Annotated in this window: 110 protein-coding genes and 6 pseudogenes (1 of these 116 only partly in view); 56 read left to right on the top strand and 60 right to left on the bottom strand. The window is 73.6% G+C overall.

The features are described from left to right. From kamD to Phou_RS41140, 7 genes are all read left to right on the top strand, one after another. Positions 1-497 carry the final stretch of a lysine 5,6-aminomutase subunit alpha gene (kamD, locus tag Phou_RS41170; protein ID WP_173068136.1) on the top strand. It extends 1,060 nt beyond the left edge of the window, so the window shows 497 of its 1,557 coding nt (coding positions 1,061-1,557); the start codon falls outside the window, past its left edge; it ends in the stop codon at positions 495-497. Continuing rightward, complete coding sequence (gene kamE / locus Phou_RS41165; RefSeq protein WP_173068132.1) at positions 494-1,249, top strand: lysine 5,6-aminomutase subunit beta; 756 nt, start codon at positions 494-496, stop codon at positions 1,247-1,249. Before kamD ends, kamE begins: the two co-directional genes overlap by 4 nt. Continuing rightward, complete coding sequence (kal, locus tag Phou_RS41160; RefSeq protein ID WP_173068129.1) at positions 1,246-1,611, top strand: 3-aminobutyryl-CoA ammonia lyase; 366 nt, start codon at positions 1,246-1,248, stop codon at positions 1,609-1,611. Before kamE ends, kal begins: the two co-directional genes overlap by 4 nt. Continuing rightward, positions 1,608-2,888: a glutamate mutase L gene (locus Phou_RS41155; protein WP_173068126.1), complete on the top strand. Its 1,281-nt coding sequence runs from the start codon at positions 1,608-1,610 to the stop codon at positions 2,886-2,888. The genes kal and Phou_RS41155 overlap by 4 nt, the downstream gene beginning before the upstream one ends. Before the next feature lie 506 nt (positions 2,889-3,394). Continuing rightward, entirely contained in the window at positions 3,395-5,002 is a 1,608-nt protein-coding gene (gene lnt / locus Phou_RS41150; RefSeq protein ID WP_173069100.1) for an apolipoprotein N-acyltransferase, read from the top strand. Further along, positions 4,995-5,774: an arylamine N-acetyltransferase family protein gene (locus Phou_RS41145; RefSeq protein WP_173068123.1), complete on the top strand. Its 780-nt coding sequence runs from the start codon at positions 4,995-4,997 to the stop codon at positions 5,772-5,774. The genes lnt and Phou_RS41145 overlap by 8 nt, the downstream gene beginning before the upstream one ends. Before the next feature lie 33 nt (positions 5,775-5,807). Next, positions 5,808-6,275 (top strand): FxsA family protein, encoded by a 468-nt coding sequence (locus Phou_RS41140; protein ID WP_173068120.1) that lies wholly within the window; start codon positions 5,808-5,810, stop codon positions 6,273-6,275. A gap of 59 nt (positions 6,276-6,334) precedes the next feature. Here the strand turns inward: Phou_RS41140 and Phou_RS41135 are convergent, their stop codons facing one another. The 3 genes from Phou_RS41135 to Phou_RS41125 all read right to left on the bottom strand — a co-directional run bounded on the left by Phou_RS41135 (position 6,335) and on the right by Phou_RS41125 (position 8,756). Continuing rightward, positions 6,335-6,679, bottom strand: coding sequence for an RNA polymerase-binding protein RbpA (locus tag Phou_RS41135; RefSeq protein WP_173036160.1), 345 nt, complete (start codon positions 6,677-6,679; stop codon positions 6,335-6,337). Positions 6,680-6,881: 202 nt separating this feature from the next. Beyond that, positions 6,882-7,988 carry a coiled-coil domain-containing protein gene (locus Phou_RS41130; RefSeq protein WP_173068116.1) on the bottom strand — a complete coding sequence of 369 codons (1,107 nt, stop codon included), beginning with the start codon at positions 7,986-7,988 and terminating at the stop codon, positions 6,882-6,884. Positions 7,989-8,018: 30 nt separating this feature from the next. Then, the gene (locus tag Phou_RS41125) at positions 8,019-8,756 is read right to left on the bottom strand and encodes a MerR family transcriptional regulator (RefSeq protein WP_173068112.1); all 738 of its coding nucleotides are present in this window, start codon (positions 8,754-8,756) and stop codon (positions 8,019-8,021) included. A gap of 57 nt (positions 8,757-8,813) precedes the next feature. Between Phou_RS41125 and Phou_RS41120 the strand changes: the two genes are divergently transcribed. Together Phou_RS41120 and Phou_RS41115 are read left to right on the top strand one after the other, a co-directional pair. After that, positions 8,814-10,421, top strand: coding sequence for a glycosyltransferase 87 family protein (locus tag Phou_RS41120; RefSeq protein ID WP_173068108.1), 1,608 nt, complete (start codon positions 8,814-8,816; stop codon positions 10,419-10,421). A 35-nt stretch (positions 10,422-10,456) separates the two neighbouring features. Next, positions 10,457-11,464, top strand: coding sequence for an RNA polymerase subunit sigma-70 (locus Phou_RS41115; protein ID WP_173068105.1), 1,008 nt, complete (start codon positions 10,457-10,459; stop codon positions 11,462-11,464). A gap of 73 nt (positions 11,465-11,537) precedes the next feature. On the opposite strand, the gene Phou_RS41110 is transcribed toward Phou_RS41115, so the two are convergent. Beyond that, positions 11,538-12,122 carry a dihydrofolate reductase family protein gene (locus Phou_RS41110; RefSeq protein WP_173068102.1) on the bottom strand — a complete coding sequence of 195 codons (585 nt, stop codon included), beginning with the start codon at positions 12,120-12,122 and terminating at the stop codon, positions 11,538-11,540. Between the two features lie 254 nt (positions 12,123-12,376). After that, positions 12,377-12,877, bottom strand: coding sequence for an HNH endonuclease signature motif containing protein (locus tag Phou_RS41105; RefSeq protein WP_246274332.1), 501 nt, complete (start codon positions 12,875-12,877; stop codon positions 12,377-12,379). Positions 12,878-12,934: 57 nt separating this feature from the next. Between Phou_RS41105 and Phou_RS41100 the strand changes: the two genes are divergently transcribed. Further along, the gene (locus Phou_RS41100) at positions 12,935-13,453 is read left to right on the top strand and encodes a DinB family protein (RefSeq protein ID WP_173068099.1); all 519 of its coding nucleotides are present in this window, start codon (positions 12,935-12,937) and stop codon (positions 13,451-13,453) included. Here Phou_RS41100 and Phou_RS41095 read toward each other — a convergent pair. Both Phou_RS41095 and Phou_RS41090 read right to left on the bottom strand, forming a co-directional pair. Then, positions 13,447-13,944: a metallophosphoesterase family protein gene (locus Phou_RS41095; protein ID WP_173068096.1), complete on the bottom strand. Its 498-nt coding sequence runs from the start codon at positions 13,942-13,944 to the stop codon at positions 13,447-13,449. The genes Phou_RS41100 and Phou_RS41095 overlap by 7 nt on opposite strands. A gap of 9 nt (positions 13,945-13,953) precedes the next feature. After that, complete coding sequence (locus Phou_RS41090) at positions 13,954-14,418, bottom strand: MarR family transcriptional regulator (protein WP_218579508.1); 465 nt, start codon at positions 14,416-14,418, stop codon at positions 13,954-13,956. A 34-nt stretch (positions 14,419-14,452) separates the two neighbouring features. Between Phou_RS41090 and pip the strand changes: the two genes are divergently transcribed. Then, entirely contained in the window at positions 14,453-15,412 is a 960-nt protein-coding gene (gene pip, locus Phou_RS41085; protein ID WP_173068093.1) for a prolyl aminopeptidase, read from the top strand. Here the strand turns inward: pip and Phou_RS41080 are convergent. Together Phou_RS41080 and Phou_RS41075 are read right to left on the bottom strand one after the other, a co-directional pair. After that, positions 15,400-16,029: a carbonic anhydrase gene (locus Phou_RS41080; RefSeq protein ID WP_173068090.1), complete on the bottom strand. Its 630-nt coding sequence runs from the start codon at positions 16,027-16,029 to the stop codon at positions 15,400-15,402. The two genes, pip and Phou_RS41080, sit on opposite strands and share 13 nt — an antisense overlap. A gap of 102 nt (positions 16,030-16,131) precedes the next feature. Continuing rightward, positions 16,132-17,094 (bottom strand): helix-turn-helix transcriptional regulator, encoded by a 963-nt coding sequence (locus tag Phou_RS41075; RefSeq protein ID WP_218579507.1) that lies wholly within the window; start codon positions 17,092-17,094, stop codon positions 16,132-16,134. A 49-nt stretch (positions 17,095-17,143) separates the two neighbouring features. Here Phou_RS41075 and Phou_RS41070 point away from each other — a divergent pair, with 49 nt between their 5' ends. Then, a complete protein-coding gene (locus Phou_RS41070) occupies positions 17,144-18,214 on the top strand; it encodes an epoxide hydrolase family protein (RefSeq protein ID WP_173068087.1) in 1,071 nt (356 codons plus the stop codon). Next, complete coding sequence (locus tag Phou_RS41065; RefSeq protein WP_246274330.1) at positions 18,211-19,350, top strand: winged helix DNA-binding domain-containing protein; 1,140 nt, start codon at positions 18,211-18,213, stop codon at positions 19,348-19,350. Before Phou_RS41070 ends, Phou_RS41065 begins: the two co-directional genes overlap by 4 nt. Before the next feature lie 71 nt (positions 19,351-19,421). On the opposite strand, the gene Phou_RS41060 is transcribed toward Phou_RS41065, so the two are convergent. From Phou_RS41060 to Phou_RS53885, 4 genes are all read right to left on the bottom strand, one after another. Next, the gene (locus tag Phou_RS41060; RefSeq protein ID WP_173068084.1) at positions 19,422-19,748 is read right to left on the bottom strand and encodes an ArsR/SmtB family transcription factor; all 327 of its coding nucleotides are present in this window, start codon (positions 19,746-19,748) and stop codon (positions 19,422-19,424) included. A gap of 32 nt (positions 19,749-19,780) precedes the next feature. Further along, positions 19,781-20,194 (bottom strand): nitroreductase family deazaflavin-dependent oxidoreductase, encoded by a 414-nt coding sequence (locus Phou_RS41055; RefSeq protein WP_246274328.1) that lies wholly within the window; start codon positions 20,192-20,194, stop codon positions 19,781-19,783. Further along, positions 20,191-21,132, bottom strand: coding sequence for a helix-turn-helix transcriptional regulator (locus Phou_RS41050; protein WP_308784861.1), 942 nt, complete (start codon positions 21,130-21,132; stop codon positions 20,191-20,193). The genes Phou_RS41055 and Phou_RS41050 overlap by 4 nt, the downstream gene beginning before the upstream one ends. A gap of 63 nt (positions 21,133-21,195) precedes the next feature. Continuing rightward, the gene (locus Phou_RS53885) at positions 21,196-21,513 is read right to left on the bottom strand and encodes a hypothetical protein (protein ID WP_246274326.1); all 318 of its coding nucleotides are present in this window, start codon (positions 21,511-21,513) and stop codon (positions 21,196-21,198) included. Between the two features lie 143 nt (positions 21,514-21,656). Here Phou_RS53885 and Phou_RS53880 point away from each other — a divergent pair, with 143 nt between their 5' ends. Beyond that, entirely contained in the window at positions 21,657-21,995 is a 339-nt protein-coding gene (locus Phou_RS53880; RefSeq protein ID WP_246274324.1) for a hypothetical protein, read from the top strand. A gap of 136 nt (positions 21,996-22,131) precedes the next feature. Here the strand turns inward: Phou_RS53880 and Phou_RS53875 are convergent, their stop codons facing one another. Together Phou_RS53875 and Phou_RS41040 are read right to left on the bottom strand one after the other, a co-directional pair. Continuing rightward, positions 22,132-22,356 (bottom strand): hypothetical protein, encoded by a 225-nt coding sequence (locus tag Phou_RS53875; RefSeq protein ID WP_246274318.1) that lies wholly within the window; start codon positions 22,354-22,356, stop codon positions 22,132-22,134. Then, the gene (locus tag Phou_RS41040) at positions 22,326-23,096 is read right to left on the bottom strand and encodes a sulfotransferase family protein (RefSeq protein ID WP_246274316.1); all 771 of its coding nucleotides are present in this window, start codon (positions 23,094-23,096) and stop codon (positions 22,326-22,328) included. The genes Phou_RS53875 and Phou_RS41040 overlap by 31 nt, the downstream gene beginning before the upstream one ends. An 84-nt stretch (positions 23,097-23,180) precedes the next feature. On the opposite strand from Phou_RS41040, the gene Phou_RS41035 reads away from it, so the two are divergent. Continuing rightward, positions 23,181-24,155 carry a tyrosine-type recombinase/integrase gene (locus Phou_RS41035; RefSeq protein ID WP_173069082.1) on the top strand — a complete coding sequence of 325 codons (975 nt, stop codon included), beginning with the start codon at positions 23,181-23,183 and terminating at the stop codon, positions 24,153-24,155. Positions 24,156-24,318: 163 nt separating this feature from the next. On the opposite strand, the gene Phou_RS41030 is transcribed toward Phou_RS41035, so the two are convergent. Further along, positions 24,319-24,741 carry a MarR family winged helix-turn-helix transcriptional regulator gene (locus tag Phou_RS41030; RefSeq protein ID WP_218579506.1) on the bottom strand — a complete coding sequence of 141 codons (423 nt, stop codon included), beginning with the start codon at positions 24,739-24,741 and terminating at the stop codon, positions 24,319-24,321. On the opposite strand from Phou_RS41030, the gene Phou_RS41025 reads away from it, so the two are divergent. Then, positions 24,736-25,101: a nuclear transport factor 2 family protein gene (locus tag Phou_RS41025; RefSeq protein WP_173068080.1), complete on the top strand. Its 366-nt coding sequence runs from the start codon at positions 24,736-24,738 to the stop codon at positions 25,099-25,101. The genes Phou_RS41030 and Phou_RS41025 overlap by 6 nt on opposite strands. A 16-nt stretch (positions 25,102-25,117) precedes the next feature. Here Phou_RS41025 and Phou_RS41020 read toward each other — a convergent pair whose 3' ends face one another. From Phou_RS41020 to Phou_RS41000, 5 genes are all read right to left on the bottom strand, one after another. Continuing rightward, positions 25,118-25,675: a DUF1062 domain-containing protein gene (locus tag Phou_RS41020; protein ID WP_173068077.1), complete on the bottom strand. Its 558-nt coding sequence runs from the start codon at positions 25,673-25,675 to the stop codon at positions 25,118-25,120. Positions 25,676-25,910: 235 nt separating this feature from the next. Continuing rightward, on the bottom strand, positions 25,911-26,123 hold the full coding sequence (locus tag Phou_RS41015; RefSeq protein WP_173068074.1) for a hypothetical protein: 213 nt from the start codon (positions 26,121-26,123) through the stop codon (positions 25,911-25,913). Next, positions 26,120-27,589 carry an acyl-CoA dehydrogenase family protein gene (locus Phou_RS41010; RefSeq protein ID WP_173068071.1) on the bottom strand — a complete coding sequence of 490 codons (1,470 nt, stop codon included), beginning with the start codon at positions 27,587-27,589 and terminating at the stop codon, positions 26,120-26,122. Before Phou_RS41010 ends, Phou_RS41015 begins: the two co-directional genes overlap by 4 nt. Positions 27,590-27,609: 20 nt before the next feature. Continuing rightward, entirely contained in the window at positions 27,610-28,992 is a 1,383-nt protein-coding gene (locus tag Phou_RS41005; protein ID WP_173068068.1) for an MFS transporter, read from the bottom strand. Between the two features lie 31 nt (positions 28,993-29,023). Continuing rightward, on the bottom strand, positions 29,024-29,791 hold the full coding sequence (locus tag Phou_RS41000) for a glycerophosphodiester phosphodiesterase family protein (RefSeq protein WP_173068065.1): 768 nt from the start codon (positions 29,789-29,791) through the stop codon (positions 29,024-29,026). A 75-nt stretch (positions 29,792-29,866) separates the two neighbouring features. Here Phou_RS41000 and Phou_RS40995 point away from each other — a divergent pair, with 75 nt between their 5' ends. Continuing rightward, positions 29,867-31,114 (top strand): Hsp70 family protein, encoded by a 1,248-nt coding sequence (locus Phou_RS40995; protein ID WP_173068063.1) that lies wholly within the window; start codon positions 29,867-29,869, stop codon positions 31,112-31,114. Continuing rightward, complete coding sequence (locus Phou_RS54785; protein ID WP_173068060.1) at positions 31,111-31,362, top strand: hypothetical protein; 252 nt, start codon at positions 31,111-31,113, stop codon at positions 31,360-31,362. The genes Phou_RS40995 and Phou_RS54785 overlap by 4 nt, the downstream gene beginning before the upstream one ends. Positions 31,363-31,496: 134 nt before the next feature. Here Phou_RS54785 and Phou_RS40985 read toward each other — a convergent pair whose 3' ends face one another. The 3 genes from Phou_RS40985 to Phou_RS40975 are packed head-to-tail and all read right to left on the bottom strand — an operon-like array spanning position 31,497 to position 35,555. Continuing rightward, positions 31,497-32,135, bottom strand: coding sequence for a hypothetical protein (locus Phou_RS40985; protein WP_173068057.1), 639 nt, complete (start codon positions 32,133-32,135; stop codon positions 31,497-31,499). Positions 32,136-32,190: 55 nt separating this feature from the next. Beyond that, positions 32,191-34,056, bottom strand: a complete 1,866-nt coding sequence (locus Phou_RS40980; protein ID WP_173068054.1) for a dynamin family protein — start codon at positions 34,054-34,056, stop codon at positions 32,191-32,193. After that, positions 34,053-35,555, bottom strand: a complete 1,503-nt coding sequence (locus Phou_RS40975; RefSeq protein WP_173068051.1) for a dynamin family protein — start codon at positions 35,553-35,555, stop codon at positions 34,053-34,055. Before Phou_RS40975 ends, Phou_RS40980 begins: the two co-directional genes overlap by 4 nt. 157 nt (positions 35,556-35,712) lie before the next feature. Here Phou_RS40975 and Phou_RS40970 point away from each other — a divergent pair, with 157 nt between their 5' ends. Continuing rightward, entirely contained in the window at positions 35,713-38,163 is a 2,451-nt protein-coding gene (locus Phou_RS40970) for a helix-turn-helix transcriptional regulator (RefSeq protein ID WP_173068048.1), read from the top strand. Next, positions 38,160-38,684: a LuxR family transcriptional regulator gene (locus Phou_RS40965; protein ID WP_173068045.1), complete on the top strand. Its 525-nt coding sequence runs from the start codon at positions 38,160-38,162 to the stop codon at positions 38,682-38,684. The genes Phou_RS40970 and Phou_RS40965 overlap by 4 nt, the downstream gene beginning before the upstream one ends. Before the next feature lie 64 nt (positions 38,685-38,748). On the opposite strand, the gene Phou_RS40960 is transcribed toward Phou_RS40965, so the two are convergent. Continuing rightward, positions 38,749-39,531: a lysophospholipid acyltransferase family protein gene (locus Phou_RS40960; protein ID WP_371872263.1), complete on the bottom strand. Its 783-nt coding sequence runs from the start codon at positions 39,529-39,531 to the stop codon at positions 38,749-38,751. Between Phou_RS40960 and Phou_RS40955 the strand changes: the two genes are divergently transcribed. Beyond that, positions 39,502-40,833 carry a cytochrome ubiquinol oxidase subunit I gene (locus Phou_RS40955; protein WP_173068042.1) on the top strand — a complete coding sequence of 444 codons (1,332 nt, stop codon included), beginning with the start codon at positions 39,502-39,504 and terminating at the stop codon, positions 40,831-40,833. The two genes, Phou_RS40960 and Phou_RS40955, sit on opposite strands and share 30 nt — an antisense overlap. Next, positions 40,833-41,828, top strand: a complete 996-nt coding sequence (cydB, locus tag Phou_RS40950) for a cytochrome d ubiquinol oxidase subunit II (RefSeq protein WP_173069072.1) — start codon at positions 40,833-40,835, stop codon at positions 41,826-41,828. Before Phou_RS40955 ends, cydB begins: the two co-directional genes overlap by 1 nt. Here cydB and Phou_RS40945 read toward each other — a convergent pair. The 6 genes from Phou_RS40945 to Phou_RS40920 form a co-directional block, all read right to left on the bottom strand. Then, positions 41,800-42,969, bottom strand: coding sequence for an RNA polymerase sigma factor (locus Phou_RS40945; protein WP_173068039.1), 1,170 nt, complete (start codon positions 42,967-42,969; stop codon positions 41,800-41,802). The two genes, cydB and Phou_RS40945, sit on opposite strands and share 29 nt — an antisense overlap. A gap of 6 nt (positions 42,970-42,975) precedes the next feature. Next, positions 42,976-43,383: a YciI family protein gene (locus Phou_RS40940; RefSeq protein WP_173068036.1), complete on the bottom strand. Its 408-nt coding sequence runs from the start codon at positions 43,381-43,383 to the stop codon at positions 42,976-42,978. 95 nt (positions 43,384-43,478) lie between these two features. Continuing rightward, complete coding sequence (locus Phou_RS40935; protein WP_173068033.1) at positions 43,479-43,961, bottom strand: pyridoxamine 5'-phosphate oxidase family protein; 483 nt, start codon at positions 43,959-43,961, stop codon at positions 43,479-43,481. A gap of 9 nt (positions 43,962-43,970) precedes the next feature. Continuing rightward, positions 43,971-44,681: a hypothetical protein gene (locus tag Phou_RS40930; protein ID WP_173068030.1), complete on the bottom strand. Its 711-nt coding sequence runs from the start codon at positions 44,679-44,681 to the stop codon at positions 43,971-43,973. Positions 44,682-44,882: 201 nt separating this feature from the next. Next, positions 44,883-45,755: a phytanoyl-CoA dioxygenase family protein gene (locus tag Phou_RS40925; protein WP_246274312.1), complete on the bottom strand. Its 873-nt coding sequence runs from the start codon at positions 45,753-45,755 to the stop codon at positions 44,883-44,885. 257 nt (positions 45,756-46,012) lie between these two features. Then, positions 46,013-48,805 carry an Hsp70 family protein gene (locus Phou_RS40920; RefSeq protein ID WP_173068027.1) on the bottom strand — a complete coding sequence of 931 codons (2,793 nt, stop codon included), beginning with the start codon at positions 48,803-48,805 and terminating at the stop codon, positions 46,013-46,015. Positions 48,806-49,013: 208 nt separating this feature from the next. On the opposite strand from Phou_RS40920, the gene Phou_RS53865 reads away from it, so the two are divergent. The 5 genes and pseudogenes from Phou_RS53865 (at position 49,014) to Phou_RS40905 (ending at position 53,190) form a co-directional block, all read left to right on the top strand. Then, on the top strand, positions 49,014-49,691 hold the full coding sequence (locus tag Phou_RS53865) for an IucA/IucC family protein (RefSeq protein ID WP_246274311.1): 678 nt from the start codon (positions 49,014-49,016) through the stop codon (positions 49,689-49,691). Further along, positions 49,634-49,780, top strand: a pseudogene (locus Phou_RS54780) (IucA/IucC family protein); the annotation flags it as partial. The gene Phou_RS53865 and the pseudogene Phou_RS54780, both read left to right, overlap by 58 nt. 179 nt (positions 49,781-49,959) lie before the next feature. Continuing rightward, the gene (locus Phou_RS53860; protein ID WP_246274309.1) at positions 49,960-50,481 is read left to right on the top strand and encodes an IucA/IucC family C-terminal-domain containing protein; all 522 of its coding nucleotides are present in this window, start codon (positions 49,960-49,962) and stop codon (positions 50,479-50,481) included. Between the two features lie 2 nt (positions 50,482-50,483). After that, complete coding sequence (locus Phou_RS40910) at positions 50,484-52,082, top strand: IucA/IucC family protein (protein ID WP_246274307.1); 1,599 nt, start codon at positions 50,484-50,486, stop codon at positions 52,080-52,082. Continuing rightward, positions 52,072-53,190 carry an alanine racemase gene (locus Phou_RS40905; RefSeq protein ID WP_173068024.1) on the top strand — a complete coding sequence of 373 codons (1,119 nt, stop codon included), beginning with the start codon at positions 52,072-52,074 and terminating at the stop codon, positions 53,188-53,190. Before Phou_RS40910 ends, Phou_RS40905 begins: the two co-directional genes overlap by 11 nt. Here the strand turns inward: Phou_RS40905 and Phou_RS40900 are convergent, their stop codons facing one another. After that, positions 53,191-53,874, bottom strand: coding sequence for an HAD family hydrolase (locus Phou_RS40900; RefSeq protein ID WP_281365158.1), 684 nt, complete (start codon positions 53,872-53,874; stop codon positions 53,191-53,193). It abuts the gene before it with no gap. A gap of 86 nt (positions 53,875-53,960) precedes the next feature. Between Phou_RS40900 and Phou_RS40895 the strand changes: the two genes are divergently transcribed. Further along, a complete protein-coding gene (locus Phou_RS40895; protein ID WP_173068021.1) occupies positions 53,961-54,467 on the top strand; it encodes a DUF4916 domain-containing protein in 507 nt (168 codons plus the stop codon). Here Phou_RS40895 and Phou_RS40890 read toward each other — a convergent pair. Beyond that, positions 54,446-55,147, bottom strand: a complete 702-nt coding sequence (locus Phou_RS40890) for a neutral zinc metallopeptidase (RefSeq protein WP_173069061.1) — start codon at positions 55,145-55,147, stop codon at positions 54,446-54,448. The two genes, Phou_RS40895 and Phou_RS40890, sit on opposite strands and share 22 nt — an antisense overlap. A gap of 69 nt (positions 55,148-55,216) precedes the next feature. Here Phou_RS40890 and Phou_RS40885 point away from each other — a divergent pair, with 69 nt between their 5' ends. Then, positions 55,217-55,729: a GNAT family N-acetyltransferase gene (locus tag Phou_RS40885; RefSeq protein ID WP_218579505.1), complete on the top strand. Its 513-nt coding sequence runs from the start codon at positions 55,217-55,219 to the stop codon at positions 55,727-55,729. 6 nt (positions 55,730-55,735) lie between these two features. Here the strand turns inward: Phou_RS40885 and metH are convergent. Beyond that, positions 55,736-59,193, bottom strand: a pseudogene (gene metH, locus Phou_RS40880) (methionine synthase). 173 nt (positions 59,194-59,366) lie between these two features. On the opposite strand from metH, the gene Phou_RS40875 reads away from it, so the two are divergent. Both Phou_RS40875 and Phou_RS40870 read left to right on the top strand, forming a co-directional pair. Beyond that, positions 59,367-60,236: a PAC2 family protein gene (locus Phou_RS40875; RefSeq protein WP_173068015.1), complete on the top strand. Its 870-nt coding sequence runs from the start codon at positions 59,367-59,369 to the stop codon at positions 60,234-60,236. 157 nt (positions 60,237-60,393) lie between these two features. Beyond that, the gene (locus Phou_RS40870) at positions 60,394-61,185 is read left to right on the top strand and encodes a GntR family transcriptional regulator (protein WP_173068012.1); all 792 of its coding nucleotides are present in this window, start codon (positions 60,394-60,396) and stop codon (positions 61,183-61,185) included. A gap of 113 nt (positions 61,186-61,298) precedes the next feature. On the opposite strand, the gene mshC is transcribed toward Phou_RS40870, so the two are convergent. Further along, positions 61,299-62,543 (bottom strand): cysteine--1-D-myo-inosityl 2-amino-2-deoxy-alpha-D-glucopyranoside ligase, encoded by a 1,245-nt coding sequence (gene mshC / locus Phou_RS40865; protein ID WP_173068009.1) that lies wholly within the window; start codon positions 62,541-62,543, stop codon positions 61,299-61,301. Positions 62,544-63,278: 735 nt separating this feature from the next. Between mshC and Phou_RS53855 the strand changes: the two are divergent. Continuing rightward, positions 63,279-63,428 (top strand): annotated as a pseudogene (locus tag Phou_RS53855) (IS256 family transposase); the annotation flags it as partial. 254 nt (positions 63,429-63,682) lie between these two features. Here Phou_RS53855 and Phou_RS40860 read toward each other — a convergent pair. The 5 genes and pseudogenes from Phou_RS40860 to Phou_RS40840 form a co-directional block, all read right to left on the bottom strand. Continuing rightward, positions 63,683-64,501, bottom strand: a complete 819-nt coding sequence (locus tag Phou_RS40860; RefSeq protein ID WP_173068006.1) for an SCO1664 family protein — start codon at positions 64,499-64,501, stop codon at positions 63,683-63,685. Positions 64,502-64,513: 12 nt separating this feature from the next. After that, a pseudogene (locus Phou_RS40855) lies at positions 64,514-65,103 on the bottom strand (DUF3090 domain-containing protein). A 43-nt stretch (positions 65,104-65,146) separates the two neighbouring features. Then, entirely contained in the window at positions 65,147-65,842 is a 696-nt protein-coding gene (locus tag Phou_RS40850) for an MSMEG_4193 family putative phosphomutase (RefSeq protein ID WP_173068003.1), read from the bottom strand. A gap of 20 nt (positions 65,843-65,862) precedes the next feature. Next, positions 65,863-66,696 carry an undecaprenyl-diphosphate phosphatase gene (locus Phou_RS40845; RefSeq protein WP_173068000.1) on the bottom strand — a complete coding sequence of 278 codons (834 nt, stop codon included), beginning with the start codon at positions 66,694-66,696 and terminating at the stop codon, positions 65,863-65,865. After that, positions 66,693-67,744: pseudogene (locus Phou_RS40840) on the bottom strand (LLM class F420-dependent oxidoreductase). The gene Phou_RS40845 and the pseudogene Phou_RS40840 overlap by 4 nt, the downstream one beginning before the upstream one ends. A 95-nt stretch (positions 67,745-67,839) precedes the next feature. Here Phou_RS40840 and Phou_RS40835 point away from each other — a divergent pair. Both Phou_RS40835 and Phou_RS40830 read left to right on the top strand, forming a co-directional pair. Then, on the top strand, positions 67,840-68,820 hold the full coding sequence (locus tag Phou_RS40835; protein ID WP_173067997.1) for an aldo/keto reductase: 981 nt from the start codon (positions 67,840-67,842) through the stop codon (positions 68,818-68,820). Positions 68,821-68,893: 73 nt separating this feature from the next. Continuing rightward, the gene (locus Phou_RS40830; RefSeq protein ID WP_173067994.1) at positions 68,894-69,088 is read left to right on the top strand and encodes a DUF5703 family protein; all 195 of its coding nucleotides are present in this window, start codon (positions 68,894-68,896) and stop codon (positions 69,086-69,088) included. Positions 69,089-69,231: 143 nt separating this feature from the next. On the opposite strand, the gene Phou_RS40825 is transcribed toward Phou_RS40830, so the two are convergent. From Phou_RS40825 to Phou_RS40815, 3 genes are all read right to left on the bottom strand, one after another. Continuing rightward, the gene (locus Phou_RS40825; protein ID WP_173067991.1) at positions 69,232-69,900 is read right to left on the bottom strand and encodes a hypothetical protein; all 669 of its coding nucleotides are present in this window, start codon (positions 69,898-69,900) and stop codon (positions 69,232-69,234) included. A gap of 38 nt (positions 69,901-69,938) precedes the next feature. After that, positions 69,939-71,243 (bottom strand): M20/M25/M40 family metallo-hydrolase, encoded by a 1,305-nt coding sequence (locus Phou_RS40820; RefSeq protein WP_173067988.1) that lies wholly within the window; start codon positions 71,241-71,243, stop codon positions 69,939-69,941. A gap of 1,752 nt (positions 71,244-72,995) precedes the next feature. Further along, positions 72,996-73,871, bottom strand: coding sequence for a GDSL-type esterase/lipase family protein (locus Phou_RS40815; RefSeq protein ID WP_246274305.1), 876 nt, complete (start codon positions 73,869-73,871; stop codon positions 72,996-72,998). Positions 73,872-74,029: 158 nt separating this feature from the next. On the opposite strand from Phou_RS40815, the gene Phou_RS40810 reads away from it, so the two are divergent. The 3 genes from Phou_RS40810 (at position 74,030) to Phou_RS40800 (ending at position 77,339) form a co-directional block, all read left to right on the top strand. Continuing rightward, the gene (locus Phou_RS40810) at positions 74,030-74,623 is read left to right on the top strand and encodes a hemerythrin domain-containing protein (RefSeq protein ID WP_173067985.1); all 594 of its coding nucleotides are present in this window, start codon (positions 74,030-74,032) and stop codon (positions 74,621-74,623) included. A gap of 101 nt (positions 74,624-74,724) precedes the next feature. Then, on the top strand, positions 74,725-75,711 hold the full coding sequence (locus Phou_RS40805) for a LysR family transcriptional regulator (protein WP_173067981.1): 987 nt from the start codon (positions 74,725-74,727) through the stop codon (positions 75,709-75,711). A gap of 284 nt (positions 75,712-75,995) precedes the next feature. After that, positions 75,996-77,339 carry a S1 family peptidase gene (locus Phou_RS40800; RefSeq protein ID WP_173067978.1) on the top strand — a complete coding sequence of 448 codons (1,344 nt, stop codon included), beginning with the start codon at positions 75,996-75,998 and terminating at the stop codon, positions 77,337-77,339. A 62-nt stretch (positions 77,340-77,401) separates the two neighbouring features. On the opposite strand, the gene Phou_RS40795 is transcribed toward Phou_RS40800, so the two are convergent. Next, complete coding sequence (locus Phou_RS40795; protein WP_173067975.1) at positions 77,402-77,641, bottom strand: hypothetical protein; 240 nt, start codon at positions 77,639-77,641, stop codon at positions 77,402-77,404. A 102-nt stretch (positions 77,642-77,743) separates the two neighbouring features. Here Phou_RS40795 and Phou_RS40790 point away from each other — a divergent pair, with 102 nt between their 5' ends. From Phou_RS40790 to Phou_RS40760, 7 genes are all read left to right on the top strand, one after another. Beyond that, positions 77,744-77,965 carry a hypothetical protein gene (locus Phou_RS40790; RefSeq protein ID WP_173067972.1) on the top strand — a complete coding sequence of 74 codons (222 nt, stop codon included), beginning with the start codon at positions 77,744-77,746 and terminating at the stop codon, positions 77,963-77,965. Further along, positions 77,962-78,333 carry a PIN domain-containing protein gene (locus Phou_RS40785; protein ID WP_173067969.1) on the top strand — a complete coding sequence of 124 codons (372 nt, stop codon included), beginning with the start codon at positions 77,962-77,964 and terminating at the stop codon, positions 78,331-78,333. The genes Phou_RS40790 and Phou_RS40785 overlap by 4 nt, the downstream gene beginning before the upstream one ends. Positions 78,334-78,584: 251 nt before the next feature. Then, positions 78,585-78,845 (top strand): hypothetical protein, encoded by a 261-nt coding sequence (locus tag Phou_RS40780; RefSeq protein WP_173067966.1) that lies wholly within the window; start codon positions 78,585-78,587, stop codon positions 78,843-78,845. A gap of 10 nt (positions 78,846-78,855) precedes the next feature. Then, complete coding sequence (locus Phou_RS40775) at positions 78,856-79,749, top strand: hypothetical protein (RefSeq protein WP_173067963.1); 894 nt, start codon at positions 78,856-78,858, stop codon at positions 79,747-79,749. Beyond that, positions 79,742-82,384 carry an FtsK/SpoIIIE domain-containing protein gene (locus tag Phou_RS40770; protein ID WP_173067960.1) on the top strand — a complete coding sequence of 881 codons (2,643 nt, stop codon included), beginning with the start codon at positions 79,742-79,744 and terminating at the stop codon, positions 82,382-82,384. The genes Phou_RS40775 and Phou_RS40770 overlap by 8 nt, the downstream gene beginning before the upstream one ends. A 22-nt stretch (positions 82,385-82,406) precedes the next feature. Continuing rightward, on the top strand, positions 82,407-83,057 hold the full coding sequence (locus Phou_RS40765) for an intermediate filament family protein (protein WP_173067957.1): 651 nt from the start codon (positions 82,407-82,409) through the stop codon (positions 83,055-83,057). A 232-nt stretch (positions 83,058-83,289) separates the two neighbouring features. Next, the gene (locus Phou_RS40760; RefSeq protein WP_246274303.1) at positions 83,290-83,940 is read left to right on the top strand and encodes a GNAT family N-acetyltransferase; all 651 of its coding nucleotides are present in this window, start codon (positions 83,290-83,292) and stop codon (positions 83,938-83,940) included. Positions 83,941-84,305: 365 nt separating this feature from the next. Here Phou_RS40760 and Phou_RS40755 read toward each other — a convergent pair whose 3' ends face one another. The 3 genes from Phou_RS40755 to Phou_RS40745 form a co-directional block, all read right to left on the bottom strand. Continuing rightward, positions 84,306-85,562 (bottom strand): cupin domain-containing protein, encoded by a 1,257-nt coding sequence (locus Phou_RS40755; protein ID WP_173067952.1) that lies wholly within the window; start codon positions 85,560-85,562, stop codon positions 84,306-84,308. Next, entirely contained in the window at positions 85,562-85,813 is a 252-nt protein-coding gene (locus tag Phou_RS40750) for a BatC protein (protein ID WP_173067949.1), read from the bottom strand. Before Phou_RS40750 ends, Phou_RS40755 begins: the two co-directional genes overlap by 1 nt. 557 nt (positions 85,814-86,370) lie before the next feature. Beyond that, positions 86,371-87,384, bottom strand: coding sequence for a LacI family DNA-binding transcriptional regulator (locus Phou_RS40745; RefSeq protein WP_173067946.1), 1,014 nt, complete (start codon positions 87,382-87,384; stop codon positions 86,371-86,373). A 187-nt stretch (positions 87,385-87,571) separates the two neighbouring features. Here Phou_RS40745 and Phou_RS40740 point away from each other — a divergent pair. Further along, a pseudogene (locus Phou_RS40740) lies at positions 87,572-88,704 on the top strand (endo-1,4-beta-xylanase). Between the two features lie 185 nt (positions 88,705-88,889). Beyond that, positions 88,890-90,272: a glycoside hydrolase family 43 protein gene (locus Phou_RS40735; RefSeq protein ID WP_246274298.1), complete on the top strand. Its 1,383-nt coding sequence runs from the start codon at positions 88,890-88,892 to the stop codon at positions 90,270-90,272. A gap of 547 nt (positions 90,273-90,819) precedes the next feature. Here Phou_RS40735 and Phou_RS40730 read toward each other — a convergent pair. Genes Phou_RS40730 through Phou_RS40720 form a run of 3 tightly spaced genes read right to left on the bottom strand, consistent with a single transcriptional unit; the run spans position 90,820 to position 94,002 of the window. After that, positions 90,820-91,656, bottom strand: a complete 837-nt coding sequence (locus tag Phou_RS40730) for a carbohydrate ABC transporter permease (RefSeq protein WP_173067943.1) — start codon at positions 91,654-91,656, stop codon at positions 90,820-90,822. Further along, the gene (locus Phou_RS40725; RefSeq protein ID WP_173067940.1) at positions 91,653-92,696 is read right to left on the bottom strand and encodes a carbohydrate ABC transporter permease; all 1,044 of its coding nucleotides are present in this window, start codon (positions 92,694-92,696) and stop codon (positions 91,653-91,655) included. The genes Phou_RS40730 and Phou_RS40725 overlap by 4 nt, the downstream gene beginning before the upstream one ends. A 4-nt stretch (positions 92,697-92,700) precedes the next feature. Further along, entirely contained in the window at positions 92,701-94,002 is a 1,302-nt protein-coding gene (locus tag Phou_RS40720) for an extracellular solute-binding protein (protein WP_173067937.1), read from the bottom strand. 349 nt (positions 94,003-94,351) lie between these two features. Here Phou_RS40720 and Phou_RS40715 point away from each other — a divergent pair, with 349 nt between their 5' ends. Both Phou_RS40715 and Phou_RS40710 read left to right on the top strand, forming a co-directional pair. Further along, positions 94,352-96,745, top strand: a complete 2,394-nt coding sequence (locus Phou_RS40715; RefSeq protein WP_173067934.1) for a beta-xylosidase/alpha-l-arabinosidase — start codon at positions 94,352-94,354, stop codon at positions 96,743-96,745. 613 nt (positions 96,746-97,358) lie between these two features. Beyond that, positions 97,359-98,123, top strand: coding sequence for a DUF72 domain-containing protein (locus Phou_RS40710; RefSeq protein WP_173067931.1), 765 nt, complete (start codon positions 97,359-97,361; stop codon positions 98,121-98,123). Here Phou_RS40710 and Phou_RS40705 read toward each other — a convergent pair. The 3 genes from Phou_RS40705 to Phou_RS40695 form a co-directional block, all read right to left on the bottom strand. Beyond that, a complete protein-coding gene (locus Phou_RS40705) occupies positions 98,104-98,970 on the bottom strand; it encodes a DUF72 domain-containing protein (RefSeq protein ID WP_173067928.1) in 867 nt (288 codons plus the stop codon). The two genes, Phou_RS40710 and Phou_RS40705, sit on opposite strands and share 20 nt — an antisense overlap. Positions 98,971-99,042: 72 nt before the next feature. Beyond that, positions 99,043-99,669, bottom strand: a complete 627-nt coding sequence (locus Phou_RS40700; protein WP_173067925.1) for a nucleoside/nucleotide kinase family protein — start codon at positions 99,667-99,669, stop codon at positions 99,043-99,045. A gap of 14 nt (positions 99,670-99,683) precedes the next feature. Continuing rightward, a complete protein-coding gene (locus Phou_RS40695; protein ID WP_173067922.1) occupies positions 99,684-100,286 on the bottom strand; it encodes a winged helix-turn-helix domain-containing protein in 603 nt (200 codons plus the stop codon). A gap of 398 nt (positions 100,287-100,684) precedes the next feature. Between Phou_RS40695 and Phou_RS40690 the strand changes: the two genes are divergently transcribed. After that, positions 100,685-101,119, top strand: coding sequence for a hypothetical protein (locus tag Phou_RS40690; RefSeq protein WP_173067919.1), 435 nt, complete (start codon positions 100,685-100,687; stop codon positions 101,117-101,119). Next, on the top strand, positions 101,107-101,967 hold the full coding sequence (locus Phou_RS40685; RefSeq protein WP_173067916.1) for an MFS transporter permease: 861 nt from the start codon (positions 101,107-101,109) through the stop codon (positions 101,965-101,967). The genes Phou_RS40690 and Phou_RS40685 overlap by 13 nt, the downstream gene beginning before the upstream one ends. Before the next feature lie 28 nt (positions 101,968-101,995). Here the strand turns inward: Phou_RS40685 and Phou_RS40680 are convergent, their stop codons facing one another. Continuing rightward, a complete protein-coding gene (locus tag Phou_RS40680) occupies positions 101,996-102,394 on the bottom strand; it encodes a thiol-disulfide oxidoreductase DCC family protein (protein WP_173067913.1) in 399 nt (132 codons plus the stop codon). Positions 102,395-102,479: 85 nt separating this feature from the next. Here Phou_RS40680 and Phou_RS40675 point away from each other — a divergent pair, with 85 nt between their 5' ends. Together Phou_RS40675 and Phou_RS40670 are read left to right on the top strand one after the other, a co-directional pair. Further along, positions 102,480-103,379: an AMIN-like domain-containing (lipo)protein gene (locus Phou_RS40675; protein WP_173067910.1), complete on the top strand. Its 900-nt coding sequence runs from the start codon at positions 102,480-102,482 to the stop codon at positions 103,377-103,379. 82 nt (positions 103,380-103,461) lie between these two features. After that, positions 103,462-104,307 (top strand): hypothetical protein, encoded by an 846-nt coding sequence (locus Phou_RS40670; protein ID WP_173067907.1) that lies wholly within the window; start codon positions 103,462-103,464, stop codon positions 104,305-104,307. 83 nt (positions 104,308-104,390) lie between these two features. On the opposite strand, the gene Phou_RS40665 is transcribed toward Phou_RS40670, so the two are convergent. Continuing rightward, positions 104,391-104,750 carry a helix-turn-helix domain-containing protein gene (locus Phou_RS40665; protein WP_173067904.1) on the bottom strand — a complete coding sequence of 120 codons (360 nt, stop codon included), beginning with the start codon at positions 104,748-104,750 and terminating at the stop codon, positions 104,391-104,393. A 138-nt stretch (positions 104,751-104,888) separates the two neighbouring features. Here Phou_RS40665 and Phou_RS40660 point away from each other — a divergent pair, with 138 nt between their 5' ends. The 4 genes from Phou_RS40660 to Phou_RS40645 all read left to right on the top strand — a co-directional run bounded on the left by Phou_RS40660 (position 104,889) and on the right by Phou_RS40645 (position 108,357). Beyond that, positions 104,889-105,899, top strand: coding sequence for an aldo/keto reductase (locus Phou_RS40660; protein ID WP_173067901.1), 1,011 nt, complete (start codon positions 104,889-104,891; stop codon positions 105,897-105,899). Positions 105,900-105,960: 61 nt separating this feature from the next. Then, positions 105,961-106,935 carry a GNAT family N-acetyltransferase gene (locus tag Phou_RS40655; RefSeq protein ID WP_308784841.1) on the top strand — a complete coding sequence of 325 codons (975 nt, stop codon included), beginning with the start codon at positions 105,961-105,963 and terminating at the stop codon, positions 106,933-106,935. A 102-nt stretch (positions 106,936-107,037) separates the two neighbouring features. Beyond that, positions 107,038-107,442 carry a BP74-related protein gene (locus Phou_RS40650; protein WP_173067895.1) on the top strand — a complete coding sequence of 135 codons (405 nt, stop codon included), beginning with the start codon at positions 107,038-107,040 and terminating at the stop codon, positions 107,440-107,442. 327 nt (positions 107,443-107,769) lie between these two features. Then, complete coding sequence (locus Phou_RS40645; protein ID WP_173067892.1) at positions 107,770-108,357, top strand: NADPH-dependent F420 reductase; 588 nt, start codon at positions 107,770-107,772, stop codon at positions 108,355-108,357. A 14-nt stretch (positions 108,358-108,371) separates the two neighbouring features. Here the strand turns inward: Phou_RS40645 and Phou_RS40640 are convergent, their stop codons facing one another. From Phou_RS40640 to Phou_RS40620, 5 genes are all read right to left on the bottom strand, one after another. Further along, positions 108,372-109,304 (bottom strand): hypothetical protein, encoded by a 933-nt coding sequence (locus tag Phou_RS40640; RefSeq protein WP_173067889.1) that lies wholly within the window; start codon positions 109,302-109,304, stop codon positions 108,372-108,374. Further along, positions 109,301-109,651: a PadR family transcriptional regulator gene (locus Phou_RS40635; protein ID WP_173069055.1), complete on the bottom strand. Its 351-nt coding sequence runs from the start codon at positions 109,649-109,651 to the stop codon at positions 109,301-109,303. Before Phou_RS40635 ends, Phou_RS40640 begins: the two co-directional genes overlap by 4 nt. A gap of 67 nt (positions 109,652-109,718) precedes the next feature. Next, complete coding sequence (locus tag Phou_RS40630; protein ID WP_173067886.1) at positions 109,719-110,996, bottom strand: erythromycin esterase family protein; 1,278 nt, start codon at positions 110,994-110,996, stop codon at positions 109,719-109,721. 70 nt (positions 110,997-111,066) lie between these two features. Then, positions 111,067-111,684 (bottom strand): zinc-ribbon domain-containing protein, encoded by a 618-nt coding sequence (locus Phou_RS40625; protein ID WP_173067883.1) that lies wholly within the window; start codon positions 111,682-111,684, stop codon positions 111,067-111,069. Positions 111,685-111,841: 157 nt separating this feature from the next. Continuing rightward, a complete protein-coding gene (locus tag Phou_RS40620; RefSeq protein ID WP_173069052.1) occupies positions 111,842-112,831 on the bottom strand; it encodes a LacI family DNA-binding transcriptional regulator in 990 nt (329 codons plus the stop codon). Positions 112,832-113,115: the final 284 nt, after the last annotated feature.

Genomic DNA, 113,115 nt, shown 5'->3' with positions numbered 1-113,115 from the left:
AGCTGGCGCACGCGTTGCTGGCGCGGGAGCTGTTTCCGGACGCGCCGTTGAAGTGGATGCCGCCGACCCGGCACATGACCGGTGACGTGTTCCGGGGCAACCTGCTGGACGGGTTCTTCAACCTGGCGGGTGCGATGACCGGGCAGGGGATCCTGCTGGTGGGGATGATGACCGAGGCGGTGGTGACGCCGTGGCTGTCGGACCGGGACATCGCGCTGCAGAACGTGCGGTACGTGCTGGACGCGGCGGGTGGGCTGCACGAGGACTTCGCGCCGGCGCCGGGCGGGTTCATCCAGCGGCGCGCGCACCGGGTGCTGGACGAGGCGGTGGAGCTGCTGTCGCGGATCGCGTCGGGTTCGCTGCTGGCGGCGATCGCGGACGGGACGTTCGGCATCATGAAACGCCCGCCGGACCGGGGCAAGGGGTTGGACGGGGTGGCCGCCCACGAGGCGGGCTACTACAACCCGGCGGCTGTGCTGCTGGAGGGGGCGGCGTGAGCGGGCAGGTCGTGCGGCCGTACGGGGACACGACCGGGGACGGGATGGTCCAGGTGTCGTTCACGTTGCCGGTGCCGCATGACAAGCGGGCCGAGGGGGCGGCGCTGCAGCTGGCCGCGAAGATGGGGCTGGAGCCGGCGATGCTGGTGCATGCCCGGCAGATGGGTGACGGGTACACGTTCTTCGTCGTGTACGGGCGGGTCAACCACCTCGTCGACCTGGGTGCGGTGCGGGTCGCGGAGCGGGACTACCCGTTGTTGAGCGCCAAGGACGTCAACACGGCGGTGAAGCGGCGGCTGCGGCGCAAGCTGTCGGTGGTGGGTGCGTGCATCGGCACGGACGCGCACACGGTCGGCATCGACGCGATCCTGAACGTGAAGGGCATCGCCGGTGAGAAGGGCCTTGAGTACTACCGGGAGCTGAAGGTCGTCAACCTCGGCGCGCAGGTGACGGTGCCGGAGCTGGTGGAGGCGGCGCGGGTGGAGAAGGCCGACGCGGTGCTCGTCTCGCAGGTGGTGACGCAGCGGGACGCGCACCTGCACAACGTGCGGGAGATGTCGGCGGCGTTCCGGGAGGCGTTCGCGGCGGCGCGGCGGCCGCTGCTGGTGGCCGGTGGTCCGCGGTTCGACGAGATGATGGCCGGTGAGCTGGGCGTGGATCGGATCTTCGGGCGGGGCACGACGCCGGGTGAGGTGGCCAGCTACCTGGTGCACGCGTTGACCGGGGAGAAGAAGACCGAGGAGAAGGTGTGAGCGAGGGGCTGTCCGTCACCCACCGGCGGTACGTGCCGTACGCGCACGCGCACTATGCCGGTGACCTTGTCGACGGTGCGTACGCGTTGGGGCTGTTCGGGGATGTGGCCACCGAGGTGTGCATCCGGATGGACGGCGACGAGGGTCTGTTCGCGTCCTATTCGGACGTGCAGTTCCGGGCGCCGGTTCGGGCCGGTGACGTGGTCGAGGCGACGGCGACGGTGACGCGGGTGGGCACCCGGAGCCGGACGCTGGAGTTCTCCTGCGTGGTGGTGTGCCGCGGTACCGGCGGTTCGGGTGCGCGGGTGCTGGACCCGCCGGTCGTGGCGGTCACCGCCGTGGGCACCGTCGTCGTGCCGTGAGCGTCGCCGTCTGCGCCGACGTCGGCTCCACCTACACGAAGGTGGCGGTGGTCGACACCGGTGACGGGCGGCTTGTCGCGACCGCCGCGCACCCCACGACCGCGCCGGACGTGATGGCCGGGTTGCGGGCCGCGGTCGGCGCCGCCAGCGCGGGGCTGCCGGCCACTTCCATGCCGTGGTACGTGTGTTCGTCCGCCGGCGGCGGGCTGCGGCTGGCCGTGGTCGGTTTCGAGCGGCTGGTGACCGCCGAGGCCGGGCATCGGGTGGGACTGTCGGCGGGTGCGCGGGTGGTGCACGTGGCCGCCGGCCCGCTGCCGGTGCAGGGGGTGCGGGAGCTGCGCGCCGCCCGGCCCGACGTGGTGCTGCTGGTCGGTGGCACGGACGGCGGTGACGCCGAGACGCTGGTGCACAACGCGTGGCGGCTGGCCCGGTCCCGGTGGCGGGTGCCGGTCGTGGTGGCCGGCAACGCCGACGCCCGCGCCGAGGTGGCGCGGGCGCTGCCGGGGGCGACCATTGTGGACAATGTGCTGCCGCGGATCGGTGTGCTGGCGCCGGGGCCGGCGCGGGCGGCGATCCGGGAGGTGTTCCTGCGGCACGTGATCGGCGGGAAGTTCGGGGCGCGGTTCGCGCGGCTGGTGCGGGCGGCCACGCCGGACGCGGTGCTGGCCGGGGTGGAGCTGCTGGCCGGGCGGACCGGGCGGGGGCTGCTCGTGGTGGACGTGGGTGGTGCGACCACCGACGTGTACTCGGCGTTGCCGCCCGCCGCCGAGCAGGCCGCCGAGGCCGCCGGTTTCCTGCCGGTCGCCCGCACGGTCGAGGGTGACCTGGGTGTGCGGTGGAACGCGCCGGGCGTGGTGGCGGCCGCCGCGGCGGAGAAGCTGCCGCACGGTGCGGGACTGGCCGCGGCGGCGCGGCGGCGGGCGGCCGACCCGGCGCTGATCGGCGACTCAGCCCAGGACGTGGATTTGGCCGTCCTGGCGGCCACGGTCGCGGCGCGGCGGCACGCGCGCGGCGAGGCGGGCGGGTTCGGGCGGCGGGACCTGCGCGAGGCGGCGCTCGTGGTCGGCTCCGGTGGTGTGCTTCGCCATGCGCCGCCCGGGCAGGCGCGGCGGGTGCTCGATGCGGTCCTGTCCGACCACGGTGGCGGGTGGCCGCTGCCGCGGGCGGCGACCACAGTGGTCGATCGGGCGTATGTGCTGGCCGCGGGGGGTTTGCTGGCCGCCGATCACCCGGCCGCGGCGGCGGCGCTGCTGCGTGATCACCTGGGCGGCGGGTGATCGTCGAAACACGCCGGGCGCCGACACGCCGGAGTGGTTGACAGGCCACGGGGGGCGGCACGTACCGTCTTTAGGTCCTACATCGGGGAGCGGCTGTTGTTCGCTTCGTCCCTTCGCCAGCTGGCCAAGCAAGCCGACACCAGGTCCAGCGGGCGGGGGTCGGCGGGGCGGCGCGGACCGGCCGAGGAGCTGAGTCGGTGCTCAGGCAGGGGGGTGACCGCGACCAGTAGACAACGGCGGCGCGGGGGCAGCCAGCTTACGTCCCGTCGGTCCGAAGGTCGTGGAGATCAACTGTCGCACCGGCCCCGGGTAGGGCCTGGGAGCATCGGGGTGTCGCCACGGCGGCGCCCCGATTTTCCGTTTCGCGCCCCCACCCGCGTTCCCGCGACCCGAAATGGCGCTCGCTGCGCGAGCGCGGCGCCCCACGACGGCGCCGGCCGTCCTCGTCGCTACGCTCCTCGGATCGGACGTTGCCCTCCCGGGGCGCTACTCTTCGGCAGGTGACCATGGTGGAGCCCGCCGAGACCACGGCCGCCGAGGCCGACTCTCCGGAATCGCAGCGGCGGGAGGCCCCGCACCCCCTCCCGCTGGCCGCCGGCGCGGCGATGGCCCTCGCGGCCGGTGTGGCGCTGCTGCTGTCCTTCCCCACGTACGGGGTGTGGTGGCTGGCCCCGGTCGGTGTCGCGCTGCTGGCCGCCGCCGCGCACCGCCGCCGGTTCCGGGCCGGGCTGGGCCTGGGCGCGCTGGCGGGGCTGGTGCTGTTCCTGTTCCTGCTGAGCTGGAGCAACCTGCACACCGGGCTCGCGCCGTGGCTGCTGCTGTCCGGGCTGCAGGCCGGGTTCATCGCGCTGCTCGGCGGCGCCAGCGCATACATCTCCCCGCTCGTCGACCGCTTCCGGTGGGCGTGGCCGCCGGCGACCGCGCTGCTGTGGGTGGCGCAGGAGGCGCTGCGCGACCGCGCACCGTACGGCGGCTTCCCGTGGGGGCGGCTCGCGTTCAGCCAGGACGACTCGCCGCTGGTGCGGCTGGCCGCGGTCGGTGGGGCGCCGCTTGTCACGTTCGGGGTGGCACTGGCCGGTGGGCTGCTGGTGACCGCGGCGTGGCGGCCGTGGAACCTGTGGCGGGTCCGGCTCGCCCGCGGCCGGCTCGTGCTGTCCGCCGCCGCGCTCACCGCCGCGGCGGTCGCGGTCACCGCCGCCGGGCTGCTGGTACCCACCGCCACGCCGTCCGGCCCGCCGGTCACCGTCGCCGTCGTGCAGGGCAACGTGCCGCGGATGGGCCTGGACTTCAACGCCCAGCGCCGCGCCGTGCTGGAAAACCACGTCACCGCCACCATCGCGCTGGCCGGGCGGGTCGCCGCCGGGCAGCAGCCGCGGCCGGACCTGGTGGTGTGGCCGGAAAACGCCTCCGACGTCGACCCGCTGCGCGACGCCACCGCCGCCGCCCGCATCTCCGACGCCGCGGCCGCGATCGGCGCCCCGATCCTCGTCGGCGGCATCCTGCGCGGCCCGCAGCAGGGCGAGGTCCGCAACGTCGGCATCCTGTGGCTGCCCGGCACCGGCCCCGACCTGGACCAGACGTACGTCAAGCGGCACCCGGTGCCGTTCGCCGAGTACATGCCGCTGCGCGACGTCGCCCGCCTGGTCTCCAAGGAGGTCGACCGGGTGGCGAACATGGTCGCCGGCGACCGTCCCGGCGTCATCCGCACCGGCCCGGTCGCGGTCGGCGACGTGATCTGCTTCGAGGTCGCCTACGACGGGATCGTGCGGGACACCGTCACCAACGGCGCCGGGATCCTCGCGGTGCAGACCAACAACGCGACGTTCGACGTGGCCGAGGCACGCCAGCAGATGGCGATGGTACGGCTCCGCGCCGTCGAGCACGGCCGGGAGTCGCTGATGGCCTCGACGGTGGGAGTGTCCGGTTTCGTGACCGCCGACGGCAAAGTGCACCAGGACACCGGGTTCAACACCCAGGAGGTCATCGTCCGCCAGCTGCACACCTCGCAGTCGCGTACCCTTGCCACCCGCCTCGGGGTGTGGCCGGAGGTGCTGCTGGTGGGCTTGGGACTGGTGGTGCTGGCCGGTGCCGTGGTGGTGCGTCGCCGTGGCTGAGGAGCCGTTCGTCGCCGACTACCTGGCCCGCATCGGCCTGCCGGGCGCGCCGCCCGCCGCCGACCTTTCCGGGCTGCGGCTGCTGCAGCGCGCCCACCTGGGGACGGTGCCGTTCGAAAACCTCTCCATCCACCTCGGCGAGCGCGTCGACCTGACCACCCTGCCCGACAAGGTCGTCAAGCGGCGGCGGGGCGGGTTCTGCTACGAGCTCAACGGCTCGTTCGCGCGGCTGCTGACCGCGTTGGGGTACCAGGTGACGCTCCACTCGGCCCGGGTGTGGGGCGGCAAGCGGTGGGGTCCGCCCTTCGACCACCTGGCGCTGCGGGTGGAGCTGGACGAGCCGTGGCTTGTCGACGTCGGTTTCGGCCGGTTCGCCCACCACCCGCTGCGGCTGTCCGCGCGGCAGCCGCAGGACGACCCGGCCGGCAGCTTCACGGTCGTCGACGCCGAGTCCGGCTTCGGCGACGTGGAGGTCGTCATGGACGGCGAGCCGCAGTACCGGGTCGACCCCCGCCCGTACGAGCTGGCCGACTTCACGCCCACCTGCTGGTGGCACTCCACCTCACCGGACTCGCACTTCACCCGCTCGCTGACCTGCTCGATGCTGGGCGCCGACGGCGGCCGGGTCACGTTGAGCGGTGACCGGCTCATCGTCACCGGCCCGGCCGGCGGCCGCGACGAGACGGTGCTGGACGGCGACGCGGCGGTCCTGGCCGCGTACCGGGACCGGTTCGGCATCGTCCTTGACCGGGTGCCGCGCGTCGCGGCCTGAGCCGGCGGCCCCCGCGCGTGGCATCCTTGACGGATGGGACGGGCAATCGCGCTGGGCGTGCCGTTGGTGGCGGTCGCGGAGATCGTCGTCTTCGTCCTGGTCGGCAGCTGGATCGGATACGGGTGGGCGCTGCTGGCCGTGCTGGCCGCCTCGTTCGTCGGCATGATGCTGCTGCGCCGTGAGGGCATGCGGGCCTGGCGGGGTTTCGTCGCCGCCGCCAACGCCGGCCAGCACCCCGGAGAGCGGGTCATCGACGGCATCGTCGGCCTCGGCGCCGGCGTGCTGCTGACCGTTCCCGGCTTCCTGACCAGCGTCGCCGGGCTGGTGCTGCTGGCACCCCCGGCCCGGTCGGTGGCGCGGCGCGGCGTGCAGCGCTGGACCGAGCGGCGGGTCTCGTCGGCGGTCGCCGGTGACCTGTTCGGCCCGCGGAAGGTCAAGGTCCACCGCGGCGCCCCGGAGCCCGACGGCGCCATCGAAGGCGAGATCGTCGAACCCCGCTGACAGACGAACGTGGCCCCGCCGTTGCCGGCGGGGGCCACGTCGTGCGTGCCGCGTGTGTGTCAGGCGGAGCGGCCGCGCCGCGCGCGGACCTCCTCCAGGCGCTCAGCCAGGATGTCCTCGAGCTCGGCGATCGAACGCCGCTCCAGCAGCATGTCCCAGTGGGTGCGCGGGGGCTTGGCCTTCTTCTGCTCCGGCTCGCTGCCGTCCACCAGGCGGGCCACGCTGCCGTCGAACTTGCACTCCCAGGTCATCGGAACCTCGGCGTCAACGGCGAAGGGCACCTCGAACTGGTGGCCCTTGGCGCAGAGGTACTCGCGGGTCTGTCGCGGGGCCAGCTCGGTGTTGCGGTCGGACTCGTAGCTGACTGCTCCCAGACGGCTCCCGCGCAGCATGCGCTCGCCCATGATCGGCTTTCCCCTCGGTCGTGGTGCTGGTCTTCACTTTTGTAACGACAGGGGTCGGTCGGACGATTCCCGACCGGCCCCTTCGGTGTTTCGACTCGGTGACGCTATCGAGGGTAGCGGGTGGATCTTCGGGTTGAGCGACACCGCGGTGACGGCGGGCCATCTACGACCCAATGGTCCGGTATTTCCGTTCTAACGCGTGTCAGTTAGCCGACGGTGCGGGCGCCGCGGGGCTCAGGTTAGCCAACGCCGACGCCAGGTCGCTGACCTGACCGGACAGCTGCGCCACCCGCGCCTGCGCGGCGTCCCGGTCGGCGACCGCGGCCGCGAGGCGTACCCCCAGGTCGGCGAGGCGGTCCTCGGCGGACGCCGCGGCCTCCCGCGCCACCCGCAGCGCCACGGAGATCCGGTCGTTTTCCACCTCGGCGTCGGCGAGCCGGGCGCGGGACTGCTCGGCGTTCGCGTTCGCCGCCTCCGCCTCGGCGCGGAACCCGTCCGCCGCCGCCCGCGCCGTCTGCGCCTCCGTGCGGGCCCGCTCGGCGGCCGCGGCCGCCGCCTCACCCTCGGCCCGGAACGCGTCGGCCTGCTCCGCCGCCTCGGCCGCCGCCCGGGAGACCTGCTCGGCGTGCACCCGGATCGTGTCCCGCTCGCGGACGGTCTCGGCGAGCTGGCGGCGGTCGGCGTCCCGTTCCTGCCGCGCGGCGTCCCGTTCCTGCCGCATCGCCGCCGCCTCCGCGCGGGCCGTGTCGCGGTCCCGCTCGGCCTGGAACCGCAGCGCGTCCGCGGCGGTCGCCGCCCGCTGCGCCTCCTCCCGGGCCGCGTCGGCCGCGGCGGCAAGCTCACCGGCCGCCGCCGCGGACTTCGCCGCGTGCGCGGACTCGGCGAGGGCACGCTCCTTCTCGCGTACCGCGGCGGCCAGCGCCTGCTGGGCCCGGACCAGCTCCTCGGCGGCGCCGTCCGCGTCGCGGCGGGCCTCGTCCCGCTCGGCCTGCGCGGCGGCGACCTCCGCGGCCGTCTCGGCGCGCACCTCGGCGACCTGCCGCTCCACACCGGCCGGGGACAGGTCGGCGTGCAGCGCCTCGGTCAGCGTCTGCACCGCCTGGTCGAGCTTGTCGACCACCTCCCACGCGCGGGAAACCTGCCCGGCCAGGCCCGGCGCGTTGCGGTGTCGCATGCGCACGTTGCGGGAAGCCTTCTGGCAGGCGCCGTCGTTGTCGCGGCAGTACCGGAACGGTCGCCCGGCGGCGGCCCGTTGCGGCACCGGCTTGCCGCAGTGGGTGCAGGGGCGGGTCTCGACAGGAGCGTCCATCGTGGCCCGCAGTCTAGTGCCGCAAAGCACCTAAACCCGGTAACCCACGGCGAAAGCCCGTTTCATGTACTCCCACACCTCGCCGCTGACCACCCCGCGGGTGGCCGCCTCGGCGCCTTTGCCGTCCAGGCTCGCGTACATCGCCGACAGGATGCCCCGGTCGCCGCCGGTCATCCGGTCCATCAGCGCCGCCCACTGACCGGCGGTCTCCTGCACGGCCGGGTCCGCCGGGTCGCGGCCGGCCTCCACGTGCGAGCGCACCTGCGCGGCCAGCTCGGCCCAGCGGGCCTGCCACCGGGCGAACCCGTCGTCGCCCGCCTCCCGGTGCCGCTGCCGCAGCCGGGCCAGCTGGTCCGGGGTGAAGTAGCTCGCCGCCATCATCGCCTCCATCGTCGAAAGGAGCTGGTCGATCGTGGGCTGGCCGGCCTCGGCGCGGGCCCGCAGCAGCGCGTCCAGGCGGCGGCGCAGGTCGCGCAGGCGGACCAGGTGCTCGTCGACCTGGCCCAGCTGCGCCCGCACCGCCTGCTCCACGTCGTCGACGCCGCCGTCCAGCGCCGCGCCGATCTCCGCCAGCGGCACGCCGAGCTGGCGCAGGGCCAGCACCCGGTACAGGCGGCGCACGTCGGGCGGGGTGTAGAGGCGGTGCCCGGCCGCCGTCCGGGCGGCCGGGCGGACCAGTCCGATCTCGTCGAAGTGGTGCAGCGCCCGCACGGTCAGCCCGGTCGCGGCGGCCAGCTCACCGACCCGCCAGCTGCGCTCGTCGTCCACCCCACGCACGCTAGGACCTCACCCCGCGTGAGGCGCAAGGCCGCTACGGTGGCATCCGTGAACGTGCGCGGGGCGGCGGGACTGTGGGCGTTGTTCGGCGCCGTCGCGGCCGGGTCCGCGGCGCTGGTGCTGGCCCGCCCGGCCGCGCAGCGCCTGTCCGACCTGCACATCTACTACGGCGCGGCGGAGCACGTCGGGGCCGGGCGGCCGCTGTACGAGTACGTGGCCGCCAACGGTGGCCCGTTCACGTACCCGCCGTTCGCGATGGTGCTGCTGCGCCCCCTCACCGTCCTGCCCGAGGGCGCCCTGCAGGTGCTGTGGCTGGCCCTGTCGGTCGCGGCGGTGGCCGCGATCGCCGCGTCGGTGCGGGGCGCGTTCGGCGGCGGGCGGGTCGCGGTGGCGGCGGTGGCCTGCGCGGTACTGGTGTCCGCGCCGGCCCAGAGCAACCTGCGGTTCGGGCAGATGAGCTTCTTCGTGGTGCTGCTCGCCCTCGTCGACGCGGTCGGGCTGACCCCGCCCCGGTGGCGCGGCCTGCTGGTCGGCGTCGCCGCCGCGATCAAGCTGACCCCGCTGCTGTTCGTCGTGTACTTCCTGCTCGCCGGCCGCCCCCGCGACGCCGCCCGGGCGGTCGCCGCGTTCGCCGCCTGCGCGCTGGTCGGCGCGGCCGTGCTGCCGGCGGACAGCTGGGCGTACTGGACCGGCACCGTGCTGCAGACCTCCCGCGTCGGCAACCTGGCCTGGATGGGCAACCAGTCGCTGCACGGCATGCTGCTGCGCGCCGGCGTCGACCCGGGCACGCTGCCGGTCATCTGGGCCACCCTTGTCGCGGTGATCGCCGGTACCGCGCTGTGGCGGGCCCGGACGCTGGCCCGCGGTTTCACCGTTCCGCCTGCCGGTGACCGTGATCGCCCCGCCGAACCGGTGCGGGCCGCCGTGCTCGTCGGCTGTGCCACCGTGGTCGCCTCACCCGTGTCGTGGCCCCACCACCAGGTGTGGACGGTGCTCGCCGCGATGCTGCTGGTCGCCACCCACGGCGTGACACAGCGGGTCGCCGGCGGGGTGCTGCTGGTCGTGATGACCGTGTCGCTGGGCGCGGTGCTCGGCGACGTGTCCACGTACCCCGGCGTGCAGTTCCTGCTGGAAAACGCCCGCGCCCTCGGCGTCGCCGCCGTCTGCCTGGCCGGCTGCGGCGGTGTCGCGGCCGCCGCCGCCCGGGTCCGCTCCCGGCGCCGGGCCGGGCTGCGCGTCGCGGTCGTCGGGGCGGCGCTGCTGGCCTGCTTCGCGGTGCTGCCGCTGCCGGCCGGCGCCGACCCCACCTTCAAGGCGTACACACTGGACGACGCCGCCAACCCCCGCTACTTCTTCGCCAGCCGCGCCTGGAGCGGCGCCGCACCGGCACCCGCGGCGGCGGTGCGGTTCGGGGTCGCCCGCGAGAAGACCAAGATGCGGGTCAACGGCGTCGTCGCCGACGCGGTCACCCGCCTGGAGTACCGGTCCGCGCCCGGCGGCTCCGCCCGCGTGATCCCGCTGCTGGCGGTGGTGGCGCCGGGGCCGCGGGAGTTCTCGTTCCGCAGCGCCAACCTCACCCACGGGCGGCTGACCGCGTACGCGGCGGACGGGCGGGAACTGGCCGCCTTCACCGACCTGACCACGCCGACCCCGTAGTTGGCCTCTCGCACACCGGTGGAAGGATTGACGACGTGACCGACGCCAGAGCGGTGGGCGCCGACGAGGCCGCGTTCATCGCGGCGGTCCGCTCAGACGACCCGGCGCGGTTCGCGCTCATGACCGAACGCCACCGGCGTGAGCTTCAGGTGCACTGCTACCGGATGCTCGCGAACTACGAGGACGCCCAGGACATGACGCAGGAGACGTTCCTGCGCGCGTGGCACAAGCGGGCCTCGTTCAAGGGCCACGCGGCCCTGCGGACCTGGCTGTACCGGATCGCGACGAACGCCTGCCTCGACTTCCTGGAGAAGCGCAACGACCGCACACCCGTACCGTCCGGGCTGGCGGACGGCGGCTCCGAGGTGCTGTACCTGCAGCCGTACCCCGACCGGATGCTCCCCGAGGACCCGCAGGAGTCGGTGGTGGCGCGGGAAACGATCGAGCTGGCGTTCATCGTCGCCGTCCAGCACCTGCCGCCGCGGCAGCGGGCGGTGTTCATCCTGCGCGACGTCGTCGGCTGGCCGGCGGCGAAGGCTGCCGACGCCCTCGAGCTGACCGTCGCATCGGTGACCAGCGCGCTGCAGCGGGCCCGGGTGACGATGCGCGAGCAGCTGCCCGACCGCCGCGTCGACTGGCGCAGACCCGCCACCCACGAGCTGTCGGACGACGAGCGCGGCGTGGTGAAGCTGTATATCGACGCCCATGAGCGCAACGACCTCGACGGGCTGATGGCCCTGCTCCGCGACGACCTGCGCTTCGTGATGCTGCCCGAGGCCGGCACGTCGGCCAGCACGGCCAAGGACGCGGTGGACGGCTGGGTCTCCGGTGGGCTCTTCCAGCCCGGCTACGACGACTGGCGCTGTATCGCCACGACGGTGAACCTCATGCCCGCAGCCGCGCTGTACCTCCGCACGCCCGACGGCCCGGAGTACCGGCTGTTCACCATGGCGGTCCTGGACATCGTCGACGGGAAGATCGCCGAGCTCACCGGATTCGACGCCGCCGACAAGCCATGGCTGGACCTGCCGCCGACACTGTGATCAGACCGCCCCGCCGGCAACGCCGGCGGGGCTTGTTCGGCCTGGCCTCACGAGCCGATCGTCCGGCCCGTGCTCATCGCCTCGTCTCGTATCGGGTCAGCAGCCTGCCGCCGGGAAACGTCCGCGTCTCCACCAGGTTCAGCTTCACCCAGCTGTCCAGCGCGGTGAAGTACGGGGTGCCGCCGCCCACCAGGACCGGCACGGTGACCAGCACGTACTCGTCGATCAGCCCGGCCCGCATGGCCGCCCCGGCGAGCGTCGCGCCGGCGATGTCCATCGGGCCGCCGTCCTCGGCCTTGAGCCGGGTGATCTCGGCGACCGCGTCGCCGGTGACCAGGCGGGCGTTCCAGTCGACCTTGTCGATCGTCGAGGAGAACACCACCTTCGGCACGTCCCGCCAGCGGCGGGCGAACTCGATCACCGCCGGTGTGGCGCCGGGCTGCTGGTCGGCGGTCGACCAGTCGGAGCTCATCAGCTCCCACAGCTTGCGCCCGTACAGCGACAGGCCGGTCGCCGCCACCCGGTCGGACCACCACTGGAACAGCTCGTCGCTCGGCGGCGAGTCCGGCCCGTCACCCCCGCTCCAGCCGAGGTCGTCCCCGCGCGCGGCGATGTAGCCGTCCAGGGTCACGTTCATGGCGAAGATCAGTTTCCGCATCGTGCCTGCCTCCTGTGAGTTGGTCTCACCCGTACCGACGGGCGCGGCGCGAAAACCTAATCGGTTCTCCACACGGTGACGGGGAGGTAGCGCGCCAAACGCTCGGAGGAAGTCGCGCTCGAATTATCGGATTGACATTACTGGTAATCCAATAATCCAAACGGAGCCTTCGGGGGAGCGCACCATAATGACAGCTATGCAGCGTAATGACTCAGGCTGGTGTACCGGAGAAACCGCGGCGTCCGGGCGGAGCGCTAGCGGGCGTCCCAGCGGGCCTTCGACTCGGCCATGCCCTGCGGGGTGAGGGAGGCGGCCCGCTCGGCGGCCTGGCGGATGCGCCAGCGCTGCTGGGCGTCGGCGTTGCAGCGGCGGCACTGCCTGCGCAGCCGGCCGGTCGCCGGGTCGAGCTCGCGCTCGTGACCGTTGCGGCAGGTGGGCGCCTGCACGCGGGTCCGGCAGTTTTCGGCGTGGCTGATCTGACGCAGGTGGGTCGGCTCGACGCAGTCTTTGACGCCGCAGGTGTGGTCGACCTTGAGGGTGGGGTCGACCGGGCCGACGAAGACCGCGTACGCCACGATGTGCGCCCAGGCCCGTCCGGCGATCTTCTGGTGGACGCCGCGCTGGGTGCCGTAGCCCTGGACGATCAGGCAGCCGTCCGGGCGGCGGGTCGAGCGGGCCAGCAGCAGCGCGCGCAGCGACTCGGGGGTGTGGCGCTTGGACAGTCCACCGACGTTGTCGAGCACGGTCTCCAGCATGCGGCCGACCGAAAATGGCGGTGACCGCGCCACGCCGGGCCGGGTACGGTCGCCGGCATGCCGCCACCCAGGCAACGCCCGCCGTTCGTCGCCGACGAGCGCACGCAGCTGGTCGGCTGGCTCGACCTGCAGCGCGCGATCGTGCACTACAAGTGCGAAGGGCTGCCCGACGGGGACGCGCGCCGGGTGGTGCTGCCGACCTCGCCGCTGATGACCGTGGCCGGGCTCGTCTCGCACCTGCGGTGGACCGAGCACAACTGGTTCGAGGTGATATTCCTCGGCGGGCCGGCCGCGGACAACCCGCTCTACTGGCGTGAGCCCGAAGACGCTGACATGCGCGTCGAGGACGGGGTGTCGCTGGCCCGGCTGCTGGAGGAGTACGACCGGCAGTGCCGGCGCTCCAACGAGATCGTGGCCGCGCACGGGCTGGACGAGACGGGGCGGCACCCGGAGCTGCGGTCGGCGCAGGCGACGCTGCGGTGGATGGTCATCCACATGGTCGAGGAGACCGCCCGGCACGCGGGGCACCTGGACACGATCCGCGAGACGCTCGACGGGCGCAAAGGCTACTACTGACCGATCCGGTGCAGCTGGACGTCGCGCAGGGCGCCGGACGCCACCGTCGCGGTCAGGAACGTCGCGTACGGCTCGCGCCGCCGGTCGGTCGGCGAGCCCGGGTTGAGCAGGCGCAGGCCACCCGGGGCGACCGTGTCCCACGGGATGTGCGAGTGGCCGAAGACGAGCACGTCCACGCCGGGAAAGCGGGCGGCGCAGCGGCCCTCGCGGCCGGCGGACGGTCCGGTCTCGTGCACCACCGCCATCCGCAGGCCGTCCAGTTCGGCGTGCGCGACCTCGGGCAGCCGGGCGCGCAGGGCGGGGCCGTCGTTGTTGCCGTACACGCCGATCAGCCGCGCGGCGCGGGCCTGCAGGGCGTCGAGCGCGTCCACCGATACCCAGTCGCCGGCATGGACCACGACGTCGGCCGCGTCGACCGCGGCCCACAGCTGGGGCGGCAGGTCGCGGGCCCGTTTGGGCAGGTGGGTGTCGGAGGTGACGACCAGGCGCATCCCGCCAGCCTAGGTGTGGGCGCGGATCCGGTCGCGGAACGGGCGCCGCGCCAGCGCCGCCCGCACCGCCAGCAGCAGGTCGCCCAGCGGCATCGGCAGCTCGGCGTCCAGCTCGCGCATCGCCGCGGCGGTCGCCGCCCACTCCGCCTCGATCAGCGGCAGCAGGTCACGCGCGCGGTCGGTGAGCGTCACGATCCGCTGCCGCGCGTCGGCGCCCGGCGAGAGCGTGACGAGCCCGGCCCGGGACAGCTGCGCGACGGTCTGGCTGGCCGCGGAGTGGGTGACGCCGACCGCCCGGGCCAGGTCGCGGATCGACATCGGGCCGGCGGTGACCAGCGCCCGGATCGGCGGGGAGAAGCGCGGCCGGTAGTCGGGCACGCCGGCGTCGCGGTAGACGGTGGCGACGTCGCCGTCGAGCAGCTCCAGGACGTGGCGCATGAGCGTGCCGACGGCCTCGCGTCGAGCGGGGGTCACCGACCCAATGTAACAGCACTGTTAGATTGGGGGAGTGACGTACCCACACATCGAGCCGTACGCGCACGGCATGCTCGAGGCCGGCGACGGCCACCGCGTGTACTGGGAGACCTGCGGCAACCCCGACGGGCGTCCCGCGGTCGTGCTGCACGGCGGGCCCGGGTCCGGGTGCACCCCGGCGTGGCGGCGGTTCTTCGACCCGGAGGCGTACCGGGTGGTGCTGTTCGACCAGCGCGGCTGCGGCCGCAGCACCCCCTCGGCCGCCGAGCCGGACGCGGACCTGTCCACCAACACCACCCACCACCTGCTGGCCGACATCGAGCTGCTCCGCACCCACCTGGGCGTGGAGCGGTGGCTGGTCTTCGGCGGCTCGTGGGGCTCCACGCTGGGCATGGCGTACGCGCAGCGGCACCGCGAGCGGGTCACCGCGCTGGTGCTGTTCAGCGTCGCGGTCGCCACCGTCCGCAACGTCGAGTGGATCACGGAGTCGATGCGGCGGTTCTTCCCGGCCCAGTGGGCGGCGTTCAAGGCCGGCGCGGGCGGGCAGCCGGGCCGGCTCGTCGACGCGTACGCGCGGCTGCTGGCCGACCCGGACCCCGCCGTGCGGGACAGGGCGGCCCGCGACTGGTGCGACTGGGAGGACAGCCACGTGGCGGTCACCGCCGGCCACAAGCCGTCCGCGCGGTACCAGGACCCGCGTTTCCGGCGGCTGTTCGCGCGGCTGGTCACCCACTACTGGCGGCACGGCGCCTGGCTCGACGACGAGCAGATCCTGCGCGGCGCCGCGACGCTGGCCGGCATCCCGGGCGCGCTCATCCACGGCCGCCTCGACGTGAGCAGCCCGCTGGACGACGCGTGGGAGCTGGCCCAGAGGTGGCCCGACGCCGACCTCGTCGTGGTCGACGACGCCGGGCACGGCGCCGGCTACCCCGGGATGACACAGGCCTGCCTGGCCGCCCTCGACAGGTTTGCCAGGAGCCCTCAGACGCCGTGACCGGCCACCCGGCGCACGGTGCCCTCGCCGAGGCCGTACGACAGGCCGACCACGCCCAGGCGGCCGTCGGCGAGCCGGTCGGCGATCACCTGCGAGCGGCGGACCAGCAGGTCCACGGTGTACCGGATGTGCTCCTCGACGGCCGCGTCCGCGTCGGCGAGGGCCTGGCTGCGGACCGCGAGCACGCTGAGCATCACCCGCTCCACCACGTCCCGCACGAACCCGTCCGGCGTCGTGCCGTGCCGCACCGCGTCCAGCGCGGCCGCGATCGCACCGCACGAGTCGTGGCCGAGCACCGCGATCAGCGGGGTGTCCAAGGCCGCCACCGCGTACTCGATGCTGCCCAGGATCTCCGCGCCGACCACGTGGCCGGCGGTGCGCACGACGAACAGGTCACCCAGCCCCCGGTCGAAGATGATCTCGGCGGCGAGCCGGGAGTCGCTGCACCCGAACAGCACCGCGAACGGCCGCTGCGCCGGCGCCAGCGCCGCCCGCCGGTCGGCGTCCTGATGAGGGTGCAGCCGCTCACCGGCGACGAACCGCTTGTTGCCGTCGACCAGCAGCTGAAGCGCCGAAGCCGGCGAAGCCGGCCACCCGCTGTCCACGCCGTCGTCCATCCCGCACACTCCCGCCGCCAGTCGGGTACATCCCCCAAGGAGTGTGCCGGTTCGACCCCGGGCTGTGACCAAACTCGGGCTTTTACCTTCGCCACACCTGGCTCACGTCCCAGCATCCGGCGGGCCGGCCGCGCGGGCCGCCCGCGCGCCGAGCTCGCGCAGGCGGGCGACCAGCTCCGGCGGCTCGTGCACCTCGAAGTCGCAGCCCAGCGTCATCAGCCGCCACGCCACGAAGTCCAGCGTGTCGGTGTGGCTGTTGAGGCGGCAGGTCCGCGCGTCGACCGCGACAAGGTCGTCCGGCGAGTCCCCGATCCGGCCGGCGACCCGCTCGATCGGCGCGTGCAGGGTGGCCACCGCCCGGTACACCGGGGTGCGCTCGGACAGCCGGCGGGTCACGAACGCGGCCGCGTCGCCGTCCGGCAGCTGCCGCGCCACCGCCCGGTACCCGATGACGGCCGGGTCGGTCACCCGGTCCACCCGGAAGATCCGCCAGTCGTCGCGGTCGGTGTCCCAGCCGACCAGGTACCAGCGGCGCCCGGCGCAGACCAGCCGGTGCGGCTCGACCCGCCGCTCGGTGCCGGCGCCGTCCTGGTCGCGGTACCCGAACCGGATCCGCTCGGAGTTGGTGACCGCGCCGGCCAGCAGGGTCAGCAGCTCCGGGTCGACGGTCGGCCGTTCCCAGGTCAGCAGCGGCTGGGTGGCCGCGCCGAGGGCGGCGACCCGGTGGCGCAGCCGCTTCGGCAGCACCTGTTCGAGCTTGGCGAGGGCGCCCACCGCCGCCTCCTCGATGCCCTGCACCGCGTGGCCGGCCGCGGCGCGCAGCCCCACCGCGATCGCGACCGCCTCCTCGTCATCCAGCAGCAGCGGCGGCATCGCGGCACCGGCGCCGAGGCGGTAGCCGCCGGCCGCGCCCATCGTGGCCTCCACCGGGTACCCGAGCGCGCGCAGCCGCTCCACGTCCCGGCGCACCGTGCGCAGGCTGACCCCGAGGCGGCGGGCCAGCTCACCGCCCGGCCACTCCCGCGGCGTCTGCAGCAGCGACAGCAAACTCAACAACCGGGTCACCCGCCAACTGTGACAGGTCCTGACCTAGATGGCTCCTACCGTGGTCCGCATGACGCCTTTCCGGATCGACATCCCCGACGCCGACCTCGACGACCTGCGCGAACGCCTCGCCCGTACCCGGTGGCCGGCCCAGCTGCCCGGCGAGGGCTGGAGCCGCGGCGTGCCGGTCGCGCACCTGCGGGAGCTGGCCGCGCACTGGCGCGACGGGTTCGACTGGCGGGCGCAGGAGGCCCAGCTGAACGCGTTCCCGCAGTTCACCACCAAAATCGACGGGCTCGACGTGCACTTCCTGCACGTGCGCTCGCCGCGGCCGGACGCGCTGCCGCTGCTGCTGACCCACGGCTGGCCGGCCTCGTTCGTCGAGTTCGTGCGCCTCATCCCGCTGCTCACCGGCACCTTTCACGTGGTCGTGCCGTCGGTGCCGGGCTTCGGCTTCTCCGCGCCGCCGCGGGCGGCCGGGTTCAGCGTCGACGCCGTCGCCCGCATGTGGGCGACGCTGATGGCCCGGCTCGGCTACGACAGGTACGGCACGCAGGGCGGCGACCTGGGCGCGTACGTGGCGCCGCAGGTCGCGATCGTCGATGCTGAGCACGTGGTGGGCGTGCATATCGACGGCGGGTTGGGCTTTCCGACCGAGGACGACGTGGCGGCGATGAGCGAGGCCGAGCGGGACGAGTACCAGCAGGTCATGTCGTGGGCCGGGCACGGCGTCGACCACCACGCCCTGCTGCGGGCCGCGCCGCAGACCTTCGCGTACGGGTGGCAGGACTCACCCGCCGCCGCGCTGGCCTGGCTGGCGCAGAAGTTCCGCGACTTCGGCGACGAGGTCGAGCGGGACCTGTTCCTGACCAACGCCAGCGTCTACTGGTTCACCGGCACGTTCGGCACCTCGTCCTGGCCGATGTACGACACGGCGCGCTCGACCTGGCCCACCGGGCAGAAGGCGGTGCCCAGCGGCGTGTACGCCGGCGGCCCGGCGCTGTTCCGCCGCCTCGCCGAGCGCGACAACACGATCGTGCACTGGCCGGAGGGCAACCCCGGCGGCCACTTCGTCGCCATGGAGGAGCCGGCGGCGCACGCGGCCGACATCGCGGCGTTCTTCGACAAGGTGGCGCGGTGACCGCGTTCACGTGGGCGCAGGTGGTGGCGCGGCGGCTGGCGCGGCACGGGCTCGCCGCGCCCGCCACCGACCTGGCCGCCACTGTCAGCGCGATGTGCGGCGCGCACGCCCAGGTGATGTCCGCCGCCGAGGCGTCCATCGGCGTGCGGGTCGCCGGCATCACCCGCGCCGACGTGCGCCACGCCCTGTGGCAGGACCGCACGCTGGTCAAGACCCGCGGCCCGCGCGGCACCGTGCACCTGCTGGCCGCCGCCGACCTGCCGATGTGGACCGGTGCGCTGGGCGCGCTGCCGGCACCGCCGTACGCGGGCGGCGCCAACGCCCTCATGACCCCCGACCAGGTCGACCAGGTGGTCGCCGCGGTCGCCGCCGCGCTCAAGGACGCCGAGCTGACCGGCGAGGAGCTCACCGCCGAGGTCGTGGCCCGGTGCGGGCCGTGGGCCGGCGAGCGGGTGATGGAGGCGTTCCAGGACAAGTGGCCGCGCTGGATGCAGGCGATGGAGACCGCGTCGCGGCGGGGCGCGATGTGCTTCGGGCCCAACCGCGGCCGGCAGACCACCTACACCAGCCCGGCCCGCTGGCTGCCCGGCTTCACCGCCGAGCCCGGGCAGGTCGCGCTGCCCGAGCTGGTCCGCCGGTACCTGTACGCGTACGGGCCGGCCACCCCCGCCCACTTCGCGAAATGGCTGTCGATCGGGCAGCGGTGGGCGCAGGAGCTGTTCGCCACGGCCGGCCTGCAGCAGGTCACCGTCGACGGGTCGCCGGCCTGGGTCGCGGCCGGCGACACCGCCATGCCGGCGGGGCGGCCGCGCGGGGTGCGGCTACTGCCGTACTTCGACGCCTACGGCATCGGCTGCCACCCCCGCGAGAAGGTCTTCCCCGGCCGCGCCGGCGAGCGGGCGCTCAACCGAGGCCAGGCCGGCAACTACGCGGTCCTGCTGGTCGACGGCACGGTCGCCGGGATCTGGCACCAGCGCCGCTCCGGCAAGCGGATCGCGGTCACGGTGGAGGCGTTCGGCACGCTCCGCCCGAGCCGGCTCAAGGCGCTGGGGGAGCAGGTCGAGCGGCTGGGCCAGATCCTGGAGGGCACGCCGACCCTGACGCTGGGCGAGGTCACCGTCGGCGGCCACGCCTAGCCCTCATCGCCGCGGTTGACCAGGGAGTTGGTGGGCGTGCCGGCCGGCGTGTCCCGGCACGAGGTCCCTGATCAACGCTCGGGCGGGCCGCCGCGGGCCTCGCGGTCGAGGTGCTGCTCCAGGCGGTCGAGGCTGCCGGACCACAGCCGGCGGTACGGGGCCAGCCACTGGTCGATCTCGGTCAGCGGCTCGGGGCGCAGCTCGTACCAGCGGCGCTGGGCGTCCTGGCGCACCTGGACCAGCCCGGCCTCGCGCAGCACCCGCAGGTGCTTGGACGTGCCGGGCTGGGTCAGGCCGAGCCGCTCGACAAGCTCGCCGACCGGTCGGGGGCGCTCCAGCAGCAGGTCCAGGATGCGGCGGCGGGTCGGCTCGGCGAGGACGTCAAAGGTCGACAGCACCCACCGAATATAACCGCCATCGCATATACGGGCTAGCCGTGGCGGCGCAGGACGACGACCGGGATGGTGCGGCCGGCCTTGGCCTGGTGGTCGGCGAAGAACGCGTACCGCTCGACCACGCCGGCGAAGATGTCGTCGCGCTCGCCTCCTTCCGGCACCACGGCGGTGGCCTCGTACTTCTCGCCCTCGACCTCGACGGTGACCTGCGGGTGCGCGACGAGGTTGCGAAACCAGTCCGGGTGCTTGGGCGCGCCGGCGTTGGAGGCCACGACGAGAATGTCGTCGCCGTGCGGGATGTACATCATCGGCGCGGTGTGTGCCCGGCCGGTGCGGGCGCCGGTCGTGGTCAGCAGCAGCATCGGCCGGCCGTGGGCGGTGCCGCCGGCGGCCCGGAACTCCTCGATCACCTTGCGGTTGTGGGCACCCATGTCGTCGGGGATCGTCATGTCGCGTCCTCCTGTCGGTAGAGGCGGCTCATGCCGCGGATCGTCTCGGCGAACCGGTCGCGCAGCTCGGGCGGGCCGAGCACCTCGACGTCGGCGCCGAGCTTGAGCAGCTCCATCAGGCCGTGCCTGACCGACTCGATCGGCACGGTGGTGCGCACCCAGCCGTCGTCGCCGGGCGGGCCGGCGTTGGCGACCGCGCCGCGGCTCATCGCGGGCGGGAAGATGTGCGGCATCCGGGCCAGCGCCTCGGCGGTGATCCGGACCGTGGCCTCGTCGACGTAGACGCTCTCCTCGTACCGCTTGGCCCACGCCTGCCAGAACTCGGCCAGGTCGAAGCCGCCGGGCCGGGCGAACGGCTGGTCCAGCACGTCGACGCCGAGCACGTTGCTGACCCGGTAGGTCAGCGGGCGGGAAAGGTCGTCGGCCGGGGCGGCCACCAGGTACCAGCGGCCGGCCTTGAGCACCACGCCGAGCGGGGCGAGCGTGCGGGTGACCTCGCGGGGCGCCTTCCACCGCAGGTAGCGGGCCTGGACGAGGCTCTCGTCCCAGACCGCGCCGGCCAGCGCGGACAGGTGCGGGGTCTGCTCGTCGCGGCGGAACCAGCCGGGCGCGTCCAGGTGGAACCGCTCGCGGATCCGCCCGGCCCGCGCGCCCAGCTCGGGCGGGAGCGAGGCGCGCAGCTTCAGCTCGGCGGCGGTCAGCACGGCGCCGAGGCCGAGCTCGGCGACCGGGCCGGGCACGCCGGACAGGAACAGCGTCTCGGCCTCGTCGACGGTCAGGCCGGTCAGCCGCGTGCGGTACCCGTCCAGCAGCTGGTAGCCGCCGGCCGGGCCGCGGTCGGCGTACACCGGCACGCCTGCGCCGGACAGCGACTCGACGTCCCGGTAGATGGTGCGCACCGAGACCTCGAGCTCCTCGGAGAGCTCCTGGGCGGTCATCCTGCCCGCGTCTGCAGGAGCAGCAGCAGGGACAGCAACCGGCTCGCGCGCACGCCTCCGAAACTAGTCCAGGTGGCTGACAGCCGGTGTCAGGTACTCGGTGCGCAGTTCGTGCGCGCCGTCCGCGCGGGTGGCCTCGTAGTAGACGCGGTGGCCGCCGCCGGGCAGCGCGACCACGCTCAGGTACCGCAGGCCGCCCGGCGGGTGCGGCGAGGACAGCGGCTCGCGCTCGGCGGCGACCAGCGGGGTGAACCGGCCGTCGCCGGCCCGCCCGCCGCGGGCGACGCCGGTGCGCTCCTCCCAGTTTTCGGCGGCGGTGGCCCGCCCGTCGTACGCGGCCAGCAGCGTGTCGCCGTCGGCGAGCACCGAGGAGACGCGCACCCGCGGGCGTCCCAGCGGCCGGCCCGGCCGGCGAGCGCGACACCCTGCCACCGCCAGGCGACGCCGTCGGGGCTTGTCGCGTACCAGGTGGACATGCGGTCGGCCTCGTCCCACGACTCCAGCGGGTGGCAGGAGGCCCACAGGTGCCAGGTGCCGTCGGCGGTGCGCAGCAGCACGGGGTCCTTGACGCCGGTGGACTCGTCGCCGGCCAGCACGGTGCGGGCCGGCGCGTGCGGCAGCCCGGCCGGGTCGTCGGCTTCGAGCAGCTCGACCCGCCAGTGCTTGGTGCCGGGGTGGCGGCGCTGACGTACAGCCGCCACCGCCCTTCGGGGGTGCGGACCAGCGCGGGCCGTTCGAGGGACTCGGCGTCGAAGCGGTCCTTGCCGACCTCGGCGACGGTGGTGAAGGCGACCCCGTCGGTGGAGTGCGCGATGACGTTGGCGATGCCGCGCCCCTCGCCGACCGGCAGCCGCACCCGGTAGGCGAGGTAGATGCCGTCCTCGGTCCAGATCGACGAGGGGGCGCCGGCCCAGGCGCCGGCGCGGGTGTCCGGCGGCCCGACCGCCACCGCCGAGCCCTTCCACTGTGGCAGCGGCAACGTGCGGTGCACTGTGCTCCTCATCGGGTTCGGGCGGTGTCGGGTTCGGACGCCGGCCGTCCGGGTGCGTGGCGGTCGGCGTCCAGCCAGTCGTCGTACCGCTGGCCGGTGACCTCCTGCAGCAGCGCGATGTCGTCGGCGAACGCCGGCAGCAGCGCGGCCCGGTCCTCGGGCTTGAGCGGGATGCGCCGCCCGTGGCCGCGCTGCAGGAGGGTCAGCAGCGGGCCCCGGAAGACCTTGCGCAAGGGTACGGGAAAGTGCTGCCCGAACCCGGCACCGGTGCGCAGCAGGTAGCGCAGCGCGGCGTTGACGCGGGTGTTGTCCACGGTGCGGGTGACGTTCTCGGCGGGGACGACGTCGATGACGCCGGTGTCGACGCCGAGGAACGCGCACACCTTGTCCAGGGCCGCCGCGGGTGTCTGCCGCAGCTCCAGGTAGCGCATGAGCAGCACCTGCTCGCGGGGAAGTACTCGTACAGGTGCTTGACCTGCGCGCCGTACCGGCCGAGGTCGAGGTAGTGCCAGAAGGCCGCCCAGCCGGCCGCCTTGCGCTGGTCCTCCAGGCGGCAGGCGGTCAGGAAGTCGGCCTCCGGCTCCAGCCCGGCGGTCCACAGGTGGGTCCAGTTGGAGTGCGCGCGGTCCACCGGGTCGCGCAGCAGCAGGATGATCTTCGCGTCCGGCACGAGCCGGTGGATCCGCGCGTGCGAGTCCAGGTGGTGCAGGTAGAACGGGGTGGCCTCGCCGCGCAGCGCGCCGGGCGGGGCCGGGTCGAACAGGCGCTCGTAGTCCTCGCGGCGCCACACGTGCTCCTGGTAGGTCTGCGCGTCGCCAGGCCCGCCGCGCGTGGGTGGCGGGCCGTCGGTCAGGAAGAACTTGGGCTCCTTCACCGAGGGCAGGAACAGGTCGGGGTGGCGGACCAGGGCCGCGTGCAGCGCGGTCGTGCCCGCCTTGGGTACGCCCGCGATGAGGAAGTGGGGCAGCGCCACAGCTCATCCCTCCTATGCCGATAGGATTAACAGGCTATCGTGTCGTTGGGCGTCCGCGCCCTCCGCCGCTGGGATGATCTGCGCATGTACCCCGCTGTGCTGCCCACCGCCGCGGCCGGCGCGCTGGCGGTCGGCGCCGGTGGAGCGGACTTCACCGAGGCGTGGCTGCGCAACCGGCGGCTGTCCGAGCACACCCGCGCCGCGTACCGCCGGGACATCGCCGGGTGGCTGGCCTGGTGCGCGGCCCGCGACCTGGAGCCGCTGCGCGCCTCGTTCCTGGACGTGAACGCCTACGGCCGCGACCTGGAGGCGACCGTCGAGCCGCGCGGCGGCCGGCCGCTCACCCCGGCCACCGTGGCCCGCAAGCTGTCCGCGCTGTCCAGCTGGTACGACTTTCTGACCAAGCTGCGCGCCGTCGAGGCCAACCCGGTCGCCGGCGCCGACCGCCCCAAGGTCGCCCGCGACCACTCCAGCACCGTCGGCCTCACCCCTGAGGAGGTGGACGCGCTGCTGGCGGCGGCGGACACCGACACCGGGCCGCACGCGGCCCGCAACCGGGCCGCCGTCGCGCTCCTGGCCGACCTGGGGCTGCGGGTGGGCGAGCTGGTCAGCCTCGACCTTTCCGACATCGGGTACGAGCGTGGGCACCGCAGCGTCCGGTTCATCGGCAAGGGCGGCAAGCCGCGGCGCCGCGCGCTGACCCCGGGCACGTCGGCGGCCCTCGACGCGTACCTGGACATCCGCCCCGGCCCGCCCGAGGGCGCGGTGTTCCTGACCGCCAGCGGTGCCCGGCTGGACCGGCACGCGGTCTTCCGGCTGGTGCGGCGGCTGGCCCGGCAGGCCGGCATCCCGGCGTGGGCGAAGCTGTCGCCGCACTCGCTGCGGCACGCGTTCGCGACCACCGCCCGCGCCGAAGGGGTGCCGCTGGAGGACGTGCAGGACGCGATGGGCCACGCCGACCCGCGTACCACCCGCCGCTACGACCGCGACCGGCACAACCTGGACCGCGACCCCGCCTACGCCATCTGGGCCGCCCGCGCCCGCCGCACCGCCCGCTAGAGACCTTTCGGGTCGGGGTGGCTGGGATCTGCGCGGCCTTCAGTAGATCCAACCCAAACGAGACGCGAGCTACCGCGACGGCCGCGGTGGTCCGGATCTGCTTCGAATTGGACCTTCTGAAACGGCTACCACGGTCGCACCTCACCCTGACCGCGGAAGATGTCTAGCGGTTTTCCCGGACCAGCCGGCGCAGGTAGCCGCCGAAGCGCTCGCGGTCGGCGGCGCTCCAGCCGTCGGTCAGCTCCAGGAACACCCGCTGCTGCCACTGCCGCGCCTGCCGCAGCAGCTCCCGCCCGGCGGCGGTCGGGGCGAGCAGCGTGCGCCGCGCGTCGCCGGGGTCCGGCCGGCGGGTCAGGTATCCGGCGGCCACCGTCTCGGACACCATGCGGCTGCCCACCGAACGGTCGAGGCCGAGCTGGCTGGCGACGGCCGCGATGGTGGGGGTGGCGGCGGCGTCCAGTGCCTCGAGGACCTGGACGTGCGCGACGTGCGGCGGGCCGGCGGGCTGGGCCGCCCACCGCCGTCCCCAGAAGCGGACGAGGCGGAAGAGCGCGGCGCCGGCCGAGATATCCTGTGCAATATGCACACAATACCTGAGCCGATCGCCGCGTTCCACGAGGCGGTCAACGCCGCCGACGGTGCCGCCGCAGCCGCTTTGGCCGTCTCCGACGTGGAGGTGGGCGGCCCACGCGGCGCGGCCCGCGGTGTCGATCTGCTGCGCGGCTGGGTGGAGCGTTCCGGCATCCGGTTGACGCCGCTCGCCGCCCACCACGGGGCCGGCGGCGCCGTCGTGGTGACCCAGCACGCCACATGGCCCGGCGACGAGACGGTCCACGAGATCGCCACCCTCTTCCGGCTCTCGCCCGAGCAGCGGCTGACCGCGGTGATCCGCTACGACACGCCCGCGCAGGCCCTGGCCGCGGCCGGCGTCCCCGTTTCCCGGTGACGCCGGCCGCGGGCGGCTAGCCGGCCATCAGGGTGAAGGTGAACCCGGCGCTCGTCGGGCGGCGCGGCGGGATGTCGCACTTGACCCGGCGCAGCACCTCGTTCCTGCTGAGGCCGAGCCCGTGGGCGATGAGCCAGTCCGGGCGCACCGGCACCGGGTCGGCGAAGGCGACCTCGACCCGGACCGGCCACTGCCCGTCGAGAGGCACCGGCGGCGCGTCCAGCCGCCAGGCGTCCGCCCAGTCCAGGGTGAAGCGGTTGCGCCGGGCGAACAGCGGGTCCAGCAGCGTGGATGCCACCAGCGCCGGATCGTTGACGTGGTAGCCGTGCAGCGTGTCCGGGTCGAAGGAGCCGACCGGTGCCCGCGCGTGTACGGCGAGCTTGCGCGTCCGGTCGCAGGACACGCAGCGGACCAGCAGCCACACGTGCAGCAGCTTGCCGTTGGCGTTGACCCGAAACCTGCCCGCGCCGGCGGTGGCCGACGGCGACGGGCAGCTCAGGCATGGCAGGGACAGCAGGGGCAGCCTGGTGCGGCGGACGCGCCAGGGCAGCACGGTATGCGGTGACGAAGACATGATGATCTTTCTCAAGACCTGACCCGAGGCCGATCACGCGCGACCTCGAACGCTGGATGACCGGGCGCGCGCAGGCAGCCCGGCGGCACCGGCGGGGTACGCCGGCTACCGGTGAGCGGAAGCTGTCAGGTCTAAAGAGCGGGCGGGGTCACGCGGTCTGTCCTCATGTCCTCACGGCGACGGGGCCGCATGCACCGTAAGCGGGCGCGCACGGGCGGCTCAACCGATTTGCGGCTCAGGCCAGCAGGTCCAGGTGGTGGTGGGCGTCGACCGCGATCTCCTCGTGCCGCAGCCGCCGCCGCGCCCACAGGCGGGCGGCGATCTCGGCCTGTTCGTCGCCGGTGACGGCGTGCTCGACCAGCAGGGCGGCGGTCAGGGCGTAACCCATGCGCAGCGCCAGGCCGCGGGCGCCGGCCACCACGGCCACCGCGGTCGGGTCGGCGGTCACGTCGGCCAGGTCGGCCCGCAGCGCGGCGGTGGCGTCGGCGAGCTGGTCGGACAGGGCGGGTGAGATGCCCGGGCGATGTCCTGCGCGGCGTCGAGGCGGGCCAGCAGCGGGACGGCGGCGTCGTCCCGGACGGTGGCGCGCAGCGCGTCCAGGGCCAGGACGTTCGTGGTGCCTTCCCAGATCGGCAGGACCTGCGCGTCGCGGAGCAGGCGGGGCACGCCGGTGTCCTCGACGTAGCCGGCGCCGCCGAAGCTTTCCACATACTCACTGGCCGAGGCGACGGCGAGCTTGCCGGTGACGAGCTTGGCCAGCGGCGCGACGATGCGCAGCTCGGCGGCGGCGTACGGGTCGGCGCCCACCTCGACGCGGCCGAGCAGGGCGAACGCGTGCGCGGCCAGCGCGAAGGCGCCGGCGGCGTCGACCGCGAGCGTGCCCAGCGTGGCGCGGTGCAGCGGCGAGCGGGACAGCGGCCCGCCGGCGACGGTGCGGCCGGCGGCGAACGCGAGGGCGTACTGCAGGCCGCGGCGCATGCCACCGGCGGCGGCCGCGGCGTTGTGCAGGCGGGTGACCACGACGAGCGTCATCGCCCGGGTCAGGCCGCCGGGCCCGGCGGGGTCGCCCAGCGGCAGGGCGGCGGCGCCGTCCAGGCCGATCTCGGCGGTGGGCAGGGCGCGGGTGCCGAGCTTGTCCTTGAGCCGGTGCACCCGGATGCCGGGCGCGGTGGTGGCGCCGTCCGGCCCGTAGCGGGGGATCAGGAACGGGGCCAGCACGCGGCTGCCCGGGCCGGCGCCGTCGGGGCGGGCCAGCGCCACGGCCATGGCGGAGTCGGCGGCCGAGCAGAACCACTTCTCGCCGGTCAGCCGCCACCGGCCGTCCACAAGGGACGCCACTGTGGACGAGCGGGACAGGTCGGAGCCGCCCTGCGACTCGGTCATCCACTGCCCGCTGGTGACGGCGGTGGCCGGGTCGGTGGCGACCAGCCGCGGCAGCCACGCCTCGCGTACCGCGGGGTCGACCTCGGGGCGGGACAGCAGCGCGGCGGCGCCGTCGGCCATCGCGACCGGGCAGGAGAAGGTGGCGGACTCGGGGCCGTACAGGTGCAGGAGGGCGTGCTGCACCACCCGCGCGGCCGCGCCCCAGGTGGCCCGGGAGTCGGGCAGGTACGGCAGTGCCACGACCGCGTGGCGGGCGGCGGCCGCGCGCTGCGCCTGCCACCCGGCGGAGGTCTCGATGCGGTCGACCCTGGCGCCCCATGGCTCGTACCGGATGAGGGTCGGCGGATGTGCCTCGGCGTCGGCGTGCGCCGCGCGGAGGGTGCCCACGACGTCGGCCGCGAGGGCCGACAGGCGGTCCTTGGCCGCCGCGTGGCCGGCGGGCCCCAGGATGCGGTCCAGCCAGGAACGCAGGAAGGGGTCGCCGGCGTACGGGTCGGCGGGTGGCGGCACGGCCTGCACGAAACGGTCCACGCCAATACCTTAACGGGCGTTTAGAGGATGTGCGGCGGTCGGTTGCCGGCGGCCAGGATCGCGCGGCGCAGCGGCACCAGCGCCAGCAGGATGAAACCGACCACGAAGAACGCGACCAGCGCGACGATGCCGACCCGGTAGCTGTCGGTGATCTGGTAGACCAGGCCGAACGCGAGCGGCCCGAGCCAGCTGGTGCCCTTGTCGCTGATCTCGTAGAAGCCGTAGTACTCGCCTTCCTTGCCTTTCGGGATCAGCTGGCTGAACAGCGACCGGCTCAGCGCCTGGCTGCCGCCGAGCACGATGCCGATCGCCGCGCCGAGCGCGATGAACGGCAGCGGCGCCTCGCCGGGCAGCCAGTACGCGGCGATGACGACGGCGGTCCACAGCACCAGGCTCAGCAGCACGGTCTTGCGGGCGCCGATCCGCCCGGCGAGGCGGCCGAGCCCGAGCGCGCCGAAGAACGCGGTCAGCTGCACCACCAGGATCGTGATGATCAGGGTGTTGGTCGCAAGGCCCAGCTCTTCGCTGCCGAACTGGCTGGCCAGGTTGATCACGGTCTGGATGCCGTCGTTGTAGATCAGGAAGGCGAGCAGGAAGAACAGGGTCAGCGGGTACGCCCGCATGCCCTTGACGGTGCGGCCCAGCTGGCGGAAGCCGTCGGTGATCACGTTGGCGCCGGCGCTGGCGTTGACGGCCGGGTACTCGCGCATGAACTTCAGCGGCACGAGCGTGAACACGGCCCACCACACGCCGGCGGACACGATCGACCAGCGGGCGATGTCGAGGGTGCGCTGGTCGTCGTCCTTGATGCCGAAGATCTGCACGGCGACCAGGTTGAGCGCGAGCAGGATGAACCCGCCCAGGTAGCCCAGCGCCCACCCGCGGCTGGAGATGTCGTCGCGCTGGTCGGGGCCGGACAGCTGCGGCAGGTACGAGTGGTAGACGACGATGCTGGCGCCGAAGGAGATGTTCGCGATCAGGAACAGCAGGCCGCCCAGCAAGTAGCGGTCGCCGGTCACGAACATGAACCCGCAGGTGGCGGCCGCGCCCATGAACGCGGCGCCGGCCAGCAGCCGCTTCTTGTGCGCGGAGCGGTCGGCGACGGCGCCCATCACGGGCAGCACGAAGACGGTGAGCAGGACCGACAGCGACACCACGTACGGGTAGTAGGAGCCGGCCGCGATCGTGAGCCCGAACGGGTGCACGTCGGCGTCGCACTCGTCGGCGCCCAGCGCGCAGCCGGCCGCCTGCTCGGTGACCGCGGTCAGGAACGGTCCGAGGAACACCGCGATGACGGTGGTCTGGAAGGCGGAGTTGGCCCAGTCGTAGAAGTACCAGCCGGCCCGCTCGCGGCGCGTGGCGTACCGGCTGGTGCTGTCGCTGGTGGTGTCGGTGGTCGTCACGGTCCCTCTTTTAGGCAATCGCGCTCCGCGCTCATGCGGCACCACTGTCGTGCCACACGCCCCGGCTCAGATAGACCTCACGTAGCACGTCGACGCGATCCGTCATGATGCCATCAACACCAAGATCAAGTAAGTCGTGCATTTCGGCAGGGTCGTCGATCGTCCACACGTGCACCTGCAGGCCGAGCTTGTGCGCGTACCGCACGAACCGCCGGTCGACCACGGGCAGCCGCCCGTACCGCACCGGCACCTGCGCGGCCACCACCGACGTCGGCAGCACCAGCCGCTGCCCGGTCAGCGACGCCACCCGCAGCCGGGCCACCGCCCGCATCCCCAGCGACGTGGCCACCTTGGGGCCGGCGAGGGTGCGCAACCGGGCCAGCCGGGCGTCGCTGAACGAGGCCAGCAGCACCCGGTCGCCGGCGCCCGCGCGGGTCACCGTCTCGACCGTGGCCTCGACGCCGCTGCCGGCCTTCACATCGATGTTGAACCGGACCTGCGGCCACGCCGCGAGGATGTCGTCCAGCCGCGGCACCGCCGCCGCGCCGCCCACCCGCACCGCCTGAAGGTCGGCCCAGGACAGCTGGTCGATCCGCCCCGGCCGGCCGGCGACCCGGTCGAGGGTGGCGTCGTGGAAGACCACGGCGACGCCGTCGGTGGTGGCGTGCACGTCGGTCTCCACGTACCGGTAGCCGAGGGCGACGGCGCGGGCGAACGCCTCCGCGGTGTTTTCGTCGCCTTCGGCGGCACCGCCCCGGTGTGCGAACGCCAGCGGGACGGGATGCTCCAGGTAGGTCAAGGTGCCTGTCTTTCGTCGGCGGGGCGGCTCACGGCGTGCAGTATGCACGCACAGGGCGACGGTAGGGTGTCGGCCATGCGGGTGCTCGGCATCGACTTCGGCACGTCGAACACGGTGGCCATGGTCCGCGGCGCGGACGGGCGTGCGCGGCCGCTGCTGTTCGACGGCTCGCCGCTGCTGCCGTCGGCCGTCTACCTCAACCCGGACGGCAAGCTGCTGGTCGGCCGGGACGCCGAGCGCACCGCGCGGCTCGACCCGGCCCGCTTCGAGCCCAACCCCAAGCGGCGCGTCGACGACGGTGTGGTGCTGCTCGGCGAGCAGGAGCTGCCGGTGCCGCGGGTGATCGCCGCGGTGCTGGGCCGGATCGCGTCGGAGGCGGCCCGGCACCTGGGCGGCGCGGTCGAGGAGGTCCGGGTCACCCATCCGGCCCGCTGGGGTGAGCGGCGCCGCGCGGTGCTCGTGGAGTCGGTGCGCGCGGCCGGCCTGCCCACCCCGCGGCTGGTCGTCGAGCCGGTCGCCGCCGCGTCGTACTACACGGCGGTGCTGGGCAGCGCGATGCCGGTGGGGCGCGCGCTGGCGATCTACGACCTGGGCGGCGGCACGTTCGACGCGGCGGTGGTGCGGCGCACCCCGGCCGGTTTCGAGGTGCTGGCCGAGGCGGGCCTGTCCGACCTGGGCGGCCTGGACTTCGACCAGGCGCTGGTCGAGCACCTGGGGCGCGGCTACTCCGAGACCCGCACCACCCTGTGGAACAGCCTGGTCAGCCCGGCCGACCCGGGCCAGCGGCGGCAGCGGGCCCTGCTCTACGACGACGTGCGCGGCGCGAAGGAGATGCTGTCGCGCACCACCAGCGCCGACGTGCACCTGCCGGCGCTGGACATCTCCGCGCACATCACGCGGGAGGAGTTCGACGGGCTGATCCGCCCGTACGTGCTGCAGACCGTGCACTGCCTGGCCCAGACCATCACCGCGGCCCGGCTGGCCCCGCACGACCTGGTCGGCATCTTCCTGGTGGGCGGCTCCAGCCGCATCCCGCTGGCCGCGCACCTGCTGCACACCGAGCTGGGCGTGGCACCGACCACCCTCGAGCAGCCCGAGACAGTGGTCGCCGAGGGTGCCCTGTTCTTCGGCGCCCCGGTGGCCCCGGCCGGCCCGGTCCACTCCGGTGTGCCCCGCCCGGTCGCCCCGCCGCCGCGGGTGGCGCCGCAGCCGGCCCGTCCGGTCACCGCCCCGCCGATGGCGCACCCGCCGGCCGCACCCGTTTCCCGCCCGCCGGCCGCCCCGGTGTCCCGGCCCCGGTCGCGCCGCCGCGCCCGCCGGTGATCGCGCGCCCGTCGGCGCCGCCGGTCAGCGCCACACCGGTCTCACCGCCGCGGGCCGCGCCCCGCCCGCCGCAGCAGCACGTGCCGCCGCCGCGGACGGCCCCGGTGGCCCCGCCCCGCCCACCGGTGATGGCCCCGCGCGCCGGCGGCCGCGCCTGGTACGAGGAGCCCGCTCTGGTGTGGACGGTCGCGCTGGGCGCGATGGTGCTGATCGCCGTGGTGGTGCTGATCCTCGTCTCCGCCGGCTGACCCGCCGCCCGGGGGCGGTTGATCAGGGACCTGGTCGGCGCGCCGGCCGGCGTTCCACCCACGAGGTCCCTGATCAACCGCCCGCCCGGGGTCCGGCTTCCGGGGGACCGGTCCTTGATCGACGATGGCCGGGGTCAGGCCTCGGGCGACCACCAGCGGGCCAGGGAGCTGGTCGCCGGGTCCTCGGAGGCGGACAGGGCGGTCCACGGGTCGGCGCCGGGCGGGATCTCCTCGCCGGCGTAGGAGGCCAGCTCGGTCGGCTCCGGCGCGCCCTGGTAGCCGGCGTCCGGGTCGGGCAGCGGCTCGGCGCCGAGCGTGGCCGGGTCGGTCCAGGGGAAGCCGTCGACCGGTTCGGGTGCGTCGAGGTCGAGCGGTTCGGGGAAGGACTGGTCGGTCCACCCGTCGGCGTTGGTGTCGAGGTCCGGGTCGGCGCCGACCGGGGTGAGGTCGTCCGCCGGGTCGCCGCCGGGCTCGGCGGCGTCGGCGGCTTCCGGGCCGTCCAGGGTGTGCGGTGTGTCCACCGTGGAGTCGCCGGCCGGGTCCAGCGGCACGTCGGGGCTGTGGTCGGGCAGGTCGCCGGCCGGGCCGTCGGAGGCCGGGTCGAAGCCGCCCAGGTCGGCGGTCTCGGCGTCGCCGAAGCCGGGTTCGAGCCCGCCGCCGAGCGGGTCCGCGCTCAGGTCGCCGCCGAGGTCCGGTGCGTCCGGGCCCAGGTCGCCGGTGTCGGGGTCCAGGTCGTCCGGCCAGTCGCCGCCGTCCCAGCCGTGCTCGCTCATGCCCGGCCTCGCTTCGCTACGGGCGGGCGCGGGGCTCCAAACGCGCTGCGCTGACTCATGGCTGTTCCTCCGTGGGGCGTGCCGGTGCGAGGGAACGCGCCCTCGCCAGGACCTCGTCGACCTGCTTGACCCGGGCGCGGAGCCCGTCGCGTTCGGTCTGCAGGGCCGTCTTGCGGCGGGCGCGGCTGGCCTTGTCTTCGGCCAGTGCCTTGTCGATCTCGGCGATGTGCGCGTCGAGCTGCTGCAGGCGGCGTTCGATGGCGTCGTCGAGGGCCAGCGTGAGCGCGTACTGCAGGTCGGTGAAGCGGTGCATGATCTCGTCGGCGAGCGCGGCGCGGGCCTCGCCGAGCACCTCGCGAAGCCAGATGCGGGCCTGCTGCCGGTCGGTCTGCACGCGCCGCCGGTACAGGATGAACGCCCCGGCGGCCAGGCCGAGGCCGAGCCCGGCGACGGGCAGCAGCAGCCCGCCGCCGATGATGGCGCCGGCGCCCAGCGCGGACGCGCCGGCGACCGCCCCGCGGCCGGCCATGAACGCCATGCCGCCGGCGGACATCGCGATCATCACGTTGTCGGGGCCGCCGCCCTCGCGGCGGGGTTTGGTGGCCAGCGCGTGGCGGAGGGTGGCGTTGAGGCGGCGCAGCACGAACTGCAGCTCGTGCGGGCCGAACACCTGGGTGAGGGTGCGCTCGGCGACCTTGCGGAAGCGGTACTCCAGGTCGTGCGAGAGGCGTACCGACAGGGCGTGCAGGGCGCGGTCGACGTCCTGCGGCAGGGCCTTGATGTCGTCGCCCTTCGCCTTTTCGATCTTGTTGAGGAACTCCTCCTGCAGCGCGGTCACGTAGTTGCGCAGCCGGCCGGTGGCCTCGACCCGGGCGCGCTGGGTCTCGGTGTTCAGCGCCAGGCTCCACTGCCGGGACTCGGTGCGCTTGCGGGCGGCGAGGGCGGCCCGGTCGGCCTTGGCCTTGGCCATGTCCTGCGGGTCCGGGTCGGTGGCCTTCATCCGGTCGCCGATCTGCAGGTCCAGGCGGATGTACTCGGAGCGGACGGCGCGCAGCACGTTGGCCTGGCCGAGCAGGTGGCCCTTGCCGGCCAGGTCGATGAGGGCGTGCTGCAGCTCGGCGATCCGGGACTCCTTGATCAGCTCCGGTGCCGCCTCGCGGGGCAGCGTCATGGCCAGCTCGGCGAGCCGGGCGGAGACCGGAAACCAGGGCGCGGACCCGAAGCGGGGGGCGTGCGCCTGCAGCTGCGCCTGGTCGTCCTGCAGGATGGTCCGCCACCCGGGGTAGGCGTCCACCTTGGACAGCGCGAACACCACGAAGTTGACCCGTTTGCTGGCCTCGATGAGAAACTCCAGCTCCGGTTTGGCGAACGGGGCGGCCGCGTCGACGACGAACAGCAGCGCGGTCGCCTTCTCCACCGCGTCGAGGGCGACCTCGGCGTGGGCGGGGTCCAGGCCGCCGGTGCCGGGGGTGTCCACCAGGGACAGGTACTGCAGCAGCGGCGCCGTGTGGGTCACCTCGATCCGCCGCGGCGGCCGGGCCCCCTCCGGCAGCCGGCCGAACGGGGTGGCCCAGTCGCGCAGGTCGGACTGCTGCAGCGGGACCGGGTCCTCGCGGCCGGGCAGCCAGGCGCGGGCGCTGTTTTCGGTGCCGTGGCTGAACTCCAGGTAGGCGGCGGTGGCCACGGCCGCGTCCACAGGGGACAGTCCGGGCACGCCGATGAGCGCGTTGACCAGGGAGCTCTTGCCGCGTTTGGTCTCGCCGACCACGACGATCGCGGGGCGGCCCAGGTCGCGGCGGCGGACCGCGTCGAGGTCGGCGGCGGCGTCCGGGTCGGTCTTGCGCAGGAACGCCAACGACGTGTCGACGGCGCTGCCGAGCAGCTTCTGCAGCGCCTCGGGCTTGGCGGTCGCGGACGTCATGCGGTACCCCTGACTCGCTGGCTGAGCAGGTAGAAGCCGCGGTGCGCGACGAGGGCGACCCGCGACTGGCTGGGGCTGGCCCCGGCCACCGCGTACACCCGCCATCGGGTGGCGGCGTCGAGGGCCGCCTTGACCAGCTGCTCGGTGCCGGCGGTGGGCAGGTTGAGGATCCACTGCGGGTCGTTGGACAGGGCGAGGCGGGTCAGTTCCTGCTCCATCGGCTCGGGCAGCTCCACGGAGCCGGTGGAGACCAGCTGGGCGACCTCCAGCAGCCGCAGCCGGTGGTAGTCGGGCTGCTGCAGCACCCGTTCGATCGCGTCGCGCAGCAGCTCGCGGTCGTTGGGGCGCTCGGTGTGGCTGGCGATCTTCTCCAGGGTGGACAGTGCCCAGCCGGCCTTGATGGCGTCGGTGCGCCACCGGAACGCCTGGTCGAGGGTGTGCCGCAGCCGCGGGAAGCCGGAGGCCTGGAACAGCATCCGGACCAGGTCGCCGGAGGCCAGCTGGGGGCGGGCGGCGAGCTGGGCCATGGCGAACCCGATGCCGTACAGGTCGAGCAGGCGCAGCAGCCGCTCCCGCTGCTCGCGGGGGATCTTGCATTCGCGGGAGGTGAACAGGTCGACCGAGGCCATCAGCACCAGCCGCTCGGTCTCGGGCAGCTGGGCCAGCGAGCGCAGCGCCTCGCAGTCGGCGGCGGTCAGGCGGCCGGCCTCGGTCGTCTCGGCGAGCAGCCCGACCACCGGTACGACGTCGGAGACGACGCGGCGCAGCACCTTGGTCTGGTCGGCGGCCAGGGGCCCGGCCACCGGCCACGGGTCGGCGACGCCGGCGACCAGCTTGTCCACCTTGTTGAACAGGCCGAGCGAGTTGATCGGGTTGGAGGCCAGCCGCGCCGAGATGGACCGGAACGCCTCCAGAGCCTGCAGGTCGTCGTCGCGGACCGACTGGGTGAACACGTAGATGATCGCCTCGGCGCCGGAGATCGCGCCGACCGAGTCGTCGTCGATGTCGTCGTCGATGGGTGCCTCGTTGAACAGGAAGCGCCGCGCTCCCGCGCTGACCGACGTGTTGGTGGACGACAGTCCGGGGGTGTCGACGACGGTCAGCTCGCGCAGGTGGTCGCTGGTGAGGGTGACGTCGACGTACGAGATGTCGTGGCGGGGCACGCCGAGCCGCTGCGGGATCATGCCGGACTCGTCCAGCGGCAGGCTGGAGCGGGAGCCGTCGCGGCGGACCACGTCGACCCGGTCGGCCGTCCCGTACCGGAACTGGGTCACGATTCGCGTGCATTCTCCCACTTCGGTGGGTGCTACGCGCCGGCCGATGAGCGCGTTCACAAGTGTCGACTTTCCGGCTTTCAGGCGTCCGGCGATGGCCACCCGGAGGGGCTCGTCGAGGCGTCTGCGCACGCCGAGTACCTGCGTCTGGGCTGCGGGGCCCACCCGCGGGCCGGCTTCGTCACAGAGCGCCGCCACTCGGGCACTGAGCGGACCTGGTCCCATGACTCGTCAGCCGGCGGTACGGTCGGCGACAATGGCGTGGTTCCAGCGGTCGTGCTCGCTCATCGTGTCGGTGTCCCTCCTGACGGATCCACACTATGAATATCCTGCCGGCGCAGGATCCCATGTTCGTGCCACGGTCTGACGCGGGAGGCTCCAGTTGCGTCACGCCCCCGCCGCCACGCGGCCCGGCGCCCTCGTCGAGGAGGCGACCGCGCTGCTGGCCGCCCCTGCGCTGGTCGTCGTCGCCGGCGGGCCGGGCAGCGGGCGCTCCACCGTGCTCACCCAGCTCGGCGCCGCCTTCCGCGGGCCGGTGTTCGCCGGTGGTGGGCTGGCGATGCTCCAGGCCGTGCCGGCGTTCGCGCTGACCCGCGCGGTGCGGGTGCGGCTTCCGGCCGCCGACCCGGCACTGCTGGCCGAGGCGGTGCGCTCCCGGGTGCGGGGCGGGCTGCTGCTCCTCGACGACCTGCAGTGGGCCGACCCGGCCACCCTATCGGCCCTGCCGGCGGTCGCCGCGCACTGCCGGGTGGTGGTCGCGCTGCGCACCCCGCACCGGCTTCCGGCCGGTGTGGTGGAGGCGTTGCGGGCGGCCGCGTCGGGCTGGCTGGCGGTGCCGCCACTGTCCGCACAGGACGCTGCCGACCTGGCCCGCCGGGTGGCGCCCGGGCTCGACCAGGCCGGCGTGACCGCGGTCGTCGGCCGGGCCGGCGGGGTGCCTCTGGCGGTCGAGACGCTGGCCCGCCACGCCGCTTCCCGCGGCACCGCCGACATGGCCGAGGACGCCGCCCAGGTGGAGTACGCGGTGGCGGCCGCCCTGGCCGACCTGACCCGCCCGGCCCGGACCGCGATGGCGGCGCTGGGCCTGCTCGGCCGGCCGGCCACCGCGGCGGTGCTCGGCGCCGGCGTCGAGGAGCTCACCGAGGCCGGTCTCGTCCTCACCACCGACGGCGGGGAGCTGAGCCCGGTCTCGCCGTACCTGGCCGAGGTCGCCGCCGGCCTGCTCGACGCGCCGGGACGCCAGGCCCTGCACCGCCGGCTGGCCAGCCTGGTGCCGCCGCGCGAGGCGGCCCGGCACCTGGCCGCCGCCGGGGACGGGCCGGCCGCCTACCAGGTGGCGGTCGCCGCCGCCGGCCGGATGGCCACCGCCGGTGAACGGGCCGAGCTGCTGCTGCTCGCCTGCGACCTGCCCGGCGTCGACCCGGACCCGGACGTGCGGATGGCCGCCGCGTCCGCCGCGCTGGCCTGCGGGCGGCCGCGCGCCGCCGTCCGCGCCCTGACCGTGACCGGCGGCCCGCCGCTGGGCGTCGACGCGGCCGTGCTGCGCGCCGAGGCGCTGCTGCAGGTCGGCGAGGTGGCCGCCGCCCGCGACGCGGCCGCCCCGGTGCCCGACGGCGCCGCCCGGGACGTGGTCGCCGCCCGCGACCGGATCCTGCTGCTGGCCCGGCTCGCCGAAGACCCGGCCGAGGCGACCGCCGCGGCCGCCCGGATCGCGCAGCGGCACGGCGACCCGCCACCGCACGCCGGGCTGCGCGCCGCGCTCGCCGCGGTCCGCGCGCACGCCCGCGCCGACGGCTGGGAGTACGGGCTGGCCTCGGCGACCGCCGCCGCGGGCGCCGCCGGTGACCTGCTCGCCGCCCGGTGGAGCGCCTGGCTGCTGGTGGAGACCCTCGCCGCCGACGGGCGCCTGGCCGAGGCCGCGCAGGCCGCCGGCAGTGCCGCCCAGGCGTGCGCGGCCGACCTGGCCTACAGCTGGCAGACCCGGTTCCTGGCCGCCGAGCTGTGGTGTGTCGCGCTGCGCGGCGCCGCGACCGACGACGTGGTCCGCCGGGCCGGCGACCTGACCGACCGCACCCTGCCGGCCCTGGCCCGCGGGTACGCGACGGCCGCCGCCAGCCTGGTCGAGGCCGACGGCGGGCTGCTGGCCCCGGCCCGGTCCCGGCTGGCCGGGGTGGCGGCGCCCAGCGCGCTGCTGGACTGGGTGGGCCGCGAGGCCGCCTGGCTGGACGGGCAGCCGGACCTGGCGCTGCGGCCCGCGCACGCCGACCTGGCCCGCGCCGGCGCGCTGGTGGCCGGGCTGCACGAAATCACCGCCCGCTGGGCCTCCTCCGACCTGGGGCTGGCGCCGCCGCCGGGCAAGGCCGCCGTCGACCGGGCCGCCGCGGTCGCCGCGACCCTGGCGGCGTGGACGGCCGCCGGCGGCTTCGACCGGGCCGCCGCCGCCTGGCACGACCTGGCCGTCCGCGAGGAGGTGCGCTGCCTGCTCGCCCAGGGCATCCACGAGACCGACCCGGCGCTGGCGGTGCCGCCGCTGCTGGCCGCCGAGCGCCTCGCCGAGCAGGCCGGCCTGGTGGTGCTGCTCGGCCGGGCCCGCCGGGCGCTGCGCCGCCACGCGGTGCGCCGCGACCAGCGCGGACCCCGCGCCGGCACCGACCTGACCGACCGGGAACGCGACGTGCTGCGCCTGGTCGCCGCCGGCGAGCCGACCCGCCGGATCGCCGGGCAGCTGGGCATCTCCGGGGAGACCGTGGAGACCCACATCCGCTCGGGCATGCGCAAGCTGGGGGCGCGCACCCGCACCGAGGCCGCCGCCCGGTTGGGACAGCTGACATGACCGAGACTCCCCGCTACGTGGTGTCGACGTCGGCCGACGCGACTAGCGTGCTGCGCCGCCTGGCCCGCGGCGGCTGGCAGACCCGTGAGGGGTTCGCGCTGGCCGAGGCGGCGTGGGACATGGCGGAGTCGCGGCTGGTGCTGTTCGGCCGGGTGCCGGACGCGGAGACCGCCCACCTGGCCGTGCTGGCGGCCGCGCGGGGCACCGGCATCGTGGCGATCACCGACCCGGTGGGGGAGCTGGGCCGGGCGCTCGTGGCCGACCTGGGGCGGCTCGGCCCGGTGTACGCGGACCCGGACGCCGAGCCCGAGCCGGAGTCCGACGACGTGGTCGGCCAGCTGGTGCCGGAGCAGCGCGCCCTGCTCGAACGCCTCGCCAACGGCGAGACGATCGCCGCCGCGGCCGCCGCCGAGTTCCTGTCGCTGCGCACCGCCAACCGCCGCATCGCACAGGCCCGCGAGGTCCTCGGCGTGCGCACCACCCGCGAGGCCGTCCTGGCCTACCTGCGCCAGCGCAGCTGAGCTCTCCCGCCCCGCGCGCGGTCTCCGCCCGCTCCTCCGCGGCGGAGAGCGGGGTCAGCGCGGGTCAGCGCGGGCGGGTGCGGGACGTGGACAGTGGGCGGGTCGGGTCGACGTGGTTCGGGCGGTCGGGTTCGGCGGCGCGCAGCGGGGCCAGTGTCGCGGTGATCGCTGCCATGATCTGCTCGGTGGCCTCCCGCGCGGTGCCGGTGACCCGTAGCGGGGCGCCGAAACGTACATGCACCGTCGGGCGGTGCCGCATGGCGCGCAACAGGCCCCGGACCGCGCCTTTCGGCGCCGAGTACGGGACGAGCTCGTGGGTGCCCCACTGGGCGACCGGGATCACGACGGCGCCGCTCAGCAGCGCCAGCCGCGCGGTGCCGGTCTTGCCCTTCTCCGGCCAGAAGCCGGGGTCCAGGCCGATGCGCCCCTCCGGGTAGACGAGCACCACGGCGCCGGCCTCGACCGCGGCGGCAGCGTCGCCGAGCGCGTCGGTGACCGTCGCGGTGCCGCGGGCCACCGGCACGTGCCCGGTGCGCCGCACGAGCCAGCCGACCGAGCGCAGCCGGAACACCGCCGCGTCCGCCAGGAACCTCGGCGCCACGCCCCGCGCCCGGCACGCGGCCATCAGCACCGCCGGGTCGATGGGGCTGATGTGGTTGGCGGCCAGGATCAGCGGCCCGCCCCGCAGCGGCACCGGCACGTCGCCGGACACGCGCAGCCGCGCGAATGGGACGAGCGCCACTCGCGCCGCCCCCAGGGCGAGGGACCACCACGAACTACTATCTACTACGGGACGTAGTAAAGATGGAGGTCCCGCATGGACGCGCTCGACGTCGCCCGCTGGCAGTTCGGTGTCACCACCGTCTACCACTTCCTCTTCGTCCCCCTCACCATCGGCCTGTCCGTCCTCGTCGCCGTGCTGCAGACCATCTGGGTACGCACCGGCGACGAACGCTACCTGCGCCTGACCAAGTTCTACGGCAAGCTCTTCCTGGTCAACTTCGCGATGGGCGTGGTCACCGGCATCGTGCAGGAGTTCCAGTTCGGCATGAACTGGAGCGACTACTCCCGCTTCGTCGGCGACGTCTTCGGCGTCCCCCTGGCCATCGAGGCCCTGTTCGCGTTCTTCCTCGAGTCCACCTTCCTCGGCCTGTGGATCTTCGGCTGGGAACGCCTCCCGCGCCGCGTCCACCTCGCCTGCATCTGGATCGCCGCCGCCGGCTCCACCGCCAGCGCCTACTTCATCCTCGCCGCCAACTCCTGGATGCAAAACCCGGTCGGCTACGAGGTCGACGCCACCGGCCAGGCCCGCCTCACCGACTTCGGCGCCGTCCTGACCAACAAGGTCACCCTCGTCACGTTCCCGCACACCATCGCCGGCTGCTTCCTCGTCGCCGGCGCCCTCATGACCGCCGTCGCCCTCTGGCACCTGGTCACACACGGCACCGAGGCGTTCCGCCCCGCCCTGCGCCTGGGCGCCTGGGTCACCCTCGCCGCCGCGGCCGCCGTCGCCATCACCGGCGACACCCAAGGCAAGATCATGACCGAGGTACAGCCGATGAAGATGGCCGCCGCCGAAGCCCTCTACCAGAGCGAACAGCCGGCCGCGTTCTCCGTCCTGACCATCGGCACCCTCGACGGCGGCCGCGAGGTGTTCGCCATCAAAATCCCGTACCTGCTGTCCTGGCTCGGCACCGGCGACACCCACGGCCGCGTCGAAGGCATCAACGACCTGCAGGCCCAGTACACCGCCCAGTACGGCCCCGGCAGCTACAACCCGGTCATCCCGGTCACCTACTGGAGCTTCCGCCTCATGATCGGGCTCGGCATGCTCGCCGCGTTCGTCGCCCTCATCGCCCTGTGGGCACAGCGCCGCGGCCGGGTACCCCGCTCCCGGTGGCTGGCCCGCGCCTGCCTCGTGCTGCCGCTGCTGCCCCTGGCCGCCAACATCTTCGGCTGGATCTTCACCGAGATGGGCCGCCAACCCTGGCTCGTCTTCGGCGAGATGCTCACCCGCGACGGCGTGTCCCGCAGCGTCTCACTCACCGAGGTGCTCACCTCGTTCACCGCGTTCACCCTCGTCTACGCCGCCCTCGCCCTCATCGAGGTCAAGCTGCTGGTCCGCTACGCCGCCAAGGGGCTGTCGTGATCGAGCTCGCCACCGTCTGGTTCATCCTCATCGCCGTGCTGTTCACCGGCTACTTCGTCCTGGAAGGCTTCGACTTCGGCGTCGGCGCGCTGCTGCCCGCCCTCGGCCGCGACGAACGCCAACGCCGCGGCATGCTGGCCACCATCGGCCCGGTCTGGGACGGCAACGAGGTCTGGCTCATCACCGCCGGCGGCGCCATGTTCGCCGCGTTCCCCGCCTGGTACGCCACCCTCTTCTCCGCCCTCTACCTGCCGCTGCTGCTCATCCTGCTCGCCCTCATCCTGCGCGGCGTCGCCTTCGAGTACCGGGGCATGCGCGACGACCCCGCCTGGCGCGCCCGCTGGGACGCCGCCATCGTCTTCGGCTCCACCGCACCCGCCTTCCTGTGGGGCGTCGCCCTGGCCAACCTGACCCGCGGGCTGCCACTGGCACCGGACGGCGACTACGCCGGCGGCCTGCTCGACCTGCTGCACCCGTACGCGCTGCTCGGCGGCCTGGTCACCCTCACCCTGTTCGTCACGCACGGCGCCGTCTTCCTCGCCCTGAAAACCGTCACCCCGATCCGCGAACGCGCCACCCGCCTCGCCGCCCGCACCGGCCCGGTGGCGCTGGCCGCGCTCACCGCCTTCGCGGCGTGGACCCTCGCCATCCGCTCCGCACCGGCCGCCGTCGCGGCCGCCGCCGGGTCGGTGCTCGCCCTGGCCGCGGCACTGGCCGCCAACCGGGCCCGCCGCGAAGGCTGGGCCTTCACCGGTACCGCCGTGACCATCGGCCTGCTCGTGGTCGCCCTGTTCACGGCCCTGTTTCCCGCCGTGCTCCCGTCCACCGCCGGCACCGCCGACCTGACCGTCGACACCGCGTCGTCCTCGCCCTACACGCTGCGCCTCATGACCTGGGTCGCCGCGATCTTCACCCCGCTCGTCCTGCTCTACCAGGGCTGGACGTACTGGGTCTTCCGCAAACGCGTCACGACGGCCGACGACGGCTACCACTGAGGCGTAGCAGCGCGTTGAGCCGGGCCGCCTGCCGGGTCAGGTGGCCCGCCTCGGCCAGGTTCGACGCCTCCCGGGCCGCCCGCGCGTACAGCCGCGCCGCGGTGACCAGGTCACCGTCCCGCTCGTGCAGGTACGCCACCACCGCCGTGTACCGGGGCAGCGCCGGGTCCAACCCCGCCAGCGCCGCCAGCCCGGCCCGCGCGCCGTCCGCCTCACCGACCGCCACCGCCCGGTTGAGCCGGGCCACCGGGCTGCCGGTCAGGCGCACCAGCTCGTCGTACCACTCGACGATCTGCACCCAGTCCGTCTCCGCCGCCGTGCGGGCGTCCGCGTGCAGCGCCGCGATCGCCGCCTGCGCCTGAAACTCACCCAGCCGGTCGCGGGCCAGCGCCGCCTGCAGCACCTGCACCCCCTCGGCGATCATGCCGGTGTCCCACCGGCCGCGGTCCTGCTCGGCCAGCGGCACCAGGCTGCCGTCCGCCCGCGTGCGCGCCGGCCGCCGCGCGTGGTGCAGCAGCATCAGCGCCAGCAGGCCCGCCACCTCCTCGTGCCGGGTCATCACCGCCAGCTGCCGGGTCAACCGGATCGCCTCCGCGGCCAGGTCGACGTCACCGGAGTAGCCCTCGTTGAACACCAGGTACAGCACCCGCAGCACCGTGGCGACATCACCGGGCTGGTTGAGCCGCACCCCCGACACCGTCTGCTTGGCCCGGCTGATCCGCTGCGCCATCGTCGCCTCCGGCACCAGGTACGCCCGGGCGATCTGCCGGGTGCTCAGCCCACCCACCGCCCGCAGCGTCAACGCCACCGCCGACGCCGGCGACAGCGACGGATGCGCGCACAGGAAGTACAGCTCGAGCGTGTCGTCGACCGCCCCGACCGGCTCCGGCACCGGCTCCACCTCGACCAGCACCTCACGCCGCCGCCGCGAGGCCTCCGCGCGGGCCGCGTCCAGAAACTTGCGCCAGGCCACCGCCACCAGCCAGCCCTTGGCATCCTGCGGCGGGTCGTCCGGCCACAGCCGCACCGCCTCCACCAGCGCGTCCTGCACGGCGTCCTCGGCCGCCGCGAAGTCGGCTCCGCGGCGCACGAGAACCCCGATCACCGCCGGCGTGAGGGACCTGAGCAGGGCCTCGTCCACCGCCGGTCACTCCGTGATGGTCGGCGGCACGGTCAGGAACGGCCGCACCTCCAGCCACTCGTGGATCGGCTCGCCACCCGCGCCCGGCGCCGCCGACAGCTCACCGGCCAGCTCGATCGCCCGCTCGTAGGAGTCCACGTCGATCACCATCCAGCCGGCGATCAGGTCCTTCGTCTCCGCGAACGGCCCGTCGGTCACCGGCGGGCGCCCCGCACCGTCGAACCGGACGAACGTGCCGGTGGGGGAGAGCGCCTGACCGTCGACGAACTCGCCGGTCTGCTCCAGCCGCGCGGCGAACTCGTCCATGTACCTCATATGGGCCGTGACCTCCTCCGGAGTCCACTGGTCCATCGGCACGTCGTTGACCGCCGCGGGCGCGCCACGGTAGTGCTTGAGCAGCAGGTACTTGGCCATCAGGGGCCTCCTCGACCAGATGCGGCCCATTGTGGCCGCGCGCACCCCTGGGACGAAGCAGCACCCCGGATTTCGACATGCCCGCCGGCGCGATCTCAGCGCTTGAACTGCCGCACCCCGGCACCCGGCCGCCACAGGTCGATCAGCAGATGGTCGGCCGGAGTGCCCACCCGCGTCCACACCACCTCGTCGATGTCGGCGCGGAACAGGTGCGAGCGCTCCTGCGGTGTCTCACCACCGTGCGCGGCCGCCACCTGCCGCGGGTCGGTGACCTCCACCGCACGCCCCGACAGCTTCGCGTCACCCGGCCACGTCGACGGGTCGCCCTCCGGCGGGTCCTCGCTGCCCGAATGCAGCGCGAACCGCGGGTCGCGGCGCAGGTCGACCGCCTTACGGGCCATCCACATGCTGCCGAACCACAGGTCACCGTCGCGGAACTCCGACTCCGTCCCGCTGATCCGCGGACCACCGTCGCGGCGCAGCGTCGCCAGCGTCTTGTGCCGGTGCGCGTCCAACAGCCGCCGCACCGCCGCCGCCAGCTGCGGCGCCTCGCCCTCGAACCGCTCCCACCTCGCCAAGACCGGCCCTCAGCCCACGTCGCGCAGCTCGGCCAGCCGCGCCTCGATCTCGGCCAGCTCGGCACGCAGCTTCTGCGCCTGCTGCTCGGCCTCACTGCGCTCCGCCGACAGGATCTGCTCGACCGCCTCCTGCACACCCGGCACGTCGACCAGCGCCACCATCTTCAACGCCTCCGACGGGCGGATCACATACGGCTTCGCCAGGGCCTTCGCACCCTGCGTCGCCGCCACCGTCCACTCACCCTCGGTATACGAAAGGGTGACGGTCAGGCCCGCCGGCGCCTTCGGCTTCGCCGCCTTGGCCGCCTTACGACCCGCCGGCTTCTCCACGACAGCCGCCGCGGGTGCTTCATCCACAGTGGTCACTTTCGCCTCCTCGCGCGGCGCCGGCACCGGCGACCTGGTGATCTTCAGCTCGGGCTGGGGAGCGACCGGCTCCGGTGGCGGCGCCACCTTCTTCGCCGGGGCCTTCGCACCCTTCGGCGGGATGACCACATCGGTGGGGGAGAACGGCAACTCGTCCTTGCCGAACCGCACCACCACCCACTCGTCCGACAGCTCCGGGTCGGTGAGCTCCACCACCTGCCCGATCTGCCCGGCGATCTGCCCGGCCGCCTCGGTGAACATCACCCGCGGCTTACGACCCGCCGCGAGCGTGTCGCGGATCGACTGCAGGTCGTCGGTGGACAGTCCTCGAACGGCGGAACGCGCGGGTGCCATCACGAACCTCTTCCGTACACGTGTTTGATGACAGCTTCCTACCAGCCCCGTACGACAACGTCCACCGACACGCGGTCAAGGCGCCACAAAGGACAGTTATCCAGAGGTTCGATAATGCACATTATGTCAACTTGAGCGCGTCGACCCACGCGAAGGCCCGGCCCCCCACACACGGGAGCCGGGCCACAAGCGAAAACCGCCCTACGGGATCAGCGGCGGGTACTTCGGGTCAAGCAGGTCGTGCTCCTTCAACAGCCCGTACAGCGGGACGTCCTTCGGGTAATGCCCCCACGCGTGGTCGCCGTCGCCGTCCTGCAGACCGACCAGCTGCCGCTGCACCGGCGTCAGGCCCGCCAGATCCTCCGACATCGTCTCCCGCGTGTGCACCCACCGGTACGTGTACCCGAAGAACACACCCTTGCGCGTCACGTCCGAGTAGTTGTTCGAACGCGCGTGCCAAATGCGCCGGTCGAAGAAGACCGCGTCACCCGCGTTGGCGGTCACCTCGATCGCACCCTCCGGGTTCGGCCACTCCATGTCCCGGCGCGGCGGGCCGTCGATCCAGTTGGTGAGGTGGCTGCCCGGAACGACCTGGAAGTTGCCCCGGCCGGTCTGCGACACGTCCGACAGCCAGTACGCGATCTTCACGGACAGCCGCGGCCGCGGGTCCGACTCGATCTCCCTGTTCTGCCGGCCGCCGTCCTGGTGCCACTCGAACCGGAACGGCTTGCGCTCCGTCAGCGGCGGGTGCACGTCCAGGTGCGAGTGGTACACGTGCACGTTCCAGCCGAGCATCGACCACACCAGGCCGAACGCCTTCGGGTGGTCCAGCAGCGGCGCCAGGTCCGGGCAGCTGTCCACCGCGTTGAGCTTGTGCAGCGACCGGTCGGCGGCGAGCTTGCCGGCGGCGGCGTGCTCCTCGTAGACCCGGTCAACGGCGGCCGCGTAGTGGGCGACCTCGTCCTCGGAGAGCACGCCCGGAACGACGATGAAGCCGTCCCGCTCGAAGTCAGCGCGCTGCTCGTCGGTCATTGCGGTGCCCGGATGGGGACGGGCCGAGACAGGGGTGGTCACGAAGGGGTCCTTCCTCCCGTGGACAGGTCTTCCGCAGCAGCCTTTTCGAACCGCTGCACGTACGACGGGCCGACCCCGTCGTCGCGTTGCCCCGAGAGCCGGCACGAGTGCCGAGGGGTCAGGCAACGTTGCCGAGGGGTTGGGCAACGATCCGGAAGAGTACTCGCATCCTCCAAACGCTGATAACCCCCGGCGACGATCTAGCACCAGCGGTCAGCGGCTAACCACCACAAGCCACGCGGAACGGACACGCGCGGTTACGCAACGCCACGGACGCGTAACACCAAGACCCGGCGGTCCTTCGTCACCACACCCACCACATCCCCCGCCAACGACACCTGCTCCGGCGGCTGCGCACCCACCTGCACCGCCTTCGTACCCTTGCCGCCGACCACATCCGCCACAAACACCTGCCACGCCACCTCGGAGCCCTTCAACCCGGCCTGCTGGAACGCCAACCGTCCACCATGCACCGCCTCGGCCTGCGCACCATCCGGCAACCGGCCCAGCTCCTTACCGTCCGGCCCCACCACCACCGCGTCGCTGATCGGGCCGAACGTCGCGTCACCCACCACCACACCCGCGGACGTCACATACCAGCCGGCGTCGTCACCCGACTCCACCGACACCTTCCACGCCTCCTTGCCCGACCGCACATCCACCGCCACCACCCGGCTCTGCGCATCCGCCTCGATCGCCGCGCACACCAGGAACTGCCCGCACGGCTTGACCCGCTCCACCGTCTGCCCCGCCGGCAGCGGCATCTTCCACGCCAGCCCGAACCCCGACAGCTTGTACCCGGCCAGCACATCCCGGCCCTTGCCCACCGCCTCGTTCTGCACACCGACCACCTGACCGGCGAACACCGTCCAGAAGTCGTCCTGCAACGGCAACGGCCCCGACGAACGCGGCTTACCCGTCACCGCGTTCACCACCGCTCCCCTGCCCTCGTCCTCCTCCAGCTCCACCACCGCGTCCGTACCCGCCGTCAACGCGTCGTGCAGCGTCCCCTCGACCGCCGGCAACACACCACCCTTGGCGCCCACCCACTGCCGCACCGGCTCCACCCGGTGATCGTCGATCACCAGCGTCTCCTCGGAGCCCGGCACCCGCTTCCACTTCTCCGCCCCGGTACGCAGATCCACCCGCAGCAGCTGATGCCCGTCGAACGAGTTGTCCACATCCACCACCACATCGGTACCCAGGTACGCGATGTCGGTACGGCTCTCCCACTTCTTGCGCCACCGCAGCTTGCCGTCCACCGCCGACAGCACCGCCCGCACATCGTCACCACCGTCGGTCGCCGAGTTGTCCCCGTCGACCACGATCAGGTCACCGACCGCCGTCAGCTTCACCCCCTCCGGCTCGAACGGCACCCTCGCCGACCACCGCGGCTCCCGCCGGTCCCCCTCACTCGGCAACGCCTTCACCTCGGTGAACCCCGAGCCCACCGCCGCCACCACCACGTCCTGCCCGGACACCGTCACCGCCGCCGCACCCGGCTGCGACAGCGCCTGCGTGTCCACAGTGGCCAGCTCACCCTTGCCACCCACCGCCGTGTCCCCCGGCTGCCCGAACTGCAACCCGCTGCCCAACCCCGGACCCGCGTCGTCGATCGTGCGCCGCAGCCACCGCGCACCCTGCACCACACCCGCCACCAGCGCGCCCACCAGCACGAACACCACACCCGCGAACACCGCCCGCCGCACCGGCCGCCGCCGGCGCGGCACCGGCTTCGCCAGCGGCACCGGCCCACCGAACTGGCCCGCCGGGCCCATCGGCGGCCGCGGCCCCGGCACCACCGGACCGGCACCCTGCGGCGGCGGGTACCCCGGCGCCGGCGACGCCGGAATCGGCGCCGACACCACACCCGCCGCGAACGGCGACGACACCGGATACGGACCCGCCGGCGAACCGAACGGACCCGACACCGGAAACGCCGGACCACCCGCCGTACCCGTCGCGGTGACCGGCGCGGCCGCCATCACGTGCACCAGCGCCCCGTACGCCACCGGCAGCTCCGGCTGCTCCGGCACCGACGGCGCCACCCCCAACCGCGCGTGCAAACGGCTCGCCACCAACGGCATCCGCGACGAACCACCCACCAGCAGCAACCCCGACAGGTGACCCGGCTCCACACCCGCGCGCTGCAACACCCGCCGCGTCTCGTCCACCGCCCGCGCCACCAGCGGCCCACCCACCCGCTCCAGCTCGTCCCGCGTCAGGTGCATCGGATCCGCCCGACCCGGCACATGCACCGGCGCCGTCGACGCCCGCGACAGCATCTCCTTGGCCGCCCGCACCTCCGACCAGAACGCCTGCCGCTCCCGCCGCTGCTCCCCGTCAGCCGGCTCCGACAGCCGCCGCCACAACTGCGGGTCACGCACCGCCACCAACTGGCCAAGGTGCGCCACCAGCGCCGAGTCCACGTCCAGGCCACCCAGGTCATCCAGGCCACCGGTCGCCAGCACCCGCAGCCCGGCCGGCTCCCGCCGCACCACCGCCACGTCGAACGTGCCGCCGCCGAAGTCGAACACCCCCAGGCAGCCACCCGGCGGCACCTGCTGACCCAACACCTGCATGCAGTACGTGGCCGCCGCGATCGGCTCGTCCAGCAGCGTCACCTGACCCAACCCGGCCCGCCACGCCGCCGCGCGCAGCACGTTGCGCCGCGGCTGCCCCCAGTCCGCCGGACAGGTCAGCACCGTCGCACCGTCCGGCGCCACCCCGGCGGTGCGCGCCTCGTCGGCGACCCGCCGCAGCGACGCGGCCAGCAGCTGCTCCACCGGCACCTCGTGCTCGCCGAGCAGCACCGTGCCCTCGTCGACCCGGCGCTTGGGGTACGGCTCGAACCGCTCCGGCGACGCACCGCCCAGCCGGGTGCCGTCCCGCCCGGTGTGCAGGCCGCCGGTGGCGTCGACGAACACGCCCGACGACAGCAACGGCGTGCCGTCGAACAGCAGCGCCCGCGGCTCCTGACCGCCGCGGCGTACCACCGCCACGGTGTGGGTCGTGCCCAGGTCCACCGCGAGGCGTACCGATCCGTCCACGCCGACGCTCCTCCCCTGTCGCGTCGTGGCCGGCGCGCTCCTCGGCCCCCGCGAGCGCACCGCCGCCGGATGGTACCCGCGGGCCGCTCGTCGTCGGCGATCACCTCTCTCCTGTCCTATGACCGCTGGCACACCCTCTAAAGCGTCCTAGGATGCTAGTGTGTGCCCCGCCGGGGAAAGCGGCGCCGGCACCCCCAAGAATGGGGCGGTGCACGCCCCAGACCCGGCCGCCACCCGCGCGGCGCTCCACCGCGACCGGCCGGATCTGCTCGCACCCTTCGACCGGGAGCTGCCCGGCGCCAGGGCCGCGGTCCTGGCCCGGCTCTGGGGGGCGTACGCCCGCGAGCCCGTCCCCGGCCTGCTGCGCCGCGCGCGGTCCGGCGGCCGGCTGACCGTCCACACCGGAGCCGGCGTGCTGGACGGGCCGGCGGACGCGGCCGAGCCGTACGCCCCGGCCGCCGGCGGGCTCACCGTCCACCTCGACGGCGCCGCGCACACCGACCCGGCGGCCCTGGCCCGCGCGCTCGGCCACCCCGGGTTCGCCGTCGAGGTCGACAACAGCGTCGCCAACCTCGCCCTGGCCCGCGCCGCCCCCGCCCGCGCGCCGGCGCTCACCGCCACCCTCCCGCAGCTGGAGCAGTCCGTCGTCGACGGGCACCCGCTGCACCCCTGCTGCCGCACCCGGCTGGGGATGTCCACCCTGGACGTGCTCCGCTACGCCCCGAGCACCGCCCGGTCGTCCGCCTCCACGTGGTGCGGGTGCCGCCGGCCCGGTGGTACGGCGACGGCCCGCCCCTGCTGCCGGTCCACCCTTGGCAGTACGAGCACGTGCTGGACGCGTACCCCTGGCTGGTGCCGGTGGGGCGCGTGCCCGCACGGCCCCTGATGAGCCTGCGCACGATGGCGCCGGCGGGCGCCACCCACCACGTCAAAACCGCGGTCGACGTCCAGATGACCTCGGCCGTGCGGACCGTCTCACCCGCCGCGGTCCGCAACGGGCCGGCGGTGACCGCGCTGCTGGCCGCCCTCGCCGCACCGGGCCTCACCGTGATGGCCGAGGACCGCGCCGGCGCGGTCCTGGTCGACGGCGAACCGTCCCGCAGCCTGGCCTACCTGCGCCGCCGCCTGCCCCGCCTGGCCCCGGCGAGGCCGCCGTGCCGCTCGCCTCGCTGGCCGCCGCCGTCCGCGCCGGCCACCGGCTGCCCGACCCGCTGGGCTTCTTCACCGCCCTCGCCGGCGTGCTGCTCACCCCGCTGCTGCACCTGCTGCGCCGCGGCGTCGCCCTGGAGGCCCACGGCCAGAACACGCTCGTCGTGCTCCGCGACGGCCACCCGCACCGGCTGCTGTACCGCGACTTCGGCGGTGTGCGGATCAGCCCCGCCGCGCTGCGCCGGCACGGCGTCGAGCCGCCACCCCTGCACGGTGACCTGGTCACCGACGACCCGCACGCCCTGCGCGCCAAGCTCCTGGCCGCCGCGGTCAGCGGCGCCCTCGCCGAGCAGGTCGCCGCGTTCTCCCGCGCCTACGGGATCACGCCGGCGCTACTGTGGACCCGGGCCGCGCGGCCCGAGCTGCGCGACGGCCCGCTGCCGGTCAAGGCGACCACCGCGATGCGACTGGCCACCGACCCGCTCACCGACGTGTGGGCGACTGTCCCGAACCCGATGGCAGGTTAGTGGTGCCCAATCTGACCGTGTGCGCGTACTCGCCCGGCACCGTCGACGACGCCGCCGCCCACACCGAGACCCACCTCGCCGCGCACGCGCCCCACCTGCGCGCACCGTTCCGGGACGCGCTGCCGCAAGCCGCGGCCGCCGTCGGCCGCCGGCTCCTCGGGGCGCTGTGGCGCGAGGACATCGCCGACACCAGGATTCGGTACGAAGGGACCGGTGACCGGCACGCGTACGACCGGGTGGAGTTCGGGGCGGTGCCGGCCGCCGACCCAGTCGCGCTGCTGCCGCCGTCCATCGTGGACGGTCCCGGCTGGGTGCTGGCCGCCGAGCTCGCCAACGCGGTCGCCAACCTCGCCGTCGCCTACGCCCGCCGCGACGCCACACCCGCGCCACCGTTCGGCGGCCCCGACGCCGCCGCGGTCACGCTGGAACGCCTCGCCGTCGATGGGCACAACCTGCACCCCTGCGGCCGCACCCGGATCGGCTGGGACGTCGACGACGTCCTCGCCCACGACCTGGAGGCTGGCACGACAAGCGTCGGGTTCGTCGCCGTACGCCGCGACGCGCACATCGGCGACGACCTCGGCCCGCTGGTCGGCGGGCCGGCCGCGCCGCCCGGCTACGTGGTGCAGCCCGTGCACGCCTGGCAGCGCGACGCCGTCCTGGCCCGCCGCTACCCCGACCTGCTGCGCGACGGCACCCTGCGCCTGCTCGACGGCGCCGTCCCCGCCGTACCCACCGCCGCGCTGCGTACCCTGCTGCTGCCCGGCGGCCGCTACCTCAAGCTCTCCCTCGACATCCAGGTCACCTCCAGCCGGCGCAGCATCTCCGTCGCCGCCACCCGCAACGGCCCCGCCCTGTCCGCGCTGCTGGCCCGCCTGCTGGCCGGCGAAGACCGGGTGGTGCTGCTCGCCGAGACCGCCGGCGCCGCACTCGACGGCAGCCGCGACGCCTCCGCCATCGTCCGCGACGGCCTCACCGGCCGCCTCGCGCCCGGCGAACGCGTCGTGCCCGGCGGCGCCCTGCCGATCGTCGCCGGGGAGCTACTCGACGAGTACGGCGCCGGCCCGCTCGCGTTCCTGACCGACTACGCCCGGCTGGTGCTGCCGCCGCTGCTGCGCCTGGCCACCCGCCACGGCATCGCCCTCGAAGCGCACCTGCAGAACTGCCTGCCCACCTTCACCGCCGGCCACCCGCACCGCCTCGTCCTGCGCGACCTGGCCGGCATGCGCCTGCACCGGCCGCGCCTGGCCGCCGCCGGCACCGACCTGGCCCTGTGGCCCGGCTCCGTCATCGCCACCGACGACCTCTACACGATGCGCGCCAAGCTCGGCTACACCGCCTTCCAGGCCCACCTCGGCGAGCTCGTCATCGCCCTGGCCCGGCACGGCCTCGACGAGACAGCCGCCTGGCGGGCGGTCCGCGCCGTCGTCGACGAGACGTACGAGCCGCTGCGCGCCGACCCGGCCACCGCCTCCGCCGCGGCCGCCGACCACGCCGCGTTCACCGCGCCGACCGTGCCGCACAAGGCGCTGGTGAGGATGCGGCTGACCGGCGGCGGCGACGTGTACATCCCGGTCCGGAACCCGCTGCATGCTCCCTGAACACGCCCTCGACCGGCTCCCCGCGTACGTGTACGACACCGCGGTGCTGCGGGCCCGCGCGGCCGCCCTCAAAGCCGCGCTGCCACCCGGCGCGTCCCTGCTGTACGCGGTCAAGGCCAACGGCCACCCCGCCGTGGTCTCCGCGCTGGCCGAGGTCTGCGACGGCCTCGAAGTGGCCTCCGGCGGCGAGCTCGCCCTCGCCGTCGACGCCGGCGCCCGCACCATCGCGTTCGGCGGCCCGGCCAAGACCGACGACGAGCTGCGCGCCGCGGTCGGCGCCGGCGCCCTCGTCCACGTCGAAAGCGTCCTCGAGCTGCGCCGCCTCGCCAGGCTCGCCACCGGCCCGCTCGACATCGCGCTGCGCGTCAACCGGGCCGGCGGGACCCTGACCGGCAGCCACAGGATGACCGGCACACCCACCCCGTTCGGCATCGAAGAGGCCCAGCTGCCCGCCGTCGCCGCGCTCGCCGCCGCCCTGCCCCACCTGCGCGTGACCGGCTTCCACCTGCACGCCGTCTCCAACAACCTCGACGCGGCCGCGCACACCGCCTTCGTCGACGACGCGGTCCGCTGGTCGGTGGCCACCGCCGCCCGCCTCGGCGTCACCCTCACCTACGTCAACGTCGGCGGCGGCCTCGGCGTCGACTACACCGGCGGCGACACCTTCGACCTGACCCGGCTGCGGCCCCAGCCGCCACCGCCCGGCGTGCGGCTCGCCTTCGAACCCGGCCGCTTCCTCACCGCCGGCGCCGGCTGGTACGCCGCCGAGGTCCTCGACCTCAAACACACCCACGGCCGCTGGTTCGCCGTCCTGCGCGGCGGCACCCACCACTTCCGGCTACCGGCCGCCTGGGGATACAGCCACCCGTTCACCGTGCTGCCCCGCGACACCTGGCCGTACGACTTCCCCCGCCCCGAGGTCCGCGACGTCGACATCGACGCCGCCGGCGAGCTGTGCACCCCCCGCGACGTGCTCACCCGCGGGCAGCGCGTCGACCGGCTGCGGGTCGGCGACGTGCTGGTGTTCGGCAACGCCGGCGCGTACGGATGGGACATCTCCCACCGCGACTACCTGCGCCACCCCCACCCGGCGATCGTGGTGCTGTGACTACCGCGCGGCGTCCACCCCGGACAGCAGGTTGCCCAGCAGGGTGAGGTCCACCCCGGTCAGCGTCTCCAGCAGGTGCAGCCCTTCGACCGGGTCCAGCGGCACCTCGCTCGGCACGCCCAGCACCGCCGCACCCGCCGCGAGGGCGCTGGTCACCCCCGCCCGCGAGTCCTCGATCGCCACACACCGCTCGATCGGCACCCCCAGCAGGCTCGCCGCCAGCCGGTACGGCTCCGGGTCCGGCTTCGGCGACCGCACCTCGTCACCGGCCACCACCACGTCGAAGTTCTCCCGGCCCAGCGTCTCCAGCGCCACCTCGACCAGCGGCCGCGCCGTCGACGTGACAAGCGCCGCCGGCAGGCCCGCCGCACGCACCGCCGACAGCAGCCCCAGCGCGCCCGGCCGCCACACCAGCCCGGTCCGGAACAGCTGCGCCATCCGCGCCGCGATCCACTCCTGGCTCGGCCCCAGCGGCCGCCACTGCTGGCCCAGATCCGCGTGCAGGATCCGCATCGACGTCGTGGCGTCACTGCCCACCATCGCCACCCGCGCCGCGTCGGACAGGCTCCCGCCGTACTCGGCGGCCAGCTCGCGCAGGGCGACATCCCACAACCGCTCGCTGTCCACGAGCGTGCCGTCCATGTCGAACAACACGGCGGCCAGCCCCGGCCTGGTCTGCGTCACGACCTCGATCCTCCCCGATGCCGCGACCCGCCCGGCGGCGCGCCCCGCCCGCTGTGGCCGGGACCTCACCGCGATGATGGACAGTCGTGACCGACATCATCGGCGCGGGCGAGCGATGGATACCGGCCGGCGAGTACGCCCGCATCCTCGCCCGGGTGCCCATCGCCTGCGTCGACCTGCTGCCCCTGTCCGCCGACGACCGCCCGCGCGTCGGCCTGATCCACCGGGACACCCCCGCCGGGCCCGGCTGGTGCCTGGTCGGCGGCGCCGTGCTGCGCGACGAGCCACTCGCCGCCGCCGTCACCCGCCACCTGGCCGCCACCCTCGGCGGCGCCGTCACGCTCACCGCGCTCGCCTACGCCACCACCGTCGAGTACTTCACCCAGCCCGGCATCGGCGACTTCCACGACCCGCGCAAGCACGCCATCGCGCACACCTACACCGGTGTCTGCGCCGGAACACCGGAACCGGCCGGCGAGGCCGACCGGTTCGCGTGGTTCGAGACCGACCGCCTGCCGCCCGACGAGGAGTTCGGCTTCGGGCAGGGCCGGGTCGTGCGGCGGATCCTCGGTCAGTTCAGCTCACACGGCTGAAGCGACCCCTCGTAGCCCTCGAAGAACGCGTCGGTGCGCTGCTGCGCCGTACCGTGCGCGTCCGGCGCGAACCACGGCTGGCTCGGGTCGTCACCCACCGCCAGCAGCCCCTGCCGCAGCTCGTCGATGTCACCCCGGTCCAGCGTCAACGTCCCCGCCTTCACCGAGTCGCCGATGTACGCCCCGGCCATGCAGTCCGCCTGCAGCTCCTGCTCGATCGTGTACCGGTACCGGATGCCCAACCGCACCTGGACCGCGTGCGCGTACTCGTGGCCCAGCAGGTAGAAGATGAACGCGTCACCGATCTGCCGGAACGCGCCCACCGCCCAGTTCACGTCGTACGCGATGAAGTCGCCCGCCGAGCAGTACGCCGCGTTGTTGCGGGTCAATGGCTGCCCGCCGCACGCCACCTCACCGTCCTGCCGGTACGCCTCGATCCGCCGCACCGGCTCGAACCCGCGCACCCGCTCACCCCAGTACCCCTCGGCCACGTCGACCGCGCCCTGGATGTCCCCCTGGAACTCCTCGACGCTCATCGTGCCGTCTTCCCGCTCCCCCGGCGACGCCTCCGCGCTCGCCGGCGGATCCCCCTCCGGCGGCTCGCCCTCGCCGTCGGTGCCCACGAAACAGCCCGCCGCGAACAGCGCCAGCACCAGCCCGGCGACCCGCACCCACCGCATCGTCACGTCCCGTTTGTACCCGCGGGCGGCAACACCCAAGCGTTGCCACACGGGATCTACGCTGTGACCGTGGACGAGACGCGCGTGGTCCTCCGCCCGGCCACCGCGGACGACTTCTGGCTGTTCGAACGGCAGGCCGTCGACCCCGACGCCGCCGGCACCTTCAACTGGTCCGGCTTCCGCGACATCCGCGCCACCCGCCGCCGCTTCGACGAAAACGGCCTCATCACCCCCGACGGCGGCTGCCTCGTCGTGCAGGTCGACGACGCCGCCGCCGGCACCGTCGTGTGGACCAAGGTGCACTACGGCACGCCCGCCTGGTGGTGCTGGAACGTCGGCATCTCCCTGCTGCCCGAGCACCGCGGCAAAGGCGTCGGCACCCTCGCCCAACGCCACCTGGTCGCCTACCTGTTCGACACCACCCCGGTACAGCGCGTCGAGGCGTACACCGACGTGGACAACACCGCCGAGCAGCGCGCCCTGGAAAAGGCCGGCTTCACCCGCGAAGGCGTCCTACGCGCCACCCAGTTCCGCGAAGCCCGCTGGCGCGACCTCGTCATGTACAGCCTCGTCCGCCCCTGACCCTCGCTACTTGGCGTTGAAGTAGTTGGCGTCCGGGTGGTGGACCACGATCGCGTCCGTGGCCTGCTCCGGGACCAGCTGGAACTCCTCCGACAGCTGCACACCGATCCGGTCGGCGCCCAGCAGGTCCACGATCTTCGCGCGGTCCTCCAGGTCCGGGCACGCCGGGTACCCGAACGCGTACCGGCAGCCGCGGTAGTCGGTGCGCAACAGCCCCGCCAGGTCCGCCGGGTCGCCGTCGGCCACCGTGCCGCCGCCCGGCAGCGTCAGCTCGCTCCGGATCCGCTTGTGCCAGTACTCGGCCAGCGCCTCCGTCAGCTGCACCGACAGCCCGTGCACCTCCAGGTAGTCGCGGTACTCGTTGCGGGCGAACAGCTTCGCCGTGTACTCGCTGATCGGCTGCCCCACCGTCACCAGCTGCAGCGCCACCACGTCCAGGCCCTCACCGGCCGGCCGGAAGAAGTCGGCCAGGCACAGCCGCCGCTCCTGCCGCTGCCGCGGGAACGTGAAGCGGGCCCGCTCGGCGTGCCCGTTCTCGTCCAGCACCACCAGGTCGTTGCCCTCCGAGTATGCCGGGAAGTAGCCGTAGACGACCGCCGCCTCCAGCACCTTGTCCGAGATCAGCCGGTCCAGCCAGTACCGCAGCCTCGGCCGCCCCTCGGTCTCCACCAGCTCCTCGTACGTCGGGCCGGAACCACCCCGCGAACCGCGCAGCCCCCACTGCCCCAGGAACGTGGCCCGCTCGTCCAGCAGCGCCGCGTAGTCGGCGAGGGGCAGGCCCCGCACGACGCGGGTGCCGAAGAACGGCGGCGCCGGCACCTCCACGTCCCGCGCCACGTCCGAGCGGACCGAGTCGTCACTCAGCTCCGGCAGCGACTCCGCCACGATCGTGCGCTGCTTCTCCCGGCGCGCCTTGCGGGCCGCCAGCGCCGCCTCCCGGTCCGCGTCGACGACCGGCGCCTCACCCCGCTTCGCGGCCATCACCCGTTCCATCAGCGACAGCCCCTCGAACGCGTCCCGCGCGTAGTGCACCTGCCCGCCGAACATCGAACGCAGGTCGTCCTCCACGTACGCACGGGTCAGCGCCGCACCGCCCAGCAGCACCGGCCACCGCTCGCCGACCCGCGGGCGTCCATCTCCTGCAGGTTTTCCTTCATGATCACGGTGCTCTTGACCAGCAGCCCGGACATGCCGATCGCGTCCGCCTGGTGCTGCTCCGCCGCGTCGAGGATCGCGTTGATCGGCTGCTTGATGCCGATGTTCACGACCTCGTACCCGTTGTTGGACAGGATGATGTCGACGAGGTTCTTGCCGATGTCGTGCACGTCGCCGCGGACCGTGGCCAGCACGATGCGGCCCTTGCCGCCGTCGTCCGCCTTGTCCATGTGCGGCTCCAGGTACGCCACCGCGGTCTTCATCACCTCGGCCGACTGCAGCACGAACGGCAGCTGCATCTGCCCCGACCCGAACAGCTCGCCGACCACCTTCATCCCGTCCAGCAGGATGTCGTTGATGATCGCCAGCGCCGACATCGACGCCAGCTGCTCGTCGAGGTCGGCCTCCAGGCCGTTGCGCTCGCCGTCGATGATCCGCCGCTTGAGCCGCTCGTCCAGCGGCAACCCGGCCAGCTCCTGCGCCCGCGTCGCCCGCGCCGACGCCACGTCCACACCCTCGAACAGCTCGATGAACCGCTGCAGCGGGTCGTAGCCCTCACGCCGCCGGTCGTACACCAGGTCAAGCGCGACCGAACGCTGCTCCTCCGGGATCTTCGACATCGGCAGGATCTTGCTGGCGTGCACGATCGCGCTGGTCAGCCCCGCCTCCACGCACTCGTGCAGGAACACCGAGTTGAGCACCTGACGGGCCGCGGCGTTCAGACCGAAGGAGACGTTCGAGATACCCAGGGTGAAGTTCACGCCGGGGTACCGCTGCGCGATCTGCCGGATCGCCTCGATCGTCTCGATGCCGTCCCGGCGGGTCTCCTCCTGCCCCGTCGAGATCGGAAACGTCAGGCAGTCGACGAGGATGTCCGGCACCGCCAGCCCCCACCGGCCGGTCAGGTCGTCGATCAGCCGCGACGCCACCCGCACCTTCCACTCCGCGGTGCGCGCCTGCCCCTCCTCGTCGATGCACAGCGCCACCACACCCGCGCCGTGCTCGCTCACGATCGGCATCACCCGCGCGTACCGCGAATCCGGCCCGTCGCCGTCCTCGAAGTTGACCGAGTTGACCACGCACCGCCCGCCGAGCATCTCCAGCCCCGCCTCGATCACCGCCGGCTCGGTCGAGTCCAGCATGATCGGCAACGTCGACGCCGTCGCGAACCGGCCGGCCAGCTCGCGCATGTCCTGCGCGCCGTCCCGCCCCACGTAGTCGACACACAGGTCCAGCAGGTGCGAACCGTCCCGCGCCTGCCCCCGCGCGATCTCCACACACGACTGGTAGTCACCGGCGAGCATCGCGTCCCGGAACGCCTTCGACCCGTTCGCGTTCGTCCGCTCGCCGACCATCAGCACGCTCGCGTCCTGCGCGAACGGCACGTGGTGGTAGATCGACGACACGCCCGCCTCGACGACCGGACGCCGCGGCGCCGCCTGCGCGCCCGCCAGCCGCTCCGACACCACCCGCACGTGCTCCGGCGTCGTGCCGCAGCAGCCGCCGATCAGCGACACCCCGTACTCGTTCACGAACCGGTCCAGCGCCTCCGCCAGCTCATCCGGCGTCAGCGGGTACCGCGCGCCGTCCGCCGTCAGCTCCGGCAGCCCCGCGTTCGGCATCACCGACAGCGGCACCCGCGCGTGCTGCGACAGGTACCGCAGGTGCTCGGTCATCTCCGCCGGACCGGTCGCGCAGTTCAGGCCGATCAGGTCGATGCCCAGCGGCTCCAGCGCGGTCAACGCCGCACCGATCTCGCTGCCCAGCAGCATCGTGCCGGTCGTCTCCACCGTCACGTGGCAGATCAGCGGCACCGCACGGCCCGCCTCCGCCGCCGCCCGGCGCACCCCGATCACCGCCGCCTTGGTCTGCAGCAGGTCCTGGCACGTCTCCACGATCAGCGCGTCCGCACCGCCCGCGATCAGCCCGGCCGCGTTCTGCTGGTACGCGTCGCGCAGCGCACCGTACGGCGCGTGCCCCAGCGTCGGCAGCTTCGTGCCCGGCCCGATCGACCCCAGCACGAACCTCGGCCGCTCAGGCGTCGAGAAACGGTCCGCCGCCTCCCGCGCGATCCGCGCCCCCGCCTCCGACAACTCGAAAATTCGGTGTGGAATGTCGTACTCACCAAGTGCCGCGAGGTTCGCGCCGAACGTGTTCGTCTCGACACAGTCCGACCCCGCCGCGAAGTACGCTTCGTGCACCCCCCGCACCACGTCCGGGCGGGTCACGTTGAGCACCTCGTTGCACCCCTCAAGACCCTGGAAGTCGTCGTCAACGTCCAGGTCAGCGGCCTGCAACATGGTGCCCATCGCCCCGTCGGCGATGAGGATGCGGTCGGCGAGCGCGTCAAGCAGCGAGTTCGGCACGGTCCAAGGTTAGTGCCCCACACACCCCGCCCGTGCGGAGGTCGGTGCGGTGTCCGGCACGCCCGGTGGGCAACGCTGCCGGGTCAGGTCACGCGCAGGCACGTAGGCTGAGAGCTGTGACCGAGTTTGACGGCCTGCCGGTGCTGCGCTCCCCCGTGGCCATCGCCGCGTTCGAGGGGTGGAACGACGCCGCCGACGCGTCCACGGCGGCGGTCGAGCACCTGGAGCAGGTGTGGGAAGCCAAACAGATCGCCGCGCTGGACCCGGAGGACTTCTACGACTTCCAGGTCAGCCGCCCCACCATCACCATGGCTGACGGCGAGACCCGCCGCATCGAGTGGCCCACCACCCGCTTCATGGCGGCCACCCCGCCCGGCACCGAGCGCAGCGTCGTGCTCATCCGCGGCATCGAGCCGAGCATGCGGTGGCGCACGTTCTGCGAGCAGGTGCTCGAGCTGTGCCACAGCCTGGAGATCGAGCGGGTCGTGCTGCTGGGCGCGCTGCTGGCCGACGTGCCGTACACCCGGCCCCTGCCGATCAGCGGCAGCGCGTCCGACAAGGACGCCGCCGAGCGCTACCGCCTCACCCCCACCCGCTACGACGGCCCGACCGGCATCGTCGGGGTGCTGCAGGACGCCTGTACCCGCGCCGAGGTCGACGCCGTCTCCTTCTGGGTGCACGTGCCCCACTACGCCAACAACCCGCCCTGCCCCAAGGCCACCCAGGCGCTGCTGCACCGCGTCGAGGACGTCCTCGACCTGCCGGTGCCGATGGCCGACCTGGCCGAGGAGGCGGCCGAGTGGGAGCAGCGCGTGCGCGCCGCCGCCGAGCAGGACGCCGAGCTCGGCGAGTACGTGCGCGAGCTCGAGGAGCGCGTCGGCGACGCCGGCATCCAGCCCCTGACCGGCGACGAGATCGCCCAGGAGTTCGAAAAGTACCTGCGCCGCCGCGGCGGCTCCGCCGGCCCCACCGCCGGCTCCTGGTAAACCGCCCGTCTCCCCTCTCCCTGTTGATCAGGGAGTTGGTGGGCGTGTCCGTCGGCGTGTCCTCGCACGAAGTCCCTGATCGACCACCCGTCTCGTCGGCGCCGTGGGCGGCGTGTCGGTGGTGGGCGGCACACCGCCTAGGGCATCCTAGGAAACTATGAGTATCAACCCTGGGGCCGCCGAGTTTCCGCATCGGCAGATCGCCGCGCAGCTGCGCGAGCGGATCAGGCGCGGGGACTGGGCGCCCGGCGAGCGGCTGCCCAGCATCCCGGCGATCGCGGAGATGTTCGGGGTGGCCAAGCAGACCGTGCAGCGCACCGTCGACCAGCTCCGCGTCGAAGGGCTGCTCATCACCAAGCCCGGCTCCGGCACGTACGTCCGCGGCACCCGGCGCCGGCTCAACCGCCTCTCCCGCGGCCGCTACGGCGCGCACCGCGGCTACCACAGCGACCTCGCCGCCCGGTACCGCCAGCACCTGGCCGAGGTCGGCCGCGCGCCGGCGCCGCCCGAGGTGGCCGACGCGTTCGGGGTGCGCGACGGCACCGAGCTCGTGGTACGCCGCTACATCGTGCGCACCGAGGACGTGCCGGTCGAGGTCGGCGCCTCGTGGTTTCGGGTGGACGACGCGGGAGGCACCGGGCTGGAGCGGCGCGAGGCGTTCGGGCGGCCGCTCTACCAGGAGGCCGAGGAGGTGACCGGGCGGCGGTACGTGTCGGCCACCGACACGATCAGCGCCCGCCAGCCCAGCCGCGAGGAGGCCGAGATCCTGCAGATCCGGCCGGACACGCCGGTGCTGCACCTGCTGCACGTCGCGTTCGACGACGCCCACCGGCCGATCGAGGTGGCGCAGGCGACCTGGCCGGGGCCGATGACGACGCTGACGGAGGAGTACAAGATCCCCGCGCCCACGCCGGACCCCGACCCCGACCCGGGACTCGCGCTCGGCTAGGCCCTGTTTGAACAGATTTGTCGAGGCGGGCCTGCCGACTCGCCGGGATGTCCGCGCGGACCAAATGCCCCCGCGGCCGGCGACTCGGCAGGCCCGGCAAGAATTTCCAGGGCCTAGACCAGGCGCACGCCGAGCAGGGCGTCCACCGTGCGCGCCATCAGCGCCGGAGCCTCGCGGTCGTCGCCGGCGCCGGCCAGCGCGCGGTCCACCCACTCGTCGACAAGCGCCAGTGCCCCGGGAGTGTCAAGGTCGTCGCACACCCTGGCCCGTACCCCCGCAAGAAGGTCCGCCCCCGACGGCCCGGACCCGGCCGCGGCGGCCTCGCGCCACCTGGCCAGCCGCTGTTGTGCGGTCTTGAGCAGGTCGTCGGTCCACTGGCGGTCGACGCGGTAGTGGTCGGCCACCAGGGCCAGGCGCACCGCCATCGGGTCGATGCCGTCGGCGCGGAGGCGGGAGACGAAGACGAGGTTGCCCTCGGACTTCGACATCTTCTCCCCGTCGAGGCCGATCATGCCGGCGTGCACGTAGTGCCGCGCGAACGGCGCCGCACCCGTCAACGCCTCCGCGTGCGCCGCCGAACACTCGTGGTGCGGGAAAAGCAGGTCGTTGCCGCCGCCCTGCACGTCGATGGTGTCGCCGAGCAGGTCCAGCGCGATCGACGCGCACTCGATGTGCCACCCCGGCCGCCCCGGGCCGAAGCTGCCGCCCGCCCACGCCGGCTCGCCGTCGCGGGCGCCCCGCCACAGCAGCGGGTCGAGCGGGTCGCGCTTGCCGGCACGCTCGGGGTCGCCGCCGCGCTCGGCGAAGAAGGCGAGCATCTGCTCGCGGGACAGGTTGGACTCGTAGCCGAACGCGGGCGCCGCGGCCACGTCGAAGTACACGTCGCCGGTGCCGTCGTCGAGGCGGTACGCGGCGCCGCGGTCGACGAGCGCCGCCACCTTCTCCACGATCGCGGGGATCGACTCGACCGCGCCCACGTAGTGCTCCGGCGGGATCATCCGCAGCGACTCCATGTCCTCGCGGAACAGCGCCGTCTCGCGCATCGCCAGCACGACCCAGTCCTCCCCGTCGCGGGCGGCGCGCTCGAGCAGGGGGTCGTCGATGTCGGTGACGTTCTGGACGTAGGTCACCTCGTGCCCCGCGTCCCGCCACGCCCGCTGCACCAGGTCAAACGTGATCATCGTCGCCGCGTGGCCGAGGTGCGTCGCGTCATACGGTGTGATGCCGCACACGTAGATGGTCCGCGCGCCGGCCGGCCCGCCGCTGGGGTGAACGGCACGCCGCGCCGAGTCGAACAGCGCGAGCGGCTGGCCACTGCCCGGCAGCCGCGGCACCTCGTGGCCGGTCCAAGATTCCATGCCAGCCAGCCTATCCAGCGGCAGGGGCGGTCCCGCTGCGACGAACGTCTCGCCGACCCTAAACCGTCCGAACAGGCTGTCGTCGCTGACCGAGACGGGGTGGTCGCGGTCCGTGACTGTCGATCGGGCGCCGGTGGCGTGCGCTTCGAGATCTGACGATCTTTTCCGAGGGATTTGGGCTACCGCGATGTCCGCGGTGGTCCAGGCCGTTGCTCCCGCGGCCTCACCCTCCGCGGCGGGGGACCTGAACCCCTTATGCGCTAGGCCCGGTCCGCGAAGGCAAGGCACCAGGCCGAGCCTTGATCGCGCGGCTTGCCCGGGGCTGGGGTGCCGATCGTGACGATCAGGTGGCAGTGCAGGGACGCTCTCTCGCCACGGACGGCCCGGCCGTGCATCGATCAAGGACCCAGGCGGCGCCTCACCTAGGAACCGATCGAAGGAACAGATCGCCAGCATAAGTTGATCAAGGACTTCGGGGGCATCCTCTGGGCCAGCAGCGAGGGAGGCCGCACCACCGCCATCGCAGGACCCCGGACCACAATCCGGACCGCCGATGCCAGCCCACCCACCGCGGCTACGGCGGCCCGGAGACAGATTGCACCCGCTCGGCCCAGGCCCACGATCAGGGGGTGGGGTGCGGGGTTCCGGTTGTGAAGGAGCTGGGCGCACCCATGCGCCCAGCTCTGGATGCTCCCGTGGACGGGTGACCGTGTCGGCCGGTGCCGACGGGCCGTCGCGGCCCCGCTCCGCCTCGCCGGCGCAGTCCTGGTCGAAGCCCACGACGGATGGCCAACCGGCGACCGCCGCTACCTCTCTGAAGGCACCATGGCCCAACTCACCACCACCGCGCCCACCACCCCGACAGCCGAACTCATCGCCGCCTGAACTGACCGACCTGCAGAGCCTCGCCGCGGGCTGCTACACCACCTCGCGGGACGCGCCCCTTGGAATGGCACGGGTGGCCGGCGCCAGCCGGGTGGGGTGAGCTCGCGCGCCGCGGAGGGTGAGGCCGCGGGAGCAACGGTCCGGACCACCGCGGACATCGCGGCAGCTCTCATCTCGTTCGGTTTTCGACCCTCCCGAACCCGAAAGCGACACCGCCGCTCCGCGGGCGGAGACCAGGAGGACCGCGGCCGAGCCTAGATCGGGGGCCAGGGGACGGCGGGCCAGTCCTCGGACGGGCCGGGGAAGCGCCCACTCGCCAGCAGATCGGTGACCCGCCCCCGGGTCCGGACGATCTCGGCGGCCGTCAGGTGCACGGCCAGCTGCTCGCCCAGCGCGCTCTCCAGCGCGGGCACCAGCCGCTCCAGCACGTCGACAGCCTCGTCGGGCAGGCGCTCGCGGGTCCAGCCCCACAGGACGGTGCGGAGCTTGTCGTCGACGTTGAAGCTCACCCCGTGGTCGACGCCGAACACCTGGCCGCCCGCGCCGACCAGCACGTGGCCGCCCTTGCGGTCGCCGTTGTTGATGACCGCGTCGAAGACGGCCATCCGGGCCAGGCGGGGGTCGTCGGCGTGGGCCAGCGCGTACGCGTTGCCCTCGTCGTCGCGGGCCGACGCGATCCGGAACCAGCCGATCGGCAGCTCGAACGCGGGCACGAAGCCCACCACCGACTCGCCGTCCTCCGGCTCGTCGATCCACAGCTGGCACGCGCCGGGGCCGAGCGGGCCGTCGCGGAGCACGGTCGGCGGGACGAGGCGCCAGCCGGTGGCGCGGGAGACCAGGTAGGCGGAGACCTCGCGGCCGGCAAGGGTGCCGTCCGGGAAGTCCCAGAGGGGACGCTCGCCGCGCACCGGCTTGTACACGCAGCGGGCGGTCACCCCGTCCAGGGTGAGAAACCCCCGCAGCGTGGTGTTGGACGCGTCGACAAGCCGCCCCTCAAGCTCGAACTCGCCGTGCCGCAGCAGCCGGAGCGCGTCTCCCTCGTCGAGCACCGGCTGCACGTCGAGCCTGGTCATCGGCGGCGCTTCCTACCGGTGGTAGCCGTTGTGGCGGGGCAGAGGTGGCCACGGGGGTCGAGCGGCTGGCCGCACAGCGGGCAGGGCGGCCGCCCCGCGGCGAGCACGCGCCGCGCCCGGTCGATGAACGCCCGCGCGGCCGCCGGCGTCAGCCGCACCCGGAGCCGGTCGAGGTCGTCGTCGGGCTCCTCGTCCTCTTCGTCTTCGTCCTCCTCGGCGAGCTCCGCGTCGCCGCCGAGCTCCACCTCGACCTCCGCCTCACCAGCCGCGATCGCCTCGATGACCACGGTGGCGGTGTCGACGTCGTAGGCGAGCCCCAGCGTGCCCACCCGGAACTCCTCGTCCACCGGCGTGTCGAGCGGCTCGTTGTCGGACAGGGCCGCGGGCGCCTCGGGCAGCTCGGCGCCGAACCGGCGGTGCGCCTCGGCGAGCAGCTCCTCCAGCTTTTCGGCCAGCAACGACATCTGCACCTTCTCCAGCGCGACGCTGACCAGACGGCCACCCCCGCGAGCCTGGAGGAAGAACGTCCGCTCCCCCGGCGGACCCACGGTCCCGGCGACGAACCGCTCCGGCGGCTCGAATGCGTGCACCTGGTGGGTCATACCTAAGACCCTATCCGCACACCGGTCGCCGTGTGCAGTGCGTTCAGCCACCCGCCCGGCCGCCGACGGTCGCGTCGGAGTCGCCCGGCCGGGCCCGGCGCGGGCGCCGCCTTTTCGGGGGTACGAGGCCGGCCAGGTCGCCCCCGGTGTCGTTGAGGCGCAGCAGGAACGGCCGCGTCGGGGTGAAGCTGATCGCGGTCAGCGACGCCGGGTCGGCCACGATCCGCTGAAAAAGATCCAGGTGTACGCCGAGCGCGTCCGCCACGATCGCCTTGATCACGTCGCCGTGGCTGCACGCCAGCCATACCGCCTGCGGCCCGTGCTCGCCGGTGACCCGCGCGTCCCACCGCCGGACCGCCTCGACGGCCCGCGCCGCCATCGCCGCCATCGCCTCGCCGCCCGGGAAGACGGCCGCGCTGGGGTGCTGCTGCACCACCGGCCACAGTGGATCCTTGGCGAGCTTTTTGAGCGGCTGCCCCTCCCACTCCCCGTACCCGCACTCGGTCAGCCCCTCCTCCACCGCGACCGGCGCACCGGGCAGCGCGATGTCGAGCGTCTGCCGGCACCGGATCAGCGGGCTGGTGACGACGGCGGCCAGCGGCACCGCCCGCAGCCGCTCCCCGACGGCGGCGGCCTGCGCCCGGCCGGTCTCGTCGAGCTCGACGGGGCGGCGGCCGGCGAGCCCGCCGTCCGCGTTCGCCGTCGTGCGCCCGTGGCGCAGCAGCAGCACAGTAGCCACGGTTCCCCACCCTACGGCGGCTACGTCGCGGTGATGGTGCCCGCCGCGAGAAGGCACAGGACGAGGCTGCCGAGCGCGACCCGGTACAGGACGAACGCGTACAGGGTGTGGTGCGCGACGAAGCGCAGGAGCCAGGCGATCGACGCGTACCCCAGCGCGAACGCGATCACCGTCGCCACCACCATCTGGGGGACCGACGGGGTGAGGCCCTCACCGCTTTTGTCGAACACGTCCGGTATGGAGAAGATGCCGGACATCACGACGGCCGGGATGGCGAGCAGGAACGAGTAGCGGGTGGCGGTCTCCCGGGTCAGGTTGAGCAGCAGGCCGGCCGTGACGACGCCGCCCGAGCGGGACACGCCCGGCACCAGCGCCATCGCCTGCGCGAAGCCCATCACGATGCCGTCCTTCATCGTGAACTGCTCGATCGTGCGGACCTTGCGCCCCCAGTACTCGGCGAACGCGAGGATCAGCGCGAACACGATGAGGGTGGTGGAGACCAGGTACAGGTTGCGGGCCGCGGAGCGGATCTGGTCCTTGAAGAGGAAGCCGAGCACGCCGATCGGGATCGAGCCGATGATCACGTACCAGGCCATGCGGTAGTCCAGCGTGGACCGCACGGACCGGTCCCACAGCCCCACGATCCACGTCTTCGCCAGCCGGTAGATGTCCTTGGCGAAGTAGATCAGGACGGCCGCCTCGGTGCCGAGCTGGGTGACCGCGGTGAACGACGCGCCCGCGTCATCCTTGAAGAAGATCGCCGACGTGATCCGCAGGTGGGCCGACGAGCTGATCGGCAGGAACTCGGTCAGCCCCTGCACGATCCCGAGGACGATCGCCTCGACCCACGTCACTCGCCCACCCCCGACAGTTCGAGCGCTTCGGCGACGGTGCGGAGGGTGGCGATGCCGGTCTCGGCGTCGCCGGCGAAGACGGACACGGACAGCGTGGTCACGCCGGCCTCCGCGTACGCCACGAGCTTGTCCGCGATCCGCTCCTTGGGCCCGAGCAGCGAGGTGCGGTCCATGAACTCCAGCGGCACCGCGGCCGCCGCGTCCCGGTGGCGCTTGTCCAGGTACAGGTCCTGCACCTCGCGCGCCTGCGCCTCGTACCCCATGCGGACGGCGAGCTGGTTGTAGAAGTTGGTCTTCCGGCTGCCCATGCCGCCGATGTAGAGGGCGGCGTACCAGCGGACCAGCTCGGCGCAGGAGGCGTAGTCGTCGCCGACGACCGCGGGCACGCTGGGCACCACGTCGAAGCCCTTGAGGTCCAGGCCCGCCTTCGCCCGCCCGGCCGCGATCGCGGCGAGCTGGTCGGCGGCCGCGTCCGGGGCGAAGAAGACCGCCAGCCACCCGTCGGCGATCTCACCGGCCAGCTCGAGGTTTTTCGGACCGACCGCGGCCAGGTAGATCGGGATGTGCGAGCGCGGCGGGTGGAAGCCGAGCTTGAGCGCCTTGCCCGGCCCGTCCGGCAACGGCAGCGTGTAGTGCGCGCCGTCGTAGGAGACGGTCTGCCGGGCGATCGCCATCTTGACGATCTCCACGTACTCCCGGGTGCGCTCCAGCGGCTTGCCGAAGCGCACACCGTGCCACCCTCCGACACCTGCGGCCCGGACACGCCGAGGCCGAGGCGGAAGCGGCCGCCGGAGAGCGAGTCGATCGTGGCCGCGGTCATCGCGGTCGTGGCCGGCGTACGCGCCGGGATCTGCATGACCCCGCTGCCCACGTCGATGGTGGAGGTCTGCCCGGCGATCCAGGCCAGGGTGCTGGGCGAGTCCGACCCGTACGCCTCGGCCGCCCACACGACCGAGTACCCCAAGCCCTCGGCGGCCTGCGCCATCGCCAGGTGATCGGCGGGCGTCGTCCACGCCGTCTGGTACCCCAGAGTCAGTCCTAACCGCATTTCTCCCCCACACCACCCGGCACGTCGAGTCGCACCAGGTTACGCAATCAGCCCGCGCCTCTGGACAGGGACACGGGACTGAATAAGGTTCACCCATGCAGCAGCGACCGCTCGGGCGCAGCGGGCTGGCGGTATCCCGGCTCGCGCTCGGCACCATGACGTGGGGCCGGGACACCGACGCCGACGACGCGGCCGCGCAGCTCAAGAGCTTCCTCGACGCCGGGGGCAACCTCGTCGACACCGCCGACGTGTACGTCGACGGAGAGGCCGAGTCGGTCATCGGCGAGCTGCTCGGCTCGCTGGTCGCCCGCGACGACCTGGTCATCGCCACCAAGGCCGGCCTGCGGCCGGGCGCCGCCCGCCGCCGCGACGGCTCCCGCTCGCACCTGCTGGGCAGCCTCGACGCCTCCCTGCGCCGGCTCGGCACCGACCACGTCGACCTGTGGCAGGTGCACGGGTACGACACCGACACGCCCCTCGAAGAGACGCTCACCGCCCTCGACCACGCCGTCGCCAGCGGCCGCGTGCGGTACGTGGGCGTGTCCAACTTCTCCGCCTGGCAGACAGCCCGCGCCGCGACGTGGCAGTCCGCCTTTCCCGGGCGGGCGCCGATCGTGGCCACCCAGATGGAGTACTCGCTGCTGGAGCGCGGCGTCGAGCGCGAGGTCGCCCCGGCGGCCGCCGCCCTCGGGCTGGGGCTGCTGCCCTGGTCGCCGCTAGGCCGCGGGGTGCTGACCGGCAAGTACCGGCACGGGCGCCCCGCCGACTCGCGGGCGGCCTCGCCGCACTTCGAGCCGTTCGTCGCGCCGTACCTGGAGCCGCGCTGCTCCAGCATCGTCGAGGCGGTGGTCACGGCCGCGGGCGGGCTCGGCGTGTCGCCGCTGGAGGTGGCGCTGGCCTGGGTCCGCGACCGGCCCGGCGTGGTCGCGCCCATCCTCGGCGCCCGCACCGTCGGCCAGCTGCTCGGCGCGCTCGCGGTCGAGGAGATGGAGCTGCCCGCCGAGATCACCCAGGCGCTGGACGACGTGTCCGCGATCCCGGTCGGCTACCCGGAGCGGGACGGCAGCTCGTACTGACCGGCGCGGATCGCCTCGGATCGGTAGGAAAGATGCCTAGCGGTACACCATCCGCGTGTGCAGGATGGGTCGCATGGACTACGAGTACGCGCCGCTGCGGTTACCACCGAATGTCGATCGGCTCACCGCCGCGGCGCAGCTGGCGATTCAGGCCGAGTTTTCCGGTTGGGAGCTCGCCCGCGTGCGGCTTTTCCGCGACGGCACCCGACAGGTGGTGCTCCGCCGCCGGCGGATGGCGAGTGAGCTCCAACCCGGACTTTCGTACTGATTCTTCACAAGCACGGCGCCGGGCTCGTGGAGCGGGCCAGGCCAGCTCAGCCTGCCGCCCCGCGCCAGCCCAGGGCCCCGGCGCCGGCACCTGACCGCGCAGGGGTGACCCCGCGGCGGCCGGGCGCCGGCGGCGCACAGTGGCTACGACGTGTGCTCGACCTCGTCGTCCAGCGGCATGAACGGGTGCTCGTCCAGCCGCCCCACCAGACGGTCGTCCGCGGCGGGGGCGAACGGGCCGGCCGCGTCCTCCTCGCCGAACGCCTCGAGGTCCAGCGGTGCGGTCACCTCGGAGACCATCACCACGCCGTCGAGGGGCTCCAGCTCGGGGATGTCCAGCGCGCCGAGCGAGCCGTCGCCGGCCTGCAGCAGCTCCAGCACCGCCTCGCCGACGCTCTCGACCGGCTCGGCCTCCTCCTCGTCCTCGGGCAGGCCGGAACGGCGGGCCGCCTCGGCCACCCGCACCAGCGCGGCCACGCTGGGCACGCGGTAGTCGCGGCGCTGCCGCACCGAGATGACGTGCGGGTGCGCGTCTTCGGGCTCGTTGCCGTCGACGCCGCCCAGGCCCACGCCGAACCGCTCGTCGGCCTCGTCCGGGTCGATCGACTCGACATCCCAGGGTGTGACCTCGCCGAACGCGTCGAGCAGCAGCTCGTCGTACTCGTACGAGGCGTTGTTCAGCGTGACGTACGCCTGCCAGACGTCGTCGTCATCGATGCGGCCTTCGGCTGCCTTGACGGCGGCGAGGTGGCCGCGCGCGGCTTCGATCACCCGCTCGAGAGCGGCGTCCAGCTCCGCGTGCTGGTCGGTCATGGTGAGGAGGGTCCCTTCAGCGGGTCAGACACAGTGGATCAGGAGTTGCGCAGAAATCGGTCGAGTACACGCACGCCGAACTGTAGTCCCTCGACCGGCACCCGCTCGTCAATGCCATGGAACAGCGCGGAAAAGTTCAGGTCGGGTGGCAGCTGTAGTGGTGCGAACCCGAAGCAGCGGATGCCCAGCCGCTGGAAGGCCTTGGCGTCGGTGCCGCCGGAGAGCATGTACGGCACCGGCCGCGCGCCCGGGTCCTCGGCCCGCAGCGCGGCCGCCATCGCGTCCACCAGCGCGCCGTCGAACGTGGTCTCGATCGCCGGCTGCCGCTGCACGTGCTCGATCTCCACGTCGGGGCCGATCACCTCGCGCAGCTGCTCCAGGAAGAGGTCGGCCTGGCCGGGCAGGGTGCGGCAGTCGATGGTGGCCGACGCGCGCCCGGGGATGACGTTGTCCTTGTACCCGGCCTCGAGGCGGGTCGGGTTGGCGGTGTTGCGGAGCGTCGCGCCGATCATGTTGGCGATCGGGCCGAGCTTGCCGATCGCCAACTCCGGGTCGTCGGGGTCCAGCTCGATGCCGAGCGCGTCCGACAGCTCGGCGAGAAACGCCCGTACCGTCGGCGTCACCACCAGCGGAAAGCGGTGCCGCCCGACGCGCGCGACCGCCTCGGCGAGCGCGGTGACCGCGTTGTCGTCGTGGACCATCGAGCCGTGCCCGGGGCGCCCGCGGGCGTGCAGGCGCAGCCAGTTGATCCCCTTCTCGGCGGTCTCCACCAGGTAGAGGCGCAGGTCCTTGGTCACCGTGTACGAGAAGCCGCCCACCTCGCCGATCGCCTCGGTGCAGCCGTCGAGCAGGTCACGGTGCTTGTCGACGAGGAAGTGCGCGCCGTACTCGCCGCCGGCCTCCTCGTCCGCCGTGAACGCGAGCACGATGTCCCGCGGCGGCCGCACCCCGGTGCGCGCCCAGTCCCGCGCGACGGCCAGGACCATCGCGTCGAAGTCCTTCATGTCGATCGCGCCGCGCCCCCACAGGAAGCCGTCGCGGATCTCACCCCCGAACGGGTGCACCGTCCACTCGTCCGCCTGCGCCGGCACGACGTCGAGGTGCCCATGGACCAGCAACGCGTCGCGCCCGGGGTCCGTACCCTCGATGCGGGCCACGACGCTGGCCCGCCCGGGCGCCGACTCGTGGATCGTCGAGGCGATGCCCACCTCGTCCAGCTTCGCCGCCACATACTCGGCGGCGGCCCGCTCGCCCGCACTGGTGGCGTTGTCGCCGGTGTTCGTCGTATCGATGCGCAGAAGGTCGCGGCAGATGTCGACGACCTCGTCGACCGGTGTGCTCATCCGCCTTTCTTACCAGCCCCCGCCCGCGCGGCCCCACGCCGACACCACCCCCACACCCCCAAGATCCAATTTCCGGGCTACCGCGACGCCCGCGGTGGTCCGGACCGTAGCTCCCGCGGCCTCACCCTCCGCCGTGGCCAAGCCCGCCGGCTCGGCGGGCTGACCCCGGTCACCGGTCGCCTGCACGCTGCTGCACGTGTAGTGGCTGGTCCGCTGTTGCCCTTGATCGGCGGATTGCTTGCCGTGCGACAGCCTCCCGTGTCCTCCCCGCTCACGGTGTTCACGCCGCAGTGCCCAGCTTTACGGGGTAAGGCATTGACCAGGCAAGATCCACCCGTCTGATCGTCCCCTACCCGTGCCTCTGCAGATCTTTCGAGGCGGGAGCGCGCGAGTCCACCCGCAGTCCGGCACCGCCGTCGCGGTCGGTGACCGTCGATCAGGTGCAGGCGGCGTGAGATTCGAAATCTTGGTGAGTTAGCACGTTATTTCGGCGCAAACTTGCCAAGATTCGCCGGAGCGGCTCTTAGATTGTGCCGGGCGACCACGGAGGGTGAGGCGGCAACCGCGAGAGGACTCCAGACGACGAACTCCGAAGGTCGAACTGCCCTGCTGGGCCACCAACGTCCACGATCCGCCGGCACGCCCGCCCTCGCCCGCCGATCAAAAGGACACCCGCGCCACAAGCCGTCGGCGATGCACGGACCGCTGCCCCACGGTCGCCGCCGCCGGTCTGGACCGTCGCTCCCGCATCACACCCTCCGCCGTGGCCAAGCCCGAGTCACGGGGCCGCCCGCCCGCATCACCGCTGACCCGTCCCGACCACCCGCTGCCGGCTGCCCTCCGTGGTTTCTCTTGATCGGCGGCCCGCGTCGAGATCTTGGACGGCGACTGCCCCTCCAGAGGCTGTTGAGTCCCTCCAGAGGCCACAAACGTCCACGATCCGCCCGGCACGCCCCGCCCTCGCCCGCCGATCAAGGACTCCCGCGTCGCGATGCCACATCGCCGGCACGGCAGGACGCCAGCCGGCACGCCCGCCCTCGACGCCGATCGAGGACTCTGCGTCGCAACTGCCACACCGCCGGCCCGCCGGCACGCCGGCACGCCAGGACGCCAGGACGCCAGGACGCCAGGACGCCAGGACGCCAGGACGCCAGGACGAATGGAACACCCCCATCCCCGCGCGCTCAAGCGCCGCTGGTCCGGGCTGTCACTCACGCAGCCGCCTCGACCCTGCGCCGTGGCCAAAGCCCAGGCACCCGCCGAGCGACCCCGCTCTCCACCGCCGACGACCCGTCGCGGCCGCCGGCCACCGCTGCCAGCTGACCGCTGGGGTTCCTCGATCGGCGGCTGCGGGTGGAGATCTTGGACGGTGACTGCCTGTGCGAGGACTGCCTGTGCGGGGACAGCGAACGTCCACGATCCGCCCCTCACGCGCCGGCCCCGACGCCGATCATGGGACTATCGGCGACGCGCGAAGCATCAACGCTGCCGCGTGACGGCGGGCGCGAGCGAAAGCGGTTCGCGGCATAATCCCGGGCTTGTTGTCTCGCGGGGCTTTTGAAACAGCAAAGCCGGGATGTCGCCACGCGGGAGCGGCGTGGGCTTGTCGCGCGGGCCTGGCAGCGGAGGTCGGGGAACTCGGCGAGCGTCAAGCTCGCCGCCGACCTCCGCGGTGCCCGCGGGAGCATGCGGTCCGCAGCTGGCGCGGACCGGGGCATATGCGCCAGGTCTTTTGGGGTGCGGAGACGGTGCCTAGTGGGCGGCGGCCGGGGTCCAGGCGAAGCCGGCTGCGTAGCTGACCGAGGCGAGCACGGTCTGGCCGTCGGTGTCCGGGTGGAAGTAGTCCCACGTGCTCACCTGGGACAGGACGAACCGGTAGTTGAAGATGGCGCCGCCGTCGTACTTGCACAGCGGGCCGTACGCCGCGCACGCGGCCGCCAGCTGGGCGTTGTAGTCGATGACGCGCTGCCGCACGCGGTCGCGGCGGGCCACGTCGGCGGCGGCGGTGGAGGTGGGGTTGGCGAGCATCGACTGGCAGATGCCGAACAGCGACCAGGCGCTGCGGGCCAGGAAGTTGCCCCGGCCGACCTCCCACAGCCGCTTGATGTCCGGGATGCTCATGATGAGCACGCGGGCGCCGGGGCGGCCGGCCTTGAGTCGGGCGAGGGCGGTGTCGATGTGCCCGCGGTACGTGGCGACCGACGTCATCCCCGCCTCGGAGCCGGCGCAGGCGTCGTTGGCGCCGATCAGCACGGTCACGTAGTCGACCTCCTGGCTGACCGCGAGGCTGATCTGGGCGGGCAGGTCGGAGGCGGTGGCGCCGGTCTCGGCGTCGTTGTGGTTGCGGCCGCTGATGACCGGGTTGGCCGCCAGGATGCGCCGGTAGTGGCTGTTGACGCCGGCCTCGGTGCCGGTGCTGAACGAGCGCGACGTGCAGTCGACGTAGAAGCCGCAGGCGTTGAAGCCGCGGGTGATGGAGTCGCCGGTGCTCGCCATCGCCGACGGGTACGGGTCGGCGGCGGCAGCCGGCGCGGCGACGAACAGCGTGGCGGCGAGGGTGGCCGCCAGCGCCGCCGCGAGCGCGGGCAGTGGACGGAATCTGGGCAGCATGCGACGCGGGAGTGACATGGGTGAGCCTCCGGGACGCGGGGTGGCCAAGTTGCACGGGGTGAGCAGACGGTAATCTGTGAGTTACATCGGTGGCAATGGTTAAGCGGCGTGTCCTAACAAAAGCCCCACAAGTCAGGCGAGTTTCCGCGTGCGGCGCCCCGGGTACCACTCCAGCCGTGACGCTCGGCCTTCCACCACTGCCCCCGACGCCGGGTACGACCGCCGGCCGGCCCGCCACCGACGTGCTCGCCGACGAGCACCGCCAGCTCGCCGCGCTCTGCGCCGCGCTGGGCGAGCCGGACCTGCCGCCCCGCCGCCGGCGCGACCTCGCCGACGTGCTCACCGCGACCGCCAGCCGGCACCTGTCCGCCGAGGCGCAGTACCTCTACCCGGCGGTGCGCGCCGCGGTGCCCGGCGGTGACGCCCTCGCCGACCGGGAGGTCGCCGCGACGCGGGAGCTGCTCGCGGCGCTGCGCGACGGGGAGGGTGGCGAGGAGCGGCTGCGCCGCCACGCCTACGCCACCGCGGACCTGCTCGACCGGCTCGCGGCCGTGGCGTCCGAAGAGGACCTCGTGCGGCTCGGCAACCGGATCGAGACCGCCGAGGAGGCCGCCCCCACGCGGCCGCATCCGGGCGCGCCGGCCGCCACGCCGTGGAACAAGCTCACCGAACCCGCGATCGGGCTCGTGGACCGGCTGCGGGACGCGGTGACGGGCCGCCCGACAAGGCAGGAAACGCTTGCCCGCCGGTACACCAGTCGGCTTTTTTGATCTTCCCGTTAACCATTCGGTTACAGTCCACCTGGCGTTTGGGTGAGCTTTCACAAGCCGAAGGTCTTCCGAGGATCCCACGTTGGTCCTACCGTCACGCTATGAACCTGGAGTTGCGGCACCTCAAGGTGGTCGTCGCGATCGCGGAGACAGGCAGCGTTACGAAGGCTGCCTCGCAGCTGGGGCTGGCACAACCGGCACTCACGGCACAGCTCCAGCGCATTGAACGCACCCTCGGCGGCCCGCTCTTCGAGCGCGACCGGCGTGGTGCGCGCCCGACGGCCCTCGGCGAGCTCGTGCTGGCCCGGGCCCGGGTGTTGCTGCCGGCGATGAAAGGGCTGCAGGACGAGGCGGCCCGGCTCGCCGGCACGGGGGACGTGATGACCCGCTACCGGGTCGGCGGGGCCAACAGCCCGATCGTCGGCGGCCTGGTGCACCGGCTGGCGGCGGCGCAGCCGGAGGCGCAGATCAGCACCTACGCCTCCTGGTACGCGGACGAGCTGGCCCAGATGGTGCTCGGCGGGCGGCTCGACTACGTACTCGTGGGGGTCTGCGGCGACGCCGCGCCCTCGGCGGCACACGGCCTGGCCTGGCGCGTGGTCTCGGTGGACGCGGTGTTCGTCATGCTGCCCACCGCGCACCCGCTCGCCACCTGCGACGAGGTCGACCTGGCCGACCTGTCGGAGGCCCAGTGGGTGGCCGCGCCCGGCGACGGATGCTTCGGCGACTGTTTCGCCGCGGCGTGCGCGCGCTCCGGGTTCACGCCCCGCAAGGTGTACGAGACGGACATCCGCGGGTGCATCGACATGGTCGAGTCGGGTGAGGCGGTGGCGCTGTGCCAGGCCACGTTCCGCCCGGTCAGCGGCCTCGTGATCCGACCGCTCGCCAGCGCTCCCCTGCGCTGGCGGCTGCTGCTGGGCTGGCACCCCGAGGCCCTGGCGGCCAAGTTCGCCGACGACGTGCTCGGCCACGCGGTCGCCGCGTACGAGGACATGGTCGGCCGCAACCCCCTCTACCAGAGCTGGCTCGACAACAATCCCCGTTCGGCGCCCAGCAGGTCGCCCCCACCTGACCTCCCCGGTATCTGACCTCCCCCGGTATCTGACCTCCCGGACCACAACCCGGCCTCCTGCGAGAGCGGAGGGTACGGCGCGGTATTACCCACCTGGTATCTGCCGAGATCTATTAAACGGCCGTTAGGGTCCCGCCGTAACACCTCCTCTACCCCCAGGAGTGCCTCCGATGAAACGAAGACTCGCCATGCTGGCGGCCGCGGTGCTGCTGCCCGTGGGCGCCGTCGCGCTGCCGGCCGCCCCGCGTCGGCCGCACCCGGCCCCGGCACACCCCCGCCGGCGGCGCCGCCTCGGCGCAGATGCTCGCCGCCCTGCAACGCGACCTCGGCCTCACCGCGGACGAGGCGCGGGCCAGGCTGGCCCGTGAGGACGACGCCAGCCGCACCGACGCGCGGCTGCGCAAGGACCTCGGCGCCGCGTACGGCGGCGCGTACCTGGACGCCGGCGCCACCACGCTGGTCGTCGCGGTCACCGGCAAGGCGCACGCCGCGAAGGTCACCGCAGCCGGCGCCACCGCGAAGGTGGTCACCCGCAGCGCGGCACAGCTCGACGCGGTCAAGTCCACCCTGGACCGCAACGCGGCCAAGGCGCCCGCCGCCTCGGTGCCCGGCTGGTACGTGGACGTCGCCACCAACACCGTCGTTGTCCTCGCCCGCGGCGACGGCGCCGCGGCCCGCGCCTTCGCCGGCACCGCCAAGTCCGACGCGGTACGGGTCGTCGCCACCGCCGAGAACCCCGTCCCCCTGTACGACGTGCGCGGCGGCGACGCGTACTACATGGGCGGGCGCTGCTCGGTCGGCTTCTCGGTGTCGGGCGGCTTCGTCACCGCCGGCCACTGCGGCACGACCGGCACCGCGACGCAGGGGTACAACCAGGTCGCGCAGGGCACCTTCCGCGGCTCGTCCTTCCCCGGCAACGACTACGCCTGGGTACAGGTCAACTCCAACTGGACGCCGCAGCCGTGGGTGAACAACTACGCGGGCGGCAACGTCACCGTCGCCGGCTCCACCGAGGCGGCCGTGGGCGCGTCGATCTGCCGCTCCGGCTCCACCACCGGGTGGCGGTGCGGCACCGTGCAGGCCAAGAACTCCACGGTGAACTACCCGCAGGGCACCGTCACCGGCCTGACCCGCACCAACGCGTGCGCCGAGCCGGGCGACTCGGGCGGCTCGTGGCTGTCCGGCCAGCAGGCGCAGGGTGTCACCTCGGGCGGCTCCGGCAACTGCAGCTCCGGCGGCACCACGTACTTCCAGCCGGTCAACGAGATCCTGTCCGTGTACGGCCTCACGCTCACCACCAGCGGAGGTGGCCCGGGTGAGCCGCCGCCGACCGGGTGCACCGGGTACGAGCTGACCCGCACCGGCTCGCTGAGCAGCGGCGCCAGCGTGTACCAGCCGGACGGCAGCTACTACTACTCGTCCGCCTCCGGCACGCACCGCGCCTGCCTCGACGGGCCGTCCGGTGTGGACTTCGACGTGTACCTGCAGAAGTGGAACGGCAGCGCCTGGGCGAACGTCGCCAGCGGCACCACGCCGAACCCCGACGAGACGCTCAGCTACAGCGGCACGGCCGGCTACTACCGGTACCGCGTGCACGCCTACAGCGGGTCGGGCAGCTACACGCTCGGCTTCAGCAACCCGTAGAGCCCTCGACACCGCCGCCGGGGCGGGCGCGCAGCCGTAAGATGCCGCGCCCGTCCCGGTTCCTATCTGGGATGGGAGATCGCGTAGTCGGCGTACGCGTCGGGCAGCCGAGGATCCGCACTGTCGGTCGTGCTCGGCAGCGTGACCAGCGCGCCGAGCTCGGACAGGCGGGTCGCCAGCGCCAGCGGAATCTGGTAGCTGCCCGCCACCGCCGCCTTGATCGTGGCCCGCTCGTCGTCGTCGGCCTCGCCGTCCCACCACCGCGCGAAGCGGTCCAGGGCCGGGTCGCGTATGTCCGCCACAAGATCACCCCCAAGGGTTCCATCGTCCCACCGAGCAGGTTTGCCGGAAGGCGACCGCGCCAAACCCGTGTGCCACACCCCGGGATCGGATATCAAGGGCGGGTGGATGACGACGACGTTCTGCGGCGGCTGCGGCGCGCGGCCGAGGCGCACACCGGGGCGGTACGCGACATGGCGCGGTTCATCGAGGGCTTCGACGGCGCGCCGGACGCGGCCGCCCTCGCCGAGTACGCCGGGCTGCTGGCCCGCGAGGAGGCGACCCGCGCCGAGCGGCAGGACCTGCTGGCGGCGCTGGGCCTGGAGGCACCGAGCGTCGAGCCGTGACGCTCCTGGTCGTCGACGCGGCGAACGTGATCGGCTCGCGCCCCGACGGCTGGTGGCGCGACCGTGCCGGCGCGGCCCAGCGGCTGCGCGACGCGCTGGTCCCGCTCGCCGTCACCGGCCTGTCGGACCTGCCCGGCCCGCTGGAGGTGGTGCTCGTCGTCGAGGGCAAGGCGCGCGGCGTCACCTCCGTCGACGGGGTACGCGTGGTGGCCGCACCCGGATCGGGTGACGACGCCATCGTCGACCTCGTCGCCGCCGCGCCCCTCGGCCGTACCGTCGTCGTGACCGCCGACCGCGGCCTGCGCGGCCGCGTGCAGGCGCTGGGCGCCGAGGTCCGGGGCCCGCGCGCGCTCAGCCCCGCCTACTGAGCGTGGTCACTCATTCTCATTCGCGTCCCCGGCCGGCGGCGGGCGCGTGTACGCGGCGCCACCACCGCCGCCGGGCCGCAGGCCGATCACGTGCGCAACGATCACACAGGGCGTGCGACGCACCGCGCCATTATCGGCGCAGCGTAGTCGTTCATTCGCGCTGAGCGGCAAAACGGTAGGGGGCCGCGAAGCGGGCATCCGGTTTACCGTGATGGAATAGCGTCCTCCCCCGCCCCCCAGGAGGTTCCGCCGTGGCCAGCGTCGCCGAGGTCAAGTCGGCCATCGATGCCGCGATCCAACAGGTGAGCGAGGGTCAGGCCGCCGTGCACGCGGCCGGCGAAAAGCTGGCCGAGGCGCAGCAGAGCCTCGCGGTCGCGCTCGACGGCAGCGGTCACGACGCCGTCAGCACCGCGCACGCGTCGCTGCAGCAGGCCACGCAGGAGCTGGAGGAGTGCCTCGCCGCCACGATGGCCGCCGTGGAGCAGGCGCAGCAGTACTCCGCCGCCCTCTAGCGGCACCGCCATGTCCCTGGTTCAGGAGCTCGGCGCCCAGGTCCGCGCGACGTCGGACGACCTACCGGTCGGCCTGGTGGCGGTCGCGGTCGAAAAGCTGCGCGCGGCTGGCGAGCTGCTCATGTGGGTCCGGCAGGAGTCGGTCGACCCGCTCGGCGTGCCCCGGCTGGCCGGCGCGATGGAGCACGCCGAGCAGGCCGTGCAGGCGCTGCGGGTGACCCAGGACGCGCTGCTGGCGTACCTCACCTCGATCGGCCTCAGCCACGACGGCGCCGCGGGCCCGGACGGCTCCTGGCGCACCGCCCTGGAGGAGCCGGAGGGTGGGCGGCCGGCGGGTCCGGCACCCGACGGCGCCGAGCCGCCCCCGCTCGGGCGGTGGTGGTCGGAGCGGGTCGCCGCGCTGACCGGCCACGGCAGCCCCACCGCCCGCGACGACTCGGCGGCCACCGATGGCCCCGACCTGCTGCGCCGGGTTGCCAAGGGGGTACGCGCCGAGGACCGCGACAAGCTGCACCGCGAGCTCGGCGCGGTCGAGGCGCCGGTCGGGCTCGGCCTGTCCGCGATCACCCCGCCGGTGCTGCACCGGCTCGCCGGTGACCTGCTGCGCCACCAGCCCCGCGCCGAGGACCTGGAGCCGCTGACCAAGCAGGTCGAGCCGCGGGTCAAGCAGCTGCTGCCCGGCCTGCCCCCGGAGATCCTCGACATCCAGCTGCGGCGCATCTGCCGCGTGCCGGTCGAGCGCAAGAAGGACGACGGCGAGGACAAGCCGCCGCCGCACCCGGCCGACTTCGCGGTGACCGGCAGCGTCGTCGCCGGCATCCTGCTGCGGCTGCTCGACCGCGACCCGGACTCGCTCGACCCGGCGGCACCCGAGCCGGTGCCCTCCGCGGAGACCCATGCCTGACGTCCGGACGTCGGTCGTCGAGACGATCCGCACGTACCTGTCGCGTGCCCGCGTCGCCGCCCGCCTGCGCCAGGAGGAGGCGAAAGCGGACCTCGCGGCCGCCCAGGGCCGGCTGGACCGGGTGCGGCAGGCGGCCGCGCAGCGCCCCGCCCGCGCCGCCGCCGAACGCGACCGCCGCCTCGCCGACCTGGACGAGCGGCACACCGCCACGCTCGCCGACCTCACCCGCAAGGCCGCGCTCGCCGCGTCGATGCGCGCGCCCGGCGCCGCCGGCGCGGTGTGGGAGCAGTGGCACCCCACCCCCGCGGCCCGCGCCGAGCCGCCGGACCTGTTGCGGGTCGGCGAGGTGCGCGTCCCGCGCGCCGGTACCGCGCCGGCGCTCGTGCCCCTCCTGGACCGCGGGCATGTCGCTCTCGTCGACAACGTCCAGGTCGGCGGCGACGCCGTCGTGGCCGGGCTCCTGCTGCGCGCTCTCGGCCGCGCCGCGCCCGGCCAGATCGAGATCACCGGGTACGACCCGGAGCGCCTCGGCGGAGGGCTGGCCGGCTTCGCGCCGCTGGCCCCGGCCGGGCTGCTGACGTTCGTCGGGCCGGGCGGGCTCACCCCGCTGCTGGACGGGCTCGTCGACCACGTCCGGCGGATCAACGAGACCGTGCTGGCCGGCGACTACGCCTCCCTGGCCGAGATGGCCGCCGAGACCGGCCGCCGCCCCGAGCCGTGGCGGGTCGCGGTGCTGCTCGGCGGCGACGAGCCGTCCCGCCACGAGCGGGCCCAGCTCGACCGCATCCTGCGCACCGGCGCGGCCTGCGGCGTACACCTGATCGTCCGCGGCATCACCGTCGCCGCGCACCGGACCGTGCAGGTCGTCCACATCGACGGCGACCGCGCGGAGATCTCCGGCTGCGGGCCGCTGCCCGTCCACCTCGACCCGCCGCCCCCCGCCGAGCTGGTCACCACCACCTGCCGGCGGATCGCCGACCGGGTCTCGATGGGCCCGACACCGGCAGTGTTCCGCGACCTCATCCCCGAGCTCACCTGGACCGAGCACTCGGCCGCCGGCCTCACCGCACCGGTCGGCCTCAGCCCGGAGGGGCGCGAGGTCGAGGTCACGCTCGCCGACTACCCGCCGCACGCGCTGATCGCCGGCCCGTCCGGCACCGGCAAGACCAACCTCATCTACGCGTGGATGGGCGCCCTCGCCGCCCGCTACTCCCCCGACGAGCTCGCCTTCTACCTGCTCGACTTCAAGGAGGGCGTGTCGTTCGCCCGGTTCGCGCCCGGGAAGCGGGACCCGAGCTGGCTGCCGCACGTACGGCTGGTCGGCGTCAACGTCAACACCGACCGCGAGTTCGGGCTGGCCCTGATGCGCTTCCTCGGCGGCGAGCTGCGCCGCCGGGCCGACGCGGCCAAGGAGCACGAGGTCACCAAGCTCTCCGAGCTGCGCCACGAGGACCCCGAAGGGCACTGGCCGCGGATCGTCGCGGTGATCGACGAGTTCCAGATCCTGCTCACCGGCCGCGACGCCCTCGCTCAGGAGGCGGCGACCCTGCTGGAGGACCTGGCCCGCCGCGGCCGCTCACAGGGCATCCACCTGATCCTCGCCTCGCAGGACGTCTCCGGCATCGAGGCGCTGTGGGGCCGGCCGGCGCTGGTCGCCCAGTTCACGCTCCGGATCGCGCTGCCCAAGGCCCGCCGCATCCTGCACGAGGCCAACCTCGCCGCCGAGACGCTCCCCCGCCACCACGCGGTGGTCAACGCCGACTCCGGCGCGCCGGACGCCAACCGGGTCGTACGCATCCCCGCGGCGAGCGACCGTCGCGTGTGGAGCGATTTGCAGCACCGGCTGTGGCAGGACCGCCCGACGTGGCTCGGCCCGCCCCGCCTCTTCGACGGCGACGCGGTGCCGCGCCTGGCCGAGGCGCCCGACTTCGGCAAGCTCACGCCCGGCGCGGCCGACCCGGTGGTGCTGCTCGGCGAGTCGATCGACGTGCAGGCGCGCTCCGCCCGCATGCCGCTGACCCGCTCGCCCGGCCGCAACCTGGCCGTGCTCGGCACCCGCGTCGACGAGGCGTGCGCGGTGCTCGCCGCCGCCGCCCGCTCCCTGGCCCGCCAGCACGCCGACGGCGACGCCCGGTTCTCCGTCGCCTGCCTCGACCCGGACGCGGCCGCCACCGCCGCCTCGCTGCGGCTCGACCTGCCCGCGGACACCGGCTGGTACGACACGGAAGGCCTCGCCGCCCTTCTTCCCTCGATCGAACCGGACGGCTCCCGCCCGCATTACCTGATCATCTTCGCCGCCGACGCCGCCGCGTCCCGCCTCGCCGTGAAGACCGGCGCCCGCACCGGCCACGACCACCTGCGCCGCCTGCTCAACACCGGCCCGGAGCGCCGCACCCACGTGCTCGGCTGGTGGCGCGGGGTCAACCGCCTGCGCGACGACCTCGGCGGCCCCGGCTCCCGCACCGACGCGATCGGTGCCTGGGTCGCGCTGGACGTGCAGGGCTCCGACCTGACCGGCTTCTTCCCGCAGCAGGGCGGCCCCGCCTGGTACCCCCGGCCGTGGCGCGCCCTCTTCTTCGACCGCGCCCGCCACCGCATCCCGGAGGTCGTCATCCCGTACGGACTGAGCCGATGAGCCGTCCCGCGGGAGGAACGCCGTGAGCTACCAGGAGGCGATCACCCGGCTGGCCGACACCTACGCCGGCGTCGACGCGCAGCGCGCCGAGGCCGACGAGTGGTACGAGCGGCAGGTCGCCGCCGCCACCCGCGCCGTCGACGAGGCCACCGCGGCCGTCGAGAACGCGCAGGAGGCGCTGGACGAGGCGACCGAGCTCGTCGACCGGGTCGACGCCGAGGCCGAGGAGGTGTGGCGCTCCACCGAACGCCGCCTCGGCGCCACCGCCGCCCGCTACGGCGGACCGCCGCCGCCGGTCGCGCCCCTCGGCGGCGAGGAGTACAACCCGCACCAGATGATCGAGGCCGCCTCCAAGCTGCTCGACGTGACCTGGCGGCCGGGGCGGATGCCGCAGCGCGCGTTCCCGACGCTGGTGGTGCTCAGCGCCCTCGGCGCCGCGCTCGCCTTCGCCCTCCGCGAGGCCGCGCTGTGGGCCGGCCGTAAGTACGGCGGCGACCTCGCGGTCGGCATGCCGGTGCTGGCGCTGGTGGTGACGCTGGTGGCGCCATTCGTGGGCCTGTGGCCGGCCCGGGTGGTCGCCGACCGCAGGCATGTGGCGCTCGACGCCACCACGATCACGGTGGTGCTCGCGACCGGCGTGGCGACGACGGTCGCGCTCTTCCTGCTGGCGTAGCGCGGTCCGGCGCGGCCTTTGGTTCGACCGGCGCGGCCTTTGGTTCGACCGGCGCGGCCTTTGGTTCGGGCGGGCGCGTCCGCCCCTGGCTCAGCCCGGCGGCGCGGCCCGGCTCGGTTGATCAGGGACTTCGTGGGCGGACACGCTGGCGGCGCGGGCACACGGCGCGGGCAGGGCGTAGCCCGGTGGTGCGGCCGTAACTCGGTGGCGCGGGCATTACCGGCACGACAGGATGCGGTGCGTGCTCGTCGATCTTTGGCCGCTATACGCCCTCACCGTCACCACACCCCGCCTCCAGCTACGCCTGCCCCGCGAGGAGGAGATCGCCGCACTGGCCGAGCTGGCCGGCGGGGGCGTGCACCGACCCGGCGAGCGGCCGTTCATGTCGCCGTGGACCGTGGGCTCCCCCGCCGACCGGGCGCGGACCGTCCTGCGCGACCACTGGCAGTACCTCGCCACCTGGGACGTCGCGGAGTGGCGGCTGGGGCTGGGCGTCTTCCGCGAGGGGACGCCGATCGGCCTGGTCACGCTGCACGGCTGGGACTTCCCGGTGATCCGGCAGGTCTCGACCTGGTCCTGGCTCGGCGTCGCGCACCACGGGCAGGGCTACGGCACGGAGGCACGCGCCGGCCTGCTCACGCTCGCGTTCGACCACCTCGGCGCGACGGCCGCGCTGACCGGCGCGTTCCAGGACAACCACGCGTCGCTGGGCGTGTCGCGCAAGCTCGGCTACGAGCCCGACGGCATCTCCGTCGACGCCCGCGACGGCCAAGCGGTCGTCTCCGACCGCCTGCGGCTGACCGTGGAACGCTGGCGCGAACGGCCCCACCCGCCCGCGACGGTCGGCGGCCTGGACGCCTGCCGCGCCCTCTTCGGCCTGTGACCCGGGTGGGTGTGCCCCCACACCCTCTAAGGCATCCTAGGAGGCTAGGCGACCACTCATGGCGCGTTGATCAGGGAGCCGGTGGAGCGGCACGCCGGCAACACGCCCAACCAACTCCCTGATCAACCGCACGAGGCAGGCCCGCACGAGGCAGGCCCGCGCAGAGCGCGAGGACCGCGCGCCAGCGCGGGAGACCGCGGAGCGCGGGAGACCGCGGAGCGCGGGAGACCGCGGAGCGCGGGAGACCGCGGAGCGCGGGAGACCGCGGAGCGCGGGAGACCGCGGAGCGCGGGAGACCGCGGAGCGCGGGAGACCGCGGAGCGCGGGAGACCGCGGAGCGCGGGAGACCGCGGAGCGCGGAGCGCTCAAGCGGGGACGACTATGGCCTCGCGGAGTAGGCGGCGGGTCAGGACCAGGCGGTCCTCGTCGGTGTCCAGGCCCGGCAGGTCGCCGACCCTCGACACGCCGCCGGCCAGCAGCACGCGCAGCGCGAGCGCGCACCCGGCGGGCATCGTCAACGTGCGGTCGAACGCGTACAGCGTGATCTTGTCGTCGCCCTCCTGCGCCAGCCGCCACCGCACCCCTCCGCGGAGTGCCACGCGGTCGTCCGGCCCGAGCGCGGCGATCGCCTCCGCCTGTGCGAGCGGGCGGATCGGCGCCGGGCGGGCCTGCGTGTACACGTGCCCCCGCAGCCGTCCGGCGACCGGGCCCGGCGCGGCGCCGGCCAGCCAGTCGCGCAGCGCCTCCACCGTCTCGGTCAGCTCGGGCTCGACCTGCTCCGGGTCGGCGAGGTCCACGCCGTACGGCAGCGTGGCCCGCAGCCGCGGGTCCTCGGCGGCCAGCTCGAGCAGCGCCTCGACAAGCGCGTACCTCGTCAAAGCCTTGATGCCCACCGTCAGGTGCAGCGTCGGCCCCTCCTGGGCCTGCGCGCTGTGCAGCCACCCGCGCGGCAGGTACAGCGCGTCGCCCGGCTCCAGCACCTCGTCGATCGCCGGCGCACCCTCGGCGACCGCGGACACCTCGTCGGCGCGGCCGCCCCACGCCTGGCGTTCGAGGGGGTCGCGCAGCACCGGCTCGTGGATGCGCCACCGCTTGCGGCCGGCGACCTGCAGCACGAACACGTCGTGCGTGTCGTAGTGCGTCGCGAAACCCTGGCTCGCGGCCGGCGTCAGGTACGCGTTGACCTGCAGCGGCTGCCGCAGCTGGCCGCCGAGCTCGCGGGCGAACTCCTCCAGCGGCGGCCAGATCCGGTGCAGCCCCTGCAGCACCAGCGTCGCGCCGTCGGCGTAGAGCGCCAGCACCCGCTCGTCCAGCACCTGGTCGCGCACCTCGGCACCCGCACCGCCGCCGCCGGTGAACCGCGACGCCGGCAGCACCTGGCCGTCCTTGGCCACCCGCAGGAAGGGGGTACGCAGGCCGCGCCGGCTCAGCAGCTCGTCCGCGTCCGCGGGGCTCAGCAGGTCGCGGAACCCGTCCGGTCCGGACAGCTCGGCGGCGCGGGACAGCAGCGGCGCCCTCCCCCAGTACGCGCCCGCGAACTTCGCCGGCTCCACCGCCACACAGCGCGACAGCGCCGGGCGGGAGGTCCCGCCCGGCGCGTCGCCGGATGTCACGGCGTCCATCAGTATTCGGTGGCGCTGCCGTCGGCACCGCCGTCCTGGCCGGCCGGGTTGGCCCCGCCGTCCGCCGGGCCCTCGCCCGCACCGCCGTCCGCGCCACCGTCCTGGCCCGACGGGTTCGCGCCGCCGTCCGCGGGACCCTCGCCCGCACCGCCGTCGGCACCGCCGTCGTGGCCCAGCGGGTTCGCGCCGCCGTCCGCGGGACCCTCGCCGCCGCCGTTGCCGCCGGTGATGTCGTTCTCGTCGAGTCGCATCGGTGCCCCCCTCAGTCGTGTCCACCATTTGCCGGGCCCCGAAGTACCCGGCCACACGCCCTTCTAACGTATGGGCTTTCGCACCTTTTACGCAGGACAAATACGACATGGGGTGACCGTGCCGGAACAAGCAGGGCCCGAACAGGCAGGGCCCGAACAAGAAGAGGCCCGAACAAGAAGAGGGGCGAGCGAGAAGGGCCCGAACAAGAAAGGGGCACAGCGCGGCAGCTGGGCAGTCTGCCGCGCTGTGCCCGGTCAATGCGGGCTCAGCCCACCGCGAACGCGGTCCCGTCGACGCTGAACGCCGCCGGCGCCACCGCGCGGGTGGCGGCACGTGCGGCACGCCAGGTGCGCCCGCCGGGACGGGCGGGGAGCGTCCGAGCCATGGTGGGGGTGCCCTCCTCGCTTACCACGATCAATGGAAGCGTTCCCAAGTATCGATTGCCGACCATCACCAGTCAATGAGGTTCCGGTAATGTCCCGGAAATCGGTGCGAGCTTATCGAGACAAGACGGCCGGCGCCAGAGGGCGCCGGCCGTCGAAAATTTCCGCTCTTGTCAGCGGGCCTTGGTGCTGTCCCGGACCACCAGGTCGGTCGCCAGCTCGACCCGCGGGGTCTCCACCGCCTCGCCCTGGGCCAGCCGGAGCACGGTGCGCGCGGCGAGCAGTCCCATCTCGGCCAGCGGCTGCCGGATCGTGGTCAGCGGCGGCGAGGACCAGCGCGCCTCGGGCAGGTCGTCGAAGCCCACCACGCTCACGTCGTCGGGCACCCGCAGGCCCCGCTGCCGCACCGCCTCGTAGGCCCCGAACGCCATCTGGTCGCTGGAGGCGAAGATGGCGGTCGGCGGGTTGTCGAGCGAGAGCAGCGCCTTGGTGCCCTCCAGGCCGGACTCGTGGTAGAAGTCGCCGGGCTGGATGAGCTCGTCGTGCATCGGCACGCCGGCCGCCTCCAGCGCCGCCCGGTACCCGTCGAGGCGGGCCCGGCTGCACAGCATCTGCGGGTTGCCGGCGATGAAGCCGATCCGCTCGTGCCCGAGCGAGAGCAGGTGCTCGGTGGCGCGCAGGCCGCCGGTCCAGTTGGTGGCGCCGATCGTGGGGATGTCCAGTGTGGGCACGCCGGCCGGGTCGACGAGCACCATCGGCACGTTGAGCCGGCGCAGCTCGGCGTGCACCGGCGGGGCGAGGTCGCTGGCGACCAGCACCACGCCGTCCGTCGCGCGCGTACGCAGGTTCTGCAGCCACTGCCGGGTGGACGCGGTGCGCCGGTGGATGGCGGAGACCACGGTGCCGACGCCGGCGGCGTGCGCCACGTCCTCCACACCTCGGATGATTTCCACCGCCCACGGGCTGTCCAGGTCGTTGAAGACCAGGTCGATCAGGCTCGCACTGACCCTCGGGCGGGCCGCCCGTCGCCGGTACCCGTGCCGCCGCAGCAGCTCCTCCACCCGCTCCCGGGTCTGCGGTGCCACGTCTGACCGCCCGTTGAGCACGCGCGAGACGGTCGGCACCGACACGCCGGCTTCGCGCGCGATCGCCGTGATGGTGATCCTGCGCCCCTCGTCGACCGTCACGTTCCGCTCCTTCGTCTTAAGGAGGTCAGCCTACGACCGAAACACTTCCGAGCCGAACTCGACCCTCCGACGGGCTTCCGCCGCCTATCTTGCCGCACTTCCAGGGCTTGACGACCCGCATCGACGCGCATAGCGTTCCGAACAAGTTACGGAAGTGTTCCGGAAGCTTACTCCGAAAGGGATATCTATGAAGGTGACTCGCGTGGTCGCCGGCGCCGCCGTGGCCGCGGCCGTCCTCGTCTCCCTCAACGCGACGGGCGCACCGGCCGCGCCCGCTGGCAAGGTCGCCGCCGTCCCGGGGTCCGTGCCAGGTGCCGCCGCACTCACCGCGCAGCAGAGTGCCGCCGACAGCAAGACCCTCCGGGAGCTCGCCAAGCGCACCGGCATGAAGATCGGCACGGCCGTCGACATGGGCGCGCTCGCCAACGACGCCACGTACAAGCAGCACGTGGCCTCCGAGTTCAACAGCGTGACCGCGGAAAACGTCATGAAGTGGTCGGAGCTCGAGCCGACCCGGGGCACGCTCAACTTCGGTCCCGCCGACGAGCTCGTCGCGTTCGCGAAGGCCAACGGGCAGAGCGTGCGCGGGCACACCCTGCTCTGGCACAACCAGCTCCCGACCTGGCTCACCGACGGCGTCGCCTCCGGCGACATCGACTCGGCCGAGCTGCGCCAGCTGCTCAGGCAGCACATCTTCACCGTCGCGGGCCACTTCCGCGGCAAGATCTACCAGTGGGACGTCGCCAACGAGGTGATCGACGACAACGCCCAGCTCCGAAACACGATCTGGCTGCAGAAGCTCGGCCCCGGCTACATCGCCGACGTCTTCCGGTGGGCGCACCAGGCCGACCCGAAGGCCAAGCTGTACATCAACGACTACAACGTGGAAGGCCTCAACGCGAAGGCCGACGCGTACTACGCGCTGGTCAAGCAGCTGAAGGCGGACCGGGTGCCGATCCACGGCTTCGGCATGCAGGGCCACCTCGGCGTGCAGTACGGCTTCGACGGCCGCGCGCTGGCCAACGTGCAGCGCTTCGAGGCGCTCGGCCTAGAGACGTCGTTCACCGAGGTCGACGTCCGCATGATCATGCCGACCGACAACACCAAGCTCCACGCCCAGGCCAACGGTTACAGCATCCTGCTGCGCGCCTGCCTGCTGGCCAAGCGGTGCGTGTCGTTCACCGTCTGGGGTTCACCGACAAGTACTCATGGGTACCGGGTGTCTTCGAGGGCGAGGGCGCGGCCAACCTGCTGGACGAGAACTTCGGGCAGAAGCCGGCCTACCAGGCGGTAAGCCAGACCCTGGCCCTGGCCGGCTGATAGCCGGGAGGCCAGACTAGCGAAGAGGCATCCACCCCACGGGATGCCGCGTGACGCACCGGACGGGAGGATCCGATCGGCACCTTCGCCAACCCCGTGATCCCCGGAATGCACCCCGACCCGAGCATCTGCCGGGTCGGGGGCATTACTACCTCGCCTGCTCCAGCTTCGAGTACTTCCCCGGCGTGCCGGTCTTCCGCAGCCAGGACCTCGTCCACTGGGAACAGATCGGCAACGCGCTGGACCGCACCACCCAGCTCGACCTGCCGCCGAGCACACCCTCCTCCGGCGGCGTGTACGCACCCACGCTCCGGTACCACGACGGCCGGTTCCACCTGATCACCTCGGTCGTGCCGCACGCCGGCACGATGGTCGTGACCAGCACCGACCCGGCCGGCCCGTGGTCCGACCCGGTGTGGTTGCCGGACGTCGGGATCGACCCGGACCTGGCCTGGGCCGCGGACGGCACCGCCTGGTGCACGTTCGCCGGCATCCGGCAGGTCCGGGTCGACCTCACCACCGGCGCCGCGCTCGGCACGCCCCGCCGGATCTGGTCGGGCACGCCGGGCGCGCAGTGGCCCGAGGCGCCACACCTCTACGAGGTCGACGGCACCTGGTACCTGATGATCGCCGAAGGCGGCACGGACGCCGGCCACGGCATCTCGGTGGCCCGCGGCCCGGCGCCGGACGGGCCGTTCGAGCCGTGCCCGGACAACCCGATCCTCAGCCACCGCAGCACCGACCACCCTGTGCAGAACACCGGGCACGGCGACCTGGTACAGGCCGCGGACGGCTCGTGGTGGCTCGTCTTCCTCGGCACCCGCCCGCGCGGCGGCCCGCCCGGCTGGCACGTGCTCGGCCGGGAGACCTTCCTCGCCCCGGTCACCTGGGTCGACGGCTGGCCGGTCGTCGGCGAGGTGCGCACCACCATGACCGGCGGCCTCCCGCCGCAGCCGGTGCCGGTACCGCCGGCCCGCGACGACTTCGACGGCGCCGACCTGCGCCCGTGCTGGATCTCCGTGCGCGCCCGCCCGGCGCACGCCTGGTCGCTCAAGGACCGCCCCGGCTGGCTCACGCTGCACGCGCAGGACGGCTCGCTGGACGACCCGTCGGTGTCGTTCATCGGCCGCCGGCAGCAGCACCACGCCTGCCGGGTCCGCGCGCTCGTCGACGCCGCCGAGGGTCGCGGCGGCCTGGCGGTACGCCTGGACGAGCAGCACCACTACGAGGTCGAGGCCGGCGGCGGCGAGATCGGCGTACGCGCCCGGGTGGGCGCGCTCGAACACTGGCGCGCCGCCCGCCCCGTCCCGGACGGCCCGGTCGTGCTGCGCGTCGAGACCCAGCCGTCCGGCCCCAGCCCCGACCACCCGCGGCAGGAGCCGGACGTAGTGCGCCTCGGCTACGAGACACCGACCGGCCGGTTCGTGGTCCTCGACGAGCTCGACGGCCGCTACCTGTCCACCCAGGTGGCGGGCGGCTTCACCGGCCGCGTGATCGGCATGTACGCGACGGCGGGCACGGTCCGCTTCGACTGGCTCGCCTACGAGCCGGACGGCGACGACCTCTAGCGCGCCGTCCGGGCAAGCGGTCTTCAAAGATCCGACCACAACAGATCCGGGCTACCGCGACGTCCGCGGTGGTCCGGACCGTCGCTCCCGCGGCCTCACCCTTCGCGGTGCGCCAGCTCAACCCGCCCCACCCGCGCCGCCGGGGACAAGCTCGCGCGGGCGGGTCACCGAGAGCAGGCGCGCCGGAGGGAGGGCGGCCACGGCCCGCTCGCGCGGGCTAGCGGGTCACCGGGTGGCAGATCGTGCCGGCTGTTGCTCACCGCACCACCCGAGCGCCCGGCGTGCGCGACTCGACCGGCGTGGCCTCCGGGCCGCCGACCGGCTCGCCGCGCGCGAGCACCACCGGCGTCACGGCACGCTCGGTGGCCGGCCGCAGGCCCTGGGGTGAGCTGGCCTACCGCGGACGGTGAGGCCGCGGGAGCAACGGTCCGGACCGCGACGGGCATCGCGGTAGCTCGGAATCTGGGTCTGAACGCGTCTGCGCCGAAGGAAAGCGGACAAGCTCCTGCCCGCCGCCCCTCGTGCGCGGCGGGCAGGACGCGGGGTCTCAGCCCTTGGTCGCGCCGGAGGCGAGGCCACCGACGAGCTGGCGCTCGGCGACGGCGTAGAAGCCGAGGGCGGGGAGCATCGCGAGCACCACGTAGGCGAGGACGCGGGCGGTGTCGTCCGCGTACTGGCCCTGGAACTGCTGCACGCCCACCGGCAGCGTCCACCAGCTCGGGTCGGTGAACACGACGAGCGGCAGCATGAAGTTGTTCCAGCTGGCCACGATCGCCAGCACCGACACCGTGGCGAGCGCAGGGCGGGCCATCGGCATCAGGATGCGCCAGAAGAAGCCGAACGGGGTGCAGCCGTCCAGGATGGCTGCCTCCTCGACCTCACCGGGGATGGTGCGGAAGAACGACCGCAGGATGATGATGGTCATCGGCAGGCCGAAGGCCACCTGCGGCAGGATCACGCCGAGCGGGCTGTTGAGCAGGCTCAGCTCGCGCAGCAGCACGAACAGCGGCAGGATCGCCACCGCGAACGGGAACATCAGGCCCGCGGCGAAGAGCGTGTAGAGACCCTCGCGGCCGCGGAAGTTGAAGCGGGCGAAGACGTACGCCGCCATCGACGCCACCACGACCAGCAGCACCACCGTCGCCAGCGCGATGACCGTGCTGTTGAACAGCGGCCGCCAGAACCCGCTCGAGCCCAGGATGGCGGTGTAGTTTTCCGGCACCCACGGGCTGGGCAGGCCGAACGGGTTGGTGACGAGCTGCCCGTTGTCCTTGAAGCCGCCGAGCACGCCGAACGCGACCGGCACGATGATCCCCGCGCCGACGATGATCGCGATCAGGTGCAGCCAGAAGTGGCGCACCTTCGTGTCCTTGCGCGTGCTCATCGCTTTTCCCTCATCGTGGTGATGGCGCCCTCGATGTCCCGGCGCATGACGAACCGCTGGTAGAGCAGCGCGAACACGAGGCTGATGAGGAACATCGCGACGCTGATCGCACTGGCGTACCCGACCTCGGAGCGGCGGAAGCCGTACTGGAACATCGTGACGGCCATCGTCTCAGACGAGTGGATCGGGCCACCGCCGGTGAGCACCCACACCATGTCGAAGAGCTGGATGGCTCCGATGATCGACAGGAAGATGCTGATCCGGATCGTGGGACCGAGCAGCGGGAGCGTGACGTGCCGGAACACCTGCCACGTGCCCGCGCCGTCGGTCAGCGCCGCCTCGTTCAGCTCCTTCGGGATGCTCTGCCGACCCGCGAGGTACAGGATCATGTGCAGGCCGAAGTACTTCCAGCTGATCACGAAGAACAGCGCGTACAGCACCGTCGACGTGTCGGCCAGCCACTCCTGCTGCAGGCTCTCCAGCCCGAGCGCGGACAGCGACTGGTCGATCAGGCCCTGGTTGGGCGAGAAGATCATGGTGAAGAGGACGGCCGTGATGACCTCGGAGAGGACGTACGGCGCGAAGAAGACCAGCCGGTAGAACGCCCGCCCACGCATCGGCTGGTTGAGCAGCAGCGCGAGGCCGAGGGCGACCGGCAGCTGCACGACGACCGAGAGCAGGACCAGGATCAGGCCGCGCTTGAGGTCGCCGAGGAACACCTCGTCCTCGAGCAGGCGCCGGAAGTTGTCCAGGCCGACGAAGTTTTCCGGCAGGCCGCCGAAGCCGTTCCACTTGAACAGGCTCGTGTACATCGCCAGCGCGATCGGGCCGACCACCAGCACGATGAACAACGCCATCGCCGGAGCGAGGAACAGCGCGATCGTCAGTTTGTCGAGTCGCCGCCGCCGGCGCAGCGAACCCTCCACCCGCGGCTTGAGCTGCTCGGGGTGGAGCCCCGAGCGGCCACCGTTACGGGTGGGGGTTCGGTGGGAGGAGGGGGCCGGAAAGCGTCCTTCCGGCCCCTGCGTCGTCGTTTTCATGCACCTACTGGTTCTTCGCGACCTTGGCGATGTCCTGCGCGACCTTCTCCGGCGTGGCCTTCTTGGCGACCAGCTCGGCGACACTGTCGTTGACCTGCGTACCGACCGCGGGCGGGTACGCCTGGTCAAGGTACAGCTGGAACTTGGGCGCCTTGGCGATCGCCGCGTGCACCGCCTTGAGGTTGGCGTCCTTGAGCGCGTCCTCGGCGCCCGCGGTCACCGGGAGGATCGAGTCGCTCTCCGCGCCCTTGCGCTGGCTGTCCGCCTTCAGCAGGAACTTGAGGAACTCGGTCGCCTGCGGCGGGGCGTCCTTGCCGAGCGCGAAGCCGTTGCCGCCACCGAACGCGTCCTCCACCGAGCCCTTGCCGCCGTCGACCGAGGGGAAGGCGAAGAAGCCGAGCTTGTCGCCGATGCCCTGCTTGTTGCTGGAGTAGGCCTTCTCCGTGGTCGGTGCCCACTGCCCCATCAGCTCGATCGCCGCCTGGCCGTTACCCATGATCGCGGCCTGGCCGTCGGTCGCCGAGTACTTCGCGCCGAGGAAGCCCCGCTGGAACGGGTCGAGGTCGATGAGCTCCTTGAACCGGGCACCCGCCGCCACGAAGTCGGGCTGGTCGAACGAGCCGTCCGCGGCGGCCGCGGCGAGGCCGTCGACGCCGGCGATGCGGATCGCCAGGTACGCCCAGTAGAAGTGGGCGGTCCAGCTCTCCGAGCCGGCGAGCGCGATCGGGGTGACACCGGCCGACTTCAGCTTGCCGACCGCGTCGAGGAACTCGCCCCAGGTCGCCGGCGGTGCCGTGATCTTGGCCTTCTCGAAGAGCTCCTTGTTGTACCAGAAGCCCACCATGCCGAGGTCGAACGGCACACCGTACTGCTTGCCGTCGACCTTGTAGATGTCCAGGCCGTTCTTGTTGATGCTGGACGCCGTGTCGCCGAGGTCGATCTCCTTGACGAGGCCGGCCTCGACCTGCTGCTTGAGCACGCCGCCGCCCCACGAGTGGAAGATGTCCGGCGGGGTGCCCGCCTGGGTGACGGTGGTCAGCTTCGCCTTGAATGCCTCGTTTTCCAACGGGGTGATCTTGATTTCCACGCCCGCGTTGGCGGTCTGGAAGTCCTTGGCCAGGTTGGCCCAAGTGGTCAGCATCGGGTCGACGTTGGAGATGTGCCACCAGTCGATGCTCGCCGACCCGCCGTCGCCGCCGGAGTCGCCGGACCCGTCGTCACCACAGCCGCCGAGCAGCGCCGCACCGGCGCCCAGGCCGGCGAGGCCCAGCACCGATCTGCGGTTGAAGTATGTGGGGGTCGTCATGTCCATCCCTTCGGGTGGGCCGGAGCGTAACCGCTCGCTCCGGCCGTGGTGGTCCGTAGGCCGTCACGGAGCCGGCGCCTGTTTAGTGCCCGGAAGTTTTCGGCGCTGGCCCGATAATTCAAGGTGATGTGGCGCACGCTACGACGACGTGAACTACCGGTCAAGCCCTATCGCTAGGCGGATGCAAGCGTTACCGTAAGGCAACCTAGACCGCTGGACGCCCGATAGATGTTCCGGAAACATCTCGGAATAAGTTCCGAGCAGCCCGGAAGCCCGGCATCGGAGGCGCAGGCGGATACCGGAACATGCCCGAAACAACTGTGATGCGAACGACAGGAGACACTCTTCCATGAGTGAGCGTGCCGCGGCGCCGGACGCGGTGACCATCCCCGAGCCCTGGCAGGACCCGAGCCTCCCGCCGGAGAAGCGGGTCGCCGACCTGCTTGGCCGGCTGACGCTCGAGGAGAAGATCGCCCAGCTGTACAGCGCCTGGATCGGGGCCAACGCCACGGTCGACGACATGGCGCCGCAGCAGCACGAGCTTGTCGACGACTCGCTCGACTGGGCAAACCTGATCCGCACCGGCCTCGGACAGCTGACCCGCCCCTTCGGCACCGCACCGGTCGACCCGGCCCTCGGCGCCCGGGCGCTGGCCCGCATGCAGGGCGAGCTCGTGGCCGCCGGCCGGTTCGGGATCCCGGCCGTCGCCCACGAGGAGTGCCTGTCCGGCGTGATGACCTGGGGCGCGACCGTCTACCCGACGCCGCTGGCCTGGGGTGCCACCTTCGACCCCGCGCTGGTCGAGCGGATGGCCGCGCGCATCGGCGCCGACATGCGCCGCCTCGGCCTGCACCAGGGCCTCGCGCCGGTGCTCGACGTGACGCGGGACGCGCGGTGGGGCCGCACCGAGGAGACGATCGGCGAGGACCCGTACCTTGTCGCCACCCTCGCCACCGGCTACGTGCGGGGCCTGGAGTCGGCCGGCGTCGTCGCCACGCTCAAGCACTTCGTCGGTTACTCCGCATCTCGCGCCGGCCGCAACTTCGGACCCGTGCACATGGGCCCGCGCGAGCTGGCCGACGTGCTGCTGCTGCCGTTCGAGATGGCGGTCCGTGACGGTGGCGCCCGCTCGGTCATGCACGCGTACACCGAGATCGACGGCATCCCCGCCGCGGCCAACCCCGCGCTGCTGACCGACCTGCTGCGCGGCGAGTGGGGCTTCACCGGCACCGTCGTCGCCGACTACTTCGGCGTGTCGTTCCTGGAGATGCACCACGGCCTGGCCGAGGGGCAGGTCGAGGCCGCGGCCATCGCGCTCGCCGCCGGCGTCGACGTCGAGCTTCCGGCGGTACGGTGCTTCGGCCCCGACTTCGTCGAAGCGGTGCGCGAAGGCGCCGTCCCGGAGTCCCTCGTCGACCGCGCCGCCGCCCGCGTGCTGCGCCAGAAGATCGAGCTCGGCCTGCTCGACCTGGACTGGAGCCCGTACCCGGCGGAGCTGGGCGCCGACGACTCCGCCCCGGTCGACGGCCTGATCGACCTCGACCCGCCGGCCGCCCGCGCGCTCGCCCGCGAGATCGCCGAGGAGTCGGTGATCCTGCTCGCCAACGACGGCGGCGCACTCCCCCTCGCCCCCTCCGCGCGGATCGCGCTGGTCGGACCGCTCGCCGGCGAGACGGCCGGCATGCTCGGCTGCTACACGTTCCCCGCGCACGTCGGCATCCACCACCCCGAGCTGCCCGCCAACCCGGCGGTGCCGACCCCGCTGGAGGCGCTGCGGGCCGAGCTGCCCGACGCCACCGTCACGCACGTGCCCGGCTGCGAGGTGACCGGCTCCGACACCGCGGGCTTCGCCGCCGCGCTGGCCGCCGCGGAGGCCGCCGACGTGGTGGTCGCCGTGCTCGGCGACCGGGCCGGCGTCTTCCAGGGCAGCGCCACGTCCGGCGAGGGCTGCGACGCGGAGAGCCTCGACCTGCCCGGCGTGCAGCCGGCACTGCTGGAGGCGCTGCTCGGCACCGGCAAGCCGGTCGTCGCGGTGCTGCTGAGCGGCCGGCCGTACGCGCTGGGCGCCTTCGCCGACCGCCTCGCCGCCGTCGTGCAGGCGTTCTTCCCCGGCGAGGAGGGCGCCCCCGCGGTCGCCGGCGTCCTGTCCGGCCGCGTCTGCCCCTCCGGCCGGCTCCCGGTCAGCGTCCCCCACCGCCCCGTCGGCGGCCCGGCCACCTACCTCGGCGCCACGCTGGCCCACGCCAGCGCGGTCACCTCGGTCGACCCGACGCCGCTGTACCCGTTCGGCCACGGCCTGTCGTACACCGCGTTCGCGTGGGACGGCGTCCGCGTCGACGGCGCCGTGCCCGACCCCGACCAGCCCTTCGAGGTGCCGACCGACGGCGCGGTCACCGTCTCGGTGACGGTGCACAACATCGGCGACCGACCCGGCGCCGACGTGGTCCAGCTCTACCTCCACGACCCGATCGCGCAGGTCACCCGGCCGGTGATCCGCCTGATCGGGTACGCGCGGGTGGCGCTCGCCCCCGGCCAGTCCCGCCGCGTCGACTTCCGGGTGCACGCCGACCTGTCCGCCTTCACCGGCCGCGCCGGCAAGCGGATCGTCGAGCCCGGCGCCCTGGAGCTGCGCATCGCCCGCTCCAGCGCGGACGTCGCACACACGGTCGCCCTCCGCCTCACCGGGCCCGAGCGCGAGGCCGGCTTCGACCGCCAGCTGACCACGGAGGTCACCCTCCACTAGAGGTTCACATTCCAGAAGACGCGAGCTGCCGCGACGCCCGTCGTGGTCCGGACCGTCGCTCCCGCGGCCTCACCCTCCGCGGTGGGCAAGCGCTTGCAGTGGTCGTGGACGTTCGCGCAGGACCGGTCGCGCGCAGGTGCTCGCGTCCGCCCGCAGTTCGGCACCGTCGTCGCTGTCGGTGACTGTCGATCAGGTGCAGGCGGTGTGAGCGTCGAAATCTTGGTGAGTTAGCGCGCTATTTCGACGCTAACTTGCCAAGATCTGCGGGAGCGGCCCTTGGGTGAGCTCGCCGACCGCGGACGGTGCGATGGACCGCCGCTACTGCGGCGCGGCGACCGGACGAAGGCTCGTCCGTGATCCCCGCCCGGGTGCGGTGACGGCTTCCGGTGCGCGGGGATCGTGGTGTGGCTTGGCCCTGTAGGGGCGCAAGCCAGAGCCCCTGGGCTCGGACCGCAACCGCGGCCGGGCCGCACCGCGGCCCGGACTGGTTGTCCAAGCCCGTGCGACTGGCCGCGGCGGGTGGCCGGAGGACGCACCGTTTCGGTTGGATCTTTGAGCCGCAACCGCGCGGCGCGGCGGGTTACTCCGGGTGCGTGGCGGGGAACTTGGGGCGATGATCCTCGTGGGCACGTCCGGCTGGCAGTACCGGGACTGGCGCGGCCCCTTCTACCCGGAAGGGTTGCCGCAGCGGCGCTGGCTGGAGCACTACGCCGCGCACTTCGCCACCGTCGAGGTCAACAACGCGTTCTACCGGCTGCCGGAGCGGGACACGTTCGCGCAGTGGCGGGCCCGCACGCCCGACGACTTCTGCGTGGCCGTGAAGGTCAGCCGCTACCTGACCCACATCAAGCGCCTGCGCGAGCCCGCCGAGCCGGTCGCCCGGTTCGTCGAGCGGGCCACCGCGCTCGGCGACCGCCTCGGGCCGGTGCTGCTGCAGCTGCCGCCCACGCTGCGCGCCGACCCGGCGGCCCTCGACGAGACGCTGGCGCTGTTCCCGCGCGAGGTGCGGGTGGCGGTCGAGCCGCGCCACCGTTCGTGGTGGACGGGCGAGATTGAGTCCGTCCTCAAGGGACACAACGCGGCGCTGTGCTGGGCCGACCGCAAGGGCCGCCCGGTCACCCCGCTGTGGCGCACCGCCGACTTCGGCTACCTGCGCATGCACGAGGGGCGCGCCCACCCATGGCCGCACTACGGGCGGGCGGCGCTGCGCTCGTGGCTGGACCGCCTCGACCTCGGCGTCGACACGTACGTGTACTTCAACAACGACCCGGGCTGCGCGGCCGTGGCCGACGCCGCCGCGTTCGCCGCGCTGGCCCGCGACCGCGACCTGCCCGTCACCCGGACTCCGGGGAAAGGGCTCACGAGAGCAGGTCGATGAGCTGGCTCGCGTTTCGCTGGGCGTAGTCGCGGTAGCAGTTGTTGGTCAGGACATGCATCTGCTCGGTCTCGGTGGCCAGCTTCTTCAGTTTCGGCGCCCACTCTTTCAGCTCACGGTCGCTGTACAGGTAACCGAACTTCTCGTGGATGTCCTTGCTCGTCCACTTCTCGCTGTGCCCGTGGAAACGCACGACAGCGAGGTCGGCCGTCGCGGCCAGTACCGGCGGCACCGACGACTTGTGTCCCTGCGGCATGTCGACCGACACGTACGGCAGCTTGTGCTTGCGCAGAAACTCCAGCGTCTCGTCGACGTTTCCGCCGTCGAACCACGACGAGTGCCGGAACTCGTACACGGCGCGCAGGGGCCGCACCCGGCGCTGCACCTCCAGCAGGTACTGCTTGTTGGAGCGGCGGATCGTGAACCACGGCGGAAACTGGAACAGCAGCGCGCCGAGCTTGCCCGCGTCGACGAGCGGCTGGAGCGCGGACAGGAACCGTTCCCACACCTGCTCGTACGCGGCCGGGTCGAGGTCGCCCGGGTAGATGCTCTTCTTCTCGGTCTCCGGCCGCAGGTCCTTGTAGATCGCCGACACCTTGGTCGGGTGGCCGGTCAGCAGGCTGAACGCCTTGATGTTGAACGTGAAGCCGGGCGGGGTGCGCTGCGCCCACAGCCCGGCGGTCTGCTCGGCCGGCGGCGAGTAGTACGTGGCGTCGACCTCGACCAGCGGGTACCGCTCGGCGTAGAAGCCCAGCCGCTTCTCCGGCGTGTCGGCGGTCGCCGGGTACCACCCCGACTCGAGCAGGGTGGGGTCCGTCCACGATGCCGTGCCGACCTTGATCTCACCCATACGCCCCAGTCTGCACCAGAGCCGTGCCGCTCGCGCCCGCTCCGCGCGCCGGCCGTGCCCGATGCCGGAGCGTCACGGCTGCACCAGGGCGGGATGCCGCGGGTCGTCCACGCGCACGACCACGTCGGCGAAGGCGGCCGGGTCGACCTCGTCCGCGTACCGCGCGTAGGCGGGCAGCGTCCACCGCAGGTCGGCCGGCATGCGGCGGTCCAGCGCGGCGGGCGACAGCACGAGGTGCAGGGCCAGGTCGAACGGCAGGCCGCCGCCGAGCAGCAGCGCGCCGCTGACGAGCACCACCGCGCCGGGCGGGACGGTCCGGTACGGCGCGCGGGTGGCCCGGTCCGTCACCGGGTCCCACAGGCTCGGCAGCACCCGGCCCGTGCCGCCGGGCGCGAGCGGGTCGAGGACCTCGCGGCGCAGCCCCGCCTCGTCGAGCCAGCCCATGTAGAAGGCGTCGGGGTTGTCCCGCCCGTACTCCAGGCGCAGCGACGCCGGCCGCAGGAAGCCGGCGGCCGGGACGTGGACGGCGGAGCGCCCGCGGGCCCGGAGCGGGTCGACGAGCGCCGCGGCGAGGGCGTCGGTGCCGGCCGGTGGCGGCCCGTCGACCGCGACCCGGAGCCACTGTCCGGGGCGGTCGGCGGCGAGCCGGTCGGCCAGCTCCTCGACGAGCAGCTCCGGGGCGATGGGACGCACGCGCATCCCGCCAGCCTGCCTCAGGCGTCGCGCTCCACCACGACACTGGCGTCGTCGGCGAGGCGGTAACCCACCCCGTACACCGTCGTCACCAGCGGCACGTGCATGCCGATCTTGGAGCGGAGGCGGCGGATGTGCACGTCGACGGTGCGGGCGCCGGCGTGCTCGTAGCCCCACACGCCGGTCAGCAGCTGCAGGCGGCTGAACACGCGGCGCGGGTTTTCGGCCAGGAAGAGCAGCAGGTCGAACTCGAGGCGGGTCAGCCGCAGCGTCTCCTCACCGAGCAGCACCGTGCGCGAGGCGGCCAGGACGCGCAGCGTGCACTCACCTGTCGTGGCCGGGGCGCGGCCCGCCGCCTCGTCGCCGCCCTCCGCCGGCGCCGGGTCGGCCGGGGCCGGCGAGAGGCTGACCGTGCCCTCACCGCGCTCGACGAGCTCGCGTGCCACCTCGAGGAGGCGGAAAGCCTGTGGGGTAAGCCCGTCGTCGCTGGCGAGCGGGATCGAGAACGTCACCGTCAGTGTGGGCGAGCCGCCGGCCGGGCGGCGGCCGGTCGGTGCCCGGCCCGGTCCTGTTGGCTGCGACATGTGCCAGCCGGTGCGCGTGGATGTGGCGACGACCGACATGGGTCCTCCTCAACGATCGGATATCGCCCGCGGCCGGCACGAGAATTGAGCCGGGAGTTAGTACGCGAGACGAATCCCCAGGAAACTCGAGTTTTTGTAGGGGTGCGGCCGGAGGAATTTCCGGCGACATTTCCACCCGTCAAACGGTTTCCGAAGAGGGAGTGACCCACCCGTAAGGTAGGACGAATATAACCGAAGAAGGCACACGTGTATCCCCAACAGACCGCATGTCACGATGGTCCCGGTCCGCCGGGTCCCCGGTCAATAGCCATGGGCGTTGCAGAAATGTGACAATCGACAACCTTTGCGGGAATCGATATCTCTCACTGGATTTACGTATTGCACGCTGAAAGGCCCGGCAACGCTGCGTGATCTCCATCCGGTATCGTCACCGTGCTGTGGACACGCTGACGACCGGGGGCCGGGCGGCGCGCCTGCTGGCCACGGTGGCCGCCGGGGCGCTGCTGCTGCTCGGCACGTTCTGGGGCGTCGACGACGACTTCCCGTTCGGCCCCTTCCGGATGTACTCCACGGCGCCCGGCTCCGACGAGCCCGCCCCCGACACGCGGGTGGAAGGCGTCGACACCACCGGCGCCGTCGTGTCGTTGACCGAGCGGAGCACCGGCATCCGGCGGGCCGAGATCGAGGGGCAGATGGCGGCGTACGAGGCGGACCCGTCGCGCCTGCGCCAGGTCGCCGAGGCGTACGCGGCCCGCAACCCCTCCGCACCGCGGCTTGTCGAGGTGCGCATCGTCATCCGGTACGAGGGCGTGCGGGACAGCCGCCCCACCCGCACCCACGCCGACGAGACGGTGGCCACGTGGAAGCCGTGAAGCGGTGGCTGTTCGCGCCGGTGCCGCGCGGCCGGGTCGCCGCCTTCCGCACCCTGGTGTACCTCTTCGTCGTCGCCGACCTCACCGTGGTCACGCCGTGGGTGCGCACGCACGCCGACGTGCCCGGCGACCTGTACCAGCCGCTGCTCGTCGGCCGCCTGCTGCCGCTGCCCACGCCCACTCCCCTGCTGGTACACGCCATCTTCTGGGTCCTGGTCGTCGTGAGCCTGGCCGCCGCGACCGGGCGCGCGCCGCGGGCGCTGGGCTGGACGGTGTTCGCGCTCTACTTCGAGTGGATGGTCATCGCGATGAGCTACGGGAAGGTGGACCACGACCGGTTCGGCTTCCTGGTGGCCCTCGCGGTGCTCCCCACGGTGGGGCGGGCCCGGCACGGCGACGCCACGCCCACCGAGGCCGGCGGGTGGGCGCTGCGGGTCACCCAGATCGCGGTGGTGTGCACGTACTTCCTGGCCGCGTTCGCCAAGCTCCGTTTCGGCGGCGTCGACTGGCTGTGGAGCTCGGTGCTGGCCCGCGCGATCATCCGGCGGGGCACCGACTTCGCCGACCTCATCGCCCAGGTGCCGTACCTGCTGATCGCGGCGCAGGTGGGAATCGTCGCGTTCGAGCTGCTCAGCCCGCTCATTTTCGTGCTGCGCGGGCGCTGGCGGTACGCGGGAATCGCTTTCTTCTACGCGTTCCACCTGTTCACCTACGCGGCGATCACCATCTCTTTCGCCCCGCATCTGATCGCGATGACGTCGTTTCTGCCGCTGGAAAAGGTCCGCCCGATCGAGTGGCTCCGCTCCCGCCGCGCCGACCGGGCCACCACCGCTCCCCTCAGCGGTTGATCAGGGACTTCGTCTGACGGCACGCCCATCAACTCCCTGATCGACTCTCCGGTGCCGAGCGCGGGACGGCGCACGCCGCCGTGCCGCCGGGCATGCGGTGGCGGTTGCGGGCCACCCAGCGGTACGCGGGCCAGGCCAGGGCGCGGACCGGGCGTACGCGAAGGGCGGCGCCGGCGAACCGCCACCACGGGCGGCTGGAGCCGAGCAGCAGGGCGATCGCGTCCGGCCCGGCGGCGGTGACGCCGGTGCGCGGGTCGACCCACTGCACCGCCTCCTCGCACTGCGCGGCGGTCAGCCCCAGCGCGTCCAGGTCGGAAAACTGCCACGGCACGATCCGCGCCGGCGACGGGACGCGGCGCTGCGCGAACTTCGCGCACGAGGTGCAGAAGGCGCAGTCACCGTCGTACACGAAGGTCGGTTGATCCATACCCACCATGGTGCCGCACGCCGGCGGTAAACCGCCGGGCGGCCCGCGGCGTCTGCCTCCCACCAACACCCCACGGAGGAAAACCATGTGGAACAAGTGGATCAGGTACCCGCTCGCGGTGGCCGTCCTCGCCGCGCCCGTCCTCGCCGCCACCGGCGCCGCGGCCGGCACCGCCGACCTTCCCGCGCCCACCCGGACCGCGCCCGTCGCCGGCACGGCCACGGCACCGCCTGACAGACCGGTGCTCACCGGCGTCCGGTACGGGCGGCACGACCGGTACGACCGGGTGGTGTTCGACTTCACCGGCGGTACGCCGGCCTACCGCGTCGAGTACGCCCCGCTGGTCGGCATCGGCACCGGTGACCCGATCCCGCTGACCGGGCCGGCCGACCTGCGCGTCACGTTCGCCGGCGTGCCCACCACCACGCTGGACATGCGCACGGTCCGCAACCCCGGCCTGCCCACGCTGCGGCAGGTGCGGTTCGGCGGCGCGTTCGAGGGGCGCGTCCTGGCCGGCCTGGGCCTGGCAGACCGGGTGGGCTTCCGGGTGCTGCGCCTGTCCGACCCGCCGCGCATCGCCGTCGACGTGGCGCACCAGCCCACCCAGCCATTCGGCACGGCGACCTTCCGCGGCGGCGGTGGCGCCGACCTCGTCTCGATCGCGGGCGTGCGCAGCGGCGCCCACCCCGGCTACGACCGCCTCGTGCTCGACCTGCGCACGGCCCGCTTCCCGCTGATGAGCGTCGCGTACACCGTGCCCACGCCGACCCGCCTCCACATCGGCCTCACCGGCATGACCACCGCGCCGGCCCAGATCGCCGGCCCGCGCCAGGTGCCGATCCGGCTGACCCGCCTGCGCGGCGCGTCCATCGTGGCGTACGACAACGGCACGGTCTCCGTCTTCGTCGACACCGACCGGCGCACCGCCTTCCGCGTCATGCTGCTGACCAACCCCACCCGCCTGGTGGTCGACGTCCGCCACTGACCGGCGGACCGCGTGAGCCGGGGCCGGACGGGGGCCCGCGCTGTCACGGTCGTGCCCGCCCGGCGGGCGTAGGGTGATGGTCGTGACCGCTGGCCCCGGCACCCGGCTCCGCTGGGCGGTGGGCGGCGGCTGCGCGGTGGCGGCGATCGCCGTCGCGGTGTGGGTGACCGGCGCGACCGACCTGCTGGCCGGCCGCCTGCGCGGGCCGACGCGGGGCGTGCTGGCCTGGTATTTCGCGGCCGTCGTGCTCGGCACCCTGGCCCAGGCGCCGCTCGCCGGCCGCGGGCGGGCACGGCTCGCGCGGGGCATGCTGGCCACCGCCGCGCTGCTCGCCGCCGGCATCCTGGTCACCGTCGTGGCCGTCGCCCTCGATCCGTGGGTACCGGCGCCGCAGCCCCCGGGTCCGGACCGTTCGGACCCGGCGAACTGGTACCCCACCGCGACCGCCTTCATCCTGGCCGGCTACGCGGTCGTCGCCCTCTCCGGACTGTCCTACTGGGACGGCGGCCGCGGGCGCCCCCGCGACGGGGAGCCGGCCGTCACCTCGGTCGTCGACCTGTTCGTGCTCGTCTCGGCGGTACCGGCCGCGATCGGCTGGGCGACGTACGCCGGCTTCGCCATGCACGCCGCCGCGCGCGCCGGGCTGCCGTGGGCGCCCACCGACGGGCAGCCGTTTCTCGTCGCCGGCAGCGCGCTCGCCGTGCTGCAGGCCGGCACACTGTCCACAGTGGTGTGGCTAACGCGCGGCGCGCAGCCGCCCGCGCTGCTCGCCGCGCCACCCGCCCTCCTCGCGGTGTCCGTCGTCGGCGCCCAGCTCGGGCACGTGGCGCACGTCGCCGTGGTCACGCCGGTCGCGGTGGTGGTGCTGTTCACGGCGATGCCGCTGTCGATGTTCGCCGCGCTGCGCCTGCGAGCCCGCTTCCACTGACCCCGACCGGCCTGCCCGCGACCGGGCGCGCTCGCCGGCGCTCGGACCGTGCCCACCCCGCGCGGCGGGGTCCGCGGGAAGGCTCAGGCGGCGAGGAGCATGGCGTCGCCGGGGCGGCGCAGGCGGGGCGGCATCGGGGCCTGGCGCGGCCGCAGCACCGGCGCCGTCTGGGTCACCAGGTGGAGCCGCACCTGGGTGAGGAAGTCGGCGAGATCGAGCTCCAGCGCCTCGCACACGGCGGCGAGCACCTCGGAGCTGGCCTCCTTGCGGCCGCGCTCCACCTCCGACAGGTACGGCACGGAGACACGCGCGGCCCGCGCCACGTCGGCGAGCGTGCGCCGCTGCGCGACCCGCCGCCGCCGCAGCACGTCGCCGACGAGCGTGCGCAGCAGCGGCTGGTGCCGCCGATGCCCGTCCGGTCCGAGGTGCGCCACGTCCGCCATCCGATCACCATACGTGCGCCCCGGAGCCGCCCGGCCCCGATTTCGCGGTGAGCGTAGCGCCGCCGACCCGCCGCCCCTTCGTTCCGGTTTCACCGGACGCTTGCGTTGGAGCGCACTCGAACTCGTACCGTGCGGCGGGTGGACACACGATTTCTGGGCCGCACCGGCCTGCGGGTCAGCGAGCTCTGCCTCGGCACGATGTCGTTCGGCGGCACCACCGACGAGGAGACGGCGCACCGGATGCTCGACCGTTTCACGGAGGCCGGCGGATCCTTTGTGGACACCGCCGACGTGTACGGCACGGGCGCCTCCGAGGAGATCGTCGGGCGGTGGCTGCGCCGGCGGCGGCGGGACGACCTTGTCGTCGCGACGAAGGCGTACGGCACGATGGGCCCCGCGCCCAACGACGCCGGGGCGGGCCGCAAGCACCTGATCAGCGCCGTCGAGGCGAGCCTGCGGCGGCTGGGCACCGACTACATCGACCTGTACCAGATCCACGTCTTCGACGACGCCACGCCGCTGGAGGAGACGCTGTCCACGCTGGACGGTCTTGTCCGCGCGGGAAAGGTGCGCTTCGTCGGCGCCAGCAACTACGCCGGCTGGCAGCTGCAGAAGTCGGTCGACCTGTCCCGCCTGCGCGGCTGGGAGCCGTTCGCGTGCCTGCAGCCGCTGTACAACCTGCTCGACCGCGAGGCCGAGTGGGACCTGCTACCGGTGTGCCGCGAGGAAGGGCTCGGCGTCATACCGTGGAGCCCGCTGCGCGGCGGCTGGCTCTCCGGCCGGTACCGCCGCGAGCAGGCCGCCGCCCCGCCCGGCAGCCGCGCCGACGTCGACCCGGACGCGGGCGGCTGGCCGGAGGCGTGGGGCACGTACGCGAACGAGCGCACCTGGGCGGTCCTCGACGCCGTGCGGGACGTGGCCGAGCGGACCGGCCGCAGCGCCGCGCAGGTGGCCCTGCGGTGGCTGATGCAGCAGCCCGGCGTGACGGCGCCGATCCTCGGCCCCCGCACGCCCGACCAGCTCGAGGACGGCCTGGCGGCCGCCGGCACCCCGCTCGACGACGAACACCTGGCCGCGCTGACCGCGGCGAGCGACCGGCCGTTGCCGTACCCGTTCGGCCTGCTGGCCCGCTTCCGCCGCGCACCCTGAGCGGGGCGGCGCGGCGGGCGGGGCGCAAAATGTCGTGCGTCCCGCCCGCCGGCCGGGTTGAATGCGGAGCGTGAGCTTCCCCGCCGGCTGGACCACGCGCCCGCCGACCCTCGACGACCTGACCGAGATCCTCGCGCTGGTGCACGCGAGCGACGTGGCCGCGGTCGGGCAGGCCGACTTCAGCCCCGACGACCTGCGCGACGCCCTCGCCGGCAGCCCGTACGTGACGGCCGAGCGGGACTCGCTGCTGGCGTACGCACCGGACGGCTCGCTGGCCGGCTGGGCGTACCTGGAGAACGAGAACGGCGGCGACCGCGAGTTCGTCGAGGTCTACACGCACCCCGAGTTCGGGCTGCCGGCGCAGGCACCGCTGCTGGCGCGGACGCTGGCCCGCGTCGCCGAGCGCGCCCGCGAGCGCGGCCACCCGGCCGTAACCGTGCGGGCCGGCGCGATCCCCACCGAGAAGCCGTACATCGCGGTGCTGCGGGAGGCCGGGTTCGCGTTCGTGAAGCGGTACGCGCGGATGCAGCGTTCGCTGGAGGGGGTGCCGGCGACGCCGCCGCCCACGCCGGACGGGATCACGATCCGGCCGGTCGACCCGGGCGACGAGGCCGACCTGCGGCTGTTCCACGGAATCCTCGACGCGGCCTTCCGGGACACGCCGGACTACCAGCCCCGCACGTACGAGCGGTGGCGCGAGTGGGTCGACGGCCAGGAGTCGGTCGCCTGGGACGAGTGGCTCGTGGCCGCCGACGGCGGCACGCCCGCCGGCATCCTGCAGTCGTCGAACCACTCCCTCGTCGACAACGAGGGCTGGGTGAAGATGCTCGCCGTGGCGCGGGAGCACCGCCGCCGCGGCGTCGGGGAGGCCCTGCTGCGGCGGGCGTTCGCGCTGTACGCGGCGAAGGGCCGGACCAAGGTCGGGCTCGGTGTCGACCTGGAAAACCCGACCGAGGCGGCCCGCCTGTACCACGCGGTGGGCATGACGGCCGTCTACGAGGCGGACGTCTACGAGCGCACCGTCACCGCCGCCTGACCGCCGTGTCAGGTATCTGAAAGGACGGTGACAGCGGCGGGCAGCAGGATGGCTGTGGATCCATTGGACCCGAGCCACGAGGAGGCCCTCTTGCGAGCCAGAATGACGGCGGTCCTGTCCAGCCTGGCGCTCACCGTCGCGATGGCGGTGTCCGGCACGCCGGCCGCTGCGGCGCCCGCCGGGGAGTACGTCGCCACGCTCCGCGTCGGGGAAGGCGCCAACACCGAGTACTTCCGGATCCACCTCGTCGAGGCGGCGGACGTCACCGCGGCGTTCGCGAGCCTGAACCTGCAGAGCAACCAGTTTCCGAACGGGCTCATCGTCCGCACCGGTCCCGAGGTGAACGTCGGGTACAGCTGGCACCTCGACCCGGCCGACGTGGAGTTCGTCGACTTCACCATCGAGCTCTGCGACGGCCTGCCGTCCGATGTGGAAAGTGGCGCGCTGACCAGCGACCGGTACTGCCCGTGGTCGGCCCGCGTGGTCAGGATGACCCGCGTCCGCTGACGCCGCGACCGGAAGCGCCGCCGCACCGGTCGTTTGCCGGGACCGGTGCGGCGGTCCCCCGGCATACGCTGGACGGCGTGGATCTTGTGGAGGCGTTGTTCGCGGTGGGGCCCGGGGTGCGGTAGGTCGCCGTCGCCCGGGGCAGGACGTCACGCTGCGCGAGCGGTCCGGCCTTTCCGGCGCGCGCGGTGCTGGCCGCCTGAGAGCGGCGCGGTTCAGGAGCACGCCGCGCGAGCGGTGACCGCGGACAAGGGGCACCCTCGCGTGCCTCACGCACCTCGAAGTGCGTACTGCCGTCCGGAACCGTCCCACCCTAACGTCGCCGGCATGACCATGATCACCGTCCTCGGCGCCGGCAACGTGGCGCGCGCACTGGTCCCCGCCCTCACCGCGGCTGGGCACGAGGTGCGCACCGGTACCCGCGACACCTTGGCGGCGGCCGCGACCGGCGCGGAGGTCGTCGTCAACGCGCTGCCCGGCGCGGTCGCCCTCGACGTCCTGCGCGGCCTGGCGGCGCAGCTGGCCGGCGCGGTCCTCGTCGACGTGGCGAACCCGGTCGAGATCGGTCCGGATGGCTTCGCGGCCCGCCGCGTGCACGACAACCTGGCCGCCGAGCTCCAGCGGGCACTGCCCCGCACCCGCGTGGTCAAGGCCCTGAACACGGTCGGCCCGGCCCCGCTGATGGCGGCGCCGGCCAGCCTCGGCACGCCGCCGTCGACGTTCCTGTGCGGCGACGACCCGGCCGCCAAGGGCGTGGTCGCCACGCTCCTCGGCGACCTGGGCTGGCGCCCGGAGTGGATCGTCGACCTGGGCGGTGTGGCGAACGCCTGGTGGCCGGAGTCGTTCGCGCTGATGGTGCGGCCGCTGGTGGCGGCGCTCGGCCCGGTGCCGTTCGCGCTGTCGGTGGCCCGCTGACCGCACCAGCCCGGCTAAGCGCTCGCCCGGCGGGCCGCCACCTGGAGTCCGAGAACGACCACCACCGCGACCCCCGTGAGCCCCACCGACGCGAGCACCAGGTCGTCGAAGTCGGCCGGGTTCCACGGCCGCTTGCCGCTGATGCGGCGGGCCACCGGCTCGACGAAACAGAGCGCCACCGGCGTCGCGAGCAGCGTGAGTGCCCAGAGGCCCCGCGCGCGCAGCAGGGCGGCGCAGGCCAGTCCCGCGGCGGCGAGCAGGGCCCCGGCCGCCGGCGCCACCGAGTGGACCTCGGCCCGGTAACCGTAGGACACCCCGAAGCCCGCGGGCAGCGGGCTGTACGGCAGGCAGAACAACAGCAGCACGGCCGCCGTCACGGACGTCGCGACCGCTGGGACCGCCGGGTTGGCGCGGGTGCCGCGGCCGTCCAGGCCCAGCGCGACCACGCCGAGCGCGAACTGCGGCAGCAGCTCCATCAGCGCCGGCCGGTCGACCGGGACCAGCGCCGACACCGGCACCACCGCCACCGTCGCGGCCAGCGCGCCGGCGACCGTCCAGCGGTGCGCGCGGCCGCTCGACGCCACCGGCAGCACCGCCGCGGCCAGCCAGGCCAGCCACACCAGACCGCCCAGGCCGCGGAACGGGCCGAAGTGCCGCTCCCCGGTCAGCTCGACGTAGAGCAGCCAGATCGCGGCCAGCGCGCCGGCCGTGGCCAGCGCGAGCACCGCGGCGGCGTGCCGGCCGCCGGCGAAGGCCGGGCCCGCGGCGCGCACGCGCTGGCGCAGGCTGCCCGCGACGAGGTCGGCCACGTCGGCGGCGCGCGGCCACCGCTGACCGTTCCGGACCATCTGCAGGTACGTGCCGACCATCTCCTCGCCGCGCTCCGCGCGGTAGTCCGCGGGGTAGAGCCGCAGCAGCCGGCGGTAGCGCGCCTCGAGCGGGCTCACGCGGCACCTCCCGCCGGGCGCGGGGTGGCGGCGCGGGCCGGGCGGCGCACGCGCAGTCGCTCCTCGGCGGCCTCGACGTTGCGGCGCATCCGCTCGGTCTCGGCGCGCAGCGCGGCGTCGCCCTCGTCGGTGAGGCGGTAGTAGCGGCGCAGCCGGCCGTCGACCACCTCCTCCCGGTCGGCCGCGACGAGGCGGTCGTCGGCCAGGCGGTCGAGCGCGCCGTAGAGCGTGCCGGGGCGCAGCGCGAGGCGGCCGCCGGACAGCGCCGCGACCTCGCTGATCAGGCCGTAGCCGTGCAGCGGCCCGCGGGCCAGCGCGGTGAGGATGAGGAACGTGGGCTCACGCATCGGGATCGTCGTCACGCCGCCAATATATCGGATGCGAGGATATAACGGCAACCAAGGCTTGACGGCGTCAGAGGCCCGTCGGGTACGTCTCGGGCTCGAACACGGGCGCGGGCGCCACCCGCATCGGGCTGACCGCGCGTGTCTCGTCGAACCAGCAGAACGCGTCGTACACCTCGCCCAGCACCGCGGGCACGTAGTTGCTCCACGGGTCGCGTTCCGGGTCGTACACCACGCCGATCGCGCGGTGCTCGAGCGTGTCGGTGAGCAGGTCCGGCCGCCCGTCGCCACGGGGGAAGACGAACATCGCCCGCCCGGGGGCCGCCGCGTGCAGCACGCCCTCGACGGAGGTCTCGCGCGCCGGCGGTACCACCATCTCCTCGGCGGGCGCGCCCCAGCCCTCGCCGGCCACGACCGTGCCGTGGTGGCTGCCGAAGCCGACCAGCACGACGTCGTCCGCGCCGTACCGCTCGCGGGCGAGCTGCCCGAGGCTCACCTCGCCGCGGCGCGCCATGTCGCTGCCGCGCGCGTCGCCGACGTGCGTGTTGTGCGCCCACACGACGGCTTTCGACTCCGGGCCGTAGCGGTCGAGCAGGCGGGCGAGGGTGGCGTCCATGTGGCGGTCGCGCACGTTCCAGGACTCGGTGCCGCCGCGCACCATGGCGCGGTAGTAGCGTTCGGCGCCGGCCACGACCTCGGCGTTCTGCCACACGCCGAACCGCCGCGGCCCGGCGGCGCGCGCCCGCGCGAGCAGGTCGACGACCTCGTCCTCGCAGGCGGAGGCGACGAAGCGGGACGCCAGCGCGTACAGCCCGGCGTCGTGCGCGTAGGGCTCGAAGCACCGGTACGCGGCGAGCGCGGCGGCCACCTGGTCGGGGTCGTGCGTGCGCAGGTACGCGACGATCTCGCGCAGCGACTCCCAGAGCGAGTACACGTCGAGGCCGTGCAGACCGGCGCGCACCTCGGGCTCGGTGTGCGCGTTGTGCCAGCGCAGCCACTGGCAGAAGGCGGCGGTCTCGTCGTTGGCCCACAGCCAGGTCGGCCAGTGCGCGAACGTCGCGAGCGCGTCCCGCGGGTCCTGCGGCGCGCCCTCCTCCAGCCGGACGCTGCGGTCGATCCGGTCGCAGTCGGGCCAGTCCCCCTCCACGGCGACGAACGAGAAGGCGGCCTCCTCGATCAGCCGCTCGGTGAGCTGCGCCCGCCAGTGGTGGAACTCGTGCGTGCCGTGGCTGGCCTCCCCCAGCATCACGACCCGGGCCGTGCCGACCCGGTCGAGCAGGACGTCGAGGTCACCCGCCCCCGCGAGCGGCGCGGCGAGCGCGGCGACCTCGTCCCCGTACCGTGACATGGTTTGCCCTCCCGGTCGTGCCGTCCCGACGCGGTTACCCGGCGCCGGGTGGCTCAACCGCGCGGGCCGGCTACCCCATGCGGGCGGCCTGCTCCACGGTCGTGATGACGCCCAGCGCGTGCGCCGGCGTGAGGCCGAGGGCGTTGGCGAGCCAGCCGAGCGCGTCCCGCTCGGTGGGGGTGAGCGGGCCGTCGGCGAGGCCGATGCGGGCGCCGTCGGCGAGGTAGCGCTCGCGGGCGTCCAGCGTCAGGTGCGCCGACAGGGCGCGCAGCGGCTCGGCGGCCGCTTCGGCGGGCTGGCTCAGGTCGGCCTGCAGGTGCGTCACGTCGTACCCCTGCCCGCCGGCCGCGCGCACGGCGGAGAGGGCGGCGGCGATGGCGGCCTCGGACGTGCCGCCGGCACGCAGCACGACGGCCGCGACGGCACGCATGCCGGCCGGCAGCGCGCTGGCGAGCTGGGCGCTGGTCGGCGCGGTGAGCACGGCCGGGTCGAAGCGCACCCGGCAGGTCTGGCACCGCACGACCTCGCCCACCTTGTCCAGCGGGATCACCGGGACGAAGAAGAGGGTGAAGAAGCGGCGTGCGGTGCGGTGCTCGTAGTCGCGGTCGCCGCCGCAGTTGGGACAGGCGAAGCGACCCTTGCCGATCAAGCCCATGAAGTAGAAGACGGACAGTCCGAAGATGATCACGCCCGCAGGGTACCAGCCCGGCGCCGTCCGGCCTGTCCCCGCGCGGGGCGGCGGCATCGAGGGCGGTCCACGTCCAAAAAGGACGGACGAGCGGGGTTTGCCCGCGTCCGCCGCACCTGCGGACCGTTTGCGCGGGGCCCTGCCGGGCCCGCGGGGGTCAGGACGGGCCGGCGGTACTGGCCCGCACGACGAGCTCCGGCGAGAGCAGGACGTGGTCCGGCGGGCGCTGGTCGGACTGCTTGATCTGGTCCAGCAGCACGCCGAGGCTGCGCCGCCCCAGCTCGGCGAAGTCCTGGTGGATCGTGGTCAGCGGCGGCAGGAAGTAGCCGGAGTCGGGCATGTCGTCGAAGCCGACCACGCTGACGTCCTGCGGCACCCGGCGGCCGGCCTCCTGCAGCGCGCGGAGCACGCCGAGCGCGATCTGGTCGTTGCCGCAGAAGACCGCGGTGACCGCCGGATCGCGTGCGAGCGCCTGCCCCTGCTCGTACCCGGACTGCGCGCTCCACGAGCCCGCCTCCACGGGCGGCACCGGCGCACCCGCCGCGTACAGCGTGCCGCGCCAGCCCTCGATCCGCTCGCGCGCCTCGGGCCAGTCCGTCGGGCCGGCGACGTGGTGCACCGTGGCGTGCCCGAGGTCGAGCAGGTGCTGGGTGGCCAGGCGGGCGCCGGCCGCGTTGTCGATCCGCACCGTCGGCACCGCGTCGTCGTCCGCCCCGCCCCCGACGCCGACGCTGGCCAGGCCCGAGGGCACCTGGACCAGCGCGTTGGTCACGGCGGGCTTCGGCGCGATCGCGATGATCCCCTCCACCGACTGCTGGCAGAGCCGGTCGACGGCCTCCAGCACCGAGCGGCGCTCGAGGGTGCGCACCGAAGCGACCGTCACGAAGTAGCCGGCGGTGCGGGCGGCGTCCTCGATCCCGTACAGCATCGAGGCCGGACCGAAGAGGGTGGTCTCCAGGCCGACCACGCCGAGCGTCCCGGAGCGCCGGGTGACCAGCGTGCGCGCCGCGAGGTTGCGGCGGTAGTTGAGCGCCTGCATCGCCTCCAGGACCCGCAGGCGGGTCTCCTGGCGCACGTTCGGATGTTCGTTGAGCACCCGCGACACGGTCTGGTGCGAGACGCCGGCGAGCCGGGCGACGTCGCGCATGACCGAGCCACGGGGCTGGACCGGCACCATGCCCTCGGCCCGCGCGGCCTGCCCGTCGTCGGCCGCCGGTCGCTTCCCTGCCACATCGCCCCCTGAGCCCAGTTGTTACCGATCACAAGTTAGCCCTCGGAGCCGCCTCGCGTTAGTAGTGCCCGGTGGCAACGCATCGGCAACAGATCGGGATCATCTCTTGACGCGTGAGTAGAGAACGGTAACATTCTCGTTCGCGGATGGTGATTCAGGCCACTTCCGCGACCCACGTCAATCTCCCGTGGCGTGTGGAT

The organism is Phytohabitans houttuyneae (assembly GCF_011764425.1).
Taxonomy (GTDB): domain Bacteria; phylum Actinomycetota; class Actinomycetes; order Mycobacteriales; family Micromonosporaceae; genus Phytohabitans; species Phytohabitans houttuyneae.
Note: the sequence above shows the minus strand (reverse complement) of the source record. Positions and strands in the feature narration are given on the sequence as shown.

Bases quoted from the DNA above. Each gene is read 5' to 3' on its own strand.
- lnt (WP_173069100.1), top strand. From the start codon at position 3,395: ATGGTGGAGCCCGCCGAGACCACGGCCGCCGAGGCCGACTCTCCGGAA.
- Phou_RS41140 (WP_173068120.1), top strand. From the start codon at position 5,808: ATGGGACGGGCAATCGCGCTGGGCGTGCCGTTGGTGGCGGTCGCGGAG.
- Phou_RS41135 (WP_173036160.1), bottom strand. From the start codon at position 6,679: ATGGGCGAGCGCATGCTGCGCGGGAGCCGTCTGGGAGCAGTCAGCTAC.
- Phou_RS41130 (WP_173068116.1), bottom strand. From the start codon at position 7,988: ATGGACGCTCCTGTCGAGACCCGCCCCTGCACCCACTGCGGCAAGCCG.
- Phou_RS41110 (WP_173068102.1), bottom strand. From the start codon at position 12,122: ATGCGGAAACTGATCTTCGCCATGAACGTGACCCTGGACGGCTACATC.
- Phou_RS41105 (WP_246274332.1), bottom strand. From the start codon at position 12,877: ATGCTGGAGACCGTGCTCGACAACGTCGGTGGACTGTCCAAGCGCCAC.
- Phou_RS41100 (WP_173068099.1), top strand. From the start codon at position 12,935: ATGCCGCCACCCAGGCAACGCCCGCCGTTCGTCGCCGACGAGCGCACG.
- Phou_RS41095 (WP_173068096.1), bottom strand. From the start codon at position 13,944: ATGCGCCTGGTCGTCACCTCCGACACCCACCTGCCCAAACGGGCCCGC.
- Phou_RS41080 (WP_173068090.1), bottom strand. From the start codon at position 16,029: ATGGACGACGGCGTGGACAGCGGGTGGCCGGCTTCGCCGGCTTCGGCG.
- Phou_RS41070 (WP_173068087.1), top strand. From the start codon at position 17,144: ATGACGCCTTTCCGGATCGACATCCCCGACGCCGACCTCGACGACCTG.
- Phou_RS41055 (WP_246274328.1), bottom strand. From the start codon at position 20,194: ATGACGATCCCCGACGACATGGGTGCCCACAACCGCAAGGTGATCGAG.
- Phou_RS41050 (WP_308784861.1), bottom strand. From the start codon at position 21,132: ATGACCGCCCAGGAGCTCTCCGAGGAGCTCGAGGTCTCGGTGCGCACC.
- Phou_RS41035 (WP_173069082.1), top strand. From the start codon at position 23,181: ATGTACCCCGCTGTGCTGCCCACCGCCGCGGCCGGCGCGCTGGCGGTC.
- Phou_RS41025 (WP_173068080.1), top strand. From the start codon at position 24,736: ATGCACACAATACCTGAGCCGATCGCCGCGTTCCACGAGGCGGTCAAC.
- Phou_RS41020 (WP_173068077.1), bottom strand. From the start codon at position 25,675: ATGTCTTCGTCACCGCATACCGTGCTGCCCTGGCGCGTCCGCCGCACC.
- Phou_RS40995 (WP_173068063.1), top strand. From the start codon at position 29,867: ATGCGGGTGCTCGGCATCGACTTCGGCACGTCGAACACGGTGGCCATG.
- Phou_RS40985 (WP_173068057.1), bottom strand. From the start codon at position 32,135: ATGAGCGAGCACGGCTGGGACGGCGGCGACTGGCCGGACGACCTGGAC.
- Phou_RS40980 (WP_173068054.1), bottom strand. From the start codon at position 34,056: ATGACGTCCGCGACCGCCAAGCCCGAGGCGCTGCAGAAGCTGCTCGGC.
- Phou_RS40975 (WP_173068051.1), bottom strand. From the start codon at position 35,555: ATGGGACCAGGTCCGCTCAGTGCCCGAGTGGCGGCGCTCTGTGACGAA.
- Phou_RS40965 (WP_173068045.1), top strand. From the start codon at position 38,160: ATGACCGAGACTCCCCGCTACGTGGTGTCGACGTCGGCCGACGCGACT.
- Phou_RS40955 (WP_173068042.1), top strand. From the start codon at position 39,502: ATGGACGCGCTCGACGTCGCCCGCTGGCAGTTCGGTGTCACCACCGTC.
- Phou_RS40940 (WP_173068036.1), bottom strand. From the start codon at position 43,383: ATGGCCAAGTACCTGCTGCTCAAGCACTACCGTGGCGCGCCCGCGGCG.
- Phou_RS40930 (WP_173068030.1), bottom strand. From the start codon at position 44,681: ATGGCACCCGCGCGTTCCGCCGTTCGAGGACTGTCCACCGACGACCTG.
- Phou_RS40905 (WP_173068024.1), top strand. From the start codon at position 52,072: ATGCTCCCTGAACACGCCCTCGACCGGCTCCCCGCGTACGTGTACGAC.
- Phou_RS40890 (WP_173069061.1), bottom strand. From the start codon at position 55,147: ATGCGGTGGGTGCGGGTCGCCGGGCTGGTGCTGGCGCTGTTCGCGGCG.
- Phou_RS40870 (WP_173068012.1), top strand. From the start codon at position 60,394: ATGAGTATCAACCCTGGGGCCGCCGAGTTTCCGCATCGGCAGATCGCC.
- mshC (WP_173068009.1), bottom strand. From the start codon at position 62,543: ATGGAATCTTGGACCGGCCACGAGGTGCCGCGGCTGCCGGGCAGTGGC.
- Phou_RS40860 (WP_173068006.1), bottom strand. From the start codon at position 64,501: ATGACCAGGCTCGACGTGCAGCCGGTGCTCGACGAGGGAGACGCGCTC.
- Phou_RS40835 (WP_173067997.1), top strand. From the start codon at position 67,840: ATGCAGCAGCGACCGCTCGGGCGCAGCGGGCTGGCGGTATCCCGGCTC.
- Phou_RS40830 (WP_173067994.1), top strand. From the start codon at position 68,894: ATGGACTACGAGTACGCGCCGCTGCGGTTACCACCGAATGTCGATCGG.
- Phou_RS40825 (WP_173067991.1), bottom strand. From the start codon at position 69,900: ATGACCGACCAGCACGCGGAGCTGGACGCCGCTCTCGAGCGGGTGATC.
- Phou_RS40820 (WP_173067988.1), bottom strand. From the start codon at position 71,243: ATGAGCACACCGGTCGACGAGGTCGTCGACATCTGCCGCGACCTTCTG.
- Phou_RS40815 (WP_246274305.1), bottom strand. From the start codon at position 73,871: ATGTCACTCCCGCGTCGCATGCTGCCCAGATTCCGTCCACTGCCCGCG.
- Phou_RS40805 (WP_173067981.1), top strand. From the start codon at position 74,725: ATGAACCTGGAGTTGCGGCACCTCAAGGTGGTCGTCGCGATCGCGGAG.
- Phou_RS40800 (WP_173067978.1), top strand. From the start codon at position 75,996: ATGCTCGCCGCCCTGCAACGCGACCTCGGCCTCACCGCGGACGAGGCG.
- Phou_RS40775 (WP_173067963.1), top strand. From the start codon at position 78,856: ATGTCCCTGGTTCAGGAGCTCGGCGCCCAGGTCCGCGCGACGTCGGAC.
- Phou_RS40770 (WP_173067960.1), top strand. From the start codon at position 79,742: ATGCCTGACGTCCGGACGTCGGTCGTCGAGACGATCCGCACGTACCTG.
- Phou_RS40760 (WP_246274303.1), top strand. From the start codon at position 83,290: ATGCGGTGCGTGCTCGTCGATCTTTGGCCGCTATACGCCCTCACCGTC.
- Phou_RS40755 (WP_173067952.1), bottom strand. From the start codon at position 85,562: ATGGACGCCGTGACATCCGGCGACGCGCCGGGCGGGACCTCCCGCCCG.
- Phou_RS40750 (WP_173067949.1), bottom strand. From the start codon at position 85,813: ATGCGACTCGACGAGAACGACATCACCGGCGGCAACGGCGGCGGCGAG.
- Phou_RS40730 (WP_173067943.1), bottom strand. From the start codon at position 91,656: ATGAGCACGCGCAAGGACACGAAGGTGCGCCACTTCTGGCTGCACCTG.
- Phou_RS40725 (WP_173067940.1), bottom strand. From the start codon at position 92,696: ATGAAAACGACGACGCAGGGGCCGGAAGGACGCTTTCCGGCCCCCTCC.
- Phou_RS40720 (WP_173067937.1), bottom strand. From the start codon at position 94,002: ATGACGACCCCCACATACTTCAACCGCAGATCGGTGCTGGGCCTCGCC.
- Phou_RS40715 (WP_173067934.1), top strand. From the start codon at position 94,352: ATGAGTGAGCGTGCCGCGGCGCCGGACGCGGTGACCATCCCCGAGCCC.
- Phou_RS40710 (WP_173067931.1), top strand. From the start codon at position 97,359: ATGATCCTCGTGGGCACGTCCGGCTGGCAGTACCGGGACTGGCGCGGC.
- Phou_RS40705 (WP_173067928.1), bottom strand. From the start codon at position 98,970: ATGGGTGAGATCAAGGTCGGCACGGCATCGTGGACGGACCCCACCCTG.
- Phou_RS40700 (WP_173067925.1), bottom strand. From the start codon at position 99,669: ATGCGCGTGCGTCCCATCGCCCCGGAGCTGCTCGTCGAGGAGCTGGCC.
- Phou_RS40695 (WP_173067922.1), bottom strand. From the start codon at position 100,286: ATGTCGGTCGTCGCCACATCCACGCGCACCGGCTGGCACATGTCGCAG.
- Phou_RS40680 (WP_173067913.1), bottom strand. From the start codon at position 102,394: ATGGATCAACCGACCTTCGTGTACGACGGTGACTGCGCCTTCTGCACC.
- Phou_RS40675 (WP_173067910.1), top strand. From the start codon at position 102,480: ATGTGGAACAAGTGGATCAGGTACCCGCTCGCGGTGGCCGTCCTCGCC.
- Phou_RS40665 (WP_173067904.1), bottom strand. From the start codon at position 104,750: ATGGCGGACGTGGCGCACCTCGGACCGGACGGGCATCGGCGGCACCAG.
- Phou_RS40655 (WP_308784841.1), top strand. From the start codon at position 105,961: ATGCGGAGCGTGAGCTTCCCCGCCGGCTGGACCACGCGCCCGCCGACC.
- Phou_RS40650 (WP_173067895.1), top strand. From the start codon at position 107,038: ATGACGGCGGTCCTGTCCAGCCTGGCGCTCACCGTCGCGATGGCGGTG.
- Phou_RS40645 (WP_173067892.1), top strand. From the start codon at position 107,770: ATGACCATGATCACCGTCCTCGGCGCCGGCAACGTGGCGCGCGCACTG.
- Phou_RS40635 (WP_173069055.1), bottom strand. From the start codon at position 109,651: ATGCGTGAGCCCACGTTCCTCATCCTCACCGCGCTGGCCCGCGGGCCG.
- Phou_RS40630 (WP_173067886.1), bottom strand. From the start codon at position 110,996: ATGTCACGGTACGGGGACGAGGTCGCCGCGCTCGCCGCGCCGCTCGCG.
- Phou_RS40620 (WP_173069052.1), bottom strand. From the start codon at position 112,831: ATGCGCGACGTCGCCCGGCTCGCCGGCGTCTCGCACCAGACCGTGTCG.